The 115,343-nt window shown below is 38.3% G+C and carries 113 protein-coding genes, 2 tRNA genes, 2 pseudogenes, 1 riboswitch and 1 other annotated feature (1 of these 119 running past the window's edge); of the genes and pseudogenes, 15 read left to right on the forward strand and 102 right to left on the reverse strand.

Going from position 1 to position 115,343, the window contains the following annotated elements; all coding sequences use genetic code 11:
- Positions 1-120: 120 nt before the first annotated feature.
- Positions 121-1,575, forward strand: coding sequence for a helix-turn-helix domain-containing protein (locus JZO83_RS04335; protein ID WP_206858320.1), 1,455 nt, complete (start codon positions 121-123; stop codon positions 1,573-1,575).
- Between the two features lie 134 nt (positions 1,576-1,709).
- Here the strand turns inward: JZO83_RS04335 and JZO83_RS04340 are convergent, their stop codons facing one another.
- The 3 genes from JZO83_RS04340 to JZO83_RS04350 form a co-directional block, all read right to left on the reverse strand.
- Positions 1,710-1,910 (reverse strand): cold-shock protein, encoded by a 201-nt coding sequence (locus JZO83_RS04340; protein ID WP_010735910.1) that lies wholly within the window; start codon positions 1,908-1,910, stop codon positions 1,710-1,712.
- 126 nt (positions 1,911-2,036) lie between these two features.
- Complete coding sequence (locus JZO83_RS04345; RefSeq protein ID WP_206858307.1) at positions 2,037-2,639, reverse strand: superoxide dismutase; 603 nt, start codon at positions 2,637-2,639, stop codon at positions 2,037-2,039.
- Positions 2,640-2,719: 80 nt separating this feature from the next.
- On the reverse strand, positions 2,720-3,193 hold the full coding sequence (locus tag JZO83_RS04350; RefSeq protein WP_206858305.1) for a GtrA family protein: 474 nt from the start codon (positions 3,191-3,193) through the stop codon (positions 2,720-2,722).
- 188 nt (positions 3,194-3,381) lie between these two features.
- Here JZO83_RS04350 and JZO83_RS04355 point away from each other — a divergent pair, with 188 nt between their 5' ends.
- Complete coding sequence (locus tag JZO83_RS04355) at positions 3,382-4,191, forward strand: DUF1189 domain-containing protein (RefSeq protein ID WP_207115090.1); 810 nt, start codon at positions 3,382-3,384, stop codon at positions 4,189-4,191.
- Positions 4,192-4,228: 37 nt separating this feature from the next.
- On the opposite strand, the gene JZO83_RS04360 is transcribed toward JZO83_RS04355, so the two are convergent.
- From JZO83_RS04360 to mltG, 9 genes are all read right to left on the reverse strand, one after another.
- A complete protein-coding gene (locus JZO83_RS04360; protein WP_206858301.1) occupies positions 4,229-5,176 on the reverse strand; it encodes a phosphoglycerate dehydrogenase in 948 nt (315 codons plus the stop codon).
- Between the two features lie 222 nt (positions 5,177-5,398).
- Complete coding sequence (locus tag JZO83_RS04365; RefSeq protein WP_206858298.1) at positions 5,399-5,701, reverse strand: iron-sulfur cluster biosynthesis protein; 303 nt, start codon at positions 5,699-5,701, stop codon at positions 5,399-5,401.
- A 15-nt stretch (positions 5,702-5,716) separates the two neighbouring features.
- A complete protein-coding gene (locus JZO83_RS04370) occupies positions 5,717-6,382 on the reverse strand; it encodes a TrkA family potassium uptake protein (protein WP_206858275.1) in 666 nt (221 codons plus the stop codon).
- Positions 6,383-6,571: 189 nt separating this feature from the next.
- The gene (gene mgtE / locus JZO83_RS04375) at positions 6,572-7,963 is read right to left on the reverse strand and encodes a magnesium transporter (RefSeq protein WP_206858271.1); all 1,392 of its coding nucleotides are present in this window, start codon (positions 7,961-7,963) and stop codon (positions 6,572-6,574) included.
- Between the two features lie 147 nt (positions 7,964-8,110).
- A riboswitch (M-box (ykoK) riboswitch) is annotated at positions 8,111-8,285 on the reverse strand.
- A 122-nt stretch (positions 8,286-8,407) separates the two neighbouring features.
- A complete protein-coding gene (locus JZO83_RS04380) occupies positions 8,408-9,040 on the reverse strand; it encodes a response regulator transcription factor (protein ID WP_206858255.1) in 633 nt (210 codons plus the stop codon).
- A complete protein-coding gene (gene liaS / locus JZO83_RS04385; protein ID WP_206858251.1) occupies positions 9,037-10,110 on the reverse strand; it encodes a two-component system sensor histidine kinase LiaS in 1,074 nt (357 codons plus the stop codon). The genes JZO83_RS04380 and liaS overlap by 4 nt, the downstream gene beginning before the upstream one ends.
- The gene (gene liaF / locus JZO83_RS04390) at positions 10,107-10,838 is read right to left on the reverse strand and encodes a cell wall-active antibiotics response protein LiaF (RefSeq protein ID WP_206858249.1); all 732 of its coding nucleotides are present in this window, start codon (positions 10,836-10,838) and stop codon (positions 10,107-10,109) included. Before liaF ends, liaS begins: the two co-directional genes overlap by 4 nt.
- 174 nt (positions 10,839-11,012) lie before the next feature.
- Complete coding sequence (gene greA, locus JZO83_RS04395; RefSeq protein ID WP_206858238.1) at positions 11,013-11,492, reverse strand: transcription elongation factor GreA; 480 nt, start codon at positions 11,490-11,492, stop codon at positions 11,013-11,015.
- A gap of 141 nt (positions 11,493-11,633) precedes the next feature.
- Positions 11,634-12,809, reverse strand: coding sequence for an endolytic transglycosylase MltG (gene mltG, locus JZO83_RS04400; RefSeq protein WP_206858235.1), 1,176 nt, complete (start codon positions 12,807-12,809; stop codon positions 11,634-11,636).
- A 218-nt stretch (positions 12,810-13,027) separates the two neighbouring features.
- Here mltG and JZO83_RS04405 point away from each other — a divergent pair, with 218 nt between their 5' ends.
- Complete coding sequence (locus tag JZO83_RS04405) at positions 13,028-14,182, forward strand: serine hydrolase domain-containing protein (protein WP_206858226.1); 1,155 nt, start codon at positions 13,028-13,030, stop codon at positions 14,180-14,182.
- 110 nt (positions 14,183-14,292) lie between these two features.
- On the opposite strand, the gene JZO83_RS04410 is transcribed toward JZO83_RS04405, so the two are convergent.
- From JZO83_RS04410 to map, 27 genes are all read right to left on the reverse strand, one after another.
- The gene (locus JZO83_RS04410) at positions 14,293-15,252 is read right to left on the reverse strand and encodes an NAD-dependent epimerase/dehydratase family protein (protein ID WP_206858224.1); all 960 of its coding nucleotides are present in this window, start codon (positions 15,250-15,252) and stop codon (positions 14,293-14,295) included.
- 28 nt (positions 15,253-15,280) lie between these two features.
- Positions 15,281-16,687 carry an oligosaccharide flippase family protein gene (locus JZO83_RS04415; RefSeq protein ID WP_206858217.1) on the reverse strand — a complete coding sequence of 469 codons (1,407 nt, stop codon included), beginning with the start codon at positions 16,685-16,687 and terminating at the stop codon, positions 15,281-15,283.
- 202 nt (positions 16,688-16,889) lie between these two features.
- Complete coding sequence (locus tag JZO83_RS04420; protein ID WP_206858211.1) at positions 16,890-18,107, reverse strand: CDP-glycerol glycerophosphotransferase family protein; 1,218 nt, start codon at positions 18,105-18,107, stop codon at positions 16,890-16,892.
- A gap of 19 nt (positions 18,108-18,126) precedes the next feature.
- Positions 18,127-19,521 (reverse strand): O-antigen ligase family protein, encoded by a 1,395-nt coding sequence (locus JZO83_RS04425; RefSeq protein ID WP_242542410.1) that lies wholly within the window; start codon positions 19,519-19,521, stop codon positions 18,127-18,129.
- 39 nt (positions 19,522-19,560) lie between these two features.
- Positions 19,561-20,541 (reverse strand): glycosyltransferase family 2 protein, encoded by a 981-nt coding sequence (locus tag JZO83_RS04430; RefSeq protein ID WP_206858195.1) that lies wholly within the window; start codon positions 20,539-20,541, stop codon positions 19,561-19,563.
- A complete protein-coding gene (locus tag JZO83_RS04435; RefSeq protein ID WP_206858193.1) occupies positions 20,541-21,596 on the reverse strand; it encodes an NAD-dependent epimerase/dehydratase family protein in 1,056 nt (351 codons plus the stop codon). Before JZO83_RS04435 ends, JZO83_RS04430 begins: the two co-directional genes overlap by 1 nt.
- Before the next feature lie 12 nt (positions 21,597-21,608).
- Positions 21,609-22,310, reverse strand: coding sequence for an IspD/TarI family cytidylyltransferase (locus JZO83_RS04440; protein WP_206858190.1), 702 nt, complete (start codon positions 22,308-22,310; stop codon positions 21,609-21,611).
- A 251-nt stretch (positions 22,311-22,561) separates the two neighbouring features.
- The gene (locus JZO83_RS04445; protein WP_206858330.1) at positions 22,562-25,255 is read right to left on the reverse strand and encodes a DUF5776 domain-containing protein; all 2,694 of its coding nucleotides are present in this window, start codon (positions 25,253-25,255) and stop codon (positions 22,562-22,564) included.
- 42 nt (positions 25,256-25,297) lie between these two features.
- The gene (locus JZO83_RS04450; RefSeq protein WP_206858188.1) at positions 25,298-26,155 is read right to left on the reverse strand and encodes a LicD family protein; all 858 of its coding nucleotides are present in this window, start codon (positions 26,153-26,155) and stop codon (positions 25,298-25,300) included.
- A gap of 122 nt (positions 26,156-26,277) precedes the next feature.
- Positions 26,278-27,318 (reverse strand): glycosyltransferase family A protein, encoded by a 1,041-nt coding sequence (locus tag JZO83_RS04455; RefSeq protein ID WP_206858181.1) that lies wholly within the window; start codon positions 27,316-27,318, stop codon positions 26,278-26,280.
- Positions 27,319-27,335: 17 nt separating this feature from the next.
- The gene (locus JZO83_RS04460; protein ID WP_206858180.1) at positions 27,336-28,727 is read right to left on the reverse strand and encodes a sugar transferase; all 1,392 of its coding nucleotides are present in this window, start codon (positions 28,725-28,727) and stop codon (positions 27,336-27,338) included.
- Positions 28,728-28,936: 209 nt separating this feature from the next.
- Positions 28,937-31,075 (reverse strand): glycosyltransferase family 2 protein, encoded by a 2,139-nt coding sequence (locus JZO83_RS04465; RefSeq protein WP_207115091.1) that lies wholly within the window; start codon positions 31,073-31,075, stop codon positions 28,937-28,939.
- 31 nt (positions 31,076-31,106) lie between these two features.
- Positions 31,107-32,693, reverse strand: a complete 1,587-nt coding sequence (locus JZO83_RS04470; protein WP_206858176.1) for a methyltransferase domain-containing protein — start codon at positions 32,691-32,693, stop codon at positions 31,107-31,109.
- Entirely contained in the window at positions 32,683-33,903 is a 1,221-nt protein-coding gene (locus JZO83_RS04475) for an ABC transporter ATP-binding protein (RefSeq protein WP_206858174.1), read from the reverse strand. The genes JZO83_RS04470 and JZO83_RS04475 overlap by 11 nt, the downstream gene beginning before the upstream one ends.
- An 11-nt stretch (positions 33,904-33,914) precedes the next feature.
- Entirely contained in the window at positions 33,915-34,721 is an 807-nt protein-coding gene (locus JZO83_RS04480) for an ABC transporter permease (protein ID WP_206858173.1), read from the reverse strand.
- A 261-nt stretch (positions 34,722-34,982) separates the two neighbouring features.
- Entirely contained in the window at positions 34,983-36,212 is a 1,230-nt protein-coding gene (locus tag JZO83_RS04485) for an EpaQ family protein (protein WP_206858171.1), read from the reverse strand.
- A gap of 119 nt (positions 36,213-36,331) precedes the next feature.
- On the reverse strand, positions 36,332-38,362 hold the full coding sequence (locus JZO83_RS04490; protein WP_206858164.1) for a hypothetical protein: 2,031 nt from the start codon (positions 38,360-38,362) through the stop codon (positions 36,332-36,334).
- Positions 38,363-38,408: 46 nt separating this feature from the next.
- Positions 38,409-39,260: a dTDP-4-dehydrorhamnose reductase gene (rfbD, locus tag JZO83_RS04495; protein ID WP_206858162.1), complete on the reverse strand. Its 852-nt coding sequence runs from the start codon at positions 39,258-39,260 to the stop codon at positions 38,409-38,411.
- A gap of 383 nt (positions 39,261-39,643) precedes the next feature.
- Positions 39,644-40,672, reverse strand: coding sequence for a dTDP-glucose 4,6-dehydratase (rfbB, locus tag JZO83_RS04500; protein ID WP_206858160.1), 1,029 nt, complete (start codon positions 40,670-40,672; stop codon positions 39,644-39,646).
- Between the two features lie 23 nt (positions 40,673-40,695).
- Positions 40,696-41,268, reverse strand: a complete 573-nt coding sequence (rfbC, locus tag JZO83_RS04505) for a dTDP-4-dehydrorhamnose 3,5-epimerase (RefSeq protein ID WP_206858158.1) — start codon at positions 41,266-41,268, stop codon at positions 40,696-40,698.
- Between the two features lie 13 nt (positions 41,269-41,281).
- Positions 41,282-42,148, reverse strand: coding sequence for a glucose-1-phosphate thymidylyltransferase RfbA (rfbA, locus tag JZO83_RS04510; RefSeq protein WP_206858151.1), 867 nt, complete (start codon positions 42,146-42,148; stop codon positions 41,282-41,284).
- Between the two features lie 97 nt (positions 42,149-42,245).
- Complete coding sequence (locus JZO83_RS04515; protein WP_206858328.1) at positions 42,246-42,956, reverse strand: glycosyltransferase family 2 protein; 711 nt, start codon at positions 42,954-42,956, stop codon at positions 42,246-42,248.
- Between the two features lie 4 nt (positions 42,957-42,960).
- Positions 42,961-43,788: a glycosyltransferase gene (locus JZO83_RS04520; RefSeq protein ID WP_206858144.1), complete on the reverse strand. Its 828-nt coding sequence runs from the start codon at positions 43,786-43,788 to the stop codon at positions 42,961-42,963.
- Positions 43,788-44,588: a glycosyltransferase gene (locus JZO83_RS04525; protein WP_206858141.1), complete on the reverse strand. Its 801-nt coding sequence runs from the start codon at positions 44,586-44,588 to the stop codon at positions 43,788-43,790. The genes JZO83_RS04520 and JZO83_RS04525 overlap by 1 nt, the downstream gene beginning before the upstream one ends.
- Positions 44,588-45,718 carry an MraY family glycosyltransferase gene (locus JZO83_RS04530; protein WP_206858133.1) on the reverse strand — a complete coding sequence of 377 codons (1,131 nt, stop codon included), beginning with the start codon at positions 45,716-45,718 and terminating at the stop codon, positions 44,588-44,590. The genes JZO83_RS04525 and JZO83_RS04530 overlap by 1 nt, the downstream gene beginning before the upstream one ends.
- A gap of 77 nt (positions 45,719-45,795) precedes the next feature.
- Positions 45,796-46,719: a YihY/virulence factor BrkB family protein gene (locus JZO83_RS04535; RefSeq protein WP_206858130.1), complete on the reverse strand. Its 924-nt coding sequence runs from the start codon at positions 46,717-46,719 to the stop codon at positions 45,796-45,798.
- A gap of 683 nt (positions 46,720-47,402) precedes the next feature.
- Entirely contained in the window at positions 47,403-48,167 is a 765-nt protein-coding gene (map, locus tag JZO83_RS04540; protein ID WP_206858129.1) for a type I methionyl aminopeptidase, read from the reverse strand.
- 162 nt (positions 48,168-48,329) lie between these two features.
- Between map and JZO83_RS04545 the strand changes: the two genes are divergently transcribed.
- Positions 48,330-48,773 (forward strand): flavodoxin, encoded by a 444-nt coding sequence (locus JZO83_RS04545; protein ID WP_206858114.1) that lies wholly within the window; start codon positions 48,330-48,332, stop codon positions 48,771-48,773.
- 112 nt (positions 48,774-48,885) lie between these two features.
- Here JZO83_RS04545 and JZO83_RS04550 read toward each other — a convergent pair whose 3' ends face one another.
- Positions 48,886-49,455 (reverse strand): TetR/AcrR family transcriptional regulator, encoded by a 570-nt coding sequence (locus JZO83_RS04550; RefSeq protein ID WP_206858113.1) that lies wholly within the window; start codon positions 49,453-49,455, stop codon positions 48,886-48,888.
- Between the two features lie 261 nt (positions 49,456-49,716).
- Here JZO83_RS04550 and JZO83_RS04555 point away from each other — a divergent pair, with 261 nt between their 5' ends.
- Complete coding sequence (locus JZO83_RS04555; protein WP_206858111.1) at positions 49,717-50,949, forward strand: aminopeptidase; 1,233 nt, start codon at positions 49,717-49,719, stop codon at positions 50,947-50,949.
- 53 nt (positions 50,950-51,002) lie between these two features.
- Here JZO83_RS04555 and JZO83_RS04560 read toward each other — a convergent pair whose 3' ends face one another.
- Complete coding sequence (locus tag JZO83_RS04560) at positions 51,003-51,167, reverse strand: hypothetical protein (protein ID WP_206858109.1); 165 nt, start codon at positions 51,165-51,167, stop codon at positions 51,003-51,005.
- Positions 51,168-51,288: 121 nt separating this feature from the next.
- Between JZO83_RS04560 and JZO83_RS04565 the strand changes: the two genes are divergently transcribed.
- Positions 51,289-51,362 (forward strand) — tRNA-Arg (locus tag JZO83_RS04565).
- Positions 51,363-51,520: 158 nt separating this feature from the next.
- Here the strand turns inward: JZO83_RS04565 and JZO83_RS04570 are convergent.
- From JZO83_RS04570 to sfsA, 14 genes and pseudogenes are all read right to left on the reverse strand, one after another.
- Positions 51,521-51,799: a zinc ribbon domain-containing protein gene (locus JZO83_RS04570; RefSeq protein WP_206858107.1), complete on the reverse strand. Its 279-nt coding sequence runs from the start codon at positions 51,797-51,799 to the stop codon at positions 51,521-51,523.
- Positions 51,800-51,833: 34 nt separating this feature from the next.
- The gene (locus JZO83_RS04575; protein WP_206858105.1) at positions 51,834-53,012 is read right to left on the reverse strand and encodes a GNAT family N-acetyltransferase; all 1,179 of its coding nucleotides are present in this window, start codon (positions 53,010-53,012) and stop codon (positions 51,834-51,836) included.
- 262 nt (positions 53,013-53,274) lie between these two features.
- Positions 53,275-53,688 (reverse strand): DUF3284 domain-containing protein, encoded by a 414-nt coding sequence (locus JZO83_RS04580; RefSeq protein ID WP_206858104.1) that lies wholly within the window; start codon positions 53,686-53,688, stop codon positions 53,275-53,277.
- Entirely contained in the window at positions 53,688-53,870 is a 183-nt protein-coding gene (locus tag JZO83_RS04585; RefSeq protein ID WP_010735959.1) for a DUF3188 domain-containing protein, read from the reverse strand. Before JZO83_RS04585 ends, JZO83_RS04580 begins: the two co-directional genes overlap by 1 nt.
- A 23-nt stretch (positions 53,871-53,893) precedes the next feature.
- Positions 53,894-54,115 carry a hypothetical protein gene (locus JZO83_RS04590; protein ID WP_206858102.1) on the reverse strand — a complete coding sequence of 74 codons (222 nt, stop codon included), beginning with the start codon at positions 54,113-54,115 and terminating at the stop codon, positions 53,894-53,896.
- 138 nt (positions 54,116-54,253) lie between these two features.
- On the reverse strand, positions 54,254-55,714 hold the full coding sequence (locus JZO83_RS04595; RefSeq protein ID WP_206858100.1) for a PTS transporter subunit EIIC: 1,461 nt from the start codon (positions 55,712-55,714) through the stop codon (positions 54,254-54,256).
- Positions 55,715-55,827: 113 nt separating this feature from the next.
- Complete coding sequence (locus tag JZO83_RS04600; RefSeq protein ID WP_206858098.1) at positions 55,828-56,148, reverse strand: PTS lactose/cellobiose transporter subunit IIA; 321 nt, start codon at positions 56,146-56,148, stop codon at positions 55,828-55,830.
- A gap of 26 nt (positions 56,149-56,174) precedes the next feature.
- Entirely contained in the window at positions 56,175-56,492 is a 318-nt protein-coding gene (locus JZO83_RS04605) for a PTS sugar transporter subunit IIB (RefSeq protein WP_206858096.1), read from the reverse strand.
- A gap of 151 nt (positions 56,493-56,643) precedes the next feature.
- Entirely contained in the window at positions 56,644-59,346 is a 2,703-nt protein-coding gene (locus tag JZO83_RS04610; protein WP_206858093.1) for a sigma-54-dependent transcriptional regulator, read from the reverse strand.
- Positions 59,347-59,530: 184 nt separating this feature from the next.
- Positions 59,531-60,076: pseudogene (locus JZO83_RS04615) on the reverse strand (transposase); the annotation flags it as partial.
- 52 nt (positions 60,077-60,128) lie between these two features.
- A pseudogene (locus JZO83_RS14515) lies at positions 60,129-60,266 on the reverse strand (IS607 family transposase); the annotation flags it as partial.
- Between the two features lie 144 nt (positions 60,267-60,410).
- On the reverse strand, positions 60,411-61,688 hold the full coding sequence (locus tag JZO83_RS04620) for a DEAD/DEAH box helicase (protein ID WP_206858086.1): 1,278 nt from the start codon (positions 61,686-61,688) through the stop codon (positions 60,411-60,413).
- Positions 61,685-62,701: a Gfo/Idh/MocA family oxidoreductase gene (locus tag JZO83_RS04625; protein ID WP_206858084.1), complete on the reverse strand. Its 1,017-nt coding sequence runs from the start codon at positions 62,699-62,701 to the stop codon at positions 61,685-61,687. The genes JZO83_RS04620 and JZO83_RS04625 overlap by 4 nt, the downstream gene beginning before the upstream one ends.
- A gap of 15 nt (positions 62,702-62,716) precedes the next feature.
- Positions 62,717-63,445 (reverse strand): DNA/RNA nuclease SfsA, encoded by a 729-nt coding sequence (gene sfsA / locus JZO83_RS04630; protein ID WP_206858082.1) that lies wholly within the window; start codon positions 63,443-63,445, stop codon positions 62,717-62,719.
- A gap of 171 nt (positions 63,446-63,616) precedes the next feature.
- Here sfsA and JZO83_RS04635 point away from each other — a divergent pair, with 171 nt between their 5' ends.
- From JZO83_RS04635 to zwf, 3 genes are all read left to right on the forward strand, one after another.
- A complete protein-coding gene (locus JZO83_RS04635; RefSeq protein WP_206858071.1) occupies positions 63,617-63,961 on the forward strand; it encodes a DUF4828 domain-containing protein in 345 nt (114 codons plus the stop codon).
- Positions 63,962-64,362: 401 nt separating this feature from the next.
- Positions 64,363-65,010 (forward strand): metal-dependent transcriptional regulator, encoded by a 648-nt coding sequence (locus tag JZO83_RS04640; protein ID WP_071865938.1) that lies wholly within the window; start codon positions 64,363-64,365, stop codon positions 65,008-65,010.
- A gap of 14 nt (positions 65,011-65,024) precedes the next feature.
- Positions 65,025-66,548, forward strand: coding sequence for a glucose-6-phosphate dehydrogenase (gene zwf / locus JZO83_RS04645; RefSeq protein WP_206858325.1), 1,524 nt, complete (start codon positions 65,025-65,027; stop codon positions 66,546-66,548).
- Between the two features lie 81 nt (positions 66,549-66,629).
- On the opposite strand, the gene ileS is transcribed toward zwf, so the two are convergent.
- From ileS to JZO83_RS04730, 17 genes are all read right to left on the reverse strand, one after another.
- A complete protein-coding gene (gene ileS / locus JZO83_RS04650; protein ID WP_207115092.1) occupies positions 66,630-69,428 on the reverse strand; it encodes an isoleucine--tRNA ligase in 2,799 nt (932 codons plus the stop codon).
- A gap of 244 nt (positions 69,429-69,672) precedes the next feature.
- Complete coding sequence (locus tag JZO83_RS04655; RefSeq protein ID WP_010735972.1) at positions 69,673-70,380, reverse strand: DivIVA domain-containing protein; 708 nt, start codon at positions 70,378-70,380, stop codon at positions 69,673-69,675.
- A gap of 20 nt (positions 70,381-70,400) precedes the next feature.
- A complete protein-coding gene (locus JZO83_RS04660) occupies positions 70,401-71,183 on the reverse strand; it encodes an RNA-binding protein (RefSeq protein ID WP_206858061.1) in 783 nt (260 codons plus the stop codon).
- Positions 71,184-71,216: 33 nt separating this feature from the next.
- Positions 71,217-71,486: a YggT family protein gene (locus tag JZO83_RS04665; protein WP_206858059.1), complete on the reverse strand. Its 270-nt coding sequence runs from the start codon at positions 71,484-71,486 to the stop codon at positions 71,217-71,219.
- A gap of 30 nt (positions 71,487-71,516) precedes the next feature.
- Positions 71,517-72,119: a cell division protein SepF gene (gene sepF / locus JZO83_RS04670; protein ID WP_206858057.1), complete on the reverse strand. Its 603-nt coding sequence runs from the start codon at positions 72,117-72,119 to the stop codon at positions 71,517-71,519.
- Complete coding sequence (locus JZO83_RS04675) at positions 72,119-72,805, reverse strand: YggS family pyridoxal phosphate-dependent enzyme (RefSeq protein WP_206858055.1); 687 nt, start codon at positions 72,803-72,805, stop codon at positions 72,119-72,121. Before JZO83_RS04675 ends, sepF begins: the two co-directional genes overlap by 1 nt.
- A 15-nt stretch (positions 72,806-72,820) precedes the next feature.
- Positions 72,821-74,068 carry a cell division protein FtsZ gene (ftsZ, locus tag JZO83_RS04680; RefSeq protein ID WP_206858049.1) on the reverse strand — a complete coding sequence of 416 codons (1,248 nt, stop codon included), beginning with the start codon at positions 74,066-74,068 and terminating at the stop codon, positions 72,821-72,823.
- Between the two features lie 21 nt (positions 74,069-74,089).
- Positions 74,090-75,418, reverse strand: a complete 1,329-nt coding sequence (gene ftsA / locus JZO83_RS04685; protein ID WP_206858048.1) for a cell division protein FtsA — start codon at positions 75,416-75,418, stop codon at positions 74,090-74,092.
- A gap of 154 nt (positions 75,419-75,572) precedes the next feature.
- Positions 75,573-76,736: a cell division protein FtsQ/DivIB gene (locus tag JZO83_RS04690; protein ID WP_206858046.1), complete on the reverse strand. Its 1,164-nt coding sequence runs from the start codon at positions 76,734-76,736 to the stop codon at positions 75,573-75,575.
- A 14-nt stretch (positions 76,737-76,750) separates the two neighbouring features.
- A complete protein-coding gene (gene murG, locus JZO83_RS04695; RefSeq protein WP_206858044.1) occupies positions 76,751-77,839 on the reverse strand; it encodes an undecaprenyldiphospho-muramoylpentapeptide beta-N-acetylglucosaminyltransferase in 1,089 nt (362 codons plus the stop codon).
- A gap of 26 nt (positions 77,840-77,865) precedes the next feature.
- The gene (murD, locus tag JZO83_RS04700; protein WP_206858043.1) at positions 77,866-79,227 is read right to left on the reverse strand and encodes a UDP-N-acetylmuramoyl-L-alanine--D-glutamate ligase; all 1,362 of its coding nucleotides are present in this window, start codon (positions 79,225-79,227) and stop codon (positions 77,866-77,868) included.
- Between the two features lie 12 nt (positions 79,228-79,239).
- Complete coding sequence (gene mraY / locus JZO83_RS04705; RefSeq protein WP_206858041.1) at positions 79,240-80,202, reverse strand: phospho-N-acetylmuramoyl-pentapeptide-transferase; 963 nt, start codon at positions 80,200-80,202, stop codon at positions 79,240-79,242.
- A 16-nt stretch (positions 80,203-80,218) separates the two neighbouring features.
- Complete coding sequence (locus JZO83_RS04710) at positions 80,219-82,411, reverse strand: penicillin-binding transpeptidase domain-containing protein (RefSeq protein WP_207115093.1); 2,193 nt, start codon at positions 82,409-82,411, stop codon at positions 80,219-80,221.
- Positions 82,412-82,810: a cell division protein FtsL gene (gene ftsL, locus JZO83_RS04715; protein ID WP_206858037.1), complete on the reverse strand. Its 399-nt coding sequence runs from the start codon at positions 82,808-82,810 to the stop codon at positions 82,412-82,414.
- 4 nt (positions 82,811-82,814) lie between these two features.
- Positions 82,815-83,774: a 16S rRNA (cytosine(1402)-N(4))-methyltransferase RsmH gene (gene rsmH, locus JZO83_RS04720; protein WP_207115094.1), complete on the reverse strand. Its 960-nt coding sequence runs from the start codon at positions 83,772-83,774 to the stop codon at positions 82,815-82,817.
- Positions 83,775-83,795: 21 nt separating this feature from the next.
- Positions 83,796-84,227, reverse strand: coding sequence for a division/cell wall cluster transcriptional repressor MraZ (gene mraZ, locus JZO83_RS04725; RefSeq protein WP_207115113.1), 432 nt, complete (start codon positions 84,225-84,227; stop codon positions 83,796-83,798).
- 170 nt (positions 84,228-84,397) lie between these two features.
- Entirely contained in the window at positions 84,398-84,766 is a 369-nt protein-coding gene (locus JZO83_RS04730; RefSeq protein ID WP_206858021.1) for a DUF3397 domain-containing protein, read from the reverse strand.
- Positions 84,767-84,976: 210 nt separating this feature from the next.
- Here JZO83_RS04730 and JZO83_RS04735 point away from each other — a divergent pair, with 210 nt between their 5' ends.
- Positions 84,977-85,933, forward strand: coding sequence for a magnesium transporter CorA family protein (locus JZO83_RS04735; RefSeq protein WP_207115095.1), 957 nt, complete (start codon positions 84,977-84,979; stop codon positions 85,931-85,933).
- 71 nt (positions 85,934-86,004) lie between these two features.
- Positions 86,005-86,121 carry a DUF4044 domain-containing protein gene (locus JZO83_RS04740; RefSeq protein ID WP_010735989.1) on the forward strand — a complete coding sequence of 39 codons (117 nt, stop codon included), beginning with the start codon at positions 86,005-86,007 and terminating at the stop codon, positions 86,119-86,121.
- Positions 86,122-86,234: 113 nt separating this feature from the next.
- On the opposite strand, the gene recN is transcribed toward JZO83_RS04740, so the two are convergent.
- The 20 genes from recN to rplU form a co-directional block, all read right to left on the reverse strand.
- On the reverse strand, positions 86,235-87,914 hold the full coding sequence (recN, locus tag JZO83_RS04745; RefSeq protein ID WP_207115096.1) for a DNA repair protein RecN: 1,680 nt from the start codon (positions 87,912-87,914) through the stop codon (positions 86,235-86,237).
- Between the two features lie 17 nt (positions 87,915-87,931).
- Complete coding sequence (locus JZO83_RS04750; RefSeq protein ID WP_206856668.1) at positions 87,932-88,381, reverse strand: arginine repressor; 450 nt, start codon at positions 88,379-88,381, stop codon at positions 87,932-87,934.
- A 101-nt stretch (positions 88,382-88,482) separates the two neighbouring features.
- Positions 88,483-89,304 (reverse strand): TlyA family RNA methyltransferase, encoded by an 822-nt coding sequence (locus JZO83_RS04755; protein ID WP_207115097.1) that lies wholly within the window; start codon positions 89,302-89,304, stop codon positions 88,483-88,485.
- A gap of 8 nt (positions 89,305-89,312) precedes the next feature.
- Positions 89,313-90,200 (reverse strand): polyprenyl synthetase family protein, encoded by an 888-nt coding sequence (locus JZO83_RS04760; RefSeq protein ID WP_207115098.1) that lies wholly within the window; start codon positions 90,198-90,200, stop codon positions 89,313-89,315.
- Positions 90,200-90,424, reverse strand: coding sequence for an exodeoxyribonuclease VII small subunit (locus JZO83_RS04765; RefSeq protein ID WP_207115099.1), 225 nt, complete (start codon positions 90,422-90,424; stop codon positions 90,200-90,202). The genes JZO83_RS04760 and JZO83_RS04765 overlap by 1 nt, the downstream gene beginning before the upstream one ends.
- A gap of 1 nt (position 90,425) precedes the next feature.
- A complete protein-coding gene (gene xseA, locus JZO83_RS04770) occupies positions 90,426-91,766 on the reverse strand; it encodes an exodeoxyribonuclease VII large subunit (protein ID WP_206856661.1) in 1,341 nt (446 codons plus the stop codon).
- Positions 91,763-92,617, reverse strand: coding sequence for a bifunctional methylenetetrahydrofolate dehydrogenase/methenyltetrahydrofolate cyclohydrolase (locus JZO83_RS04775; RefSeq protein ID WP_207115100.1), 855 nt, complete (start codon positions 92,615-92,617; stop codon positions 91,763-91,765). Before JZO83_RS04775 ends, xseA begins: the two co-directional genes overlap by 4 nt.
- A 94-nt stretch (positions 92,618-92,711) precedes the next feature.
- On the reverse strand, positions 92,712-93,161 hold the full coding sequence (gene nusB, locus JZO83_RS04780) for a transcription antitermination factor NusB (RefSeq protein ID WP_206856657.1): 450 nt from the start codon (positions 93,159-93,161) through the stop codon (positions 92,712-92,714).
- Complete coding sequence (locus tag JZO83_RS04785; protein WP_206856656.1) at positions 93,154-93,579, reverse strand: Asp23/Gls24 family envelope stress response protein; 426 nt, start codon at positions 93,577-93,579, stop codon at positions 93,154-93,156. The genes nusB and JZO83_RS04785 overlap by 8 nt, the downstream gene beginning before the upstream one ends.
- A 214-nt stretch (positions 93,580-93,793) precedes the next feature.
- Positions 93,794-94,858: a Xaa-Pro peptidase family protein gene (locus tag JZO83_RS04790; RefSeq protein WP_207115101.1), complete on the reverse strand. Its 1,065-nt coding sequence runs from the start codon at positions 94,856-94,858 to the stop codon at positions 93,794-93,796.
- A 151-nt stretch (positions 94,859-95,009) separates the two neighbouring features.
- Positions 95,010-95,255 (reverse strand): GlsB/YeaQ/YmgE family stress response membrane protein, encoded by a 246-nt coding sequence (locus tag JZO83_RS04795; protein WP_010736004.1) that lies wholly within the window; start codon positions 95,253-95,255, stop codon positions 95,010-95,012.
- Positions 95,256-95,332: 77 nt separating this feature from the next.
- A complete protein-coding gene (locus JZO83_RS04800; protein ID WP_206856654.1) occupies positions 95,333-95,707 on the reverse strand; it encodes a DUF956 family protein in 375 nt (124 codons plus the stop codon).
- 292 nt (positions 95,708-95,999) lie between these two features.
- Complete coding sequence (locus JZO83_RS04805; protein ID WP_206856653.1) at positions 96,000-96,914, reverse strand: PTS system mannose/fructose/sorbose family transporter subunit IID; 915 nt, start codon at positions 96,912-96,914, stop codon at positions 96,000-96,002.
- A 16-nt stretch (positions 96,915-96,930) separates the two neighbouring features.
- Positions 96,931-97,737, reverse strand: a complete 807-nt coding sequence (locus JZO83_RS04810) for a PTS mannose/fructose/sorbose transporter subunit IIC (RefSeq protein WP_206856651.1) — start codon at positions 97,735-97,737, stop codon at positions 96,931-96,933.
- Between the two features lie 32 nt (positions 97,738-97,769).
- Entirely contained in the window at positions 97,770-98,741 is a 972-nt protein-coding gene (locus JZO83_RS04815) for a mannose/fructose/sorbose PTS transporter subunit IIA (protein WP_206856648.1), read from the reverse strand.
- A 102-nt stretch (positions 98,742-98,843) separates the two neighbouring features.
- A complete protein-coding gene (locus tag JZO83_RS04820) occupies positions 98,844-99,335 on the reverse strand; it encodes a mannose/fructose/sorbose PTS transporter subunit IIB (protein ID WP_206856647.1) in 492 nt (163 codons plus the stop codon).
- 164 nt (positions 99,336-99,499) lie between these two features.
- Positions 99,500-102,358 (reverse strand): sigma-54-dependent transcriptional regulator, encoded by a 2,859-nt coding sequence (locus JZO83_RS04825; protein WP_207115102.1) that lies wholly within the window; start codon positions 102,356-102,358, stop codon positions 99,500-99,502.
- Between the two features lie 390 nt (positions 102,359-102,748).
- Positions 102,749-103,042: a 50S ribosomal protein L27 gene (gene rpmA / locus JZO83_RS04830; protein WP_010736011.1), complete on the reverse strand. Its 294-nt coding sequence runs from the start codon at positions 103,040-103,042 to the stop codon at positions 102,749-102,751.
- Positions 103,043-103,060: 18 nt separating this feature from the next.
- On the reverse strand, positions 103,061-103,399 hold the full coding sequence (locus JZO83_RS04835; protein WP_206856642.1) for a ribosomal-processing cysteine protease Prp: 339 nt from the start codon (positions 103,397-103,399) through the stop codon (positions 103,061-103,063).
- 28 nt (positions 103,400-103,427) lie between these two features.
- Positions 103,428-103,736 carry a 50S ribosomal protein L21 gene (rplU, locus tag JZO83_RS04840; protein ID WP_019723824.1) on the reverse strand — a complete coding sequence of 103 codons (309 nt, stop codon included), beginning with the start codon at positions 103,734-103,736 and terminating at the stop codon, positions 103,428-103,430.
- Between the two features lie 20 nt (positions 103,737-103,756).
- Positions 103,757-103,833, reverse strand: a sequence feature (ribosomal protein L21 leader region).
- A gap of 126 nt (positions 103,834-103,959) precedes the next feature.
- Here rplU and JZO83_RS04845 point away from each other — a divergent pair.
- Entirely contained in the window at positions 103,960-104,604 is a 645-nt protein-coding gene (locus JZO83_RS04845) for a uracil-DNA glycosylase (RefSeq protein ID WP_206856640.1), read from the forward strand.
- 69 nt (positions 104,605-104,673) lie between these two features.
- On the opposite strand, the gene JZO83_RS04850 is transcribed toward JZO83_RS04845, so the two are convergent.
- The 4 genes from JZO83_RS04850 to JZO83_RS04865 all read right to left on the reverse strand — a co-directional run bounded on the left by JZO83_RS04850 (position 104,674) and on the right by JZO83_RS04865 (position 108,085).
- Positions 104,674-105,048, reverse strand: coding sequence for a MerR family transcriptional regulator (locus JZO83_RS04850; RefSeq protein WP_207115103.1), 375 nt, complete (start codon positions 105,046-105,048; stop codon positions 104,674-104,676).
- 91 nt (positions 105,049-105,139) lie between these two features.
- Entirely contained in the window at positions 105,140-106,774 is a 1,635-nt protein-coding gene (locus tag JZO83_RS04855; protein ID WP_207115104.1) for a SulP family inorganic anion transporter, read from the reverse strand.
- Positions 106,775-106,898: 124 nt separating this feature from the next.
- Positions 106,899-107,258, reverse strand: coding sequence for a DUF1304 domain-containing protein (locus tag JZO83_RS04860; RefSeq protein WP_206856635.1), 360 nt, complete (start codon positions 107,256-107,258; stop codon positions 106,899-106,901).
- A gap of 221 nt (positions 107,259-107,479) precedes the next feature.
- Positions 107,480-108,085 (reverse strand): GNAT family N-acetyltransferase, encoded by a 606-nt coding sequence (locus JZO83_RS04865; protein ID WP_206856633.1) that lies wholly within the window; start codon positions 108,083-108,085, stop codon positions 107,480-107,482.
- A gap of 145 nt (positions 108,086-108,230) precedes the next feature.
- On the opposite strand from JZO83_RS04865, the gene JZO83_RS04870 reads away from it, so the two are divergent.
- Positions 108,231-108,767, forward strand: coding sequence for a TetR/AcrR family transcriptional regulator (locus JZO83_RS04870; RefSeq protein WP_207115105.1), 537 nt, complete (start codon positions 108,231-108,233; stop codon positions 108,765-108,767).
- A gap of 77 nt (positions 108,768-108,844) precedes the next feature.
- Here JZO83_RS04870 and JZO83_RS04875 read toward each other — a convergent pair whose 3' ends face one another.
- Positions 108,845-109,195: a hypothetical protein gene (locus JZO83_RS04875; protein WP_206856630.1), complete on the reverse strand. Its 351-nt coding sequence runs from the start codon at positions 109,193-109,195 to the stop codon at positions 108,845-108,847.
- A gap of 241 nt (positions 109,196-109,436) precedes the next feature.
- Between JZO83_RS04875 and JZO83_RS04880 the strand changes: the two genes are divergently transcribed.
- The gene (locus tag JZO83_RS04880; protein ID WP_207115106.1) at positions 109,437-110,126 is read left to right on the forward strand and encodes a CPBP family glutamic-type intramembrane protease; all 690 of its coding nucleotides are present in this window, start codon (positions 109,437-109,439) and stop codon (positions 110,124-110,126) included.
- Between the two features lie 262 nt (positions 110,127-110,388).
- Here the strand turns inward: JZO83_RS04880 and JZO83_RS04885 are convergent.
- The 3 genes from JZO83_RS04885 to JZO83_RS04895 form a co-directional block, all read right to left on the reverse strand.
- A tRNA-Arg gene (locus JZO83_RS04885) sits at positions 110,389-110,462 on the reverse strand.
- Positions 110,463-110,748: 286 nt separating this feature from the next.
- A complete protein-coding gene (locus JZO83_RS04890; protein ID WP_206856625.1) occupies positions 110,749-111,432 on the reverse strand; it encodes an O-methyltransferase in 684 nt (227 codons plus the stop codon).
- A gap of 79 nt (positions 111,433-111,511) precedes the next feature.
- Positions 111,512-112,042, reverse strand: a complete 531-nt coding sequence (locus JZO83_RS04895) for a signal peptidase I (RefSeq protein WP_207115107.1) — start codon at positions 112,040-112,042, stop codon at positions 111,512-111,514.
- A 200-nt stretch (positions 112,043-112,242) separates the two neighbouring features.
- On the opposite strand from JZO83_RS04895, the gene JZO83_RS04900 reads away from it, so the two are divergent.
- Positions 112,243-114,075, forward strand: coding sequence for a hypothetical protein (locus JZO83_RS04900; protein WP_207115108.1), 1,833 nt, complete (start codon positions 112,243-112,245; stop codon positions 114,073-114,075).
- A gap of 78 nt (positions 114,076-114,153) precedes the next feature.
- Here JZO83_RS04900 and JZO83_RS04905 read toward each other — a convergent pair whose 3' ends face one another.
- Both JZO83_RS04905 and JZO83_RS04910 read right to left on the reverse strand, forming a co-directional pair.
- Positions 114,154-115,158 carry a lipoate--protein ligase gene (locus JZO83_RS04905; protein ID WP_206856614.1) on the reverse strand — a complete coding sequence of 335 codons (1,005 nt, stop codon included), beginning with the start codon at positions 115,156-115,158 and terminating at the stop codon, positions 114,154-114,156.
- A gap of 13 nt (positions 115,159-115,171) precedes the next feature.
- Positions 115,172-115,343, reverse strand: the 3' end of a protein-coding gene (locus JZO83_RS04910) for an MBL fold metallo-hydrolase (RefSeq protein ID WP_207115109.1). Its footprint extends 569 nt past the window's final position; 172 of the gene's 741 nt are visible here — the last part of the coding sequence; its start codon lies beyond the right edge, outside the window; its stop codon occupies positions 115,172-115,174.

The raw sequence follows: 115,343 nt of genomic DNA on the forward strand, positions 1-115,343 counted from the left end.
ACCATAAACGATATATAAAATAATAAATTATTAATTATTTTTGTATTTCAACCAAACAAATAGCAATATTTTTTGATTGATTGATTACCTATTCTATTAACATATGAGGTGGGAAATAATTTGAAAATTTATAGATTATTGGAAAAAAATATTAAAACCCAACTAAAAATTTTATGTAGAATGTACCAGTCGGAAACTAGCTGCTCTATAGAAGAACTCGCACTTTTTGCAAAATCTGACAAACGTTCCGTCAACAATTACTGTATTCGCATTAGCGAACTCTCAGAAAATAAATGTATTCAGAAACAAAAGAACAACTATCAGTTCATTGGCAACGAGAAAGATTATCGCCGTCTGAAAGTAGCGATCATTGAAAGCTCATCGATTTTTCAAATCATTAAAGCCGTTTGTCTCAACTCTTCGATCAATTTAAGTGAGTATTCTGCAAGATATCAACTAAGTGAATCGTTTCTAAGAAAACAAATCGGCGAGATCAATTTACTAATCAAAAAATATGATCTCCAACTCAAAACAAAAAGAGGGGAAATCTTTATTTCAGGAACCGAGGACGCCACTCGGTATATGATCTACACGCTTTTGTGGGAAGTATACCAAGGAATCGACTGGCCTTTTTCAACGATTAACTTTGACGATGTGTTTTATGTTATGGAGAATTGTTTTAAGCTTGTAAAACAAAAATTGAACAAAATCAAACTGATCGAATGGTGTTTTATTTTAGCAATTAATTTATGCCGCTATTCTCAAGGAAATACGATCGATAAGGACCGGCTTCCTGCTTTTTCAGAGGAGTTATGGAAAAAATTCAATGATGAAATAAAAGATCTCAAATACTTATATTCCGTTCTAGATCTTCCAGAAGAGGAATTAAAATTCCTATTTTTATGGGCTCAAACGCGTCCTTCATTTTATCTTAGGAATGAAATCCTTTTACTTGCTATAAAAATACATTCGAAACATGAAACCCCTATCAAAGAATATCAAGATCATTTTTATAAAATTCTATCAGCTATAGGGTTAAGTCCTCATAAAATCAATCAAAAAAGAAGCTTGCTAAATGCCACTTTGATTGCCAATGGGATCAATGATTATTTCTTTCACCCTAAGTCTAGTAAGAAAAAAGAAGTAACAACTTCTGTTCAGCAAAACTATCCGCTATTTTACGATAAAGTTTCTCAGATGTTGTCAGAGTTAAAGAGTGAGAAACCCTCCCTTCAATGGGTACAGCTTTGGAATCTGTTCGAAGCATTATTTATTGTGATTCCACCTACGTTTTTTGATAAAGAAATAAAAATACTTTTGGAAACAGACTTACCTCTAAGTATTGAGCTTATGTATATGAATGCCTTACAAGAACAATTGAAACTTTATTTGAAAGTTTTATTCATAAATGATCTTTTGCTACAACCTGATTTGATTATCCGGACAAATGATGAAACAGTTCAATTGACGATACTCGAAGAAGATATACCTTCAATTACTTTGACTAATACATCGACGATCCAAGTCGATCATAAACTGATTGAACAAATCAAAAGCATGTTTTACCAAAAATGACCTATTTCATGTTTCCTGTAGCAATCGAACTACTTTTTCTCATCCCGGGAAAAAGAGTACAAAAAAAGAAGATAGAACATCGTTCTATCTTCTGAAATGACTATAGTACATATAGCCTTTTCTTCAACAAATTCTTATAATTTAGATACTTCAGCAGCTTGAGGACCGCGCGCACCTTCAACGATAGAGAATTCTACTTCTTGGCCTTCTTCTAAGCTCTTGAAGCCATCGCCTTGGATTGCTGAGAAATGTACGAATACATCGTCTCCGCCGTCTACTGTAATAAACCCAAATCCTTTTTCATTGTTGAACCATTTTACTGTTCCGTGTTCCATAGATATATAGCCTCCAAAAAAGTTCTTGCAAGTAACCTTGCAAAAACATTATACCGAATTTAGAAAACGCTCGCAAGCATTGCCCCGTTAATTTTCTAAATTCGATCATAAAGGAAAGAGGCTGTTTTATCCTGCAAAATGTTTGTTTACTTCATCCCAATTTACAACATTCCAGAAAGCTTCAATGTAGTCTGGGCGTACATTTTTGTATTTCAAGTAGTAAGCATGTTCCCATACATCTAAACCTAAGACAGGTTTTTTACCTTCCATTAAAGGAGAATCTTGATTCGCAGTAGAAGTGATTGCAAGTTTGCCATCTTCAAGTACTAACCAAGCCCAACCAGAACCGAAACGTCCTGCTGCTGCTTTCTTGAATTCTTCTTTAAATGTAGCAAAATCTCCGAATGCTTCGTCGATTGCATCTTTGATTGCTCCTGTTGGCTCGCCGCCAGCATTTGGTGCCATGATTTTCCAGAAGAATGAATGGTTTGCATGTCCACCACCATTATTACGTACCGCAGTTTTGATATCTGAAGGGATCGCATCCATGTCAGAAACCAGTTCTTCCACAGTTTTTTCACCTAGTTCAGGATATTTTTCAATCGCTGCATTTAAGTTTGTCACATAAGTATTGTGATGTTTGTCATGATGCAAATGCATCGTTTCTTCATCGATATATGGTTCCAATGCATCAAATGCATAAGGTAGATCTGGTAATGTGTAAGTCATAAAAAATTCCTCCTCAAATTTGTTAGATATCTTTACATTAAAAGAGTAACAAAGTGAGGGGAATTCTTCAATTGTTATGCCTAGTCTTCTAACTTTTTGTTAGTTTCTATTGGCTCTTCGATAATTTCTGTCTTGTTAAAAATAAATAATTTGCTAAAGATATAATTTGCCAATACGACTAATACTTGCGTAATGATCTTAGCCACATAGTCATTCATATCCAATCCTTTGATCATCAAGATCATCGCACCCATATCAAGGCCATATGAAACGATGCGATAAAAAACAAACTTTGCAAACTCAATAAAAAAATGCGTATAACTCGGTGATTTTGATTGGAATACCCAAATCTTGTTTGTGACAAAAGCAAATAATACTGAACAGATCCATGAGATCGTATTTGATACTGGCATAGATAAATGGAAGAGTTGCTGCACGATTGCGTAACTGACAAAGTTGACAACTGTCGCTAATCCACCAAAAAATAGATAGATAAAAACTTCCCAATATCCTTTACTTTCTAAATAGCTTTTAAACTGAACATAAACCTTCATTTTCCTACCTACCTTACATATCATTCTTTCCTATCATACTCTATCTGCTGATAATTTTCATCTTTGGGAAACAATGAATGATAGAAATTTAACCTTATCTATCGTGAGAGATTGTTTTAGAACTCTTGTAATTCATAGCATACTCCGCTAGAATTGCTAGTGATGACAATTCTAGAGAAGGAGTAATTATGACAACAAAACAATTAATCGTTAGCTCTTTTGCTCGATTCACAGAGCTTAAAAATGCTAAAAATGTATCATTTGGTAAATCATTAGTTTACCTCTTATGCCTAAGTATACTGATGGCATTACCTATTTCATACCAAATTTTTCAAGTACTAGACACGATCAAATCAGATGGGCAAAAAATTGCGTCTGAAATACCAGATTTTACGATCCATGATGGACAAATCGATTCCACAACAAATGAAGGGTTCATTTATCAAACAGATTCGATCATCTTTACCTTTGACCCAGAAGGAAAACGCACTCCCGAAGATATCTCTTCTGATTTGATAGGGAATTTCCTAAGTGTCGGCCTTTTAAAAGATAAATTAGTGTTAGCTTTACCAAATTCTGGCACGACCTCAGCATTACTGAACAATAATCAATTTGAACTCGAATATACGAATAGCGCATTAAAAAATCTGACCGGAGACAGTTTACGTAGTACATTAAGTGAAGCAACGATCCCTTTTTGGATCAAATCACTAGTGTTTTTGATCTCCATCTATCCTAGCTTTTTAAATTTGATCATCACTCTACTTATGGCAAACTTTGCAGCGTATGTTTATGCAAGATTGCGTTTAGCTAAAGTAACCTTTCTTGATTGTCTAAAAACGATGATCTACGCGATTTCATTACCAACGGTTATCGCAACAGTACTAATGATCTTTTTACCGGCTTTTGATACAACAGCCTTTATTGCATTTGCCGGCATATTCATTTTTGCTCAAGCAGTCAAAGGTTGGCCAAAAATGCAATTACCAAAACAATAAAAAAATCGCTGGAAGAGAAGCTCTTCCAGCGATTTTTTTAGTACCCTTCATTCAAGTCGATTTCATTTACTTCCAACTCTTTGTTCTCAATATAAGATTGTAGGTTTTTCAGAAAAATATCCATGAACTTTGTTTGGAAATGCGGTGTCTGACCTGCAATGTGAGAGGTGATCAAGACATCTTCTCTTTCCCATAGTGGGCTGTCTTCAGCAAGTGGTTCTTCCTCAAATACATCTAAAGCTGCAAAAGCTAATTCTCCATGCTCTAACGCTGTGATCAAATCAGCCGTTTTTACAGAAGGACCACGACCTACATTGATGAACACCGCCTCTTCGTCAAACGCTTCAAATACTTTTGCATCAAATAAACCTTTTGTTTGATCTGTCAAAGGCAAAATATTCACCACGATCGTTGCTTTCGGCAAGATTTCTTTTAAGCGATCAAGTGGGTATGTCTCTTTGAAGCCCTCCACTGGGTGTCCAGAAGTATTGATTCCGATACATTCCAAACCAAAGACACTTGCATGTTGTGCTAATTTTTTCCCAATATGACCAGTGCCGATAATCAGTAGTTTCTGGTCTTCTAATGCTTGGTAATGGATCGCTGAACCTAGCCATTCTTTTTTGAGCTGCGCTCTTTGGGCCTGGAACAAACCACGAGAATAACCTAAAATAATGCCCATCACATGCTCACTGATCGATTCTACATGGATACCGCTAGCATTAGAAAGTAAGATCTCTTTATCCGCGAATTCATTCAACGGAAGATTATCTACCCCAGCAGAAATCGATTGGACCCATTTTAAGTGATCAGAAGCGAATACTTCTTCTTGGTACTCTCGATTCCAACCGATACTAACCTCTATCTCAGAAAGTTCGTCGGATGCTACTTCTGTTTGAAATGAATAGTCCGGTGCTATTTCTTTCATTTTTTCGATAAATTCTTCCCGAAACGGACGTACTGAATAAATAATTTTTTTTGTCATCACACCCCATCCTCTCTAGTTATCAGTCTAGCTTAAACCGACAAAAGAATGAAGCAGGATGCACTTCGTCGCTTGAACGACTTTTTCCTATAATCAAATTGGACGATACGGACTTGAGCCTATGTTGATTGCAAAAAAAGCCTAACTACTCCGAAAGCATTTGAAAAATGCCTTTTGATTAGTTAGACTTATCTTTTTTAAGACTGAACGTTTCTTCACACCTTAGATATCTGTTGTTTCTTGGAAATGATACGTTGGTTCATCTAATTGCGGATCATAATCAACAATCAGATCATATCCTTTGAAAAACCAATCATCGGCTTCATCAATAAAGAATAATAGACCATCGATCGTTTCTTTTTTGATTGGACGTTCCGGTGACTCAACAGACATACCGATTGAAAATCCCTCATGCACATCTGTTTTTCCGTATACTTTCCCAAAAAAACGGATGCCGTAATTTTCAGGTAGATCTACTTCACTTTGAAACCATTTTTTTGCTTTGTCCGTTACTGTTAATTGCATGTGATGATCCCCTTTTTATTGATTCATTTTATCATCGAGTATATCTACATCTTCTGTTTCTCCGATAACTAGTAAGTTGTCATTTTCTCGCACATATTCATCTGCGGCTGGTGAAACAACAACGGAACCGTCGAAGCGACGGATCGCAACTACAGTCAAATCAAAACGCTGTCTGAAATTTAATTCGGCTAACGTTTTGTTGAAAAACTTCGGATTTGATACGCGAATCTCCGCAAGAGAAAAGCGATCTGATAACTCTAGATAATCCAAGATATTTTTGGAAACGAGATTGTGGGCGATCCGTATTCCCATATCTCTTTCTGGATGAACGACTCGATCTGCCCCGATTTTTTCAAGCACTCGGGCATGGTACTCATTTTGTGCTTTGGCTAAGATATTCGGCACACCCATTTCTTTGACCATCAAAGTCACTAAAATACTTGCTTGGATATCTTCGCCAATTGCAATGATCACATGATCAAAATTTCTGATCCCTAAAGAACGTAAGGTCATTTCATCCTGTGCATTCGCAACAACTGCGTGTGTTGCGATATTCATATATTCATTCACTCGGTCTTCACTGCTGTCGATGGCTAATACTTCTTGACCAGCTTCGACAAGTGTACGACAGATACTGCCGCCAAAACGACCAAGCCCTACGATTGCAAAATTCTGTTTCACTTTTTCCCTCCTTTTTCCATTACGCTTCAAGTATAGCAAAGCCACTCTAAAAACAAAAGTACTCCAGCTTTGCCTCGATCAGAAAAGAATGATTTCAATTTATTCCTAGTTGAGAAGATGACTATTTATGAATCAAAGGGTCTAATTTCTTTATGCTCTAAAAAGTACGGACAATCACCAGTTGATTTTTTACAACAAGTATCCTAAGAATACATTGACTGAAACAAAATAAATGAACAATCCAGCAATGTCTTTGATCGATGTGATGATCGGTGCAGAACCAGCTGCTTGATCAATATTCAATTTCAGCAAAATGAATGGGATCAAGAAGCCAAGTGCAGCAGCTAAGGTCATTGCAAAGACCAGTGAGATGCCCACAGCTACACCTAATAATGGAATCCCTTGCCATACGGAAGCAACGATTCCAGAGACGATTCCTACGACGACCCCTAAACTTAAACCAATGCCTGTTTCTTTTAAAAAGTGCTTAACAAATGTATTGAGATCGATGTGACCTAAAGATAATCCACGAACAAAAACCGTTGAGGACTGAGTCCCAACATTTCCTCCCATATCCATGATCAAAGGAATAAAAATAGCAACAGCTGCAACTGACTCTAACGTTTGCTCAAACTCATCGATGACTAGACCTGCTAGCATCCCTGCAACCAATGTGATGGCTAAGAAAGGCAAACGAACTTTCCAGATTTGCCATAAGCTACCATTGATCAGCACGGTACTACGGTCGGCTTCTACAGAGGCGACATCTGCTAAACCCGCTGCATTGAAGATATCCTCCGTTGTTTCTTGTTCTAAGACATCGATGGCGTCATCTACTGTCACGATACCGACTAGCCGTTTCTCTTTATCGACGACCGGAATAGCAATCAGATCCAACTCTTGCAGTAAATGGGCAGTTTCTTCTTGGTCTGTATCTGTAGTTACATAAGCAACATGCTTGATCATGATTTCTTCAATAAGCTGATCCCCTTCTGCAATGACTAGATCTTTTAGTGAAAGAACACCTTCAATTTTTTTCGCCATATCTGTCACATACAAAATATAGATTGTTTCCATTTCTTTCGCTAATCTTCTGATTTTATGCAGTGCTTCTTCTACGGTCATTTCTTTTTTGATCGAGATGAACTCAGTCGTCATGATCCGTCCGGCTGTCTCCTGTTCATAGCCCATCAATAGATTCGTTGTTGTGCGCTCTTCCTCAGAAAGCTCTGCCAATAATTTTTTAGTTACACTTGCTGGTAATTCGTAAAACAATCTTACCCGATCATCCGGAGCCATCTCATTGACAAAATCGATGACGCCCTCATCTGTAAAAGAACGAAGTAAATGTTGTTGGACAGCTGGCTCAAATGTTTCGAAGATTTCGAGCGCTTTTTCTTTTGACAATAACCGAAAGACAATTACTTGTTTATTTGAAGGTAATGTCACAAATAATTGGATCAATTCTACTTTCTCGATCGTTGCTAAATACTCTTTCAACTCTTCCAGTTTTTTCTGCTCAAGATAATTAAGAATCGTCAATTGTGTTTCCTGGTTGGCTGTATCATTCAATGTTCTCATATCGCATTCTCCTTTGTTACATCGTTTTTTCGATATAAACTTGTTGGATAGATGGATTCGTCTGGGAAAACATAGAATACATAAAAAGACGGCCTCCAAAAGAAGCCGTCTCATAAGATCCCATCATTGTGGTTCTAGTGTTTACCTGAACGAACTTCTCGTCTGAGCTTTAGCACTAAAAGACGTAATTCTGGAATATCATCCAGATAGCTACGTTAAGCACGCCTTAAGCCGACGTTGCCTGTTATACCCTGTGGCGTCTCTCGACGTTTAAGGGCAGTAGCCTGTGTTCTTTTAGGAGCCTCACCTAACAAGTTTTTATAATTAAACCCTACAGGTAAAATTGGTTTTTGTCAATAAGAGGATTAGCATTTGATAAAATAATCTCAAATATAGCTAATCAATTTCCCAGAAAGTAAAGTTCCGCTGATTTCATCTATACTTTTACTTTACTAATCCGTGTTTGAACGCATAAATTGCCGCTTGCGTGCGATCTTCTACTTCTAACTTGGCCAAGATATTAGATACATGTGTCTTGACCGTTTTTAAAGTAATAAACAATTCATCGGCAATTTCCTGATTGCTTTTTCCTTCAGAGATCAACATAAGAATCTCATTTTCACGATTGGTTAAATCATCATGCAAGATCGGCTCATTGCGTCGACTCATTTTTTCCATCATTTTAGTAGTTACTTCAGGTTCAAGTACACGTTCCCCTCTTTGGGTCGCGCGAATCGCATCAGCGATCTCATGCGCTGTGGATGTTTTGAGTAAATAACCTGTGGCACCAGCTTCAATGGCTGGATATACTTTTTCATCATCGATAAAACTTGTAACGATGATGATTTTTGCTTCTGGCCAATCTTTTAAAATCGCTTTGGTCGATTCGATCCCATCCATTTCTTCCATCACTAAATCCATCAAGATCACATCTGGGCGAAGTGCCATCGCTTTTTCATAGCCTTGTCGTCCATCTTCAGCTTCCCCGATCACTTCGATATCTCCTTGGATCGACAAATAGGAAGAAACGCCTAAGCGTACCATCTCATGATCATCGACTAGCAATACCTTTATCATTTTTCCGCCTCCTTCATCAAAGGAACTTTGATTTCTACGCTTGTCCCTTGTCCTTTAAAACTAATGATTTTTACTGTTCCACCAATACCCGCTACACGTTCTCGAATATTATTTAGACCATAGCTACCGGTTTTTGTTTCATTCATGTTAAAGCCCGTACCGTCATCGATCACTCGCAATAAAAGATTGTTATCGATCTTATGCAGATAGACTTCTAGCTCATTTGCTTTCGCATGTCGTAATGTATTGGAAAGTAGTTCTTGCACGATCCGGAAAAGATGATCTTCGATGGAAACAGATAACGAAATATCTTCAACATCCCATTTCAATGCAATCTGGATCTTGTTTTGTAATTCTTTCAATAGTTGTTCGATTCCTTGCTTCAAACTCTTTTCTTCAAGATTGACTGGACGCAAGTGAAGAAGCAACGCACGCATCTCTGACTGTGAAGCATTGATGATATCCGCTACCATCCTTAATTGTTTACGAAACATTTCTGGCGTATCACTTTTTTCAGCCTGTTCTGTCAACGCAGACATCATCATCATGGCTGCAAATAATTGCTGGGAAACCGAATCATGTAATTCACGAGCTAAACGATGTCTTTCTAATTCTAAGATTTCTTCTTTCGTTTGTCCATCCACATACTGAGGACGACTCGTCAATATTTGGAGCTCACTTGAAACCTCGATCATTTTTTCTTTGATCTTAGTGATTTCTTTTTCAATTTCTTTGACATATATATCGTCCGATGCGCTCGGCAATGAATCGTTTAACACTTTTGCCTCATAATTACCAGAAGAGAGTGCTCGCAATTGTTCTTCGATTTTACCATACCGTGCTTTTTGTAAAATAGAAACGATCAAAAAAACAATCAAACCGACACCTGAAGAAATCGCTAATAAGTGAAATATCAATGGGACGTATAAAATTCTAGCACTTAACAAAGTACGCCAAAAATGAGTTTGATTGCTTGCATAAAAATAAGTAAAAAACGAAAATAAAATGACGATAAATGAGGCAATCGAAGCATAAATAGCTAACATCGGTCGAGAGAGTTTCTCTATCATGCTCGAATCACCTCAATATCCCCAAGTAGTGTGTTCGTAATGATCTTCAAACGACGTGGATTTTCATCGTAATCGTTGCTATAGATTTTGATCGACTCATTCTTCAATGAGAATTGTTCTTCTTCAAATTGGACGTTTCCTACTAACGTTGCGTGTTCTAAACTGATCGCAATCCCTAGAGGAACCAAAATACGCGTTCTGCCAATGCCTTTTCTAACAATAACGATGTTATCATCTTTAGGTAATAAGGTATTTCCTAAATCGATGATCGTATCACCTGAAATAAGAGAGATATTGATATCATCCCATTCATACACATCATTGCCGATCCGTTGGTTACCAAATAATTGTTGTTTTTTTCGTTCATTATTGTGAGATTTTAATTGCTCTGTTTGGACCATCACGATTTGCTTTTTTCGCCAAAAAGCATTTTTCGTTAGATCGATGCCTGAAATCTCCACACCTTTAAGACCAATGAACAAGACAGCAAAGACTGCCATTACCCATAGCGCTGGACTGTTGATCAAACTGAAGAAAATAACTAATCCACCTAGTACAAATTGAAAATTTTGAAAACCAGATCTCGGTGATTTTCGCAATGCAAGATAGATATTAAAAATACCAAATAAAACTAATAGTAATAACTCAACATTATTTACGATCTGCCAAACTGCAAAGATCAAAAGTAATGCTTCTACTACTATAAAAAAGCGCCAAGAGCTATTCATCGCTATTTTCCTTTCTATTTCATTCTCTTTTTTATCATACCTATTTTTGTTTCGATATGCTATAGGACTTTAGATGTAATATCCTTCTTATAACAAAAAAGGCCTGGGACTTTGAGTCATGATCCCAGACCTTTTTGTTTAGACAGACGCATGGATCTGTGCCTGAAAATTTACTTATGCTTGCGCGACCTTGACGATTTTTACTTGCATATCGCCACCAGGTGTTGAAATCGTTACTTCATCATTTTTATATTTACCGATCAAAGCTTGTGCAATTGGTGAGTCGTTTGAGATCTTTCCTGAGAATGGATCTGCTTCGGCACTTCCTACGATCGTGTATTCTTCTTCTTCGCCATCTGGCAATTCGATGAAGGTCACTGTTTTACCAATAGACACTTCGTCTGAATCGACGCCATCGTTATCAATGATCTGTGCAAAACGGATCATATTCTCGATTGTTGTGATGCGTCCTTCTACAAAGGCTTGCTCATCTTTTGCTGCCTCATATTCTGAGTTCTCAGATAAATCACCAAAGCCACGGGCGATTTTGATTCGTTCAATGATCTCTCCCCGTTTAACTGTTTTTAATTCTTCTAATTCTTGTTCTAATTTCGCTTTTCCTTCAAGCGTCATAGGATATACTTTTTCTGCCATGTATAACTCTTCTCCTTTATTCTATGGAATACCGCAAAAGGTAATCTTTTACGGACTACAGTCCAAAAAAGATTACCATGCTTTTTCTAAAATGTAAATGTTTTTCTAAAAAATAAATAAAGATCTATTTAGCGTTCTTTTTTAGCTATTTACGTATTTGTGTACTAACTCCATATGCTCTTCATAGGTCTTTGCAAAATAAACCTCACCTGTAGTGATATCTGCAACAAAATAATAATAGTCGTTTTCTGCTGGTTCGATCACTGCTTGGATAGCTGCTTCACTCGGACTGTTGAATGGCCCTGGTCCATAGCCCGTATTCGTATAAAGATTATAAGGCGAATCAACAGCTGTATCTTCATACGTCACAAATTCTTTGTGTTCGCCCAACGCATATAGAATAGAAATATCTGATTGTAATGGCATCCCGATATCGATCCGGTTATAGAATACTCTTGCGATATTTTTACGATCTGATTCAGATACCCCTTCTTTTTCGACCAATGAAGCAAGTGTCAACACTTCTTGAACAGTATGGTTTTGCTGTTTGATGGTTGAGAAATAAGGCTGCAACACTGTATTTGTTTTATTGACCATTTGGATGATCAAGTCTTTGAGTGACATATCTTTATAGTAATCATAGGTCGCAGGGAATAAATATCCTTCTAAGCGATATTTAGCATTTTCTGCTTTCGCTGCACTTTCTAATAGTTCTGGGAATTTTTGAGTCAACTCATTGAAAAATGATTCGTTTTTTAACAGATCCAAAAACTCTTGTTTATCTTTACCAGTGACCTTAGCAACACGTTCTGCAATCTGTTCTGCATCGATCCCTTCAGGTATCGTGATCTTCCCATCTGCTACTTCCGTTGGTTCGGATGTGCCACCTTCTTGGAGCTGTTTCCCTATTTCATCTAATGTCATGTTCGGCGCCAGTTGATAAAAGCCAGCCTGGAAGCCAGTCATATTCTTAAATTTTGTATAATAATTAAATACGATACCGCTTTTGATGATCTGGTCTTGTTCTAAAATCTCTCCAATTTGCTTATTTGAAGAGCCGCTAGGTATTTCGATCGAAACCAATTGATCATTGTTTGAATCTAAAGGTTTTAATCCACTATCGATATAGCGATATACCGTAAAACCAAATACACATCCAATAATTAGCAACGTAAGCGCAATCACTAAAATTATCTTTCCTACGATTTTATCTTCTTTTTTACGCAGGTCTTTTCGTTTACTGACTACATCTGTCGAATCAGTTGCATCCTTTTGTCTTCGTTTCTTCTCATCTGGATGTTGTTTGTTTTCTGACAAAACAACTCCTCCTTACTATCAACTTCATAACTTTATTCATTATACATGAAATTTAGGCAGAGGTGAATTATTTTTAACAATTCTTATGTCAAAATTGTAAGTAGTAAATCAACTCGATTCGACTTAAAATAAAAAAATAAAACGATTTTTATTCACAAAATAACAGTAATCTGCTTATTTTCATCAATAAGCTCTTACAAAAGAGAGGATTGATACATTTGAAAAAAAGAAAACACGTGGAAAGAAAAAGAACTACTTTATTTTCCTTTCCCCAAAAAATATGCCTATTTGTTTTAGTCATCACTATTGGAATCATTTCGTGGACTGTCTATGAAAAAATCCAAGCGAAAGTATCAGCTACGATTCAAGTGACGAATGATTCACTTGATTTGACTGATAACGAACAAGCGCTTGCTGATCAGATCGATCAATTATTACAAAAAAATAAATACGTTGGATCTGTCTACATTCGTAAAAACGATCGAGTGATTCTGGAAAAGGGCTATGGATACGCTAACGAAGAAGCACAGCAACCTAATACTCCCTCTTTGTACTATCAAATCGGTTCGATCCAAAAAGCGATGACTGCTCTGCTGATTTTAAAACAAGTGAATAGTGGAAAGCTTTCTTTAGATACGAAGTTAGCTGAATTTTATCCTCAAATCAATGGTAGTAAAAAAATCACGATCAAAGATTTACTATACATGCGGTCAGGATTAAAAAGAACCGCTTCGCCGACCGTACCGATGAATGACCAAGAGGTGATTCAATTCGCTTTGAATCATCTCGAATATACCAATGACCAAACGTATAAATATGAACCTTTGAATTTCACTTTATTAACAGGTATTTTGATAAAACTGACTCATCAACCATATGAAAAGCTGATCTATGATGAACTGATTACTCCTTTACAGCTAAAACAAACCTCTTTTTATGATCAAGTCAAAAACACTTCAGAACATGCGGTCTCTTATCAAATGAGTCCAGACGATGATTATCATCAAGCTTTGACTGAATCAGAGACAGATATTCGCAATGAATTAGGCACTGGGAATATCAGTATGTCTGTCTATGATTTAAATGAATTTTTTACAAAAGTATTAAAAGGGAAATTGATCCCGAAAGACTTGCTCTTTTCTCTTTGGGGAGAGAACTCGAGTGGGCGTCCCTATAATGGCGGAGTCTATAGTGCAAAGGATACGATATTTGCGCAAGGAAACATCAATCGTTTCCATGCTGTATTAGCAATGAAAAAAGATACGTCTGACGCGGTCGTGATGGAAAGTAATATCCAAGCAGATAAAAAATATAAAACAACCGCCACCGATCTAAGAGATCAAATTTGTAAATTGATGGGAAATAATGAATAGCCTATTTAAGTATCATCAATCATAGTGAAATAAGAACGAATAGAACCTTATATCAATCAGCGTTTCTTGATACAAGGTTCTATTCATTTCATTCGTTAAACTGTTACGTTTTATGCTTCAATTGAGTTGATCTCTGTAGCTAAATATTTTCTCATGCCATCCAGTATACCGTGTTCAGGATGATAACCCAGTCCTGATAATTTCGTGATATCGGCTAAAGAATCGTGGATATCTCCTGCTCGTTCCTCTTGATAGTCTAACAATAATTCTACTTCAAGAATTTGATCGATCGTCTGGATCAATTCTAGTAGCGTTGTACTCTTCCCAGTTCCAACATTGAATTGTTGTCCTAATGCTTTTTCTTCTTTTGAAACAAGTAACAAAGCTTGCACGACATCTTCTACGTAGACAAAATCTCTTGATTGACTGCCATCTCCGAATAAAGTAAATGACGCTTTTTCACCAGCCAGTTGCTTTTTGTAGCGGTCAACTAAAATCGAGATCACACCACTATATGGTGAATTTGGATTTTGATTTGGTCCATATACATTGAAGAAACGTACCGCAGTTCCTGGCACATTATACAGATGACAATAATCTAATACATATTGTTCTGCAGCAAACTTATCGATGGCATAAGGTGTCAACGGACGAATGACTGATTCTTCTTTTTTCGGTAGTGTTGGCTCATCTCCATAGACAGCTGCGGAGGAACTAAAGACGATCCGTTTTAAATTTGGTTGATATTTACGGATCAATTCCAACAACATCAAGACGCTATCAAAATTCACTCGATGCGTTTCCAATGGACGTTCAACAGAATCCGCGACACTGGCTACAGCTGCTAAATGGAAGATATAATCAAATTGTTGCGTGCTTAATAGTTCTTCCATTGTTTTTTCATCAGCTACGTCGCCTTCAACAAAGGCAATGTTTTTAGTGAAATCAAGATTTTCTTTATTTCCCATAGATAGATCGTCAATGACAACCACTTTATTATTTTCACTCAAATGATTGGCTAGTGTAGAACCGATGAAGCCGGCTCCTCCTGTTACTAAAATAGAATTCACTTGAACTCACTCCTCTATTTCTGATAGTTTATTTTCTTGAATGCACAATGCGTTTAGCCGTCTTTAAAAGACCTTTTACGATGTCCATATTAACAAATAATAAAGCAATTAAGCAAATCAATTCTAATCCAATCAACAACAAACCATCAAATAAAAAGATCAATGCCACTTGAGCAGCTAAAACTACATGATTGACCACGATATTCCATACATTTATTTTTACAGTGATGAATTTGCTTGTATCATAAATTCGAATCATCCAACCAACAAATAAGCTGATCATTGAAGCAAATCCGACACCTATCAAGCCAAAAGATGAAATAAATAGGAAATTAAGAATGACACTCAGTAACCCGGAGATCAACGAAGTATTCATTAATCCCTTTGTTTTCTTTTCTGCAATATAAAACTGTCCGTAAAAACCAATAAACCCAGAGTAAATAGCAGAAATCAATAGGAATGGCGTAACTTGCCAACTGATGAAAAATGAACTTTGGACTAAATTACCTAAAATCCACTTTAAAATCACCATGATTGATGAAGCGGTGAAAAACAGTAAAAATGAGTAATACTTAAATATGTTTGCATGAAATTCTCCACGAGACTCTGAGTCTCGTTCATCCACAAGGGAAATTTGCCATGCTTGTGAAAAGACAGATTGCATCATAGAGATAACTGAAGGTATTTTATTAGCGACAGCATAGATACCATTCGCACTGACTCCTAGAAAATACAAAATAAAGTATCGACTCGCACTATTTACAAACCACCATAACACGTCGTTAGGAATAGTCGGAATCGAGAAAATCAGCATTTCTTTCATAAATGATTTATTAATAAGCTTAACGGAAAAATCTTTGAAATATGGAGTAGTCACTGCTAAATAGATGAATGAGATTATTTCTGCAAGTATCAATGATATCAAATACCCATTCAATCCCATTTTTAGCACTACAAGGAAGTAGATGTTCAATAATCCGATTGCTAATGTCTTGATCATCCCATTAAAAGCGAAAATACGTACTTGGCCATTTCCTCTGGCAAACTGTGCAATGATTTGTGTAAATACTTGAAACGCTAGCAAAAACATAAAAGCTAGAAGTATCTGATCAAAAGCACCAGTCATTGCCATTAATGGATAACATAAAGCTGTAATAATGATACCGATTATCGCAATGATCGTCGCATTCGTTACGACTGATTTTTTATCTACATCTTTATCCAATGCAAATCTTAAAACTGCGACAGAAATTCCTCCTGATACAATTGGGATCATCAAGCTGACTGTCGTTGTTACTAAGTCAACTTTCCCGTATTCTTGTGTAGTTAGATAATATGTATAAAGCGGGACCAATACGAATGATATCAGTTTACTTCCTAAATTACCTACTGCAAATATAAAAGAATTTCCGACTAATTTTTTGTATTTACTCATACTTCTTATACGACCTTTCAGAATAAATTTGAGTTTGAGTTTATGCTATGACTGTTCAGTATATTTCCGAAGAAATCATTTTGACACACCCGTGGATCAAGTTTAAAAAAGCCCCTTTGAACCTCTTTTTATTTCGTTTTTAGAGGTCCATAGGTGACTTAGGTGACGGTTGTAACAATCTCAAACTCTATCTTATCTATAACTATTTAGACATCTCAAGCAACAAACGATCTCCTAGTGTTTTACTTGCATGACCTGATTCGGAAATATTTAAGTCCTTTTTAAATTCTTGCATTTTAGATAGGTACTCTTCCAAATCAAAATCCTCAATACTTCTAATGAATGTTTCTTGACTTCTGATCAACGGAAATGGCAAGTCTGCTAAGTCCATCACCAGACCTCTATTTTCTAAATATTGGTCATAGTCATAGGCATAGATAAAACACTTTTTATCCGATACTAAAGCTTCACCGATAGTGGAAGAATAATCCGTGATCAATATATCTGTGGCACACAATAATTCTTGCATATCATTATAATCTGAAGCATCAATCAAATTGGAGTTGTCTAATTCTCCTAAAATTTGCTTTTTATTCTCCGTATCATTGGGATGAAGACGGATAAGCATCATATATTCGACACCAAATTTATCTGTGAAAGCTTTTCTTACCTGCTCTAAAAAATCTGGACTGACTTTTATCAGTTCCCCTGCTCTAAATGTCGGTGCATATAAAACAATTTTTTTATCTGCTGGAATCTGGTAATAATCATAGACTTTACGGATGATCGTTGGGTCGTTATTGACGATCACATCATTTCTAGGTACGCCCTCTCTAAAGATCTCTCCATCATACCAGAACATTTTGCCGATATCTTTAAATAGATCAGAGCTTTCAAAAACCAATAGATCGCACATTTGAGAATCTTTTTTTGCCAATTTCACGTATCTAGGTTTTAATTTGTCGGCCGCATTATTCTCGATTCGTTTTAATCCAAACCCTGCATGCCAAGTCTGAAGATAGAATTGTCCTTTTCTTTTAGGTGGATAAAAGCTTTTACGGCAATTATCGATCCAGATCTTAGCAGTAAACATTTCAATCAATGCTCGAACCGATTTGTTTTTCACTAACCTTATCGTATCTGGAAAGAGTTCCGCCTGCTGTTGAAGAACTTCTGGCTTACATAACCAAACAATATCTAAATCATCTTTCTGAGATAATAAATATTCACAAATATACTTAGGATTATCTCCATAACCTTTTCCAAAATAACTAGAAACAACAATTTTATTTCTATTTAAAGGTCGCATGACTAAAAACGGATAACAACAATAAAAAATAGCATATCTTCCTACTCGTAAGAAGAGACTTTTAACTACAAAAATCATTCGAGTGATTTTATTTTTTAGCGACGCTATCATATAACTTTTCCTCACATTCTTATTGATTCATTCCATCGCTTTCTTTTAGCTTGCCGATAACTTCACCAAGTAAAAACCAGAATAAGAACGCGCCAGAAATATTAACAAGAATCATTTCATTATGGAAGAATCCAGAAAATGCTAATGCGAATACACCACAAATACAATAAATCATTCGTGTATTCAACAAATTAGTGATTGGCTTGAATAAGAAGCCGATCACACGAACTGCTTTACTCACAATAAAAGCGACGAATGTTAGACCGCCTAGTATCCCAGTTGATGCTAACGTGTTCAAATATGCATTGTGTACAGAAAAATTACGTTGCGCAATATACGTATTTGGCAAAACATCTTGTGCGTAAGCAATCATATTTTTAGGAGAAGTACCAAATAACCAACTTGATTGGAAAATCTCTACCGCACTTTTCCAAATGGTGAAACGTAAATTAGATACATCTGTGCTTTCGGCCACGTCTGGTCTCGTCAAGTTGACTCTACCTGGTGCAGTTCCAGTTTGTTTTTTCTCAAAAAATTGCGGGAAATATGACCAACCGATTTTGATCAACTGAGCTGCGCCAAAAACAAGAGCCATAACAGCTACACCACTTAAAATCGAAAGAAAAATATTTAAAAGAAGATTCATTTTTTTATTTAATTGATATTGATACATCGAAAAGAAAACAAAAACAAAGGTCGTCGCTAATAGCGTGATCAAACCATTTCTAGAGCCTGATAAAATGATATAACTGATATTTAAGAAGATTGAAAAATAGATACCAGTCAGTAACCATTTGTTTGAATATTTCTTACTAAAGATATAATACAAGCTAAGAAAAATCGTTACGACACACATAACTGAACCATAGTTTGGATCAGAGAATACACCAAACAATCTGCCTTCCAACATACCTATTCTCAGTGGATTGACTCTGGTTAATTGAACTGAATAGTTATACTGAGTCAAGAACATCCCTAATGAAACGATCACTAAGCTTGTCCAAATCACGATCAAAGTCCCACTGACGATCGATAATAATTGATCGGTCTTATTTCTATCACGACTGATGCCATTATCATATACAACAAAGAAATACAACGCTTGCCATACAATAAACTTGATATTACCAAATAAACCATACTTCATATTTATCAAACTCGAAATACACATGATCACGATAAATAAAAGTAGTAATATATCATACGTCCAACGATTTTTTTTCAATACTCTCGTAATAAAATCCGCTAGTAATACAATTGAACCAAATATCGCTAATATAGAAAACAATACACTATCAATTGTAGAAGGGAGTAAACTGTACGCACCTACTGCTCTACTGATGAGCATGACCAATAATCCTACTATAAAAATATTTTTACCTTTTTGAAGATAATCATCTCTTTTTGTTTCCATAAAACTCATTCTTCTCCTGTCACATTCATTTTTCAGCCATCAACCATTTTTCTTTGTTACATAATTATACTTTATCTTAGCTAATGTATCATAACATAAATTACTTATCATTAATGCAAGCATCGATAGTTTTCGACTTTTTGTGAATATTGGATTTTTCATTACAAAGGTGAAATTTGACTTTAGAAACTTCACTATAGGTTTTCTGACTTCTTTCGATTCACTCTTCTCACTGATTGCTATCTTATCTAAAACATCAAAATACGCCCAACAAATCCTGCGATGGATGGAATCTGATAGTTCTGGATAAGCTTTCTTCACTAACTCACCATTTTTTTCCCATGCTTCAATGACGTCAAAATTTTTAGTTGAAAAAGATAATCCAGTAATACTATCATTTCTTCGATAATAATAATATTTTTGCTCAGTATTCGTGACTACCTTATTACATTGAAGTAATAGATCAATGATAATGAAGGCATCTTCTACGATTTTGCCAACAGGATAACGAACGGTATCAAAAAGTTCTTTTTTATAAAGTTTATTGACCGCATATGCATACACATCGGTACTGTCTAGAACAGCTTGTATCGCATCTTTTTGATCTAGAACTTCAACTAATTTTAAATGATTGACCTTTGTTTCTTTGTTCTCATACACATCGATCATACCTATGGTAGCTATATCAGCATCATAATCTAATAACTGATTATATAATATTTCAAACATATCTTCAGCAATATAATCATCACTATCAATAAAGCCTAAATATTTCCCTTTGGCAATCTCAATACCTGCATTACGTGCGCTGCTTAACCCGCCATTTTTTTTATGGATGACCTTTATTCGTTTATCTTGAGCTGCATATTCATCACATATTTTCCCACTATCATCTGGAGAACCATCATCGACTAAAATGATTTCAATATCAGTAAATGTTTGAGCAATAATAGAATCGACACATTTTTTCAGATATTTCTCTACTTTATATACAGGAACGATTATACTGATTTCACACATCAAACTTCATCCTTAACTAACTGTACTGTGTGCGCTAGCGATTCTTCAAGTGTAAATACTGAATCCCAACCATTTGCTTTTAATTTTTGATTGTCTAATATTGCTGTACTTGCTTTTGAGAAACCTTTGCTTTCAGTTTCATCAGGTAGTTCAAAGATAACTTTTTTATTGTTTATTTCTGCCAGTTTTCCAGCAAGATCTCTTAATTGTAGGTCAAAAGCCTCTTCTGACACATTATACGCTTCTCCGCTTTTCCCGTGGATCATCAAATGAAGAATAGCAGATACTGCATCCCCTACATAAATGTAAGAAAAATACTGTTTGCCTTCGCTTTTTAAAACAATATCTTCTTCTCGAGCTGCATTCAAAATAAATTGTGAAGAAGCTTTAGAATCAGATAACAGCATCGTAGGTCCAAATGTACGACATAGTCTTGGGATGACAATATCTAAGTCATGTTTTGCGATATACGCTTGGCATAATGATTCACTGACTCTCTTACCTTCAGGATAACCAGCTCTTAGCGTATTACAATCGATATAACCACAGTAGTCTTCCTTAAATTTATCTACATCGCCTCTATTTTCACCATATATTTCTACGGTCGATAAAAATAGCGTTCTTGTAGCATTCGTAGCTACTGCATGTTTTAAGACTTGTTCCGTACCAGCCAAATTCGTCATGATCGTTCCGATTGGATCGGTTGCATAAGCCCTTGGATGTGTGTTACTAGCTCCATGGATGATATAGTCGGCTTTGATAGAAGGATCTAAAGGCTCAGTAACATCTCCTTCTACGATCTCAAAGTTATCACTTGATTGGTACTTTTCAAATCGTTCTTCTAGTTTTTTGCGATTTCGTCCCATCGCATATACTTTGATCTCAATGCCTAACCGTTCATTTGCTAACATGATCGTATCGACTAGAAACGATCCTACCATTCCAGAGGCGCCAATCATCAAAAGTGATTTCCCATTTAAGTCTTTGATCGCCTCGACGTGGTCGATCACTTTTTGCAAATCTTTTATATATAGCGGATTTGTATTTAAAGCCATCTATCACACCACCTAGTCTTTCATCTTTAAATATGCTTTGAACAAATCTAAATCTTCTCTGGTTGTCAACTTGATGTTTTTATCTGAACCAGCAGCAAAATAAAGTGTTTCTCCTAGATCTACCATCATGGTATTTGTATAAGAAGAATCAGTCATACCAATATCTTCTTTTACTGCTCGATCGTATGCAGCTAGCAATTTACCGTACTGGTAGGCTTGCGGTGTTGACACACGTCGTAACGTATTGCGGTCCACATATTGTTCTGTTGTTTCTTCTGTTTTTTTGATAAAAATTTGTTCGTTATATGGAAGTGAAGTTACACCATTTCCAAACTCTTTACATTTTACGATGACATCAGATAAAACAAGTTCATCTACTAATGGGCGGATACCGTCATGAATGATGATCGTATCGTCATCTTCAGAATAATCTTTCAAGAATTGTACGCCATTATTGATCGATTCTTGCCCTTTAGAACCACCAGTGATCACCCACTGAACTTTGCTGATATTGAATTCTTTGATGTACGCCCACATTGTTTCTTCCCAACCTGATTTACAAACCACTAATATTCGATCAATTTGTGGATGGTGTTGGAATGATTCCAAGGTATAGATAATAATCGGTTTTCCTTCAATATTGATAAATTGTTTTGGGATATCTTGTCCCATTCTTTTGCCCACTCCACCGGCGATAATAACAGCTGTAATCATTCGATTTAAATTCCTTCCTTTTACAAGTACATGAAGTATTTGTCATATTTAATATTCTAATAATAATCCAGTGTTAAACTGCATTCAACCTTTTACATTTTCTCACAACTACCAACAAGTTTCAATGTTTTCTATAGTACGCCAGACAAAATGTCCGATCAACTCAAATTTTTTTCAATCGATTTTTACCCATAATAAAGAACCAGGAACATAAAATAGATGATCTTTTTCATATTCCTGGTCTTATCCTATTAGTTTACTTTTTTTACATATGCTTGATTTGCTGTCACGTACCCATTAGCTGTTTTCAACCTTGGCATACCTGACGCAGTATATTCGATGCCTTGGATCGTTAAAATCGTCCCTTTTTTTATGGCGCTTCCTTTTTGAGTGAAGTTCAGATCTTTATAGTAACAATCATCTGTCAAAAGTTGTACGCGACCAGGGTTCGTTACAAAGTAATTATTGTTACTGTTTGCAGCAGCTGTCACATACGTTTTATTTGCTGTGATATAGCCGTTTGCTGTTCTTAATCGAGGAACACCATTCGCTGTAAATTCGATGCCTGATACATCGATGATTCTGCCTTTTGGAATAGTCGCCCCAGGATTGTTAAAAGCAAGATCAGAATAATAGCGATCTTCTCTTAACATGATGATTTTTCTTGGATTTTCCAAGAAATAATTATCGCTATTAGAAACTAAGGTAGTGACGTAAGATTTATTTGCTGTCACATAACCTTTCGCTGTTTTTAAACGTGGAATGCCACTGCTAGTAAAGACGACATCTTGTACTTGGATGACTTCATCTTTTAAGACAGGGTCGCCTTTTTGGCTAAATGCAACATCTTTATAGTAGCTATCGTTCTTCTTCATAACTACTTGATTGATATTACTGTAGTAATAATTATTGATGTTACTTGGTACTTCTTGGACATAATTTTTATTTGCCGTTAGATAGCCTTTTGATGTGATCAAGCGTGGAACAGCATTTTCACGATATTCGACACCAGTTACATTGACTAATGTTCCTTTATTGACTGAAGCCCCTTTATGCAAGAACTCAGGATCACGATAATAAGCGTCATTCGCTTTTAAAACAACCTGTGTAGGTCGTTTCGTGTAGTAATTATTGATGTTTGATACTGCAGCGATCACGTAGTCTTTATTCGCAGTAAAATAGCCTTTATTAGTTTTAAGTCGCGGGATACCACTCTTCGTTTTTTCGATACCTGTAACTTTTATAACTGTGCCGGCTGGAACAGATTCACCTGCTGAAGTAAATGCAACATCTTTATAATATTGATCATTTTTTAAAGTGATGATTTGTCCAGGATTCGTTGTATAATACAAATCAGACACTTCTAAGAATTGCTCAACTATACTTTTATTAGCTGTTAAATAGCCGTTCTTGGTTTTAAGACGGAAAATGCCACTTTGCGTATACGCTAAGTCTTCTACTTGTACGACCGTCCCTTTTGCCACTTTATTCAAGCGTTGTTTGAACTCTGTATCTGCATAATAGTAATCATCCGCTTTTAAACGAACTTTTTTAGGATTCGTTGTAAAATAAGAATCAATATTGCTTTGAGCCGCAACAACATATGATTTATTCGCCGTCAAATACCCTTTATCTGTATATAAGCGAGGAATACCACTAGCAGTTGTCTGAATACTCTTAACAGTCACTAGCGTATTTTTTTTGACTCTAAGGCCTGGATCAGTAAAATTCACATCATTGTAAAAGTTATCATCTTGTTTGACAATGACTCTACCAGGATTAGTCGTGTAGTATTTGCTCAAATCAGGACCAGGATTTGGCGCACTGAAAAACGTACTGTAACTCATGGAGATATCAAATGGTCTGTTTTCATAATTAGCAAGTCCTGGGAAATGCATATTAGAGGACCATTGCCATGCCCCATGGTCATTGTTCCATTGCATCGATTTATCTGGAGAATAAGGATATTGCGCGACCCATACACGATCTTTCCCAAACGCCGAAGTGTTGATATAGCCGTTAGTGATCCAGTATTTTCCTACATATAAAGCTGCATTTGAAAAACCTTTTGCCTGTAGTTGTCTGTTAAATGCTAACGAATTGTTATGGGCATCTCTCCCATTGTTGATCAATGTAGGATCTTCTGCATCGTTGAACATGATCGTATTTTTATTAAGTCCCAGCCGAGTGGCAGCGTCAGCAAAATAATTTGCTTCGGCTTGTGCAGTTTGAGTTGATGTATACAAGCTGTAATGGTAAGCAGAGACTGTTAATCCAGCAGCTTTTGCGTTGTTGATTTGACTAGCAGCGTAAGGATTCGTATAAGAGGTCCCTTCCGTTAATTTCACCGATACTGAAGTCACACCATAACTTTTTATTTTTTGGTATTCCGCTACGGAGATATTCCCATTCCAACTAGCCACATCAATAAAATGTTTGCCTGGAAGATTAGGATTGTTCGCATAGACTTTATCGATCACTGATGCGGCACGCAGAGAGATTCCACCAGATTGCATGGCATACGTGCCTTTTTTATGGTTTGTTCCTTGTTTCCCCACTTCGACATCTTCAGTGGATTGTTGCTCTGTACTATCATCAGTTGATTCTGTCGTCGGTTGATCTGTCGAGCTGCTCTCAGTTGTTGAAGAACTGGTTTCACTGTCGGCAGTAGTAGAACTAGCCTCTACAGAATCACTTGTTTCATCTGTCGTTGCCGAACTTTCTGATACTGTCTCTGAAGTGGTTGTACTTTCCTCTAAATCCTCAATTGAACTACTCGAAGTACTACCTGTTGTCTCTTCCGTAGTAGTATCACTTTGTTGTACAGCTGATATATCTTTACCCGTTTTAGCCTTTGAAAACTGAATTTCATTCGCAGACATACCGGGAGCAAAACCATTCAATAGCATCGTGCACAAAAGTGTTCCGGATAAGATTTTTTTAATGCTGATTCTTCTGGGCAACATTCTTGTATTTTTCTTTACCATTTATTTCTCCTCGTTTTTATTATGTCTTTTTTTGTATGATGTTTTTGTGTCAAGAACAACCGCCTCATGATGCGGTTGTTGATCTTCTTTTGGAGGTAGCTCCATATACTCGCCAAAGACTTGTTTTAAGTAGCGATCATAGCCGACTGGAATTGGCATCTCGGTATCTTCAAAAGGAACAAAAATGGCAGATTTAAAATCAGCTAATTCATAGATATTCCCCATATATTTGGGTCCTACACACAACTCGGTCACATATTGAGTTGAGCCAAATGGATATTTACTCATTTGTTTCTCAGCAAAGCGCCAAATCTTGTACCGCGCTTTTTTGGAGCTAAAGATATTTAGAAGGACTCTACTTCCAGTAGCTAAAAGTCCGCCGTGTTTTTCTGGTACTACTTGCGAGCAAAATAAAGCATAGATCAATGCCCATATTTTTTGGATTTTTCGTTTATACCCACTTTCTGGAGCGCCATCTAATGGAAATATATCGATGGGGATACCATGTGGGATATCCAGATCTTCTTGATACGTTTTTACAAATGTTGTTTCTATATCACGAATAGTCATAAATGAATTATGATCATTGTATTCTAAAGTAGCAAACAACAATGGATAACGATCCTTATTTGCATATTTCTCCCATAGGATCTTCAATTTCTCATAGTCTTGCCTCGGCATGAAAAAATCTAAATCGTCGTCCCAAGGTATGAATCCTTGATGACGAATCGAACCAATACATCCACCGCCACAAAAATAACATACAAGACCATGCTCATTACAAAATTCAACAAAATATTTTGATATTTCAAGTACGACTTTTTGCACATTTTTTAGTTCTACATCATTACTATACATTATTACAGCCTCATCTATTTTTAATTTCTTATATATTTTCGCATAAGCTCGTGTTTTTTACAAGTTGTCAATTAGTTAAACAACATTACGAAAAAGCACGCTCAAACGTTTGAGCGTGCTTTTTAATACGATCGTTTTAAGAAAGCCATCAATCCTGGCATTCTTTCCTCTACAAAACTACCTAAACGAACAGCGGATAAAAATATCGGCGCAGGTAAGTTGTACAGAAGTTTTGTGACTTTTTTGGCTGTAGAATCTGTCAGTGCGATATTTTTAGCTTCTACGATCACTGGATCTGCCAAAACCCTTTTGGCTTCACTAGTCTTTTCTTTAGAAGTTTGATCAGAATTTCCGTAAATGGAAAAAATCACTGAGGTAGTTCCTTTTAATAAAAGTGCAGCCATTCCGGGTTTGTTTATCGAATTTGTGACGGTGTTTGCTAACAGATAAAATTCTTTGAAGGTTTGGAATTTATTAGGGTAATACTTATTAGTAATGCCTTGCCCTCCAACAAACTCATAGGTATATGCAACGGTTGGATTCATGACCACATATTGACAATGTCGATAGTAGTCCAAATTAAAAATACGATCCTCACAGCTACGATAATTTTTAAATCGAATATTTTGTCCCATTACAATATCTCTGCGATAGCATTTGTTCCATACAACATACATGAGTTGCTGATTCATCAAATGATACATGTCTTTAATAAATGTTTCATGGTTTCGGTAAATGGCTTCGGATACTTGATTCACTTTTTCGGATACGACTTTTTCATTATCCATCGTTCGAAAAAGAAACGAGCTGACGATCAAATCTGCTTCTGGATGATCAGTCAGTAACTGATCGTAATTTTTTAAAATCGAGCGGCTCGGTTCATCATCTGCGTCAAATAATAAAATATACGTTCCTTTTGCTTGTTCGATTCCAATATTTCTCGCAATACCAGGGCCATTATTCTCCGTGGTGATCAACTGAAAGATCGGATTTTCTTCAGTCAATGTCAGAATCATTGTTTCAGTTTCATCGGTTGAGCCATCATTGACGATGATCACTTCGTAATCATCGTAGTCCAACGTTTGTAATGTTTCAATCGTTTTCTTTATCGTGGATTGCGCATTATAGACCGGCACAATAATGCTAAATTTTGGTTCTATCATTTTATGTGCCTCCCACTTCACTGATAAATTCGTTCTTTTGGAAAATCGATTTCCGCTAATGAGTTAGCATTTTCATCTTCTTCTAATCCTTGAGAAGACATTTTATCAAAAAGGATCTTGATCGTTTGCAATAGGATCTTTAAATCCATCATCAATGAATATTTTTTGATATATAACAAATCGAAACGCAATTTGCTATTGTAGTCGGAAACATATTTACCATACACTTGCGCATATCCGGTAATACCTGCTCGGACATTATGTCTCAAATAGTAATAAGGATTTTCTGCATTGAATTGATCCACGAAAAAAGGTCTTTCTGGACGTGGTCCCACGATAGACATATCCCCTTTTAAAACATTGAAAATCTGTGGCAATTCATCAAAACGCACAGCACGAATAAATTTACCTACAGGTGTCACCCGTGCGTCGTTGCTTTTAGCTAAGACAGGTCCAGATTTAGCTTCTGCTGTCGCTGCCATCGAGCGGAATTTGTAAATAGAAAATTCTTTTTGGTTCTTAGTGATACGGACTTGTTTATAGATCACTGGTCCTGGCGAAGTCACTTTGACTAGGACTGCTGTGAGCAACATAAATGGTGATGCAAGGATCAATAAAATAAGCGAAACGACGATGTCGAATAAGCGTTTGAATAATTCATATTCAGGTTGGATCCTAAATCCTGAAGCTTCAATGATGCTTTCATCTTCAAAGTTCATGATGTTCGGGTTGATCATCGTTAGATTCTCAAACGTCGTATTCAAGAATAGTTTCTTTTCTTTTTTTGTGATCAATTGATAAATCTTGATTTTTTCATTTTCTTCGATATGGGAAGATAGATACACGATATCGATCTCATCGATCATCTTTTTGATATTCTCATAATAATTATCGATGACCACAGCTTCGACTTTATGTTTGTTGTTCTTTTTAGATTGAAAGTTTTGGATCGCTGGAGCGACATCTTTTTCAAGGCCTACGATCACTACTTTTTTATCTCTACTTACTCGTAAATATAATTTGTAGATCAAAATGCGATACAGACTCAGTAATATCGTCCCTACTACAAAGGATAGCAAGATGACTGCCCGTGGAAAAGCAAACCAGCGACCAGCAAATGTCACGATCATTACACCGAATGATATCAATACTTGTCCGATCACGGTCACAAATATAATGTCACTGATCATTCGATTATAAAAGACATACGCCCCTAACAAAATATTCAACGCGATAAAAATAATGGAAATAAATATTGCAGAATGTTGAAAGGTCTCAAAATTCCGCATTGGGATTTCTCCTTGAAATTTCAATAAGAAACTTATATACACTGCTGCATTGTATACCAAGACATCCATCATGATAATAAATATCCGACGGGCAGCATTCCATTCTCCATTTTTATTCATGTATACACTCCTAACCACAAAATAATACCTCTATCATCTTACCATAGCCCTCTTTAAAAACATAGTGGATAACCAAATTGTAACCTAATTTCAAAGTAACTGATGGTAGATTCAGCAATATGTCCGAGCCAAAACTGCATCGATAAAAATATACCTTCAGCAAAGCTTGACACATGGTCAAGATTTGCTGAAGGTATAGGATACAAGCATCAATTTGGTCGTAATGAAAAATCGCCGATTCCTTGTTTTGTCAAATTATCATTATAGAAAGGATCGTGTGCGATATATTTTGGCCATTTATCTTGCATTTTTTTGATCTCACCAGCAAAGCGCTTTTGCTTTTCTGGTGTATCTTCATACCCGCGAGATTTCGACTCAAAGTGATATAGCTCGACTTGATGGGCGTATACATTATTTCGACCCAATTCATAGATTTTCAGACATAAGTCAACATCATTGAATGCTACTTGTAATGTTTCGTCAAAGCCATCTACTGCAAGGAAATCTTCTGCTTTCACCATCATACAAGCTGCTGTTACTGCTAAATAATCAACATCGATCACTAGGCGTCCAAAATAACCACAATGTGTGCGCTCGTAATTGTTCAGTGCATGTCCAGCAACTCCACCGATCCCAACTAATACGCCTGCATGTTGCGTCGTATCATCTGGGTAGTAAAGTTTTGCACCCACACAGCCGATTGAATCAAACTGAGCATAAGAAACCATCGTTGTCATCCAATTAGGTGCGATTACTTCCGTGTCATTGTTCAAGAATAAGTAATACTTTCCGCTGGCTTTTTCTGCAGCCAGATTATTGATACGAGAATAGTTGAATGGGATATCGATCAGTTCGACGATAAACCGTTCTTTTAACTGTTCCCTGTATGAGTCAAAAAGATTTTGCATATTAGGATCAGTACTACCATTATCCGCTACGATGATCTCGTAGTTTGGATAGGTCGTTTTTTCAATGATTGAATCAATACACATTTTCAAATCATCATACCCGTTTTTGGTTGGGATGATGACACTGACTAGATCCTCTTCTAAGACATCGTATGTGATCTCATAGAATCCTGAAATTCGCCCTGGACGCACTTGACCTTTGATATTTCTGCGAGCTAACGCATCTGTTAAAGCTTTCACGCCAGAATCATAGATATAGCTTTTCGCTTCACCACTACTTGCTGTTGATCCTGGAATCGTTCGCCAATGATAAAGTACACGATCGATATGATAAATATGATCTGCTGGGATCTTTTCTGTAAAACGAAGAACTAGGTCATAATCTTGAGACCCTTCATAGCCTTTACGGAAGCCTCCTAATTCTTTGACGATACTTAATCGATAAACACCTAAGTGAGAAATATAGTTATTTCCCATTAAGGTATTTGGTGACCAATCTGCCTTAAAGTGAGGATCAAAACGATTGCCATCGGCATCAATCTTATCTTCATCACTATAGATCAAATCAAGTTCTGGATGATCGTTCAACACATTGACTACTTCAAACAACGCATTTACAGGAAGTTCATCGTCATTATCAAGTAATGCCATGAATTCTCCTTCTGCGATCTCAAGTGCGGAGTTTGTTGCTAAACTGATATGTCCGTTTTCTTCACGAAAAACGACTTTGATCCGTGAGTCTTTTTGCTGATAACGTTCTAAGCACTTATGGATTTTAGGATCAGTTGAAGCATCATCACTGATACACAACTCCCAGTGATCATACGTTTGAGCAAGCACTGAATCGATACATTTTTCTAACCATTTGATTTCAACGTTATAAACCGGCATGACGACAGAAATCAATGGACGATACCCAAATGCCTGCGCTTTTGCCTTTTGCTCTTCTAAATCGATTTGTTCGTGCTTTGCAATCCATTGTGCGTAATCGATCGAACCTGGTTTCAATTCCATTTTTGCACGACGGATCGCTTTTTTAAACCCGTATGTCCGTGCATAATTCAACCCTTTTTTCAATAAACGTTTTTTCATCTCTAAACTTGATTCAATACCATCATCATAAGGATAGCGCCCATTCAACTTGACGGAGATCCCATTTTGATGATCTTTTGTTCGAAAATCTAAAATTGCTTTCCCCTTTAGCTTTCCAGATAATCGAAGGTTGAACCCGCTTTGAGTTTTCACATCTAGATTATAGAGATGATTGATGTCCAAACGCACGACTGGCGTATTTTCCGCTATGACGTCTTCCTTTTCGACTTGGATCGTCGGAATTTCTTTTGATACTTCATCGATTGCCCAACCAACGATCAATAAATCGCCAGTTGCCCGCTCCCGAGTGATCTTATCGATAAATACAGCAATTTCTTTTTTTTGCACTGGTTTAGTACTCCTTTACCTAATAAGTTATTTACATTTCAACTAGCCAAGACTGCCCATTTTCTGCAATCAATTCAATCAAAAATGATTTTTCTTGTTCACACGCTATCTGGATCTCAAAACCAGCTTTTGTGTGGGGAGGAAGGTTTTCGGCTTCATTTACTTCGATACGCTCGATTTGCTGAACCTCGAAGAATGGTGATTGATCGACAGACAGCTTATAAGATAAAGGTTTGCGTTCTGCATTTGAAATTCCCCATCCAATGATTTTGAGTAATTTTGTTTCTGGATCCCAACTTTTTTCGTCGATACAAAGAGAAAGGTCTTTCGCTTGGACTTTTTTCGCAGTTTCTTTTGGTTTCACCAAACGTCCTTTAGGCTTGATCGCCCAATTGTTAGCTTGCAATAACTCAGAATATCGTTCAGTCATGATCTGTAAGACATTCGTTAACTCTTTATTCTCCGCTTGTAAATGTTCATTTTCTTTTGTGAGTGCCTCGTTTTTCGCAGACAGTTCTTTTTGAACATCAGCCATTGGTTTGATCACAGTAAGTACTTCAGCCATCGTTTCTGGTAGCTCACCGATAAACCGATAGTGACAAGAGATTTTGATAGACTCTCCACTAATACCGGTCAATTCAAATTTGGGTACATCTGATCCGTCAAAGATATAGCAATCTGTGGTTGTTTTGATGATTGCATTCGATGCAATGAAGTCAAGCTTTTCTCCATCTATTTCAACACTGAATTCTAGGTAACTTGGTTGCTTTTCAAATTGAAAAACAAAACTTGTAGGCTCCTCTGTCAATGGAAAAGTCAATATTTGGTTTTCTCCCGTATGATTATTGAACGGGATCTGTAACGTTTCTTCTTGTGTATTCTTTTTGGTGATTTCCATCATTTTAACGTAATTTGAATTTTGTGGCATGTTGATCTTAGCTTCCACATTCGGTTGTTTTTTCAATGAAAAGAAATACTGATACACTTCGCCAAATGGGCGCATTTTGAAGTCATAACGAACTGCTTTTGGTAAGTCCGTATAGGCTGACTTCAATTCAGTATCTCCCACCGCTAGATACAAATAGTCTTCGATGTTGATATGCAAATCAGCTTTTTCAAATACTTTTTGAAAGCCTTCGTGGGTATAAAATGAATTATGTGTTTCATCAAGTAACCCAAACGAAGCCCATGGCAACTCATTATTAAAGAGATGGATCAATACAGAGTTATGCACGAGATTAGGAAACGTAATCAAAATCTCGCCATCTTCATTTAGAAATTCTCTGACCTTTTTCAAAGTTTTTAAAGGATCAACTAAATGTTCCAATACATCAGCAAATAAAATATAATCAAATGTTTGACCATCATAATATTTTGCCCATTCAAAACTTTCAATATCGCCATAAAAACCATCTTGGGCGATTTCATTCACATAATCAAATAGTTCTTTGTCTAATTCAACGATGCTTACTTCACAGTTTTTAGCACCAATCAAATGTTTCGTCATGCGGCCATTGCCTGGACCGAATTCCAAGACTTTGCTTCCCGGTTTGATTTGGCCGACAATCTTGCCTACGCTACTTTGTTCATCTAAGTCCATCTCGAAATCATACTTCATTGTTTTGATCTCCTTCTTTCCAATGGTGATCCAAGACCACGATTCCTTCACCAATATAAGAACCCGTCACAAATAAGTTCATATATTTGGTTTTATAAACTAAAGGAACGGTCGCATTTTCTTCAAAAACAGCCACATCGAAATAGTATTCGCCGGCAAGCAGCCCTAACTTATTGTATTTGAGATAAAAGACATTTTTCCCTTTTTCCCAAGGGATCGTGATATCGTCCAATAAAGTATTCAATCCACAGACATAGAAATTATCAACCGTTCGCAAGGCGATCCCTAGAACAGGTTTCTTGATCGTATCGTCTTTCACGTCATAAGTGACTTTGACATACAGATCTTCCCCTTGTTCTAACATATCGATTGGTTGCTTGTTTTTGTCTAATAACTCAGCACTTAATACATCCACGATATCTGGTGCAGCAAAACGCTCCACTTGATTTTTATTCCGATCAACGGTTTTGACTGATTTTTTCTTCAAGAAGTTTTCGTAATTGGTCGTCACGTCCATCGTATCGCCATATTCGACGACTTCTCCATTTTTTAACCAGTAAGAACGATCGCAGAAACGACGGATCGAGCTGATATCATGAGAAACAAATAAAATCGTTTTCCCAGAATTTTTGATTTCTGTAAATTTTTCCATACATTTCAATTGGAACTCCAAGTCTCCGACTGCAAGTGCCTCATCGACGATCAAAATATCTGGATTGACATTGATCGCAACCGCAAAAGCCAAACGGACGAACATCCCACTTGAGTAAGTTTTAACTGGCTGGTAGACATGATCCCCGATATCAGCGAACTCAATGATATCATCAACCATCGCATCGACTTCTTCACGAGAAAAGCCAAGGACCATCCCATTCAAATAAATATTTTCATATCCTGAATATTCGGGATTGAAGCCTGAACCTAATTCAAGTAAAGCAGAAATCTTCCCTTCAATCTCCATCGTGCCACTAGTTGGCGTCAGCACGCCTGTAATGATTTTGAGCATCGTGGACTTACCGGATCCATTTTCACCGACAAAACCGATCATTTCACCTTTTTTGATCTCTACATTAATATCTTTCAATGCGTAGAAAACATCATGGTATGATTTCTTGAACGGATTCAATGCTTCTCTAAAACGATCACTCGGTTTCGCATACATATTGTATGATTTAGTGATGTTGTTTAATTTAATTGCATATTCTGTCATAACTATACTCCTTACAGCACATCTGAAAAATGTGGTTTCAATCTACGGAACACTAATGAACCGATTACGAACATAATCAATGTCACTACCCAAAAATATAATGTATACGTGCCATGTTCCCAGAACCAAGCTTCACTTAGGAAAGATTCACGGTAACCTTGGACAATATAATACAATGGGTTCAACTTCAAGATTTTTATGATTGCTGGATTAAATTGACTAGTACTCCAAAGAATCGGTAATGTCCACATAATCAGCTGTAATAAAATCGTGATAAATTGCATGATATCAGGTAAAAACGGTTGGATAGATGCAGTCAACCACGTTAGACCGGTCAAAAAGGCCACCATACAAAATAGATAATAGATCAATTGGAAAGACATGACTGTTGGAAAAATACCATGCCCCATCGCTACGACTAATCCAATCAAGATAAAGAATAAATGTGTATACAAATTCGAAAGGATTTTAGTTGTTGGTAGAATACGGATATTGAATACTACCTTTTTTACTAAATACGTATATTCTCGGAAAACCAATGTCGTAGAGGTAAAAGCATCTGAGAAAAAGAACCATGGCACCATCCCAGTGATCAGATAAACGATGAACGGATACTTGCCATCTGTCATTGCCGCTCTTAACCCGAAACCAAAGACTAACCAATAAATAAGAACCGTAAAGACGGGATTGATGAACGCCCATAGAATTCCTAAAAATGAACCCGCATAACGTGATTTAAAATCGTTTAGCGAGAATTGAAGTAATAGCTTTCGATTTTGATAGATATCCTTCATAAATAAAAACAAATCTTTAAACATTTGTGTTCCTCCAAGCAGTTTCAGTTAATTACAGTCAACAGCCATTTTACCACATTTTAAGCCGAGGACTGCGATATTCGTCGTTTCTTAATTTTCTATTAAGCAAACTTTTTGTCAACGTTACTATTTTACAAAAGATGATACTTAATTGCAATGAAGCAAAAAACGTGGATCTGCCAAAAAAATGGCTGACCCACGTTTATTTTATTGATTGAATGAAACTTGATCTCTAGGTTGAATCCCTTCATCTCGTTCAAGTGTTTAGTGATAACGAGCAACTCTCGAGGTTGCAAACTGATTTTCATCGTGTATTTTTATTTGCTCTTCTTTAGGTTTGTCGTAACGATGACTTGCCATGGCTAACAATAGATAGCCGATAGGAACCCAAGGGAAAGAAGTCAATGTATCTTCCATGAACGACTGGATCATGATTGCCATGAAAGCCCATAAGAAAGTCAGTTGTCCATTTGACAAATTAGCCTTTAAGGTCAGTCTACCAATAAACACAAGTAACAAGATACCGGTAATCGCTATACCTATCAATCCGTATAAGTTCAGAATCGAGTTATAGCTGTTATGATTTCCTAGAACTTGTTCACCACGGTAAAAAAGAAAAGGTTTCATCCCAACCATCAATTGCTCGAACCTCTCAGAAATCGTTTGGTAGAATTTCAGCCAAATTTCTTCTCTTCCGGTGAAAAGATTGACATCTTCAGAAGTTGCTGCTAAATAGGAAATCGGTAGTGCTAAACTAAAAATGGCTAAATAGCCGATAAAAGGTGCCCGAATAAATTTAAAGAATTTCTTAGGCCAGATATCTAGTAGTACAAAAAGGATAATGGCAATCAAGGCAGAGCGTGATTGACAGACCCAGATACCTAGAAATGCAGCGATAATCGCTGGTATGCTAAGAATCCGAATATACCAACGTTCAAATGAACTAGCGAAACCGCTGATCAATAGTCCAAGCATCATCAATGTGCTACCGATCGTATTCGTATTGATCCATATATCTGATAATTTATTATCTTGATTCCAGATACTTTGTCCTTCAGGAACTTGGATCTCTGTGAAAACTCGATAGACTGTCACAGCTAAGAAAAATGAGAATACAAGCAAATAGATTGCGCGATCTACTTTGTCGAATTCGATCCACTTTACAGACAATCCAAATAGAATAAGTATTGGGATCAAAAGATTGCCAGCCAAAGAACCTTCTCGTACCTCACTAAAATACGTATAAAAGCAAAATATTACGACTGCTGCTCCTAAATAAAAAAAGTCAAATCCTCTTGCTTTATAGATATTCAAGCCAGTTAAAACAAATACGCCAAATGTTACAAACTGTGCGCTATGTTCATATAAAAATAAAGTAGCTGGTGTCCCTATACCGATCGTCCAGACAGAAAAAAGGGCGATAAGCATAAGTAACAAGATCCCAGTACTCATTTTATTTATGAATTTTTCTACAAATGTTTGAATGGTTTCCACCTCCTCTTCTAAGAAGTTTTTTTAAAAAAGGATCGTTGGATCAATGCCACCAAAAATGGTTTATCACTGATCCAACAATCAGCTTAATCGCACACATCTTATTCAATCAACAAGTTTTTTTATTGACCTGTTGTTTGTGTTTGCCAAGTAGCGTAATTTGGGTATGCTACTTCAAAAATCATGTGTCCATCGTCGTCTGGTCCATATAATTTAGTAAACTGTGCTTCATTACGTTGGTTATAGTCATCTAAAGGACGTTTCGTTACAACGTATTTGATACCTAATTTTTCAGCATCATCAAAATTCAGTGTCACTGAGAACATGTCTGGACGATCGAGTTTAAAGGCTGTATCTTCTTTGGCAATAAAGGCTCTCGTATGAGCGTACCGGTTGTAGAATCTCTCATATTCGCCTTCTGGATCAATCAATTGCCAAGCGGCTTTATCTGGATAGAAACGTACCGTATTGAATGACTTCACTCCTAGCGTCGGCGTGAAATTATACAGTTCATCTTCTGTTAACCATAATTGACCAGGATCTTGTTGATCGATTCTTTGGATCTCCTTCGCCAATGTTTTTTCAAAGATTGCACCCGTTCCTTGGACAACTGGATTCACAAAGAAACCAGAAGCAATGATCAACGCGCTAAATGAAAGATAGAAAAGCACGCGTTGTCGAAACAGTGCAAATGCTAAAAGAAGGGTTCCCAGCGCAATCACACTGATCAGTTCGATCTCAGAAAAGTATCCTTCCATCTTAGAACCTTGTAATGCATAGTAATAAATACCAGCATTCGCAATCAATAAGACAAATTTATACCATGTAGGGATGACATCATGCTTCCAAATATAAGCAATGAACCAAATCGATAATAGACAAGCAGCAAAACTGAACGTCAAAATCGCTCGGAAAGGCGGCACAAATGATAACAAGGTCAATTGAGCCATCGTTCTAGATAAGCCGACAGTGATCCAAAAAATGGTGAAGAGACAAAAGATCATCAAGATGCGACCGATGATTTTTCGATCTCCGTCTTTTTTCCCAAACAATACGAATGGACTTGCCAACAAGACAGTCGGGAAGAAATGGTAAAAGAGTGCCACTTCTGAATTATTTGAGAAGCTGATATCCTCAAAGGAGATTTTCCAGTTTGTTAAGAAATAGAAAAACTCACTAAATTTGAATTTCCCACCCGTACTCACTCGATTTCCTGGATACAACGTATTCAAAGCGGCCATCAATGCATCTTTTGAGATTGACCAAAAATGCCACATGACAACGCCAATAAACAATAGCGCTGCAGTGATCAAGACAGCGTCAAACCAATCCCATTTTATTTTTTTGCGGTAATAGATCAATAACCCGATAAAATAAAAAACTAACAAATAGGCTAACATGACCTGATGGGCCGGATAGATCACTAGGATAAAGCCGATACCGAATATGACCACCAGCAACATCATCAATGCACGCAGCCATTTTTTTTCATGTTGATAAAAGTAATGATAAAAGGCGACCATCAGTCCAATCGTAAAGAAGATCAAATCGCCAACGTGTTGCATGAACCACCATTGAACAGCGGGTGCGAATGTCAAAGCAAAAGCACCGATCAATGAAAGTGGCTTGTTTCTTTTTGTTAGGATCATCAGCAGTTCAAATCCTAACAAGACCATAACGACCAATTTCATTGCCCAATAAAAAGATAACCCTCGATCTCTTCCTAAAAAGAAGAAGCCCCAGTTGAATGGTTTACCTATCACAGTAATATCTTTTACCGGTGAATTGTAGGCAATGATCATATTTTGTCCATTCAAAGAATAGTCTTCGTTTATGACCGGATAGCCTGTTTCTGCTTGAGAGAGATAAAAAGGCGTTTGTACTAACCATTCATCCGAACGTACTTCACGGTTTTGACCAAATATCACGTCCGTCTCTTTTCCATCATCTCTTTGCGATACGTAAGTATCCCAACTACCGATCGAACTGCCGTTCAAGTTGAAGGTTACAACAATCACGATTACTAGTAACCCGATCAGATAACGTAGTTTCAAGAATATATCCAAAAATGGATGCGTCTGTTCCTTCTCTACTTGCCTTGACTTATCTTGCCGTGACTTATCTCGCCTTGCGCTTCTTGTTTGTTTTTCCATAAAATTCTCCAATTTCTTTGTTGTTTCTTTTTTCTAAGGAAAAACCTTATTTGTTCAATTTTTCAGAAGCTTGTAACATTTGTTCAAGTGCTTCTTGCCACGTTGGGATCTCAAAACCAAGATCTTCTGTTTTTTTCAAGCTCATCACGGAATATTGTGGACGTGTCGCTTTTTGTGGATATTCTGCCGAAGTCACAGGGGCTACTTCTACTGCTTCGTCTTTTAAGATCTCTTTTGCGAATTCATACCATGAACAACTATTCTCATTTGAAAGATGATATACGCCATATGGCACTTGTTGTTCGATCACATAGACCATGAATTCAGCTAATGTGCGCGTCCATGTTGGACGGCCAAATTGGTCGTTGACCACAGTTAAGCGATCATGCGTTTGTGCCAAACGTTGCATCGTGTAAACAAAGTTATGACCATATACGCCAAACACCCATGAAGTACGAATAATATAATAATCTTCTAAAAGTTCTTGAACTGCTTGTTCACCTAATAATTTTGTACGTCCATATTCATTCAATGGATTCGTTGCATCATCCACTTGGTATTCTTCATTTTCTTTTTTACCATCAAAAACATAATCCGTACTGATGTAAATCAATTTAGCATTTACTGCTTTTGCTGCCAGCGCCACATTTCTCGTGCCGTCCACATTGATTTTTTCATCTAATTCTTTGCCTTCGTCTTCTGCTTTGTCGACGGCTGTATAAGCTGCACAATGGAAGATGACCTCTGGTTTTAAGTCTGTGATATAAGCCATTGTTTTATCTGCATCTGTGATATCTAATTCTTGGGCATCTGTTGAAACATAAGATAACCCTTTTTCATCTAATAAATGTCGTAACTCTGTACCAAGTTGACCATTTCCACCTGTTAATAAAAACATTACGCTATCGCTCCTTGAATATTATTTTTAACGTGTTCTTTGTAAAAAAGTGTGAGTAGTTATCTTGTTTTCTTTTTGTACATGCTTGGTTCATATATATCTGTTTGTTCGAAGACATAGATGTTTGTTATGTGTTCAGAACCAAACTTATTCTACCATATCGGTTCTCGCTTTTCGAGAGGATGAGCATCCACCAAGCGTACTTAAAAATCTTTTGCATGGAAAAAGGGGCAGCGTCCATTAAACGCAGTGCCCCTTCAACGACTATTTAAAAGAGGTTGAGTTTCTCTAGCTAGCCATTCAAGCAAGAAAAACATCTGATCAGAGAAGATCATCCGCTCTAATCAACGCAGCACGTCCGAGGGAGTATGAATGCTCTCCTCTTATTGTCCATTTTTAGCGTAAGCTGCTTCAACTGCTTCTTTTTCTTTTTTCCACCATTCTTGGTTTTCTTCATACCATTTGATCGTTTCTGCTAAACCATCACGGAAATTAGTGAATTCTGGTTGCCAGCCAAGTTCTTGACGAAGCTTTGTTGAATCGATTGCATAACGCAAATCATGACCAGCACGATCTTTTACATGTTCATAAGCATCCATTGGTTGCCCCATCAACTCTAAGATCATTTCCATCACAGTTTTGTTATCTTCCTCACCGTCAGCACCGATCAAATACGTTTCGCCAATATTTCCTTTGGTTAAAATCAACCATACGGCAGATGAGTGGTCGTTCGTATGGATCCAATCACGAACATTTTTCCCTTCTCCGTACAACTTAGGACGAATACCACTCAAAATATTTGTGATTTGACGTGGAATGAACTTTTCAATGTGTTGATAAGGCCCGTAATTGTTTGAACAATTAGAGATCGTCGCTTTTAAGCCAAATGAACGGACCCATGCTTTCACTAATAGATCAGAACCAGCTTTTGTTGAAGAATATGGGCTTGAAGGATTGTAAGGTGTTTCCGCAGTAAACTTCTCACCTTCGCCCTCACCATGACCTGGTAAGTCTTCACGTAATGGTAGATCACCGTAAACTTCGTCCGTAGAAACATGATGATAACGAACATCATATTTTCGGCAAGCTTCAAGCAACGTATACGTTCCAATGATATTTGTGTGTACAAATGGGAACGGATCTTTCAACGAATTATCGTTGTGTGACTCAGCCGCATAATGAACGACTGCGTCTGCCTTTTCAACTAATCGATCAACTACTTCCGCATCAGCGATATCTCCGACCACTAGTTCCACACGGTCAGCTGGTAACCCAGCTAGATTTTCTTTGTTTCCTGCGTAAGTTAGTTTATCTAAAACTGTCACATGTACTTCCGGGTGGTTTTTTACAACATAATGAACAAAATTTGATCCAATGAAGCCTGCTCCACCAGTAACAATGATATTTTTCATTTAATATTTCTCCTCATCAAATGTTAGATTTCACCATAAACAAATGGGTTTTCTGCTTCAAATTCTTTCAGCGTAGGATGATTATGATCTTTTTCAGACATGATTGCTTTTGAAAGATCGATCGGCCAATCGATTGCTAAGTCCGGATCGTCAAATGCGATGCCACCGTCTGCTGCTGCATCATAATAATTGTCACATTTATAAAGGAAGTTCACGTTTGGTGTCAACGTCACAAAACCGTGGGCATATCCTTTAGGCACAAGTAATTGACGATGGTTGTGCTCAGATAGGATGTAGCTTTCCCACTGTCCATAGGTTGGACTACCTTTACGAATATCGACGATCACATCTAAGACTGCACCTGAAGTGACACGGATCAATTTCGTTTGAGCCGATGCTCCTTTTTGAAAATGTAAGCCGCGAATCACACCTGCTTCAGCTGATAAAGAATGATTATCTTGAACAAAATCAAAATCTAAGCCATGTTCTGCAAATTTTGCTTTTGAATAGCTCTCTGTAAAGAAACCTCGATGGTCGCCAAAAACGTCCATTTCAATGATTTTAACATCTGTTAATTTAGTATCCGTCACTTTCATCACTAAAAACTCCTTATTCAGCAGCCAATCTTAATAAGTATTGACCATATTGATTTTTTTTCAGTGGTTCTGCCAAAACTGCTAGTTGCTCCTTGTCGATGTAGCCCATTCGATAAGCAACCTCTTCTAAACAGGCAACTTTCAAGTTTTGACGTTTTTCGATCGTTTCAATAAATGTAGAAGCCTCAAGTAAGGATTCGTGTGTACCTGTATCTAACCAGGCAAAGCCACGTCCCATGATTTCTACAGAAAGCTTGCCTCTTTCTAAATAAGCTTTGTTGACATCTGTGATCTCAAGTTCACCACGTTCAGATGGTTTGATTTCTTTTGCAATTGAAATCACATCGTTATCATAAAAATAAAGTCCAGTAACCGCATAGTTTGATTTTGGCTCTTCTGGCTTTTCTTCAATGGAAAGAGCTTGCATATTTTCATCAAATTCGACTACACCAAAACGTTCGGGATCATTGACATGATAACCGAAAACAGTCGCTCCACTCTCTTTTGAGGCAGCACGTTGCAGCATTTTTGATAGTCCACCACCATAATAGATATTATCTCCTAAAACAAGACAAACACTATCATCACCAATAAATTCTTCCCCAATGATGAAGGCTTGGGCTAATCCATCTGGACTTTCTTGAACAGCATATTCAAGATGGATACCTAAATCATGCCCATCCCCAAATAATTCTTTAAAGCGTGGGGTATCTTGAGGGGTTGAAATAATCAATATCTCCTTAATACCTGCCAACATCAAGATAGACATTGGGTAATAGATCATTGGTTTATCGTATACTGGCATCAACTGTTTCGATGTTGCCTTTGTTAAAGGATACAAGCGTGTTCCGCTTCCTCCCGCAAGGATGATTCCTTTCATGAATATAAGCGCCCCTTTATTTTTGATTTTTACTTTTGTTATTATCTCATCAATCCAACTAATTGTCATGGATTTCTTGCGAATTTAACAATATCTTTTAGCGATGTTTTCTCCATTTTCGCTGAACGAGTGCTTGGATCAAATGCAATCGCCATGCGATTTTCTGTCGCCAGCTACTCTTCGTTTCAATTTCACTTGCATTGAAATCATGTCTCCGATAAAGAGTCAAAGGTTCTCGAATAAAAGAAGTATGGCTACCAGCAAGCAACCCGATCCACATATCATGCATCGGTACATTATCAGGTATCGGTAAAATCGTTTCTTTTAATGAAGAACGAAATGCCATACCGGCACCAATGTAATTACTACGGATCAAGTTGATCAACCAACCTTCTTTTGATTTTCTAAAAGTAAAGTAAGATGGATGGATCTCATTCAATTCGCTATCTACGATCACTAGATCTGAAACAACTACTAATTGATCAGGATGTAAATGAAAAGATCGTGTGATTTTCTCTACTTTTCCATCTAACCAGACGTCATCTTGATCTGCTAAAAAAATCAGCTCTCCTTGAGCCTGTTCGATCGCAAAGCCAAAATTTTTGATCAACCCTTGTTTAGGTCCTTCAAAAAGTTTGATACGCGGGTCATTATTTGCATATTCCGTTAAAATCAACCAAGTATCATCAACTGAGCCATCATCTGAGATAATCACTTCATCCTCTGGAGAAAGTTGTTTTAAGATACTATCTAACTGTTCTTTTAAATACGCACTACCATTAAAAGTTGCTATACAAACCGATCGCATCATTTCACACCTTCCAATTCTCAACAAACGAACGTAAAGTCATTCGCCAAATTTGACGATTCTTGACAGTCAAAAATTGCTTGGCCATCCTTAATACTAACTGCTTTCGATGTTGAGCCAAGTGCTGTTGATCATATTTCTGATAAAATCTTGATTCAGCAGTCAAAATCGACTGATAGCGTGTTACGTTCACTTTTTTATAATCTAATACTGAGAGATCATGGTTCATTCTAGTATTTAGAACGACTATTTGCTTGTTCAATTGCTTGATTTGCCAAAAGAGCCAATGATCTAAAAAGTCGAGCGGAAATTCTGTGTTATAGCCATTGATCTCTCTTAAAAAAGTGAGAGAAAAAACAGCACCTGAATTGATCGCCATGATTCGCCGAGGTGTCGTCACAGGTTCTTCGATCACTTCGAAATGACGATTGATGTATTGGTCAGCCCAAACTGGCGAAATCTGTCTTGGCCCAGAAAACACCATAGGAACAGCAGCGACTTGTTCCTTATTCCAAGAAATTTGTGCAACAGTTTCAAAATAAGTTGCATCGATCTCTGTATCCTGATCCAACGTCACCAATGTCTGCACTTCATCAGAAACATGGTCAATAGCATAATTATAGGCAACAGCAAGACCTGGATTCGATGGATCATGGTGATACTGGACATTTTTTTCAGAATAAAGTAAATCATCATGCGCCACTGGGCTATTATCGAAAATAATTAGTTCAATTTTTCCAGCTTGTACAGCTGTTTGTAGACAATCATAAGAAGGAGATTGGTCGATTTTTTGGTGATACAAAACGATCACTACTGCTACTTCAGGTGACATTAGAAAAAAGTCCACCCCCACTTATGGAAGAATTTCATCATTGAACTTAAAAAGATGCGAAAAAGCTTAAAATTCCGATGTGCTCCTTTTCCATACAAATGGACGACGGTGGAAAGAGGTGTATAAAGTATTTTTTCATTCGCTTTTTCAAAACTCAAGCAAAGATCATTATCTTCAAAATACATAAAGTAACGGTTATCGAAGCCGTTGACTGATTGGAATTTTGCAACATCTACTACCATAAAACTACCAGAAATCATTCGAACATAAGAATCATGATCGTCCGGTAAATCACGGCATTCAAAACGAGTCAATCGACGATCAAACATTTTTTTAACAAAATCAAAAGGGATAAAGCGCAAGATATAATCAAATAACGCTAAACGCTGTCTAACTAAGTATTGGGTCGTCCCATCTTCATTCAAGATTTTAGGCGCCAACATCGCACATTCAGGGTGTGCTTCTAATCGTGCAACAAGATCGATCACCGTCTGTTCATCCACTAAGATATCGGGATTGAAAATCACCGCATATCGTGCAGAGCTTTGAAGTAATGTATGATTATGCCCATAGCCAAAGCCGCGATTTTCGTTATTGAAATAAATATTCATGAACGGATATTTTAAATACTCGCGTAAACGAGCTTGATACTCAGGTGACGAGTTATTATCAAAAATTTGAAATTCAACTGCCGGTTGTTCACCGATCGTTGCAATGATCGTATCCAATGTCTGAAATATTTTTTTACTATTTGCTGTGACAATGCTGATTAAAATCGGCTTATTTTTATTGTTCTCCATTAAGGTCTTTTCCATTTCTTAAAGTATTTCTGCATCACTTGTGTACGATATTCTTTATTTCCTAAAAAGCGTAACGTTTTTAGAATAAACTGGTATTTTTCATTGATCAATCCGATCAATTCAAATAATAAAATAGCAGCAAATAACATCACTAAGAACAAGGCGATCGTACCAAAGCTTCCTGTATAATTCATGATCATCGCAGTGAACGAGAACATCAAAGCAATGGAGTAAATCGTCAAAACAGCCCCTTTATGGGTAAATCCTAAAGCGAGCAATCGGTGATGCAAATGCTTCTTATCTGCCGTAGAAAACGACACACGGTTCGCTTTCCTACGAATGATTGCAAAAAAAGTATCAGTTACAGGCACGCCCATGATGATCAACAAAGAAATAGATGAAACAAACGTAACATTCTTCAATCCTTGCAGTGATAATACAGCCATCATAAAACCTAAGAAAAGTGCCCCAGTATCCCCTAAATAAATTTTAGCTGGGTAAAAATTGTAAGGGAAAAATCCTATGATACTCGCGACTAAACAAAAAATAACAATAGGTATATATACTGTTGATGCGTGTAAAAAAAAGTAGCCAATAATGCCAATGGTCATTAAGCCAATCAATGATATTCCTGCCGCTAAGCCATCTAAACCATCAATCAAGTTGACTGCATTGGTGATACCAAAAATCCAAAACACGGTGACCGGAAAACTAAGCCAACCTAATTGGACATAACCGATGAACGGCAACGTAAAAGAATCGATCCTGATATCCGCAATGAAATAGACGATCAATGCCGCTAACAAAATCCCAATACTTTTTTGTTTTGGTGATAATTCGTATTTATCATCAAGCAAACCAGTCAAAACGATAACCGATGCCGCTAATAAAATCGGAAGAATATAAAATTTAGGGATAATATCTTTGAACAAAAATAAACTAGATATCACGAAAGTAACAAAGATAGGTAAACCACCAGCTGAAGGCATCGGCACTTTGTTTATTCGTCGTTCATTCGGTTTATCGACCATCCCAGTTTGTACTGAAATGATTTTGAAGATGGGGGTCAATATCAAAGACAATAAAATTGTCAAAAAAATCCTTATTACCATACTAAAAGAAACCAGCATATGGGCACCTACTTTATTTAAAGAGTCAATAATAATTATAAAACACTGTCGCTATTTTACAATAAGAACTCGTGTTTCTATTTTTTTTTATGAGAAAATTTATTTTTTAGTTTATTAAACCATTTTGACGTAACATTTTTACGTTCTTTTATTTCATTTCCTGTTATGTACTCTTGCACAACAGCATTGATGATTCCGCCAAGAATAATGATCGTGGCAGCAAAATTTAACCAAAGCATCAAAACGATAAAACTTCCGATGATTTGATAACCGCTAACACGCGTAGCGAAATAACGAGCATAGATCCCAAAAACTTGCGATAGTAACATCCAGCCAGTTGTTGCAAAGACAGCCCCTGGAATCACTGCTTTAAATTTCAATTGCGCATTTGGGACGATCAAATAAATCAAAAACATGATCACGAACAAAGCGACCAAAGTAATCGGCCATTTCAATGTTTGGAATTGGTCAATAAAATTAACAGGTATTTTAAATATCGGTTGTATCGCCTCTAAAATCATTTGTCCTAATCCAAGAACTAATGTGACGCCACTAATGGCAATCATAAATAACAAGATGACCACTAAAGAAAAGAAACGGACAATGATAAAATTTTTCCTATTTTCTACTCCGTAAGCTTTATTCATTGCAATCTGTAATGCATTGATACTCTGGCTTGCTGACCATAATGCCGCAATTGCCGAAACTGACAACAAACTACCAGAACTTTGCGTCAACAAATTTTTCACCGCAGGACCGATAAACTGATAGATTGTTTCAGGAATCACTTGGCGAATATAAGTCAATACAGTTTCTTGATCGATTTGAAGATACGGCAGAATATTTCCAAACGCAATGATCAATGGAAACAAAGATAATAGTAAATAATAAGCAACAACTACTGAAGTCGTCCCCATTTCCGAATCAACGATCCTCTTTTGCGTCGTCTCAATAAAACGCATTAAATTCTTATGTTGTTTTATTTTGTCCAAAATATTCATAGTAATCTCCTGTTCAAGGTTGTGAAAGAAGCGCTCAGCACTGAGTAATAAGGCAGAAAAATCGAAAATGGCTTTTTCATTTTTGATTTTTTTGACTTATTATTGAAGTGTTGCTTCTTGAACACCGTTTATCATAGGTTGTGAGAAAGCCGTTCAGCTCCGAGTATTAAGGCAGAAATTGAGAAAATAGCTCCTCATATTTTTTCAATTTTTGACTTAATATTGAAGGAGCTGGCTTTCGAACACCATTTATCTAGGTTGTGAGAAAAGCGCTTTGACCTGAGCAGTAAGATGGAAAATCAGAAAATAGCTTCTCATATTTTTTGATTTTTCAGCTTAATGTTGAAGGTCAGCTTTTCGAACACCGTTTATCAAGGTTGTAAAAGAAGCGCTCAGCACTGAGTAATAAGACAGAAAAATCGAAAATGGCTTTTTCATTTTTGATTTTTTTTGGCTTATTATTGAAGTGTTGCTTCTTGAACACCGTTTATCTAATAAAGACACCTCCAATTCTAAACTTCAAATAGGAATCGAATCGATTGTTTTATCTATCGTTCAATCTCTACTTTAATATTGTAGGCGTCAGTATTTGAACTACTTTATTTATCTCTTGAAAAATTTGGTCACCGAAAACATTCTCTAGTTACTCAAACAGTTTTTCAACTGATGATTTTGGGAACGAATCAGTAAGTTCCTTCTTCACCTTGAGAAGTTAAAATTCTTGGACCGTCTTTGGTGATGGCCAATGTGTGTTCATATTGACATGATAATCCACCATCTCTAGTATATGCAGTCCAGCCATTTGGGTCCATTTTCATTTTCCACGTTCCGGTATTAACCATTGGTTCGATCGTGATGACCATGCCCTCTTTTAATCGTAATCCTTTGCCTGGTTGACCATAATGTGGAACAGCAGGTTCTTCATGGATCGTTGGTCCGACACCGTGACCAATGAAATCGCGAACGATGCCAAGGTTTTCCCCTTCTACATATGTTTGGATCGCGTGTCCGATATCACCGATGCGATTACCGACTTGTGCCTGTTCGATACCGATGTATAGCGCTTTTTTAGTTACTTCCATCAAGCGATCGATCTCAGGGGTTGATTCACCAACTACATATGCCCAACAAGAATCAGAGATTCCGCCTTTTAAGTCAATACACATATCTACCTTTACTAAATCACCGCTTTTAAGTGGTTTTTTTCGAGGAAATCCATGACAGATCTCATCGTTGATGCTGATACATGTCGCATATTCATATCCTTCAAATCCAATTTGTGCAGCGATTCCGCCATGACTCTCAATATAGTTACGTACAAATACTTCGATATCCCAGCTAGTAATTCCTGGTTTAATGAAATCTCGCAGATTTTTATGTACATCTGCTAATAATGCACCAGATTCTGCCATTGCTTCGATCTCACGTGCTGATTTTAATGTTATCATCTATTCTCGTCTCCTTTTTACAAATCCTTTTTATTTTAACATAGTAGTAAGTATTTAGCCAAACACCTTAGTACGCTTACAAATCTTGCTTCCTTTTTCTCAAACTTTTGGTATAATTGATAATTGTTGAAATGCTATTCATTAAAATTTAGGAGGCGCCTTATGGCTTTAGCAAAAATCGTTTATGCAAGTATGACTGGTAACACGGAAGAAATCGCTGATATTGTTGCAGAGGCTCTAGAAAATATGGATATCGATGTCGAAATCAATGAATGTACACAAGTAGATGCGGAAGATTTCCAAGAGGCAGATATCTGTGTAGTTGCTACTTATACATACGATGACGGTGATCTACCTGACGAAATCGTTGACTTCTATGAAGATTTACAAGAACTTGAACTACCTGGAAAAATCTATGGGGTTTGTGGTTCTGGAGATACTTTCTATGATGAGTTTTGTAAGTCAGTTGACGATTTTGATGCTGCCTTTGCAAAAACTGGTGCTGTCAAGGGTGCTGAAAGTGTCAAAGTTGATTTAAATGCGGAAGAAGAAGACATTGAAAATCTTGAAGCATTCGCGAAATCTCTTGTATCCAAGTTATCTTAATCACAAAAAGAAGGATGTGTTTACCACATCCTTCTTTTTGTTTAGAAGCATTACGTTTTGTAAATCAAGGCATTACTATCAAATGGGGTCGATCAATTTTCAAATAAACGAATCAGTCTACTTCAATCGGATCTTTTAAGCTTAGAATGGCATTGATACTATCTTGGATCATCTTTTCGATCTGTATATCAGTCGGATGGATGATATTCGATGACATCAAGGCTGCGATACCTGTTGCAATGATCCAAGTCCCGTTGAGAAGCGAAACTAGTTTATCATTTGGCAAGTCCATGTACTTTGGATCTTCTTTCACTACGTCCATAAAGTAATTATAGGAGAAATTTTGCATCTCTCTTCCGCCACCATACTCTTCCAAGTAAAGGGAGCTATATAATTTCTTTTCACGATTTGCGAAATGGATGTAATTCAGCGCTAGATCGACAATCGTGTTGCCGGTATGTTCTACAGGAAAGACTTCGTATTTTAGATAATCGTAGATTTGCTCAAACAACGCATGTTTCAAATCATCCATATTTTTAAACTCTAAATAGATTGGTTGTGTAGAGCAGTTCATTTTATTTGCAATGTTTCTCGCAGTGAATTTTGAAAATCCTTCATTGGCTGCAACTTCATAGGCGGCGGCCAAAATCTGCTCTTTCGTTATTGTTTTTTTTCTTGCCATAATTTTCTAATCTCCTTGAAATTTTTTATAACGCTTCCACCATTGATTAGTACTATTGTACCATTTTTTTCTAATAAGCAAAACTTGTTTTTTTATTTTTTTGCAAATTTTTCTGCCTTTATTGACGGATATTAACGCATTTTTTTGTTTTCTAATTAAAAACAAATGATTATTTTATCAGATGTTTATTTGTTTCACTTCTAATTAAATGTTATTATATAATGAGTAATTACCAAAAATACGATGAGGAGGAATTTAATTATGTCACCTGATTTTAATGAAAATTTAGAAAAATACGCACGTTTAATTGCAGAAACAGGGGTAAACGTGTCGAAAGGGCATACAGTAGTCTTACAAATCAATGTAGAACAAGCTGATTTAGCTCGCCTGATCACGAAAGAAGCCTACCGTTTAGGAGCAGCTGAAGTGATCGTTCAATGGACGGATGATATCATCCAAAAAGAATTCCTGACTCATGCAGCAGATGATCGAATCACAGAAGTCCCACAATACAAAATCGATCAAGCAGATGATTGGATTGAAAAAGGCGCGAGCAGAATCAGCGTCGTCTCTTCTGATCCAGACGCATTCGCAGGTGTCGACAACGACCGTGTAGCAAGTTACCAATCAGCAGTTGGCAAAGCATTGATGAATCTAAGAAAAGCAACGCAATCAAATAAAGTAAGTTGGACAGTCGTAGCTGCTGCTGGAAAACAATGGGCAGCAAAAGTCTTCCCTGACCTTCCAGAGGAAAAACAAGTCGACGCATTATGGAATGAGATTTTCAAAACAACACGCATTTATGAAGCAGATCCAGTGATTGCTTGGAAAAATCACGACGAAAAATTAGCGGCAAAAGCGGCAGAATTGAACAAAGAACAATTCTCAGCTTTACACTACACTGCCCCAGGAACAGACATCGTGATCGGTTTACCGAAAAACCACTTATGGGAGGGTGCTGGAAGCTATAATGCTCGTGAAGAAAAATTCATGGCAAATATGCCAACCGAAGAAGTATTCACTGCACCTGATAGCCATCGTGTTGATGGATACATTTCAAGCACAAAACCTTTGAGTTATGCAGGAACGACTATTACTGGAATGAAATTTACTTTTAAAGAAGGAAAAGTTGTTGATTTCTCAGCAGAACAAGGGCAAGAAGTCTTAGCAAAACTTTTAGATACAGATGAAGGCGCACGACGTTTAGGCGAAGTTGCTTTAGTGCCTGACCCTTCACCGATTTCACAATCAGGAATCATCTTCTACAACACATTATTTGATGAAAATGCGTCAAACCATTTAGCACTTGGTTCAGCTTATGCGTTTAGTGTCCAAGGCGGAACAGAAATGACCGATGACGAATTGGCAGCTGCAGGCTTGAATCGAAGCCAAACACATGTCGATTTCATGGTAGGTTCTGATCAAATGGATATCGATGGTATTCGTGAAGATGGCTCAAGAGTGCCGATTTTCAGAAACGGCGACTGGGCTTGATAAAAACAAACAGACCTGGACATGATGTCCAGGTCTGTTTGTGTATACACGCTTTACAATAAATCTTCTTTTTTAGTAAACGTAAATTTGCGACTTTCTTTGTGTTCTGGTTTGTCTTCTTCATGTTTTTGTATCGCATCTTTCGTAATTTCTTCCCGTTCTTTTTTTGTTTCATCCAAACGTTCCGCAATTACTTCTTCTTTTGGTTTCTCAGTCATAATCAAAACCCCCTTCAACACCCTCATTCTACCACTCTAGATTCCTTTATTGGAAACGTTTTGCTTCAAAATCAGCTTGCAACTATTCCTTTAAAACGCTAAAATAATAGTGTTACTACTTGTTCCTGTAGCTCAGTAGGATAGAGCAATCGCCTCCTAAGCGATAGGTCGCTGGTTCAATTCCAGTCAGGAACGTTTAAGAACTTATCAAAGTTTGCGCCAAAAGTATTCGATTATAAGAAATAAGACCAAAACCCTCGTTTTAACTTTTTTGAGGTTTTGGCCTTATTTTTTTATGCAAAACATCGATTCAGAAATAAGAGGATATCGTTGGATCATAAGCGGACTGGTCTTTAGCCATTTTTCCACCTTTTTAACTCTGGGAAGAAGCCTTGCATAAATTCACGGGCTTCTTCTTTTGTCTTGCCTTGTTCTTTAAGCATTCCTGATTCACTCATATGTTTCACGCTCACGTCTATCATTTCTTCCATTGTATAATCAGTTAAAAAGGCACCGTCTTTGAAGCAGTAGCTGCAATACTCGACATTCTTGCTTTTATCTTTATTTGTCCCTAAAACTTCCTCTGAATCAAGCGGCATGCCACAACTTTGACAATACTTCATCTCTTGCATCTTCCTAATCCCCCTATCAAACTATTCTTACAACTTAGAAATAATCATTTAAAATTGGTTGTTGACTCGGCAAAGCTTGACTGAGTTCAGCAATCAATTTGTTTTCAACTCTGATTTTTTCATGAAAAGCAAGCGCTTCAACTGTTTGATATCCTAGCAGTAATTGTGTCATGCTTTGGATTGTTCCACTGACCACAGGTAATTCCGTCTGTTGGACTTTCTTTACTTCAAGTACTCCATTGACATAAGTAATGTCAAAAAAGCCTTCATTCCATTTTGCATATGGATCTTCTGTTACATGGAGCACAAAGTTGATGTCCTGCTCAAATGGATAGGTTTGCATAAATTTCTCGATGTCGACGATCCTTCCCATCATATACGGTGTGACCGTTGTTTTTGCAAATGGATTATCTAATAAATAATTTTTACTGTGTCCGGAAAAACCACAAGTATATTCAAATGAAGCAAATGCGCCATTATGGGAACCGATGAATCGCATCAATCCTCTCAACGCTTCATGGTTCAAGTAACCCATTTCGACAATGACAAAAGTGGGCGCTTCCAACTTATAAACAACATAACCTGAAGCATTTCCCTCACGGTCATAGTACAGTGCATAATGGTTCTCTTCTCGTTGCTTGAACTTGTAAGAATACCACCAATCTTCACGGACTAAACCGCCTCTTTTACTCTCGGGCATGTTTGCGTAGATGGAACGTATCGCTTCCACAGATTCTTCAAACGTTGTGCGTTTCATGAAGCCCGTCGTTTTTTTTACTGCCGGCATATCACGGCTATCTAGTTCATAGCTGATTCGGTCAAATAATTGCTCGTACCCGTAGCGACGATAAAAAGGATAAGAAAATGGGGCTAAATACGAAAGTGCGACATTTCTTTCGCGACAATCTTCAAGGATTTTTTCCATGATCCGATTGATGCCACCTTGTCCACGTGCTTCGGGATAAGAAGCAACATAGCCGATCCCAGCCATCAAATAAGTTTTTCCGTGGAAATCCACTGAAAAAGGTGTCGCCATCACTTGACTTGTCAAATGCCCTTCTGGATCTAGAAAGCCATAGTTCCATGAATTTTCAACGATCAGCTTGAACCGTCCACGTCGTTCTTCTGTATCTTGCGAATTAAAGGCATAGGTCGCTAAAGCATACATTTCTTCTAACGATCCATTTCCTAATTCTTTTATAACATCCGTCATATTTCCCCTTCTCCCTTTAAATATCTATACCAATTGTACTATTATTTTCTTAATAATAATAGTAGGTGGATTACCATCGCTTTAAAAAGTATACTTGTCAAAAACACGCTTCTAAAAAATAGCGCTAAAAAACCAAAAAATAGAATAGCCGATTCTTGGTTTTTAGCGCTTATTTTTTTGGATCAGAGCATTGCTTTCACAACTTATTCTCTTTTTGATCATCAGTTATCCTCTTTGTGCTACGGTCAGATTCGCTACCCGTTTAATAGGATTCTTCAATCATTCCTAGCATCTTTTTAAAACGTCTCTTTTTAAAGTACATCAACATTGTTCCTAAGATCATATCATTCATTTTCTGCAACATTCCGTGTGATTCCATCTGTTCCGTATAATGGACTTCACAAGATTTCTCATCGATCGGCTTGATTTGATAATGAACGACAAAATCATTTTTTGTTGTTGAGGTACGAAATTTATAAGATTGGTTATCAATGACTTCCTCAATTATAATGCGTGCACGATTATTTTGAGAGAATTGTTTGATGTATTCAAGATTCTTTAACTGTTTGCGTGTCACTGATTTCCCAGTGGCTTTACGGACATCGAAAAGAACAGAATCCATCACTTTATCATAGAAAAACGATGCCGGAATATTTAGTGTTTTAACGATTTCCATTAGTTCTTTTTCTCCTTTGCTTCTTCTTTTTTCTTACCTTTTAAAAAGAAGTAGATTCCTAGTCCTGCAAAAAACAACCCAGTGACCATACTATAAATATCATATTGTTGTGTTCCGGGATTTAAACTATATAGTATGATCAGTGAACCAATACTACATAAAAACAATCCATTTTTTATCATTTGAACCACCCTTATCTTGTTTCTTAGACTGCTGCTGCTTGGAAATATAATACCGTGCCCCATGGTTGAGCTTTGATTAATTCTTTTGCTGTTTTTGCAGCTGCTTCTTTATCTTCTGCACTTGTTTCAAAGAATAATTTGATTCCTTGTTTTTCTTTGAATGTAAAGGACATGCCGTCTTCATTGTATCCTTCTAATAATTCTTTGATTGCATCTTGTTGCATCGCACTAGCTATTGAAATCATTTGTTTTCCTCTTTTCTTTTTCTATTGGTTTTATTCTTCTAGTTTCTATACATATTCACTCGATTTCCTTCTGAATGAAGTGAGGGCTAGGGATTTGACGGATCGTCATCGCCCATAGCCCCTACTCCTTTTAGCAGATTATTTTGGCTCCCCTGCTGCTGGATCCATCTTATTCGCCGACATGACGAATGGTGCCCAGATCAAGAAGGTCACAACCATACATACTAATGTAACGATCGGTGCCCGCCAGTCTGCTCCTGTTGCAAGGAATGATAGCAAGAACGGTGGGACGACCCAAGTTACTTGTTGGGACACCGGTGCGACTAATCCTAGATAAGTTGCTACCCATCCGATGGTTGTCGCAACAACTGGTGCAACTAAGAATGGGATGAACATGATCGCATTCAAGACGATTGGTAAACCGAACATAACTGGTTCATTGATATTGAAGATACCAGGTCCAATCGAAAGTTTTGCTACAGTCAAGTAGTCTGCGCGTTTTGATAATAGTAAGATAGCAATCAATAGAACGATTGTACCACCTGATCCGCCAAACCATGCAAATGCATCAAATGAACCACGTACCCACATGTATGCTTTACCATCTTCGATCGCATCCAATACTGCGGGAGTTCCTGTTTTACCATTGTAACCTTTTTGGAAGATATCGATATTGATCAATTGTGCTTGACCCCAAATACCTTCTAATACTGGTGCCAATACGTTCGGGCCATGGATACCAAAGAACCAGAAAATCTGAACGAAAATTGTAACGATCAATACTGCGCCGATACCTTGTGACAAGCCCAAGAATGGTTCTGCAATATATTTTTGTACTAAATCAATGATCAATTGACCATCCGCAACACGTCCAACAACATAATTAATGATAGCGATGACATATAATGAAATCGTTGCTGGTAAAATTGCTGCAAATGCTTTAGAAACTGCCGGTGGTACTGAATCTGGCATTTTGATCGTAATATTTGCAAGCATCAATTTACAGAAAATAATAACCGAGATTGCGCCCATGATCATTACTGTAAAGTAGGCGTTACCATTTAAATGATCTAGTTTCAACCAACCCCATAAACCAACTGATAGTGTACCATCAGCAATCGTTGCGCCAATTTCTGAACCATTGATCGCGTCTGCAACATTTTGCGGTACATTGACATTTAACGCAGCTGATAATGACGGGCCAAAAGCGATTCCTTGAATCAGTGTTGCTAACCCAACGATCCCTCCAGCTAAGTCATTGACGCCATATGCACGGGCTAGATTATATCCCCATGAGAAGGCAAAGATCAGTCCGGCAATTGCTAATGTCCCATTCCAAACGAACCCATTGATGCCGATGATCACATTCAATACGGCAAAAAAACCTTTGTCTGCTGCTAAGCTGTCAGCATACGTACTAATAAATTGCTGTGGTAAATCACGAATAATTGCATTGATCATTACAGCTACTGATCCAGCCATTGTTGCAGGCATTGTACCGATAAAAGCGTCACGCAATGCCACTAAGTGCTTTTGCGCGCCGATTTTTCCGGCAACTGGAAGGATGTATTTTTCCATCCAACTTGTTAATCCATTCATTATTACTTCCTCCTATAAGTTTTTTTATATAAAGAATAACTCCTTATATCAAATTAAAAAAAATCCGTTCAAAAATTTTTTTTCTTCTTCCGTTCAAAAAAGAAGGGTCTTAGTTATTCAACGTAAGTTCTACGATATAAATCAATGATCTCTTTTGCAAGGTCTGTGAATGCGATCGATGTCATCAAATGATCCTGACTATGCACCGTCAACAGTGTCACTTGCATATGATTTCCTTGTGCTTCTTGTGTGAGCATTTGAGTTTGAGAATGATGCGCTTCGACAAGAGAGGCTTCAGCATCACGGATTTTTTGTTCCGCTAAATCGAAGTCGCCTTTTTTCGCAGCCGCAATCGCTTCCATTGCATCGCTTTTTGCATTTCCGCCATACATGATCAATCCCATGATGGCTTCTAGATTCTGTTGATCTTCCACTATTCTACCTCCAGCTTTCCAATTGATTATTTCATTAATTTTTCAGCTTGCTCAAGTACTTTCGCGCCGTTCATCATGCCATAATCCTGCATGTTGATCACATCTAATGGAATTCCTTTTGGTGCTAATTTTTGTTCAAATTGTGCTTTCATAAAACGAACTTGTGGTCCAAGTAATAATACGTCCACATTTTTAGCTTCAAGGTTATTGTCAGCATCTGAAGCTGAAACCGCGAAGATATCTGCGTCCATTCCTTTTTCTTCTGCTGCTTTTTGCATTTTTGTTACCAATAAACTTGTACTCATTCCTGCAGAACATACTAACATGATTGTTTTTTTCTCCATTTTTTCCACTCCTTCAAATTTGGTTTTACACTATAACTATAACGCAAGAAGCATGCCAAACACTAAATCTCAAAAATAGCGTTTTCATAACTATAAATAAGCAAATACAGTGCACACACTAACGATTAGTGTGTGCACTGTGCGTTGTTGATTATTTTTTTATTTTATTCTCTATAAACATTTGTGTAATAAAAGCAATTTCATGCTCAGGGATTTTAACCCCATATTTACGTTCGATCCCGATTAGATTCGTTCGTACGATGTCCATCTCTAACCGATAGATTTTCGCAAAAGTCGCAAAATCATCGAATGTCCGCAATTTTTCATGCTTGATAAGACCGTCGATCAGAAAAGCGACATGGATCACGATTCCTGTGTCTACCCCAGGCTCAATGATGATCGATAAATCGGTCTGGATCTGCTGAACGGCTTTCTGTAGGGATTGGATCAATCGCTCGACAGATGAAATAGCGTTCAAAGAATCTTTTAACGAATCAACGATTTTAGCTGTTGGTACTTCATCATCTGCAATCCGTTTCAATGTATTGAGTTTATCATCATCAAATACGTCATAGGCAGAAAAGAATGGGATATTTTGGTAGTCCACTTCAACCGTTCCTGCAATCGCTTTGATTTCATATTCTTCCAGTAATGCATCGATATGCCGTTTAAATGATTCTCGTTCTAAAAATTGCATTTGGATTACTTCCACTTTGTCTTGATTGATCACTGGCACGATACGTTGATAGAGTTTTGCAGCCACTCCTTCTCCAGTAAAACAAGTCACGATGACTGCTTTTTTCCGTTCGAGCTGCTCTTGGTTTTCGATCTTGAACTGGTCCTTAACGATCGATTCAAATGACATTTGAATGTTTTGGTAGATATCTTCTAAGCTTCGGCCAACATTCGCCATACGAATGGCTTCGATCACGATCATGGTACTCGTCATCGTGATTGCTTTTGTACGTATGCCAGTTTCTTCATAGATCAGATCACTGAATGTGTTGAGCGACCCCATATCAGTTAGTAAAATCAATCCATTTGTCAAACTGCTTTGGCGATTTTTTACATATCGCAATACTTCTTCATACATCGATTGGACTTCCATCTCTAAGGGCATATTGAACGCTTGACCAATCGTTGTTCCGAGAAGATCTTGCGCCATTTCCAGCATGCTTGAAGCGGTTTGTCTGCCATGCATCAGAACTAACACATCGACTTTGTTTTCTTTAACTGGCTCACTTTCGCCTAAATTGATAGAAAGAAACATACTGATAAAGCCAATTTCATCAAAAGGTATCTCCACTTGTTGATCCTCTTCAATGATCGTGGATAAATCGATGGCAACTTGAAACTCTTTTTTAAATTTCTTTCTTATATTATTCAAATCAGGGTGAACGATCATATGACCATCTTTGACACGATCCAATGTGCTTTGTAAATGTAAGGCAAATGCAAAGCGTGCTTTTTGATTATAGATCCGATCTAGTCTTTGTTCAGCTAAGTCATACAACTCATTCGTCAAGCGCCAGATGTCTTCTGGAATCAAATCTTTCGGGATCGTACTTTTCGTCAATTCTTTGACATAGGTTTGGAAATATTCATCGACATCTTTAGAGATCAAAGATTCTAAATTAATATTTTCTCTGCCTGATTCAGAAAGCGACATCACCTTTTCTTCAATGTCATTGTATACTTGCATATTTCTTTCTGGATCGCGAGACCAAACGACGTCAGCAAACCCTGGCTCAAACGTCAAGTATTGACTCTTACTATCCATAAAACGATCCAATCGTTCAGGAACCTCTTTGATGCGTAATAATCCTTTTTGGACTTGTAAGGACAACTCTTCTTTACGAATGACTAATTTTTCTTCCTGATGCATCCGATAATGGAGGAAAGACTTGGCACAGACTAATTTCAAGTCACGTTTTACTTGGCCGATGTTGCCTTCTGCATCGTATAACATGAAGGCTAGAATTGCTTCTTTTTCGATATCGATCCGTTGATTCAATCGATTGGCTTCTTGTTTGATAAACAATGAAATGATTTCATAACGCTCATCGAGTGAACGAGAGGCTAGATTGGGCAAAGTGATCGCCATTGGGATCCTACGATTGAATGTAGTCAAAAAACTTTCAGATGATTCTGTTGTTGCGCCAATGATCTGGACAGATGCTTCATGGACTTGAGCGCTTTCACCTAAAGGACGATAAACACCTTTATCGATAAATGTGAAGAGCATCTCTTGTCCTTCTGGCGGTAAGCGGTGGATCTCATCTAGAAATAAGATCCCGCCATCTGCTTTAGCCATCAATCCTTGACTATCTTGTGTTGCCCCGGTGTAAGCACCCTTTTTTATTCCAAAGATATGGCCAAACAACAGTTGCGGGTTTTGTGCATAGTCCGCACAATTGAATGAAATAAATGGCGCATCAGGGGAAAGCATCTCCGAATCGATAGCAAAATGATACATACATTCAGCAAACATCGATTTCCCTGTTCCTGTTTCACCAAAAATAATCGTATGCAATCCTCGCGGCGGATACAAAATCGCGGCTTTGGCCTGTTGGATACTTACTTTTAGCGATTCATTCTCTCCCACTAAGGTTTCAAAAGTAACTTGTGTAGAAGCGTCTACATGAACTTTGTCTGAAGCTGTTTTTTTGGGAGGCATAGAATAAACTACAGGTCTGCCAGTACTTTTTACAATATAATGCGCTTTATATAAATCACTCAAATAACGACTTGCATTACTACGGTCAATCTCTAATTGCTTTGCAACATCTGTTGCTGTCAATCCTTGATGATTTTCCGTGAGTAAATCCAAGATTTCTTCCTGTCTTTCGTTCATGCTAACTCTGCTACTCAAAATATAGACAAAAATACCTATATCGAGATTTCTCTACTACTCACGTAGTTAGAATTACTGTTTCATCGAATGCCGCCTCGTCACTTCCACACTACTACGGTTTGTCTCATTCTCCACAGTCGTTAATTCCCGACTAAGCCATCGGTACATATACAAAGTTGCGTGCTTATACAATTACTTTGTATTCCTTCACATCTTTCAAATTCATGCACGCGTTATGATCCCTATCTGCTACATAACCACAGTTCTCACAATGATAGGTACGCTCTGATAACTTTAACTCTACTTTCTTATGCCCGCATTTATAACATAGTTTTGAGCTAGGATAAAATCGATCGACCAGTCTTAACTCAATATCATAGACTTTACATTTATCTGCTAATTTTTTACGAAAAGCATAGAAAGATTGCTCTCCCACAGCTTTTGAAAGATGCCGGTTTTTCATCATCCCCTTGACATTCAAGTCTTCAATTGTGATATAAGCTGGTTTGGTTTTTACTAACTCTGCCACAATTTTATTCGCTCTGTCCCTACGGATATCTGTCAACCGTTTATGAAGTTTTTGTACTTTCAAGACTTGTTTTCCAATATTTTTGCGAGTAGCTTCTCCTCTCTCCCCTTGATTTTCGTTGACACGCTTTTTTTCGCTTTCGTATTTCCTCGACAGCTTGCGTTGTTGTCGATTTAATGGTTCGATTAATGATTTCTTTTTGTTCTTCTGTTGGAAAAATTCCTGTTTTGTATGCCACGAACATCTTTATCACCTTCAATCTCTTTTTATACTTATGTAGTCCATAAAGACGGCAATTAAAAACGTGAATAATTGAAATTACACTTTCAATTAATTCCTGTTGTGGCGAGAAATCTGAGTTATTCCATACGATAATAGTCGTATTAATCTTTGAGCATGATTTCTCACCTAAGAAAAAACCATTGCATATAAAACTACCTTTGTGTATTTCGGTGTATAAAAATGACTGCTGTTTAGTTACTCCTTTAAACAAACGACCTGTTTCCATTTTCAATATATTAACACAAAAAGGCGCTTATTTGCGCCTTGCTCCTTTATTTTTGTCCTTTTTCTGCTTGTTTTTACGTTTTACTTTAGGGGAAACAGCTGTTTTTTTCGTTGATCCGTCACTAGTATCTTTCTTTCCAGCCTCTTTCTTTTTAGGGAGCGTTTTTGTTGGGGCTTTTTCAGGCGCTTCTGTTTGCAGACCTCCCCCATATATATATAGTTCTGTTAATTCTGTTTCTGTCTGTCGAGTAATTTTTTTGAGGTCTCTCAGCGTGTGATCATTCACAAAAGTGATCACTTGTCCCTGTTGACCCATTCGGCCAGTTCTGCCAGCACGGTGTAAGTATGACTCCTCCGTGACTGGAACATCGATATTGACCACATAAGGAAGTTCAGCGATATCTAACCCTCTAGCTGCAACATCTGTTGATAACAACATGCTGATCGTGCCATCTTTAAATTGATTCAATGCCGCTTTTCGTAATAACTTGTTTTGATCAGAGGCTAAACTCGCGACAGAAATCCCTCGATAACTCATTTTTTCTTCCATCACACCTAGTTCACTCAATTGGTTGAAAAACACAAGAGCTTGGAAACCTTCCACATGGGCTAGTCTTCTTAAATAATCTTCTGTTTTTCGTGCCGGAACACGAATGAAGTAGTGACTAAGTCCTTTTCTTGAATCATCCATTTTAGTGACATCGATGACTTTCAGCGATTGTTTAGTCAACGCTTCGATTTGTTCGATCGAACGATCGGCTGTAGCTGAAAAGAAAGCTAATTGGTAGTCTGTTGGTGCTTGATGCATGATTTGATCGATAAATGGTCGATTTCCTTCATCAAACAGCTGATCCGCCTCATCAAAAACAATCGTTTTGATTTGATATGCTTTTATTTTTTTTGCTTTCATCAACTCTAATACACGACCTGGTGTACCTATCAACACTTCAGGTTTCTTCTTTAGTCCTTCGATTTGTCGTTTGACGTTTGCGCCACCAACGACAGATTGGACAGAGATCGCTAATTCTTTCGCCCATTCCCGTGTGACATCGGCGACTTGGATCGCCAACTCCTGTGAAGAGGCAAGGATCAGCAAAGTACTTGCCTCCCCTTTCTTCACATTCAACAATAAAGGCCATAGATAGGCTAATGTCTTGCCCGAGCCGGTTGGAGAAACGGCAATCAAACTTTTACCGTCTTTCAAATCAGTAAATACTTCTTGTTGGATAAACGATGGGGTAGTGAAACCTTTGTCTGCCCATTTGTTTTGCCAATTAGTTGGAAAATGTTTTAAAAAATCGTTCATTCAGTCGTTCCCTCTTTATCTGCATCAAATTCAATTCCACCACTGATCCGTAAATCATAAACGACTTGATTCACGTTTCGTGCAAGCTCGACCCATTCTTCATAATGTAGGCCCCATTGTGGATCTTTTGGATTCATGATCACATGTGCAAAATCTTCTGCTTCTTCACTCATTGGATTTTCAGAAGCAACGATATCTAATTTTTCGATTTGTTCGTGATTACGATCATGATATTCTGCTTGTTCGATCGCATTGACACCATTCATGATCACCGTTCCACTATCAAAATAAATTTCTGAAGGTAGATACGAATCACCAATCTTACCTGGTTGGATCGCTACATCAAACGTAGCATATCTTAAAATCCCCCAGCCAAGTCCATCGACACCAGTTGCTATTTTTCTTGGGAAATAATGGACTTCTTGTGGTTTGCCAAACCAACCTACCGCTGCATACACAAGGTAAACACCTAGATCCATCATTGCTCCACCAGAAAAATGTGGCGAAAAGATATTCGGTTCTTCGCCGTCTAACACTTGATCATAACGAGAAGAATATTTCATGTAACTGAAATTCGCACCAATGATCTCATTTTTCAATGGTAGGAATTCTGCAATCTTTTTAAAACCTGCTTCATGGATATTTCTTGCAGCTTCAAAGAAAAAGACTTTCTCTTGGTTCGCTAAATGGATGATTTCTTCCATTTCTTTAGGTGTACTGAATGCTGGTTTTTCTACAATGACGTTTTTCCCCGCCAGAATCGCTTGCTTTGCATGCTGGAAATGTAAACTATTCGGGGAAGCAATATAAACCGTATCCATATGCTCTAACTCAAAAAAGACAGTTAAATCTGTTGCAAAAGCGATGTCTCCTTCATACTCTGCACCAAATTGTTGAGCTTTTTCTAAGTGTCTTGAATAAACTGCTGTCAATTCATATTTATGTGTACCTAAAGCCGCTTGTACAAATTGATGGGTAATCCAATTTGTGCCGATTATACCTAAATGGATCATTTTTCCGCCTTCTTTCTATAAATTAGGATCTTCAAAAACTGTCTCCAAATCAAATGGGATCGCTTGTTTCACACGCACTTGATTTTCTGTCACTTGACAGTTGTATACGACTACGTTTACACCTGCCTGTTGAGCAGCACGAAAAGCAGCAGCTAATTCTGGCTGCATCTGCTCATGGATCGTTGCTCGATGTAAGTGTTCGAATTGTGCAATAAATACGATATAGGACTTGTAGCCTTCTTGATAGGCGTGAATCAATTCATTGACGTGTTTAAGTCCGCGGATCGTTGGCGCATCAGGAAACGCGCCGACTGCTTTATTTTCTAACGTCATTCCTTTGACCTCAACAAACGCTTTTTGACCACAGCTTGTTTCTAAATAAATATCAAATTTAGACTTGCCAAAAGTCACTTCACGTTTGTAAGTCACAATCTCTCCGTCTAAGTGAGGTAATTGGATCGTTCCAGCTAAAATCCCATCGATTGCTAGTTGGTTGGGCAGCTGACTATCGATATTGAACCAGTGTTGTCCCTTTTTGACGGCAATCAAATCATATGCTGTTTTACGCTTCGTTCCTGGAATGTGTACCAATGCAACCTCAGCACCAGGTAGTAGCAGTTCTTTTCCTCTACCTGTATTCTTAACATGGGTTTTGAGTACTTCGCCTTTTTGGTTTAAACAGAACGCAATAAAACGATTTGGTCGTTCAATAAAGTAAGCAATTTCAACATCTTGGTAGTACAATATTCATCACCTGTCTCCCTACTACTGTATCCTACCATAATTTTGCTAAAAACACTTAAAAAACCAGTCGAAAGTCTTAGAGAAATCATTCACTTTCTTTAGTAAAATATAAGAAAAGGAGCAACAGGCAAAATATGCTTCCAATATACGTAAAGACAAAGGAGTGGTCACATGAAAAAAAGAATCCTCTATTTCCTGCTTGCCGGTGTCGCGACACTTGCTGGGAAAAAAGTACTTGATCGTAAAATAAAAGAAGCACACGTCGATGACCTGACTAAATACTGTGGGGCTTGGTCATTCGTTGATAAAAATCAAACATACCATGAATTAACCATTACTTCTGACTATTCTTTTTGGCTTGATGACCGTTCTTTAGGTACGCTGTTAGTCGAAGTTACCTCTGAAAAACTGATCGTTAGAGACCAGTATGGCTTTTATCTGACCTTTTCTTACAATGATATGTTACTGTACGATGAAGCAAATGATTCAGCTTACTTGTTATCAAAAAAATCATAATTAGACTGGCTGACTGAATACGACGCTCGCTCTCCCTCTATCCCTTCAGTAGATAATCGCATTTCTTTTCCACTATAAAAACAAGACAAATGATTTAGAAACTCCCCCATTTTCTAAACCATTTGTCTTGTTTTGCAAGTTTCCTTTATAGAACTTCCTTATGATAACAATCACCCATCAGATTATGCTATGATGGGAGAAAAGAAATCGTTCGCTGAATGCTTTATTTTTAGATCTATGACCTCACACAAAACCTTAGAATTATAGGAAATCGATTGGCTACTATCACTGAAAAAAATCATTCGATTTGCTCTTACTTTTTTTCTCATAAAATAGTCAATTCGTGTTTTTTTTGTTACACTTACAAGTGATGGTTTCTTACCATGAAAGGATGATCGCATATGACACCAAACCGAGAAGATTATTTAAAAATCATTCTGGAATTAGGCGGTGACACAACTAAAGTCAACAATAAACAAATCGTTTCTAGCCTAGCAGTGTCCCCTGCTTCAGTAAGCGAAATGATTTCTAAACTCGTAAAAGAAAAATTAGTCGAACACTCTCCTTATCAAGGTGTACAATTAACTGACAGCGGGCTGATAAAAGCAAGCAGTCTGATACGTAAACATCGACTATGGGAAGTTTTTTTAGTCGAGCATTTAGATTACAACTGGAATGAGGTACATGATGATGCAGAAGTATTAGAACATGTGACTTCTGAACAGCTTGCGGATCATTTAGAAAGTTATTTAAATCATCCTAAACATTGTCCTCATGGGGGGATTATCCCTGAGAAGGAACAAGTTGTTCATGAAGAGCGTCGACAAACACTTGAATCATACCCCGTCGGTACAAAAATACGGATCGCACGTGTCCTTGATGAAAAAGAATTGTTAGACTATTTAGTGACAATTGATGTCAACATTGATGAAACTTATGAAATAACTGATGTAGCCGCTTATGAAGGGCCAATCACTATCCAAAATAAAACCAAAAAAATTCCTGTCAGCTTTAAAGCCGCCAGTACAATTTTTGTCGACAAACTGTAAAGGAGATTACGCAAATAATGAATGAAAAAAACGTATTATTTACTATATTTGGCGGTACTGGAGATTTAGCACAACGTAAATTGTATCCTTCGCTTTTTCGTTTATACAAAAAAGGCAACCTGAGTGAACATTTTGCTGTGATCGGTACAGCACGCCGCCCTTGGAGTGACGAACACTACCGTGAAGTAGTCAAAGGAACGATTGCATCATTGAATCCTTCGCCAGAAGAAGCCGAACGATTTGCTAGCCATTTTTATTACCAATCTCATGATGTCAACGATTCTTCTCATTATCAAACATTGAAAGAATTGTCAGATCGTTTAGATGAACAATATCACTTAAATGGCAATCGGATGTACTATTTAGCAATGGCTCCCCAATTTTTCGGTACGATCGTTTCTCATTTGAAATCTCAGAAAATCGTTACAGAGACTGGATTCAATCGATTGATCATCGAAAAGCCTTTTGGTTCTGATTACCAATCTGCCTTTGAATTAAATGAGAAAATCCGTCAAGTCTTTCCAGAAGACGACATTTTCCGCATCGACCATTATTTAGGAAAAGAAATGATCCAAAATATTTCTGCGATCCGCTTTGCCAATAATATTTTTGAGTCTCAATGGAACAACCGCTATATCGATAATATCCAAATCACTTTTGGCGAGAGTTTAGGTGTCGAAGATCGTGGGGGATACTACGACCATAGCGGTGCATTAAAAGATATGGTCCAAAACCATATTCTCCAAGTACTGGCGCTATTAGCAATGGAACCGCCTGTCGCTTTTTCTGAAAAAGAAATTCGTTCAGAAAAAATCAAAGCCTTAAAAGCGATTCGTGTTTATGAAAAAGAAGAAGTTTTAGAAAACTTTGTCCGAGGTCAATATGCCGCAGGACAATTGGACGATCAAACGTTCAAAGGATACCGAGAAGAAGATAATGTTGATCCAGAATCGACAACTGAAACATTTGTTGCCGGAAAATTCACGATCGATAATTTCCGTTGGTCTGGTGTACCTTTCTATGTACGTACGGGGAAACGTCTAACTGAAAAAGGAACACGTATCAATATCGTCTTTAAACAAGTTCCTGTCAATGTGTTTAAAACATCGATCGATGAACCATGTAATGACACGACATTACCACCGAATGTCTTGACGATTTATATCCAACCAACAGAAGGTTTTTCATTCACATTGAATGGTAAAAAAGTCGGCCAAGGTTTTGCGACTGATCCAATCAAACTAGAATACCGTAATAGTGCTGAAATGGTCGAAAATAGTCCAGAAGCCTATGAAAAACTGATGCTAGATGCGTTAAATGGCGATAGTACCAATTTCTCTCATTGGGAAGAAGTTGCACAATCATGGCATATCGTTGATATCATTCGTCAAGTTTGGGATCAAGTACAACCAGATTTTCCAAATTACAAAGCTGGTTCCATGGGTCCTCAAGCAGCCTTCGAACTTTTAGAAAAAGACGGCTTCGAATGGATTTGGCAGCCTGATCATTGGTACCGTGAACGTGGCAAGTTGGATTGATCATTCAGCCACTTTGTCTGCTACTTTTAATCTTTATACAAAAAAGCGACCAAACACAAAATGTGTTTGGTCGTTTTTGACTTATTTCTCTTCAAAACCTTCTGCAACTGCTTCTGGATAGAACTCTTCAACAAGCTGTGCGCAACGTCCGCATAAGTGTGGTAATTTTTCATGGGAACCAACATCTTTACGGATCTGGCGACAACGATCACAAGTTTCCCCATCTGCTTTTTCGACTAAGATTGCCACATCATCAAAGACTAAAGCATTTTCAGATGCTTCCGTATTTTCTGGCATGATCGTAAAGTAATCTGGTGAGATGATCAATAATTGTGGAATATCAGCAGCAACTGCTGTTAATAAATGTGCCACTTGTTGATTCGGATAGATCGTTAATTTTGCTTCTAATGATTTACCGATCAATTTACTATTTCTTGCTTCTTCCAACGCTTTTAAGACTTTGTCACGGAAATCCATGAAGGCTGTCCATGTGTCCAACAACTCATCTTGGTTCGCATATTCAACATAGCTTGGTAATTCACTTAATTGAACATATGCTTCCTCTTCTTTTAAGAATGACCAGATTTCTTCTGCTGTATGAGGAATGATCGGCGTTAGTAATTTAGTCAAGGCAACTGCTGTCTCATAGAATACAGTTTGCATGCAACGACGTTGATAATCATTTTCTGCTTCGATATAAACCACATCTTTGGCAAAATCAAGATAGAAAGAAGATAGATCAACTGTTAAGAAATTCATTACCGTACGATAGATTTGCATAAAGTTATACTTGTCATATCCTTCTTCACGGATTTCTTTGATCACTTGATTTAAACGAACTGTCATATATTTATCGACTGAACGACGCTCTTCATACGCCACTGCATCTTTCTTCGGATCAAAATCATCCGTATTTGCTAATAAGAAGCGCATCGTATTTCTGATCTTACGGTAAACTTCCGCAACCTGACCTAAAATATCCATTGATACACGAACATCGGCTTCATAATCCACACTAGATACCCATAGACGTAGAATATCCGCACCGAATTGTTTGATTACTTTATCTGGAACGATCGTATTACCTAAAGATTTACTCATTTTCCGACCTTCGCCGTCTAATGTGAACCCTTGAGAAAGAACTGATTTATATGGCGCAACTCCATTGATCGCTACACTTGTCGTAATACTTGAATTGAACCAGCCACGATATTGATCGGAACCTTCAAGGTACATATCTGCCGGGAAAGATAATTCAGGACGTTGACGTAAAACTGCTTCATGGGAAGAACCTGAATCGAACCAAACATCCATGATATCTGTTTCTTTGGTGAATTCGCCATTAGGTGAACCTGGATGCGTAAAGCCTTCTGGAAGTAAGTCTTTCGCTTCTTTTTCAAACCAAATGATTGAACCATGGGCCGCAAATAACTCAGCAACATGTTCAATTGTTTCTGGCGTAATGATCGCTTCTCCATTTTCAGCGTAAAAAATCGGTAGTGGTACACCCCAAGCACGTTGACGTGAGATTACCCAATCGCCACGATCACGTACCATATTAAAAAGACGTGTTTTACCCCAAGGAATGATCCAATCAACTTTTTCAACTTCATCAAGGATGTTTTGACGGAAGTCATTGATTGAAGCAAACCATTGTGGTGTGGCACGATAAATGACAGGTTTTTTAGTACGCCAGTCATGCGGATAACTATGTGTGAAGAAATCCAATTTCAACAAAGCACCTTTTTCTTGCAATAAATCAGTAATCATTGGATTTGCTTTATCATAAAAGATTCCTTCAAAGCCAGGTGCTTCCTCTGTGAATACACCTTTAGAATCAACTGGTGAAACTACAGGTAACTTGTAGCGATTTCCAGCAATGTAGTCATCTTCCCCGTGTCCAGGTGCAGTATGAACTAAGCCAGTACCGGCATCTAACGTTACATGATCTCCCAAGATCACTAAAGATTCACGATCATAGAAAGGATGTGTCGCTGTCATGTATTCCATTTCTTGTCCAGCGAATTCTTTTAAGACGTTGACTGCTTCCCAGCCGATAGCTTGTTGCACAGTTTCCAATAAATCTTTCGCAACAACAAATTTGCGGCCATCTGCTTCGACTAAAACATACGTAAATGTTGGATTTACAGCAATCCCTTGGTTTGCTGGTAATGTCCATGGTGTAGTTGTCCAAATTACAAATGCAGTGTCTTCACCTAAAAGATCTTTGCCATCTTTGACAGTGAAAGCAACATAAATTGAAGGAGATTTGACATCTTTATATTCAATTTCTGCTTCAGCTAAAGAAGACTCACTAGATGGTGACCAGTAAATCGGTTTTAATCCTTTATAGATATAACCTTTTTCAGCCATTTTACCAAATACACGGATCTGCGCAGCTTCATATGAAGGATCTAACGTCACATAAGGATTTTCCCAATCCCCAGCTACTCCTAATCGTTTAAAGTCTTCACGTTGTTTGTCTACTTGTGAAAGTGCGTATTCGCGACATTTCTCCAAGTATTCTGCCATCGTCATTTCTTTTCGTTTGATCCCTTTGTTCGTCAATACTTGCTCGATCGGCAAACCATGTGTATCCCAGCCGGGTACGTATGGTGCGCGAAAACCTGACATTGATTTTGAACGGATGATGATATCTTTACTGATTTTGTTTAACGAATGCCCTAAATGGATATTTCCATTTGCATATGGAGGGCCATCATGAAGAATGAAGCTTGGTTTGCCTTCATTCAACGCTTGTCTTTGTTGATAGATTTGATTTTCTTCCCATTCTTTTTGCCATTCACCTTCACGGTTTGGCAAATTCCCACGCATAGGAAAACTTGTTTTTCCTAGTTGCAAGGTTTCTTTCATTTTCATACAAACACTCCTTAACTATAGTTTACAGAACGCAAAAAAGCATGCTCATCCTAGGGACGAACATGCCGTGGTACCACCCAAATTTAGTTACGATCGTAACTCTCAAAGACCGATAACGAGGTCAGCCGCTATTTCTTACTGATGTTCAGAAATAAATCAAGTAGAGGATCTTTCACTTTGCAGGGTCTTACCAATCTTACACTATCATCGGCTCGCTTTAAGAATGTCAAAATGCTTTTCTGTTCTACTCTTCTTCGTATTCTCCAGGAATGATCGAAAGGTCGATTGCTTGAGTATCAAAAGCAGTCACTGGAGACTCGTATACTCCTGTTTCAGAGTGTACATCACTTTCATTTTCATTGTCAAGCTGTTTTGCCAAAACTTCTTTGATTACTTCATGGCTATCTGTTACATAACTAGAGAAAGGTTGTAAGATCTCATCCCATTCTGGACTTTTTACTTGTTCAAGCTGTGACTCTAACATCAAGCTGATTCGTTGATGGAAGACACGAGTTTTCTTCTTCAAATCTTCTGTTTCTGTAGCTAATTGTCTTGCTTTTTCAGTCGCATCTGTCAAGATACGGCGTGCTTTTTCTTCTGCATCTGTAGTTAATTGGTGCGCACGCTTTTCAGCATTTGCAACCATTTCGTCCGCTTTGTTTTGTGCAGAAGTAACGATCACTTCTGATTCTTTACTTGCACTTGTTTTTACTTTGTCCGCTGTATCTTGTGCCACGATGATCGATTGATTCAAGGCATCTTTCAATTCATTGAAGTATTCAAGTTTTTCCTCTGAATGCTTCACTGCTTTTTCTAATTCACGGTTTCGTTGTGTCACTTCTTCGTAATCACGAACAACTAAATCTAAGAAATCATCTACTTCGTCTTGATTATATCCCCGCATTTTAGTTGGGAATGTTTTATTTTGAATATCTAATGGAGTTAAAGCCATGAGTAAACCACCTTCTTGTTTTATTTACGTAATACACCAAACAACACCCTGCACTTGTCTTTTTTCGTTTTCCCCTCAAGGTCTTGGATTTGTATTCTACCATATCCTCTGATCGAAACAATGTCTAATAACTCAAGTAGAAAGTCCGGTTTGGTATTTTCTGTCCAGTTGACTTTTACTTTTCCTGCTTCGATCAGTTGCTTCGAACGCTGTCTGGAAATATTATAGATTTCCGAGATCACACTGTCCAGTCTAAGTGAAGTCACTGTTCCTCTTTCTTGCGTCCAACTATCTTTTGGCAAGACCATATCTGTATACTTGATTTCCTCTAAGCGAACAGCTACTTTTCCGATCTTAGTCACTTGATTAACGACAAAGTGATCGACTTCATTTGCAATGAACACTTGCCATCGTTCATCATCTGAAATAATATCACCGAAGTAAGAACGTTTGATTCCAGTACCTACTAGCGTGCCTAGAATTTTCCCATGACTTAAATTGGCGAATTTACTCGGATAATGGACTTCATATAATGACATTTCAAAATCATCGTCAACAGGTTCATAGTAATCTGGGAAAATCAAGCAACGTTTTCGCTCCGCTTGCTCATATCCACCATACAACTGAAAACGCAAGTCACTGTTTTGGCGAATCAGGGTCTCTAAGATGTAGCACTGTCTCGGATCAAGAAATTCTGTCAGATAAGGTGCATACTGACTCTGGACCTGTTCGATCCAATCTCCGACAGAGTCGATAAAAGAACGTTCATCTACTCGGAAATGCTGATACACATTCGCATCCACTTGATTCCCTCCTATATCCCTGTTTGTTCTACATTAAAAAGCCATGATCAAAATCCAGTCAACGATATGTGCCAATCCTTGCACGGCCAGATTTAAAATCACAATCGATGCTAAGATCGTAAAATCGATTGGTCCAAATCTTAATGGCAAACGATCAAATAGGCTGATATATGGTTCACAGATTTTTGCTAATATACGTCCGAGATTAGACTGGTATCCACCAGGAAACCAAGATAATAACGCGTAGACTACTAGGATCATGCTATAAAAGTACGCAGCTCGTGAAATTAAATTAAGTAACATAAAAAGAATATAAATGTTTGCTCCTCCTCATTACAGATCAAACATACTTCCATCTGCGAAAGATTGAGCCGTCGAACTATCGATTTCCAGACCAGCAGGGGTACATAAGAAAATCTCATCCCCTACTCGTTTAATATCGCCATCTAATGCATAGACTGTCCCAGTTAGGAAGTCCACGATACGTCTCGCCTGTTTTTCTTCTACTAACCGAAAGTTGACTAACGTTGCTTCTCCTGCAATGATTCTTTTGGCAATCGTCATTGCTTCAGAGTAAGCACGTGGTTCCATCACTGTGATTTTTCCCGCTAATTGTGTTTTAGGTTGCGCGGATGGTCTCGTTTGTCTTTGCTCTTTTTGCGTATTTTTTGTAGAAGATTGATGTAATTCGATTACTTTCTTTGTTTCGTTCGTCGGCACATTCTCACGACCAACAGGACGAGTTGTCGTAGTTGAGCGTTGTTGTTTTTCAATCGGCTGTGAAACAGCTGGAGAATGTTGTTGATACTGTGTTTTTGTTTTAGTTGGTTGCGGGGCAACCTTTTGTTGTGTTTCAGGATAATCTTCGTATTCGTACTCTTCTTCATCAGCTAATCCGAAAAAATTAGCAATTGCTCCTCTGTTTAAAAGTGGCATTATTCTTCCTCCTCGTCTTTGAATAGCGCTGTTCCTACACGGATAAATGTAGCTCCTTCTTCAATTGCAAGCTGAAAATCTTGGCTCATCCCCATGCTTAGTTCGGTACATGGTGCATGTGTGTATTTTTTTGATTGGACAAGATCACGCAATTCTCTCAGCGTTTCAAACACTTTACGAATTTGTTCAGCAGAAGCATCCTTAGGGGCCATAGTCATAAGTCCCACTATCTGAATATCAGGAAAGGCTGCTAAAGATTCTAAGAAAGGTAGAAGTTCATCTGGTGAGATACCATGCTTAGAGGCTTCACCAGATACATTCACTTCCACAAAGCAAGCTAACTGCTTTTCTAATCTTTTTTGGATCTCTTCTGCCAATTTTAAACTGTCCAACGCATGAAAGTAATCAATTTCATTTACAATCAATTTTACCTTTCTGCGCTGTAAATTACCAATTAAATGCCACTTTACTTCAGAATGTTTAAGCAAATCTTGTTTTTTTTGCAACAATTTATCGACACGATTTTCTGCACAATGGGTCACTCCAGCAGTGATCAATTCTTCTGCTTGGGGCGATCCAACAGATTTTGTAACAGCTACTAGTGTAACTTCTTTCGGGTCACGATGAACAAGAGCACACGAATCCTGAATGTCTTGCTTGATATTCTGCAAGTTGTCAGCAATCATGTGCTCTTCCTCCTTTTATTTTTTACGACGGAAAAACGGCGGTGTATTCAATTCGTCGTCACCTTTTGTTTTTGTTTCTTCACGATTGAATGTATCAAATTCTTTTTTCTCAATAGTTTCATAATTAGACTCATCCACTTTAGGGCGAACATTTTGTTCGCGACGGATGTCCCAATCACCAAAACTGCTTTCATCTTCAGCAGTGATCGGTTTTGCTTGGTCCATGTCTAATCGATTGCTTTGAGCAGAAGATTGCGTTTGTGTTGGTGTTTGTCTAGCTGGACGACTAGACTTTCGTTCCTTTTTTGTTTCATCAATACCTGTAGCAATGACCGTTACACGGATCTCATCGCCCATTTCTTCATTGATCGATGTACCTAAGATGATATTTACATCGCCAGTTGCTGCATTAGCGACGATGTCTGAAGCGTCTTGTGCTTCGAACAATGTCATATCTAAGCCACCAGTGATATTCAATAGGACTTGTTCTGCCCCATCGATCGATGTTTCTAATAATGGAGAAGAGATAGCTTTCTTCGTTGCTTCGATCACGCGTTCTTCGCCACTTGCTACTCCGATACCCATCAAAGCAGTTCCTTGGTTTGCCATAACTGTCTTCACATCAGCGAAGTCCAAGTTTACGTAACCTGGAGCAGTGATCAGATCAGAGATACCTTGAACACCTTGGCGTAAGACATTATCTGCCTCACGGAATGCTTCAAGCATCGGTGTCTTTTTATCAACGACTTCAAGAAGACGGTTGTTAGAGATGATCAATAATGTATCCACGTTTTCTTTCAAACGAGCGATTCCTTCAGCGGCGAAACGACCACGTTTTGGTCCTTCAAATGTGAATGGACGAGTCACTACACCTACTGTCAATGCGCCTAATTCTCTAGCGATACCCGCAACGATCGGTGCTGCACCAGTACCAGTTCCGCCACCCATACCAGCAGTGATGAAGATCATGTCAGCACCTTCAAGTGCTTCACGTAAAGATTGTTCACTTTCTTCTGCTGCTTTTTGACCAACTTCTGGTTGTGAACCTGCACCTAAGCCACGTGTATATTTAGGGCCTAATTGAATCACTGTTTCTGCTTTTGAATTTTTTAATGCTTGTACGTCTGTGTTGGCAGTGATGAACTCAACACCTTTAACGTTTTCTTCAATCATACGGTTTACAGCATTTCCGCCTCCGCCACCGACGCCGATGACTTTGATTACTGCGCCGTCATTGATGTTATTATCAATTGAGAATTCCATGTTTTTTTCCTCCCACGATGATTAATCAAATATATTGGTAAAAAATCCTTTGATTTTACTTGTAACGTTTTCCCCAGATTTTTTTTCTTCTGGTTCTTCGTTATACGTTGTTTCTTCTGCCACATCATATTGTTCATAAGATGTGTGAGCTTCCGGCTCATTGGTTGTATAATGAACAGGTGCTGATTCACCCATTACAGCGATTTTAGCTAATTGATAGACTTCACTTAAATTCGCAGAGTAATCAACGATACTGATCACGTTTGTAAATACCGGATTTCTTAGACCCATTTGATTTGGTACATAAAGTTTTACATTTACGCCAAATATTTCCTGTGCCAAATCAACTACACCTGGAAGGCTTGCTGCCCCACCAGTTAGAACGATGCCGCCAGGCAGTTCTAACGCTTCGATTTGATCCAACGCTTCTTTTGCTTTGTTGAAGATTTGTTCCATACGAGCTGAGATCACTTCTGATAGATAATGCTCATCGACTCTAACAGGCTCTGTTTGGCCGATCACATCTACCGGAAATTCTTCTTGCTCTGAAGTACGTTCTGGGTAAGCATCCCCATAATTTATTTTTAATGCTTCTGCATTGTTGAATGACGTATTCAAAACGATAGAGATATCTTTTGTAACAAACTCGCCGCCTTCTTGATCCAGGCTTGTGAATTTCAACTGTTTGTCGTGCATGACAGCAGTGGTTGTTTGTCCGCCACCCATGTCGATCACGATCGTACCAAAATCTTTTTCTCCATCTGAAAGAATCGATTCAGTCAATGCTAAAGGTGTGATCACTAATTCGTTCACGATCAACCCTGCATTCTCAACACACTTGCGGATGTTATGAATGATTGTTTTTGGTCCTGTAAATAATAGACCGTACATTTCTAATCTGACACCGATCATCCCGCGAGGATCTTTGATGCCTTCGAATCCATCTACCGTAAAGTCCTGTGGTAAAATTGACACGATTTGACGTTCAGGAGGTATTGAACGAACCAGTGCAGCTGAAGCCACGTTACGGACATCTTCATCGGTGATTTCTTTTGAATCTCCGTTTACTGCAATCATCCCTTGGCAGTTTTCTACTTCAAGCATGTTTGCTGGTAGACCCACACTTACACTTTTGATTTGGATGCCGGCTTTTTCTTCTGCCTGACGCACTGCTCGCTGTATCGCTTGAACTGTTTTGTCGATATCAACGATGATGCCTCGGTTAATCCCTTCTGATTTTGCGTTCCCTACTCCAATAATATTCATTTGGCTGTCGATATATTCAGCCACGACAACTTTGACAGATGTCGTTCCAATATCAAGGCCTACGTACATTCCTGTTTTTGCCATGAATGGGATTCCCTCCTACTTAACTATTCCATATACATGCGAACAAATAACGTCCGTTTTAAAAATATACTTTATAGATATATTCACTGTTTCCAATTTTACCATAAATTACCAGTTTTTAGAAAGTAGATTATCACATTTTACAATGGTTTTCTTAATTTTCATCCAAACTTGACGAAGATGGGGTCGTATTTTCATTTGTCGGATTCATTTCGTCTTGATTCTCGCTGATTTCAGGCTCATTTTCGCTTGTTTCCGGTACAGAAGTTTGGTTTGTGCTTTCTTCTGTTCCTGCTTCTGTTCCCTCTTCTGATTCTTCTTCATCGTTATTTGAGTATGGGTAAGAGAAAATCCCTACTTCCATATCGATCACGCCATTTTCTTCCATTTCACTTGCTACTTGCGCATAAAAATTCATTTGTGTCGCTAAATTACTAATGTTGACGATCACCTGATTGCCATCATTCATATTTAGCTGGATCAAATTTTTATTAGTATCACGAGGCGTATACTTGATTTCTGAAATGGCTTTTTGCAATTCTGGTGATAGCTTATTATATTCGGTTGCTAATTCTTTGATTTTTGTTGAATCTGTGAATCCTTCTAAGATCGGTAAGTTCTTCGTAGGACTTTCAACCGTCTCATCTAACACCGTGCCATCTTCGATCACAGGATGATATTTCCCGTCCGTTAAAATCAAGGCGATCTCTTTGTATTCAGTGACAGACAGATCAAATGTATTGATGCCACTAAAAGCGATCGTAGCAGATTTTATCCGTGGTTGTTCTTTTTTCAACTGGTCGATATAAGTTTGGCGGTGCCAATACTGTCCCCAGATATGCTGGTTCATCTCTAATTGCGTATCATTCAATATTTCTTCTTTGGAGACGACCTCGTTTCCCGAAATAGAAACTGCCTCTAATTTACTTAAAGGAGAAACATAATAAATCAAAAATAACAAAGGAATCAACAGAATGGAAATGATTAAGCTCAGCCTACGATATAAAACTTTGTTTCGGTAATTCTTCAAGTTAGGTAAACGATCGATAAACGAACCATTATATGGTGCGCCGTCTTTCTTATGTTCGATTTCTTCATAGTCCAAGAAGTCTTCTTCAACAAGCGGGTCTTCGACTTTAGAAGGAATAGTAGCTTCTTGTTGCTCTTCCTTTTGATCGCTTTTTTCACTTGTTTCCAGCGGCTTCTCTGACTGCTCTTTATGTTCTTCTAAGTATTCACGGTTGGCCATTTGCCAAGGCGTCAACTTTTTTTCGTCGTTTGACTGCTCCGGCTTTTTTGTTTCTTTTTTCTTACTCATCTATGACCACCACCTTACTCTTTGATTAACGATTTTGCCAGTTGATACAAGCGCTCCGATGCATCCGGTATACCTAATGTTTTAGAAGCAGTTGACATGTTCTTTTGTAATGTTTCATCTGTCATGATCTCAGCGATCGCGGCGCCTAATGAATCACCGTCCAATTCTCCATCTGCAATCATCTTGGCTGCCCCAACTCGAACTAAGCTCATCGCATTTTTAGTTTGATGGTCGTTCGTCACATAGGGACTCGGGATAAGGATCGAAGGTAACCCTAAGGCAGTCAATTCAGCAATCGATGTTGCTCCTGCTCGACCAACTAACAAATCACTTGCCGCCATCACTTCAGCCATATCATTGATATAAGGTTGGATGCTGATGTTTGCTTTCGCTTCTCCAAGTGTTTCCTTAATGCTTTGATAATAGCGATCACCTGATGCGTAAAGAATCTGATAGTCAGTAGCAGTAAACGTGTCTAAATAAGAAGTAACAGCTTGATTGATTTTTAATGCCCCTTGGCTCCCGCCAAAAATCAAAACTGTTTTTTTCTCAGGATCAAGGTCGAATTTTTTTAGAATATCAGTTTTCATCGTATCTGCAACTTCTTGGGCACGTGGATTACCGATCAAAACCGATTTATTTTCTGGAAAAAATGTTGCTGCATCTTTAAAAGAAAGGGCGATCCGATCCACGTAGCGACTTAAAAATTTATTCGTCATTCCCGGAACACTGTTTTGTTCATGGATGATCGTCGGAATCCCTAACTTAGCAGAAGCATAGACAACTGCCCCCGATACATAGCCACCCGTCCCGATCACGATATCCGGTTGGAATTCTTTTAGTATTTTTTTTGCTTGATGGATACTTTTTAAAAATAAATGGATCGTTTTGACATTACCTAGTGAAAACTTTCGCTGAAATCCTTGGATCTCTAAGGTATGAAAAGGAATCCCAGTGGTTGGGACGATTTTATTTTCCAAACCACGTTTTGCACCTACATACATAAACTCGGCGTTCGGCTCTTGTGTTTTCACATAATTGACGAAGGCTAGCGCGGGATAGATATGTCCACCGGTTCCTCCACCTGTTACCAAAATTTTCATAGTTATTATCGCTCGTTTCTACTTTTCTATTTTAATTTTCTTACGGCTTCCATAAAGCGATCGCCTCGGATCTCAAAGTTAGGGTATTGATCCCAGCTTGCATTAGCAGGTGACAATAAAACCACGTCTCCCGGGTCGCTATTTTCTAAAGCTAATGGAACCGCTGCTTCCGCAGATTCTGCCGTATAGATCGTCGGGATCCCTGCTTTTTCACCCGCGTCTTTCAATTTCTCTTTTGTCTCACCAAACGTGATCAAGCCTTTGACTCCTTCAAGCGATGGAATCAATTCATCAAATGAATTTCCACGATCAAGTCCACCAGCAATCAAGATCATTGTTTCTGGTTTGAAACCACCTAAAGCCATCTTCGTTGCTAAGATATTAGTCGCTTTCGAATCATTATAAAATTTACGTCCTTGGACTTCACCAACATACTGTGTACGGTGAGGCACGCCATGAAAATGACTCAACGTTTCTTTTATTTCCTCATTTGATATGCCATGTTGTTTTGCCACTGTAATCGCTGCTAGTGCATTTTCAACATTATGGGCGCCTGGAACACCGATTTCTGAGGTATCCATCACTTTTTCTTTATCGTAATAAATGACTCCTTCAAAAGAATAAGCGCCTGTTTCCAAAACTTGATCTGTCGCAAAAGGCAATACTTTTGCCTTCGTTTTTCTACTGAGTTCTTGTAATTCTTTTTGGTTCCAATTCAACACGAGGTAATCGTCTGCTGTCATATTTTTTTGCAAATGCCATTTGGCTTTGACATAAGCTGGACGAGAGCCGTGATAGTCGATATGGGCTTCATAGATGTTCGTGATCACTGCAATATGTGGACGAAGATCAGTGATTCCCATCAACTGGAAGCTTGATAGTTCCATGACGATTTTATCTTCTGGACCAGCCTCTTGTGCCACACTACTTGCAGGAAACCCGATATTCCCTGCTAAACGTGCAACACCCGCCGATTTCCCTGCATTCAGCAATAAACCGATCATCGTAGTGGTCGTTGTCTTTCCGTTGGTTCCTGTAATACCTATAATTGGGCATTCCGCTACTTCGTAAGCTAGTTCAACTTCCGTAATTACCGGAATACCCATTTCTTGAGCTTTTGCAACTAATGGTTGTGTGTAAGGAATACCAGGGTTTTTGACAATCATCGAAAATTTTTCATCTAATAGTTCGATGGGGTGACTACCGGTCACGACTTTGATCCCTAAAGATAGCAATTCCTGTGCTTCAGGATTTTCATCAAATGGTTTACCGTCATTAACGGTGACAAGTGCGCCCAGTTCATGTAATAACTTGGCCGCACTAAATCCGCTTTTTGCTAATCCTAAAACAAGGATTTTTTTATTTTCATAAGTTGTTATTTTTTTCATTCTCGTCATCTCCTACCATACGATCCATAATGTGATCAATGAAGTAATTACACTTGTTATCCAAAAGACAGTGTCGATCTTCCATTCTGACCAGCCACTCATCTCGAAATGATGATGGATCGGTGACATTTTAAAGATTCTTTTCCCCGTCAATTTGAAAGAAGAAACTTGCAACATCACACTAGCTGTTTCAATGACATACATCAATCCGATCAGCAATAACGTCCATTCTTGATTGAGCATGATCGATATTGCCGCTAATAAGCCACCTAAAGCCAAAGAACCGACATCACCCATAAAAATTTTGGCTGGCTTACGATTGTAAACGAAAAACCCTAGTAAACCGCCCAAAACACTTAAACAGATGACTAATACGTCATACTGTTGTTGGTGCCAAGCAATCACTGCATAGGTCAAAAATGAAATACTGCCCAATCCAGCCACTAAGCCGTCGATCCCATCTGTCAAGTTGACCGCATTGGAAAAGCCGACTAGCCAAAAAATCGCAAATACTCCGTACAACCAACTTAATGGCAGATCGATGCCAAAAAAGTTCAGTGTTCCTGGATAACCTTCCCCACGATAAACGAGATAAAAGATGATTCCACCTGCGATTTGTCCGATCAGTTTTTGCTTTGAATTCAGTCCCATGTTTCTTTTCTTGAAGATTTTGATAAAATCATCCAAGAAGCCGATTGCCCCGTATAAAGCAAGGACAAAAAGTAAGATGAAAAGAGTAGGTGTCAACTGTTGTTGCCAAGCACCTACCCAGATACCTGTCAAGATCGCACTGACTAAAAACACCAATCCCCCCATCGTTGGAGTTCCGGCTTTTACATTATGCCATTTAGGTCCCTCCTCACGAATGGCTTGGCCTTGTTTTTTCATTTGAAAATAACCAATAAATAACGGCATTGTTGCAATCGTCATTGCACAACTACTCGCAATGGGGATCAATGTTTGTGTCAAATCCATGCTCTCTTCTCTCCTATTATTCTTTTAGATGGAAACTCAAGGTTTCATCAGATATTTTTTCATATGGTGCAAGGCTTTGTTCCGTTGCGTAACCATCGCCATTGAACGTCACTTCTACACCAAGTATTTTTCCTAGTTTCATGATATCTGCTTTTGACCAACCTGTTACATCAGGCATCAGTGCAGTACCACCAGTATATAAAATCAATTTTTCTCCAGATATCAGCTCATCACCATTTGCTGTGGACTGTGCTTGCACCTTGTCTCCATCACCGATGACTACTGGTTGCAACCCGCTTTTTTGTGCATCAGCGGCCGCAATATCAGGATTTAAGTTCCGGTAATCAGAGACTGTCACATTGCCAGTCTGCTTTTCTTCTGGTGTAGCTGTTTCAGCTTCTTTGAAATCCATTGCTCGTTTTAACAATGGGTTTGCGATTTTTGCTAAAGCTGTACGGTCATATGTCTTAGGATGTTTCATTGTCAGATATAACACATATTCAGGATCTTCAGCTGGTATCATTTCGACGATCGAATACAGATAAGCTGTTTCTCCTGTTAGGTAGCCTCCTGTATCTGAGGCAATCTGAGCAGTCCCAGTCTTAGCTGCGATGTTATATCCTGGAACACTATACACGCCATACGCACTACCATAATTTTCGTCTTCAATGACATCACGCATATACTCACGTACTTTTTCTGTCGTTTCTTTAGAAAACGGCTGTCCTAACACTTCCGTTTCAGTAGATACTTCTTCTCCGGTATTCGGATCAACGATCTTACTGATATAACGTGGTTGGATCATCGTGCCATTATTTGCGATTGCGCTGAAAGCTTTCATCATTTGGAAATTAGTCACACCGATCGCTTGACCATAGGCACTCATCGCTTGGTCAACGATATTGGCCGTCGGTAAAGCACCAGCTACTTCATCATCTAATCCAGAGTGAGTGCTTTGACCAAATCCTAATTTCTGCAAATAGTTATACCATTTACCACCCAAGCGTTGTTCAAGCATCACCATACCAACGTTACTAGACCAAGAAAGAGCTTGACGCATCGTCAGCATCCCTTTTTTACCAAAGTCATGGTCATTGATCGTTGCATCAGCCACTTTGATCTGTCCAGATAAGAACGATTCATTTTCATCAAATTTACCTTCTTCGATCGCAGCTGCTGTTGTGAATACTTTGATCGTCGAACCTGGTTCATAAGAATCTTGTACAAGGATATTACGCCATACAGCATCTTCCCCAGTCAATCCTTCCATCGTTTCAGGGTTGAACGTTGGGCGTTGAGCCATGGCAGTGATTTCACCTGTTTTAGCTTCCATCAAGACAGCTGTCAATTCTTCGGGTTGGTATTCTTCATTCACTTGGTCCATCAACGTTTCCAAGTAAGTTTGCAGACGACTATCAAGGGTCGTATAGATATTTTTCCCATCGGTTGCCGGTTCTTCTTCTGCTACGGTTCCAGGTAATGGATTTTGGAAGTTATCTTTTTGATAGTAGATCTTTCCATTTTGTCCACTTAAGATGTCATCATAAGCAGATTCGATTCCTAGACGTCCGACTAAACCAGTCTCTTTTTCATCAGGTACAGCGTACCCAATAAAGTGGGAAGAAAAGACACCACTTGGATACATACGTGCTGGATGGTTATCAAAATAAAGGCCAGTAACATTGGCCGCTTTCATTTCATCTTCAATGTTTTGTTTGGTTTCTTGGGTGATATTGCGCCCATAATTACCAAATTCTACTTGATACAAATTTTGATCGGCTCCATCACGGAGGACCTTCAATGCTTTGCTTTTTTCCATTGAAAGGTTTTTACTGATGATATCAGCAAGCGTATCAAAATCTTTTTCTTGTGCAAATAATTTTTTGTCTCCAGACGTATAGGTTTTGGAAAGAATCGCTTTGATCGAGTAAGACGTAGCATCTTCTGCTAAAGCTACCCCATTACGATCAAAGATCGTGCCCCTTTTTGCCTTGACCACTTCACTTCCTTGGTAAAGCTGGTTCGTTTTTTCTTCTAATGAAGTGCCTGCCACATGACCACCGATCACGATGTATGCAAAACGAACGGCAAATAAAAAGAACAATCCAATACTCGTAGCAAATAAAATGATACCTACTTTTTTGCGATTGTTCATCGGATTTAGATTTTTCTTTTCCATAAACCGCCGGAATTTATTTTTAAGACTCATTTACTTCACTTTCCTTAAATTGTCGTCATTGATTGACAACCCTTTTTCTTCTGCGATTTGTTTGACACGTTCGGTACGAGAAAGTTCACTTTTCTCTTGTTCCAAACTTATTTTTTGTTGTTTCTTCTCATTGGCTTCAACTTGTATTGAACCGATTTGTTTTTCCATGCCACTGATATTGGTTCTTAACATGACTGTCAACACACAAAGTGCAACGACGGAAAAAGCAATACACACTACTGCAAGCTTTTCAAAAATAGAGATTTGCTTCAAGCGCTTAGCTGGCGATTGAGGAAGAATGATTTCTTTCTCAGAGGGTGAATCTGGCAGAGGTTGCTCTGGTAGTTCAATTTCTTGTAAATCATATGGATATTGTTGGACTTTCTTTAATTCTGCCATTCTTCTACTCCTCTTTCTCTCTTATTTTTTCAGCGATACGCAGTTTTGCGCTACGAGAACGATTGTTTTCTGCTAATTCTTCTTCAGACGGTAACATCGGTTTTCTCGTGATCACTTTTAATTCCGGTTGGAACTCATCAGGTACGACCGGTAAACCCGGTGGTAGATCTTTGACTGTACTATATTCTTTGAACATGTTTTTGACGATCCGGTCTTCTAATGAGTGGAAAGTGATCACACTGATCCGACCATCGACCCTCAATAAACGGATAGCTTGTTCCAAGGAAGCTTCCTCAGCTCCTAATTCATCATTGACTGCAATTCGTACAGCTTGAAAAATACGTTTTGCAGGATGACCGCCTTTTCGTCTTGCTGGGGCAGGAATCACGTTTTTGATGATCTCTACTAACTCCCCGGTTGTTTCAATCGGATGATCTTTTCTCACCCGTTCAATTTCTCTGGCAATTTGTTTTGAAAACTTTTCTTCTCCATAACGAAAGAAAATCTTCACTAATTCGTTGTATGGATATTCGTTGATCACATGATAAGCTGACAATGGTGCCGATTGATCCATCCGCATATCTAAAGGCGCATCTTGATGATAACTGAACCCACGTTCCGCTTCGTCTAGTTGCGGCGAGGACACGCCTAAATCGTAAAGGATCCCATCGACTTTAGAAACGTATTCCGTCAGACGCTCTTCAAGTTCACGGAAGTTTGCTTTGATAAAAGTGACCATACCTTTTTCGACATACTCAGCCAAACGGATTTTTGCGTGATCGATTGCCTTTTGATCTTGATCAAACGCATAAAGATGACCCTCTGTATTCAATTGGCTTAATAAGTACTCGCTATGTCCGGCTCCGCCGAGTGTACAGTCCACATATATTCCGTTCGGTTTGATCGCAAGTCCATCTACCGTTTCTTTTAACATGACTGTATAGTGTCGAAATGTTTCAGTCATTAGTCAGCCTCTTCCTATTTCTTATAATCCGAAATCGATCATGTTCTCAGCGATTTCATCAAAGTTTTCTTCTGCAGCTTCTGAAAATTCTTGCCATTTGGCTTCATCCCAAATCTCAATTCGGTTTGACACACCAATAATGACACACTCTTTCGTAATTGTTGCGTAGTTTCTTAATGTATTAGGGATATTGATACGTCCTTGCTTATCTAGCTCGCATTCTGTAGCTGCTGAGTAGAAAAAACGCACAAACGTCCTAGCGTCTTTCTTTGCAAGAGGCATATCGTTTAGTTTCGATTCTAATTCGTTCCATTCACTCATTGGATAGCCGAAAAGACAACCATCTAAACCACGAGTCAACACGAATTGTTCGCCTAACTCCTCGCGTAATTTTGAAGGCACGATCAAGCGACCTTTTGCATCAATATTATGCCGATATTCGCCCATTAACATCGAAACTTCCCCCAATCCTCCACTAACTAAAATCAGTCTACCACAATCCCCCACTTTCTACCACCTTTTATAGGAAATCTGAGAATAACTTTTTTATTAGTAAAAAAAATTTTAACAATCAGGCTGCAAAAAGATTTTTAAAAGTCTTTTAACAGCCTGATTGCGTCATATTAGAGAAATGAAAGGATGTTCAAGACGATCAATACGACATACATGACTAAGGTAACCAAAAAAGTAAGTCGCCAAGTCATTTTGAAATAACGTGAATACACGATTTCGTCATAGTAATAAGCTTGGAATAACGCAATACAGATTGCCATCAAAAGGATTGTGATCAATAAAAAAGGCAAAAATGAAGACGTAGCGGTATTACGAGACAATGCGTGGATACCTCCCCACAAAAAGGGAACGGCTAAATCAGGTGCTTTGACTTTAAAACGGCGAGTCAGAGCAAAGATCTTAACTAGAAATTGACAACCAAAAATCACGATTGCCGGAAAGATGTACCAAAATAATACAAGTGGTGAAAAACTGCCCATACGACAAATCTCCTTTTTAATCGTTGCGTTAAGTATACGTGATTTAGTTTACACAACGATTTCATTTAGTTTAAATTTATACTGTTTTATTACTTTACTATAGCCCTTTTTTACAAATCAACTCATTGTTGGTCAAAGGATAGTCTCTTTCAATGTGTTCTTTTCAAGAATTAGTTATAATAGAAGAAAGAAGTATTGAGGAGGTTCCCAATGATAAAGTATTTCACACTCGAAGACCAAAAATTGATTGACTCATCGGAAGAAACTGCTGAAACCGTTTGGTATTGTGTCGAGCGTCCTACAGGAGAAGAGATCGATCAGTTGATCGAACAATTTCAGATACCTAGAGATTACCTTACGTCTGTCTTAGACGATGCAGAAAACTCACGGGTAGAAGAATTCAATCAAGAAAAATTAACGAAACCAGCATTATTGTTGTTACAATACCCATTTCCAAAGACAAGTCCTAGTGGGTATTTCCAAGTAGACACCTATCCGTTCTCGATTATTCTCACGCCCAAAAAGAAGCTTATCACAATTACCAATCATGAACCACTTTTTTTGAAGAAAGTGTTCCAACAAACGTTTCATAAAAATGACCTTTCGGCAAATCTAAATATTTTTATGCAAATGCTTTGGCAGATCACTCAATCTTTTAACACCTACTTATCTTCATTACTTGCTCAATGTGATTTGCTTGAAACGCAATTAAAAGTTTCAACTGAAAATAAACAGCTATATCAAATCATGGATATCCAAAAAAGTTTAGTGTACTTCAAAGAAGCGACAGCCTCCAACCTTGAAGCCTTACAACACTTAGCCGAAAATCAAGCTGTCCAAAATAATCACGCTTTGATGAATCATCTAAGAGACGTGATCATCGAAACCGAACAAGCGAAAACAACTGCTCGTATCCGCTTAAAGCTAGTCGAGCAAATGAACCAAACTTTTTCAGCAATCATTTCCAACAACTTGAATAATATTATGAAAATTTTAACTTCTTTAACGATCATCTTAACGATCCCTACAATTATCGGAAGTATTTATGGGATGAACATTAAACTACCAATTGCTGAAAGGGATGATGCGTTTCTCTGGCTGATCTTATTGACCGTGATCATTTCCCTGTTAACCACTTATTATTTAAAAAAAGGGAAGTTTTTATAGAGATGCCCTCTTGTAGAATAGGCGAAAAGCATGTAAAATTAAGTTAACAATAATAAATCGAGGTAATCACGATGCGAGAAAAAAAACAAACGAGTACTTTTGCGAAAGTGACCAAATTAGTGATTTGGACAATGTTGATTTTGACAATCGGTTCAGTCGTTTTAACTGCTGTAATCAGTGTAATGTAGATAACTGCTAATAACCTTAGTCTCTTTATGACCAATGATAAAAAAAGCAGAGCTTGGAAATCATTTCTGATTTTCAGGCTCTGCTTTTTTAGTTGAATGCTTCTTGCATCGTTTTATTTTTTCGCTAAGCGCAGTAATTCTTTGGCATGTTCGATCGTTAATGGTGTGATCTCACTACCTGCCAACATTCGCGCAATTTCATTTTCTCTTTCAGCCGCAGCTAGTTCGGCAACAGATGTTCGTGTTCTTCCACCGACTACTTCTTTTACAATGTAGTATTGATAATCCGCTACAGCAGCTACTTGGGGTAGATGTGTGATGCAGAGTACTTGAGAATACTTAGAGATTTTCAATATCTTATCTGCAATGGCTTGTGCCACTCGGCCACTGACCCCAGTATCTACTTCGTCAAAAATGATACTAGTCACCCCATGCTCAGAAGAAAAAATGGTTTTCAATGCAAGTAATACTCGGGACAACTCACCGCCTGAAGCAACTTTGACCAGCGGTTTCAATGGTTCTCCTGGATTCGTCGTGATATAAAATTCAACGACATCAATCCCTTGCTCGTCTAATCGTCCATCTGTTCGATTGGAAAAACGAACTTCAAATTCGGTATTTTCCATATACAGGCTCTTCAATTCACGTAAAATCGACTGTTCTAACTCACTTGCGATGGCTTTTCTTGCTTGATGTAATTCATTCGCACATTGAAAAGCCCGTTCTTCTTTTTGAGTGAGTTCTTGCTTCATTTTATCAAGCTGACCTTCTGTAAAGTCGGAAGAATCTAGTTCCTCTGAAATTTCTTCGTAGTAGGCTAAGATTGCTTCAACTGAATCACCGTATTTACGTTTTAATTGTCGGATCGTTTCCATACGTTGCGTTACTTCCTCTAAACGATTTTCATCTAGTTCAAGTAAATCGATTTGTCTGCTCATATCCCCTACTGCATCCTGCAACAAATAGTAGGCACTCTGGATATTCTCAAAAATCGCTTCGTATTCTGGATCAAGATGCGCGATACTCTGTATTTCAGAAACAGCCATCCCGACACCATCAAGACTGCTTTGTTCCCCTTCACTTAATGCGCCGTAACCCGTAGCCAAGCCATCAACGATTTTTTGATAATTACTTAACTTATCGCGCTCTTCTTTTAGTTTTTCTTCTTCACCAACTACTAGTTGTGCAGCTGCGATTTCTTCTTGTTGAAAGTTCAACATATCGATGCGTTGCACATAGTTTTTTTCGTTTTGTTGGATTTTGCGTACTTTTTTTTCTAGTTCACGATATGCTTCATAAGCTTCTTGATATGTTCTTTTCTTCTCTTGGAACGTTGCATCCCCAAAACGATCAAGTAAAACAAGATGCGATTCAGGTTGTAGTAATTCTTGGTGTTCATTTTGGCCTTGGATATCCACTAAGTAACCACCGACACGTCTTAGATTCGCCAATGTAACAATATGCCCGTTGATCCGACAGACATTTTTTCCTGTCAATGACATATCACGGCGAACAATCAGGTTTGAGCCATCCGACTCGATCCCCAATTCTTCCATCAATGATTCAAAGCCCTTTTGCTTTGGCCATTCGAATAATCCTTCAAGAATACATTTATCCGCACCTTGACGGATATAATCACTTGATCCGCGACCCCCTGCTAATAAGCCTAAAGCATCAATGATAATTGACTTACCCGCACCGGTTTCTCCTGTTAAAGCAGTCATTCCTTCATGAAACGACAACCGCAACTCAGGAATAATCGCAAAATTGGTGATACTGATTTCTTGTAGCATTGCAATCACTCCTTAGATTAAAGGTAATGCAGAAAATCTTTCTTTAATTGAACAGCATCTTCTTCCAATCGTGTGATCATCAACACATTGTCATCATCATTGATGATCGAGAATAATTCTTTTTTGTAACGCTTATCGATCAGATTTGCAGCAGCTGAAGCATTACCCGGCAAGGTTTTCAAAATAACGAATTTCTCCATCTGGTCAACAGCTACAAATGCGTCTTTCAATAGCTTTTCTAACTTTGTGTTCACATCTTCACTTGTTTCAGCAGGCAAACTATAACGATAGCCGCCATCTACAGCTGGAACTTTGATCAATTTCAGCTCTTTGATATCTCTTGAAATCGTCGCTTGCGTGACAGAGATCCCTCTATTTTTTAGTATTTCTACAAATTCTTCTTGTTTACGTATATCTTGTTCATTCAGTAATCGAGTAATCAAACGATGTCGATCTTTTTTTCTCATGCTCAATCCGCTCCTTCGCCAATCCTTCTTCTATCAATGATAGCTTATTTCAAGCGCTTAATAAAGAAGAACTCATAGTCTTTTTTTGTCATTTTTCGAGACTATCGCTTATGCGTAAATTGTTCATGAGCCATTTCAACGATTTGAACTGGATCAACGTTCGCATAGATTGTTCCTTTATCTGATACTTTTTTCAAGTGCGCTAAAAATTCAATATTTCCTTCTCCACCAGTGATTGGAGAATAACTTAGATCCAATACATCAAAACCATGTTCTGTAGAAAAAGTCAAAATTTCTTCGATAACTTGTTGATGTGTTGCAGCATCACGGACGATGCCATTTTTGCCAACAGCTTCTCTGCCTGCTTCGAACTGTGGTTTGATCAATGCGATCACTTCACCTTCTGGTTTTAAAATCGCATGTAAAGGTGGTAACATCAGTTTCAAAGAGATGAATGAAACATCGATAACTGCCACTTCAGGAACACCTTGATCAAAATCTTCTGGTTTTGCATAACGAAAATTAACGCGTTCCATCACTACCACTTTGGGGTCTTGGCGGATTTTCCATGCTAACTGATTATAGCCCACATCTAACGCATAACTCATCTTTGCACCATTTTGCAGTGCTGCATCTGTAAAGCCTCCAGTAGATGCCCCAATATCAAGCAATACCTTATCCTTTACTGTCAGATCAAACTGCTTTAATGCCTTCTCTAATTTTAACCCACCACGAGATACATACGGCAATTTTTTTCCTTTGACTTTTAGTTCACTGCTCACAGGGATTTTCTCTCCTGGTTTGTCAAAACGTTCATTTTTTTCATTATAGATCAAACCAGCCATCACAGAACGTTTTGCTTGTTCCCTCGTTTCAAATAGCCCTTGTTTGACAGCTAATACATCTACTCGTTCTTTTTCCATCCTTTTCCTCACTTCTCATCGAATCGTTTGACCAATTGACGAAGGATGTCTCCATCAAATGAACAAACTTCTTGTTCTAACTGGGCAATGATCTCATTAGCGGAATGGATTTCTTGTTGCAAGGCAGCTCTTGTCTGCTCGATTCCTAATAAACGAGGGTACGTATTTTTATCCGCTCGCTCATCCTTGCCCGCTGTTTTTCCTAACGCTTCAGTCGTGCTAGTTACATCCAATAGATCATCGCGGATTTGAAATGCTAAACCGAGATGTGCGGCGATTTTTTGTAATTGAAGCAAGACTTCTTCTGGTTGTTCCGCTAAAATACCCCCAGCTAGCAAAGCATAGCGTATAAGACGTCCAGTCTTTCGCTCGTGGATCAGTGCTAATTCTTCTAGCGTCAACTCTTTCGTTTCACCTTCGATATCTGCCGCTTGACCTGCTACCATTCCTTGGGTTCCAGCGCTAACAGCTAATTGCTGCAATAACAATAATTTTGGTGAATTGGCTAAGTGAGTCATACTGATCAACTGAAAGGCCCCTGTTAGTAAACCATCGCCTGCTAAAATCGCTAAAGCTTCTCCGTAAACTTTATGGTTCGTTGGCTTGCCTCTGCGCAGATCATCATTATCCATCGCAGGAAGATCATCATGGATCAATGAATACGTATGGATCATTTCTAATGCGGCTGCCACTTGGTAAACCGAAGTGTTGATCTTGGTACCAAATGAAGAGACAGTTGCTAGTAAAGCAAGTGGTCGGATTCTTTTTCCGCCCGCATGGATCGAATAGACCATACTTTCCTTCAGACGTTCATCCGACGTATATTCCGTAATGAAAGAAACCATTTCTTCTTCTACCAAAGGCAGGTGGATCTCAGAAAAATCAGTTAGTTCCATCATTCTCCCTCTTTCTCGTCAAAAGTGATTTCTTCATTCGTTTCAGTCATCATTTTTGTTAATGTTTCTTCCGCTTTCGAAAGTGTATCTTGACATTGCTTACTCAATTCCATTCCTCTTTTGAACGCATCTAACGCTGATTCTAAAGGGACATCTCCTTGCTCTAATTGCATGACGATTTTTTCTAATTCTTGCAATGATTCTTCAAATGTTGGATTTGCCATCTTATTCTGTCTCCTTTTCGATCTGTTCCACTTTGCCTTTGACCCGTCCATCTGCATAATGAATGACTAATTCATCACCGACTTGGATCTCTTCGACACTTTTTGCTACTTGATCATTCAACGTCGTGTAGCTATATCCTCTACCCATGATTTTTAAAGGACTAAGTAAATCAAGTGATTGAACCGCTTGTTGAAATTTTTGTTGCTGTTGTTGCATATATTGTTGGATTTTTTCTGCTAATCGTTTTTCTAAGTAGCTTGTTTCTTGCTTGGCTGCTTTCACTCGATAAATTGGTGCGACTTGTTGCAACTGATGACTTAAATTCAACGTTTGTTTTTCTTTTGCATGATAAATTTGCTGTGTCGCTTGATACAGACGTTGCCGCAATTGATCTAATTTGATTGTTTGTCCTTCGTAAAGTCGTTCAGGTTGACGAAAAACATAAGATTGTCGCGCTCGAGCAAATCGTTCTTGCTTTCTTTGGATCTGACGTAAAAAACCTTGTTCTAAGCGTGCTTGTCGTTCTTTGATCCGCATCAACTCTTCAGATAGCACTGGTACAGCCAATTCAGCTGCCGCAGTCGGTGTCGCTGCGCGAACATCTGCAACTAAGTCGGCGATCGTCGTGTCTGTTTCGTGTCCGACAGAGGAAATACTTGGCGTTTTGGCTTGGTAAATGGCACGAGCCACTCGTTCCTCATTGAAAGGCCAAAGATCCTCAATCGAGCCGCCTCCGCGTCCGATGATCATCGTATCGAAATTCCCCAGCTCTTCTACACGTTGGATATTGCGAACGACATCATCTGCAGCCTGATTTCCTTGGACGACCGTTGGGAACAAAACAAGCTGCGCAATCGGATAACGACGTTTGACCGTCGTGATGATGTCACGAATGACCGCACCACTCGGACTTGTTAATACGGCGATCCTTTTGGGAAATCTCGGTAGCGCCTGTTTAGGTCCGGCAAATAGGCCTTCTTTCATCAATTTCTCTTTTCGTTCCTCTAACTCTTGGTAGAGCGCACCGACACCATCCGGCTCCATATGTTCTACGTAGATTTGATAAGAACCACTGGCTTCGTAAAGAGAGATACGACCAATCACTAATACTTTCATGCCCTCTTTTGGTTGGAAACGTAACTTTTGGAAAGCCCCCTTGAACATGATCGCAGAAATTTTTGCATGATCATCTTTTAAGCTGAAGTATTGATGCGCATTTGCTCGCATACGGAAATTTGAGATTTCACCAGTTAAATAAACTCTTTCCAAATATGGATCTGCTTCGAATTTTCGTTTTAAATATTTGGTTAACGTGGTGACCGTGAGATACTCTTGCGTCATAACTCGCCTCGCTCCGCTTCAGCTGATTGCACCGTTTGTGCCATCAGCATCGTGATCGTCATTGGTCCTACTCCTTTAGGAACAGGTGTGATGAAGCTTGTAAGAGGAGCGACTTCATCAAATTTGACATCACCAATCAATTTGCCTTCCTTATCGCGATTCATACCGACATCGATAACGACTGCACCAGGTTTGACAAAATCCTTCGTTACAAAGTGACCGCGACCAATAGCTACCACGAGGATATCTGCTTCTCGCGCTAATGCTGGAAGGTCCTTCGTTTTTGAATGAGCGATCGTGACTGTCGCATCCGCCATCAATAAAAGTTGTCCCATTGGTTTACCAACAATATTACTACGACCGATCACTACAGCACGTTTGCCTGTTAAATCAATATTATAAGCTTCAAACATTTTCATGATTCCATAAGGCGTACAAGGGATCTTATCCGGATTTCCTGCAAACAAGCGTCCTAGATTTAATGGATGGAAACCATCGACATCTTTTTTAGGATCGATAGCCAATAATACTTTTTCTTCATCAATATGCTCTGGCAATGGCAACTGTACCAGTATGCCATGGAAAAGAGGATCGCGGTTGTATTTCTCGATTTCACTCAACAGTTCATCTTCTGAGATTGTTTGACTATAGCGTTCTACTTTTGAATAAATGCCTAATTGATTGGCTACTCGCTCTTTATTGCGAACATAGACTTGGCTTGCTGGATTTTCGCCAACTAATAAAACAACTAATCCGGGATTGATTTGTCGTTCATTAAGCTCTTTTACTTTTAAAGCAAGTTCTGCTTGCATTTTTTCTGCTAATTCTTTTCCATTTATCAGTTCTGACATACGATCACTCCCAGATATTTTTGCTTTCATTCTACCATAGAAATCTCTTGTAACATAACCTGATTTCTTGACCATCATAGAAAAAAGCTAGGACTTACGCCCCAGCTTCTAATTCTTTCAACACATTCGATAACATACCATTCACGAACTTACGTGAGCGGTCGTCACTGAAGGTCTTCGCTAACTCGATTGCTTCATTCAATGCAACGGTTGCAGGTACGTCATCCACGTACATCATTTCGAAAATCGCGATTCTTAAAATAATCAAATCCATTTTGGAGATACGGTTGATCCGCCAATTATTTTTTAAATGCTTTTCAATGATCGTGTCTAACGATTCTTTTTTTGCACAGACGCCACCTACTAGTGTGTCTAGATATACCGGAACAAATTCTGATTGCTCTTCATTGATCATCTCTTGGTGATCCAACTCGATCGCATTGAAAATCGCATCTTCTTTCGTCAGATCAGTATTGAAATCTAATGGGAACAATGCCTGTAATGCCATCTCGCGAATTTCGTGTCTTGATAACTCTTTATTCATTTTCTTCCTCTTCGTCCTCAAAAAGTTCATCGATTGCTGGTTGTTCCAATTTTTCTGGCACAACTGCTACGACATGGATATTGACTTCAGCTAGTGCAATGTCGGTCATGAAAAGTACTTCTTGGTTCACTCGATCTTGCATTTCCATCGCTACTTTTGGTACTGAAACGCCATATTCTAAATAACAATATAAGTCAACTTTCAAACCTTCTTCATCATTGACTAAATATACACCTTTACCATGCGCTGCGCGACCTAGCAATTCTGTGACATTGCTAGCAAAAGTTCCACGCATCCCGTAGACACCTTCGACTTTAGAAGCTGCAATACCGATAATGACTTCGATTACTTCTGGTGCAATCACGATTTCTCCTAAATCTTGATTAGCATGTAAGACTAAGTTTTTTTCGTCTGCCATTTTTATTTATTCCTCCTTTTGCCTACGTACATCCCTCACTTCAATAAGCTCCGTTCATGTACCTAGGAAAACTGTCGCCTGCAAATCAGTCATGCGTGAAAAACGCGCCGTTTACAATCGCTTGATTTCTCTTATAGTGTATCATTAAATGAGCCCATTTTCTATAACAAAGTCTGAGTTTTGACATTTACATTTATTGAAAAAGGCTAATCGATCATAAAATAATCAATTCTTTTGGTGAGTGAGTCAACACCCGATTTCCTTCAGCCGTGATCAACAGATCATCTTCAATCCGGACCCCGCCAACTCCTGGTAAGTAAATACCTGGTTCATCTGTGATGACATTACCAACAACAAACGGCTTCTCTGCACGAGCAGATACATTAGGCCCTTCGTGGATCTCTAACCCAATACCGTGGCCAGTCGAATGACCAAATGCTTCACCGTAACCATGTTTACTGATATAGTCTCTAGCCACTGCATCAAGCTGGATTCCTGTCACACCTGGTTTAGCAGCTTCTAACACTGCTAATTGAGCATCCAAGACGATTTGATAGATTTCTTTCAGCGTTTCTCCTGGATCACCGATCGCAAAAGTACGAGTCATATCAGAAACATAGCCTTCGTAGTAACAGCCAAAGTCGATCGTGATCAAATCCCCTTGTTCAATGATCTTTTTGCTAGCAACACCATGTGGCATTGCGGAACGAACGCCACTTGCCACGATCGTTTCAAAAGATACACCGGATGCACCTAGTGAGCGCATATAGAAATCTAATTGGTTCGCAACTTCGATCTCTGTCATGCCTGGTTGGATCATTTTTAGGATATGATCATACGCCATGTCAGCGATACTACATGCTTTTTCAATGATCACTAATTCATCGTCATCTTTTACTTCACGCAATTCTTCAATCATGTCAGAAACAGGGATCAATTCTGCATCAAGTAATTCTTCTAATACCGAATACTCTAAAAATGACACTGTACGTTCTTCAAACGCTAGATTTTTCAAACCTTCTTTGCGCGTCAAATCTGCTACTTCTTCAAAGATAGGGGCAACATTTTTGATGATCTCAAAGCCTTGTGCTTGTGCTGCTGCTTGTTCTGTATAACGAAAATCCGTAATAAAAAAAGCTTTATCTAATGTGATCACAGCTAAACCAGTCGTTCCGGTAAAGTTTGTCAAATAGCGGAGATTGTAAGGACTTGTCACTAAAAATGAATCTAGATTCGCTTCTCGCATTTTTTTGCGTAACTTTTCTACTCGTAACATCATGTGTAAATTCCTTCTTTCTTTGCACTCTTTTTATCATTATAGCAAACTTTCTTTTTTATAGGCATAAGAAAGATAAATTCCCTCAATAGAAACGAACAAAGCGTTCTGACTTGAACTTTCACTCAAGTCAAAACGCTTCATACTTTTATTTCTAAGATCTTTTGCCAAAGAAAAATGAAACAACTGCAACTAAGATCACTGCCCCTAAAATAGATGGAATAAGTGCCATACCAGCAGCGCTCGGTCCCCAGTTGCCAAAAATCGCTTGACCGATCGTTGAACCAATCAAACCAGCAATAATATTTGTGATGCATCCCATTGAATTTCCTTTACTTGTGATTGCTCCAGCAATCGCTCCAATGATCGCACCAACAATCAATGTCCATAACCAACTCATCGTATAACCTCCCTCTTTACTTCTTAAGTTTATCATAAGAAATAAAAACCAAGCAAACGATGAGGGTTCGCTACAGATCATTTACGCTTAAAAATACCAATCACACCTCGTTTGACTACGTCGAACAAACTGAGAGAGCGCACCATGTGACTTGGGTCGACATATTTTCGAACTGCTCGTAAAACTTCCTTAGGGCGCTTAGCAGAAAATGAATACGTCCCATTTTTCTTTGTTCGAATCGCAAAACGGGGAATCCATTTCCCTTTGAACATCACTGAGGCAATTACTACATCGACCTCTTCCCAAGGGATCTGCACAAATTTACGTGCATCGCGATCGTTGTAAAATTCAAATCCTTTATCCCCGATCATGATTTTTCCATATTCTGCTACCCCTAGATAAGAGGTGGCATTCATCGTTAAGTCCACTTTTGTATTCAGCGATTGGACCATTTCAATCACTCCATTTCTAATCAATCTAAAGTTATATTAAGTAAAAGAAGGTAGGTCAGAAGCGGTTGACCTCACTTATACTCACAAGTTTTCGCTTCTATATCAAGGTCATCTTATCATAAATTATATGCCTTTTCGAGCATAGACACTACCTTCAACGAACAGTTTCTCCCATTCACTCCCTGATGTAACAGGACGATTGAAGAGACCAATCTCGATACGTTTCAAGAAAAAAGCTGCAACAAAAATCAATGATTGATTTCTGTCACAGCTTATCTTTTATTCCTTTAGATTACATTAAACCGATCAAGTGGAATACGATACCCACTACGAATAATCCAAGAATGATAACGATTGGTGAAACTTTTTTCTTCAATAACCACATACAGAACAATGTTAGTAACAATGCAGCTAATCCAGGGATCAAGCTGTCTAAGTTGTCTTGTAATGTTGTTACTTTGTATTCAGATAGAGAAAGTCCAGCTGCTTGTTGTTCCAAAGCACTCTTGATTCCTTCAGCACCTGCAGGTAAGCTGCTCCAGTCAATGAACGCGCCATCGTCAAGTTTAACTTCTGATACTACTGGTGCGAAACCAATAGATACCCAACGGTTAACTAATGAACCTAAGATGAACATCCCTAAGATTGAAGCACCTTTAGTGATATCTTGCAACAATCCACCAGATAAATCTTCTGTGATTTTAGAACCAGCTTTGTAGCCGAATTCTTGTGTGTACCACATAAATGCCATACGGATGATATTCCAAGCAACGAAATAAATGATTGGGCCTAAGATGTTACCAGCCATCGCTAGAGAAGCTGCTAAAGCACCAAGGATCGGTCTTACTGTAAACCAGAAGACTGGATCACCGATACCAGCTAAAGGACCCATCATACCAACCTTAACCCCTTGAATCGCAACATCATCAACAGGTGCGCCATTTGCACGTTCTTCTTCTAGTGCAAGAGTTACCCCGATGATTGGTGAAGCAACGTATGGATGTGTGTTGAAAAACTCTAAATGACGTGTCAACGCAGCCGCACGGTCTTCTTTTGTTTTATATAATTTCTTGATCGCTGGGATCATTGAGAATGCCCAACCACCATTTTGCATACGTTCGTAGTTCCAAGATCCTTGAAGGAAAGTCGAACGCAACCAAACAGAAATACGATCTTTTTTAGATAATTGAATTCTTTCTTCTGCCATTTCGTGAACGCCTCCTTTAATAGTTATCGATGATATCGCCTAGTGGGTCACCAGTATTTGAGCTTCCGCCGTTACCTGAACCACCTTGTTTAGAAAGTGCCAAGTAAATAAGAGCTAAAGCAATACCGATTGCGCCTAGACCGATAAGAGTGATTTCTGATACAGTTGCCAAAACAAAACCGATTGCAAAGAATGGCCATACTTCTTTTGTAGCCATCATGTTGATAACCATTGCGTAACCAACGGCAACGACCATTCCACCACCGATAGCTAATCCGTCTGTTAACCAAACTGGCATAGATTCAAGTAAGCTTCTTACTGGACCTTCACCGATTGCTAAGATCAAACCAGCAGGGATTGCAATACGAACACCTTGCATACAGATTGCAACAATATGCCATAATTCAACTTTTCTAAAGTTACCTTCTTTTGCAGCAGCATCCATCAAATGAACAAACGCTGTCGCAATCGTACGACAAATGATTGTTAACAATAAACCAGCAACAGCTAGTGGCACAGCAATCGCGATTGCTGAAGAAACGCCGGCTGAACCTTGACCACCTAAAACTAAAATAATTGCAGATGCAACAGATGCTAAAGCAGCATCGGGAGCGACAGCGGCACCGATATTTGCCCAACCTAGCGCGATCATTTGTAATGTACCACCTAAGATAAGACAAGGAACTAGATTTCCAGTTACTAAGCCGATCAACGTACATGCAACAACTGGTTGATGGAATTGAAATTCATCAAGAATTCCTTCCATACCAGCTAAAAATGCGACGATGATGACTAAGATCACTTGAATAATATTTAAATCCATGATAGTAATCCTCCATTTTTTCTGATAATTAATTAAGCACGATTTTTCAATTCATCTTGCGCTTTTTTCAAAATTTCATCCATGTTTCCTTTAGAGTCATTCGGTACTTTACGTACATCGAATTTCACGCCAGATTCTTTCAATTTATTGAATGAGTCAATATCATCTTGACTGAAAGCAAGTACTTTATTTGGTTGTACTTTACCTGGAGAATGCGCCATTGAACCGACGTTCACTGTTTCTAGTGGTACGCCACCTTCAACTGCACGCACGACATCTTGAGGATTTTCAAACAATAGCAATGCGCGTTGTCCACCAAAATGTTGATCGTCTTTTGCAAGTTTGATCATTTGTTCAACTGGTACAACGTGAGCTTTTACCCCAGGAGGTGCAGCTTGTTGGATCAATTTTTTACGTAATTCATCTTTTGCTACAGCATCAGATACAACGATGATACGTGTTGGTTTTGTTGTTTTTGTCCAAGCAGTTGCTACTTGTCCGTGCAACAAACGTGAATCAATACGTGCTAATACATAAGTGAATTTACCAGGTGCTCCTGAAGTACTAGCTTCTTGTCCTGCAGCTTTAGTTTCTACTACTGGCTCTAATTCTTCTGGTTTGACTTTCACACCTTCTTTTGCTGTTTCAATGATATGAGCAGCAATTTCATGCGCTGATTCCATTGAAAAACGTGAAGCATATGCTTCGATCAGCATAGGCAAGTTCAAACCACTTACGATTGCCCACTTATCTTTGTGTTCTTCAAATAATGTGTTTGATTGATTGAACGGAGTTCCGCCCCATAAATCAACTAAGAATAAGACTTCGTCTTGGTTATCGAAGGAAGCGACTGCTTCTTCTAATTTGGCTCTCAAGTCATCTGGACCTTCACTCGGTTGTAAAACAACAGCTTTGACGTTTTCTTGTTCGCCAAAGATCATTGAACCCGACTGTAAGATTCCTTCAGCAAATTGCCCATGACTTGCAAGGATAATCCCTACCATATTTATACCTCCTACTTCTTTTTGTTGTAACAAAATCAAAAATAAAAAAATAAGTGCTTTCCTCTTACAACAGATACATTTGACCGTTACGCAACAACAATTTTATGCTTTTTTGGCTTTGGTCAGCAATTCCATCAAAAAGATTTTCCGATCTGCGGGTACTTTCCGAATCTCCAGTTCGACACCTTGTCCATCCAAAAAATGGAAGGCTTCAATATCTCGTTGATCGACGGACACAAAATTTGTGATCATGGTTTTCCCTTCAGAAAAACTCATTCCTCCGATATTTAGAGAATTCAGTCGGATACCACTTCGGACAATTTTTTCAACGTCTTTAGGATTCGTAAACAAAAGCATCACTTTCGTTCTCGCTAAGAGTCCGCTCTCAAAAATCTGGATCATCTTTTCGACTGTGATGACATTTGCCATGATCCCTGGAGGAGCAGCTTCTTTTAAAAGAAACTTTCGTAACTTATCTTTTGCTACTACGTCACTGATGACGATGATACGTTCAACGCCAGTCAATTTAGACCAGACAGTTGCAACTTGCCCATGGATCAAACGATCATCTATACGTGCTAATCGAATATCCATTCGTAAATCTCCTTCTTTTAAAATCACTACGCAAAACATCTTCCTACTCGTATAGGAAGAATCTCCGTTAAGCACACTTTATTAAAAGCAAGAACCGTGCCAACTTTAAAAAGATACACTGCTTTATTTAATGGTTTCTTATACAATACACAAAAAAAGATACACTACAATAGTGTATCTTTTTTGTGTATATCCTCATTAGTGTATTCTTTTTTCTCTAAATGGTTGTTGATCATCTTCAACAGATAATACACTTCTTCCAACGGAAATTTCACTTTGATCTTTTCTTCTAAATCGTTTAACGGCTCAATTACTTTTACATACAACGGGTCATTTTCAATCAAATGATCCTCTTGTCTTTCGACAGAAAGCGGCTCATCTAAAACGACACGCTCGATCATTCCTGCTGTATGCAAGACCAAGTTGATCATAAATCCGTATTCTTTGACGTCGATACCTGCTGAATCCATTAAGCCATCTGCAAATCTCCAAAGAGGATCGATCAACTTTTCTCCATTGATAAATGTAAAATTCTCAGCGATAAATGACACACATGTCGTTTTAGCTGTCTCTTCATTCAACAACACATCTTCCGTTTCGTCTAATTCTGACTCCAATAATAGTTGATCTAAAATCACTTCAATATTTTGATCAATAAATCGCTCTAAAGGAATAAATGGTGCAGCGATGTGTGGATCAGTGATTCCTGTCGTTGCAATGATTTGATAGTTTTTTTGGATCTCTGGTAGTTTTGTTTTCAAATCAACGATCGACAATGCAATCACTTCTAATTGGGCTTCTTGCCTTTTGCTGACTGCTCGTTCAATCAAAGATTTGATCCGTTGTGCCGTTCCTTCGCCTGACGCACAGATCGCCACTACTGCTTTTCGTTGTTTATCCGTCACTTCTTTACTGACCTCTCCAGATGAAACCTCAGCATAACCTCGAAAATTCTTCAAGGATTCATAAAGTAGATCAAGGTCTGTTCCTAGTACAGAAACTTTACGCACCGTTTCTAAAACTAAAGAAGTCGTGACCATATCGACCGTTCGGACTGGAATACCAGTATCTTGTTGGATCTGTGTATTGAAGGACGCAAGTGACCCCATATCTACTAAAAGAATCGTTCCACTTCCTTCATCTACTTCTTGCACACTACGTTCGATCCGACTCAATGCCGTTTTCGGGTCCATATCTAGCGGCATATCCACTGCACGAACATTATCCGCATCAAGCAACTGTTGCACCACTTGGACCATACTGCTCGCCGTACTATTGCCATGTGCAGCTACAACGACACCGATCCGACCGCTTGCTTGATTCGCTCGTAACGAGACAAGTAAAACGGTCAAATAGTAATCTTCACTTTCTGGGATATCCACTTGGAAATACGCTTCGATATGTTGCCGTACTTCCTTGGCCAACGAATATTCCTCAGGGAAATCGATCGCCATTTCACGAATATTATCATTCGTATGACGCTCTTCCCCTAAATGGATTCGTTTTAGAAAAGAACTGATATGAAGACTCATCGCATAAATAAAGTTTTGTTGAAATTCATAAGGTAATGATTGCTTGACCATCATATAAATCTGATTCGTTACTTCAATGATTTTAGGATCGACAAACTCCGCTAACTTATTGTCAGCATTAAATGAAAATCCATGATCTTTGTAGAATGACTTTAAATGGATATTGATATCCGTTGAGATAAAATGATTGATGGCTTCTTGGTCCAATCCGTCTGACTTCAGCAATGCTGCTTTATCGCCAATAATATCGTATAAATTGTAAGGTAACTCATAAGAGTCCGCCTGTAACTGCATCACATCATCGTTCGGAAATACTGTGATTTTTGGGTCAAGAATCTTAGATAACTCTGCCATCTCTTTCCGATTACTTGCCAATTGGATCAACCCACTACGAATCCCTTCCGTCAAATCATCGATCGTGATCGATATTTCAGGTTTATTCATGTGATTCAAAAATCCACGCGCACAAACTAATTGGATATTCGACTTCAGCTGTCCGATATTCCCGTAAGTGACACTCCCTATTAGCGCTTTCACAACATCTTCTGTCAAAGAGATTTTTCTTTGTGTACGATTGGCTTCGTGAGCAATCATGATTTTGACTAAATCGATTTTTTCATTTGCTGGGCGTCGATCAAAAGCAGGCAACTTGATGTTGATAGGGATACGACGAACGAACGTTTCAAGTAGTGCCGAACCTGGATCTTCCGTCGTGGCACCGACGATCCGAACATTCGCTTCATGAGATTTTGTTGTTTCACCCAATCGACTATACGTGCCATGATCCATAAAGTAAAAAATCATTTCTTGTCCTTCAGGAGGCAGGCGATGGATCTCATCCAAGAAAAGCATTCCACCATCTGCTTGGTCAATGATCCCCATTTTCTCTTCTTCTGCACCTGTAAATGCACCTTTGACATAGCCAAAAAGATGACTCATCAGTAATTCTGGGTTATTCGCGTAATCGGCACAGTTGAAGACGATCAGTTCTGTATCATCTTCCACTACATGGTTCGTTTTAGCAAAATGAAACATCGCATGAGCAAAATAGGTTTTTCCTGATCCCGTTGGCCCAGTGATCAAACAGTTCAGTCCTCTTGGCGGATATAAAATCGCCGCCTTGGCTTGCTCCACTGAGTTTTTCATACTGCCATTTGCCCCGATGATCTTGGCAAAGATATCCTTCGTATCTACTTGAAGACTCGGCTTTTTCACACCAGTCATTTCTTCTTTATAACTTGGTACATATTTGGTTAATGGTTTTTCTGTGATTGGACTCTCTTGGTAAACATACCGAACCGGACGACCATCCATTTTCTTTAGCTTTCCTTCGCGTACTAGTTTGTTAAGATCTTTACTGCTATTGGTACGCTGGATACCCAAAACTTCAGCAATCTCTTGGGTCGTTACGCCTTGATCATTTTCTTCTATTGATAAATGAGCGGTCTTTTCTTTGACATACGTATAAATTCGGTCAATTCGTTTTGCCAATTTTTTCGCCCCTTTTCTCTTGTCCTTGAAACTTAATACTATTGATTTAATCACTATTCGTCAACTATTTATATCAAAAAGGAAGCAAGATACATTCAAAACGACAAAGAACGTTAGTTATTTATTTTTCAAGCAAATAATACACTTTTGAAATAGCAGGATTTTATAGATAGAACTAACAACTGTCTGGCTCTTTTTATTTTTTTCGCATTCTCTTTTCCATATATAGCTGAAGAACATTGCTAAACCACTAATGATAGATGCCCTTCATTCTACAGAGACAAAAAAACCATCTCTTGCTGAGTCGAAACCGGCCCTCATGAGAATAGTCTGATTTAAATCATAAAAAGCCCTATCCCTTGCTATGCAAGGAATAGAGCCAACTGTTCATTAAGCTTCTTGAGCTACTGGATAAACAGACACTTGTTTTTTGTCGCGGCCTTTGCGTTCGAAACGAACAACACCGTCAACTTTAGCAAATAAAGTGTCATCTCCACCAATACCTACGTTCACACCTGGATAAATTTTTGTTCCGCGTTGGCGGTAAAGAATTGATCCACCTGTAACTGTTTGTCCGTCAGCACGTTTAGCACCTAGACGTTTTGATTCTGAGTCACGGCCGTTAGATGTAGAACCGCCACCTTTTTTGTGGGCGAATAATTGTAGATTCATTGTTAACAACATGGTCTGCACCTCCTATTTTCATTTGATTGTTTTTGTTTGGATATGTTCTGGGTTGTCAGCTTCGATCGATTGTAAACCTAATAGGAGATTCTCCAATAAGATTTCAGCAATATTGTTTTGCTCTTGTGTCAATGGTGAAATTACTTCGACGTACAAATAGCCGCCTTCTTCTTCATTCATTTCAACAATCGGTTCGAAACCTGCTAATGAAGCAATCCCGTTGACCGTGCTGATCGCTAATGCAGAAACACCTGCACAGACGATATCACTTCCGTAAGGACCGGCATCAGCATGTCCAGTCAAAGTAAATGAAACGATTTGACCAGCGTCATTTCGTTTAAATGTCCCTTTGATCATTTTTTAGGCCTTCTTTCTCAAACGCAGATTAAGCGTTGATCGCGTCGATAACCACTTTTGTGTATGGTTGACGATGACCTTGTTTGCGGTGTGAGTGTTTTTTAGGTTTGTATTTGAAAGTTACGACTTTCTTTTGTTTGCCGTGTTTTTCAACTGTACCTTCAACTGTTGCACCAGAAACGGTTGGAGCGCCTACTTTCGTAGTTTCGCCACCTACTAAAATAACTTCGTCAAATACAACCTTTTCGCCTGCTTCAACGTCAAGTTTTTCGATGTAGATCGTTTGTCCAACTTCAACTTTAACTTGTTTACCACCTGTTTTAATAATTGCGTACATGCTTTAAAGCACCTCCTTATTTTCATACTTAGACTCGCCATCCAGAGTGACAGGGTGACCTGTGCTTTTAACTCGTTCTGTGCGGTTGTAGCTGTGGAGACCACAATTACAACATTACTAGAATACCAAATCTGGCTTTATTCGTCAACTACTTTTTATGTTGCCAATCATTCGTCAATTGATCGATTTCTTTTTATAATGGATAAGAACAGGAGTTGATGAGATGGATTATCCAAAACAATTAATTGACGAAGCCACGCGCCGTATCCAAGGGTATCACGTAGAAGGGTTTGTTGCAGGCCAAGGTCCTATGCAGCCTAAGTTGATGCTAGTCGGCGAAGCACCAGGAAAAACAGAAATTGAGAACCATATTCCATTTAGCGGTCAAGCTGGCAAAGAGTTGATGAATGCCCTGCAGTCAGTCGGTTTATCTCGAGAAGAAGTGTATATCACGAGTGCTGTTAGAAGTCGCCCCTACCGTATCGTCCAACGGATCAATGGACGGACTCAAAAATCAGAGATCGTCTATCCGAATCGAACGCCTAGTAAAGCAGAAGTGTTTGCCCATGCACCGATCTTGGATTATGAATTGCAACATGTTCGTCCCCAATTGATTGCCACATTAGGTAATATTGGGTTGCAGCGCTTGTTAGGAAAAGACTATACGATTTCAAAAAATCACGGGAAATTGTATACGGGACCAGTCTTAGAGTTGAATCAACAACACGATGCTTACCAGTACTCCAACAAGCAATATAAGGTACTGCCACTCTTTCATCCAGCTGCTATTTTTTATAATCGAACATTGACAGACACTATTTTAGCGGATTGGCAAACACTCGGAGAACTACTTCACCAAAAAATATAAAGACAGCAAAGAACCAAGCAATCCCTTATTTTAGGCGCAATTGCTTGGTTCTTTGTTTCGTCTACCCGATCAGGCAAAGATTTTATCGCCTTTTACCAAGTCTTCGTTGTAATGGGCGATTTTCTTTTGAAGACGATCGTAGCAAGCTTGCATCTCTGCCATCTTTCTTTCCAATTGGGCGCTTTCTTCCATCAGCAAGTCTCTACGAGCAAGGATCGTTTCTTCACCTGCACAATATAAACGGATATACTCGGTCAAGGACTCGATCGACAAACCCGCGCTTCGCATACATAGTGTGAAGTCGACCCAGCGTAAATCTTCTTCGGTATAATCACGGATGCCCCCGGTTGTTCGATTTACCGGTGGAATCAGTCCGATTCGCTCATAGTAACGCAATGTATCCGCAGAGATGCCTTTTTCTTCACTGACTTGTTTGATATTCATTTTATTTCTCCGCCTCCCAGAAATCTGTTACTTTATTTTACCTTACCCCTTGTAACAGTCACAAATCTTTTTTGTCTCGCACATCATCCGACTACGCTTCACCGTCGATCACATATTTTTTGTGCAAGGAGGATAATGCATGGGCTACAGTGCGATGCTGTTCCGTCTTTTGTTTTTCCCAGAGATGTTCCAATTGCTTTTCAACTTCTGGCTGTAACGAAGTGTAAATGATCGTCTGCCCTTGTAAAGCAGCTTTTTCTTGAAATTCTTCAAATAAGCTTTGAGCCGTCAAATCAATACTCGGTACCCCACGCATCGAAAAAATGATTCCTTCTTTTTCTTGTAATTGTGCTAAGGTTGCCTTCAAGCGTTCAGCAGACATGAAGAACAAAGGTCCACTGATATAAACCACCGCCCAATTATCTAACTGTCTTGTTTCTGGTAAGTTCACTCGTTGCCAATCGACTTCTTCAATCGAAATCGTGATGGCTGCGCTCTTAGCAACAAAAAATACACATCCGCTGATGATTCCGATAACGATTGCTATACTTAGATCAAAGATCACTGTACACCCCATCGTCAAGAAAAATAAGAGGATCGCTGACCAGTATTTTTTAGCAAATAGTTCTTTGATCGTTTCCCATTCGTTCATACGCCAAGCAGTAACGATCAACACACCTGCTAGTGCTGGCATTGGGATATTCGACATGATCGGAGCAAAAATCAGCATAGATAGAAACAAGACGATGGCGTGGATCATCCCAGCTAATCTTGTTTGCGCACCTGATTTGATCGCTACACTCGTTCGAGCGATTGCTGCTGTCGCCGGAATCCCACCAAAAAATGGCAACAGTAGATTGCCAATCCCCTGTGCAATCAATTCTTGGTTGCTATCTAATTGACGATTCGCCATACGTCCTGCCGAAGCACCGCACAACAAACTTTCGATCATCCCTAATAACGCAATACTGATTGCAGGGACAAGTACTGTTTGGAACGCTGAAAGGCTAAAATCGCCAAGGGACAACCGATTGTTACTGATCAATGTTTGAGGAATTTCTCCTACCGTTGCGATTGGCCAATCAACAAGCATCATCAAAGCAGTTGTAATGACGATCGCTAGTAATGAACTTGGTATTTTTTGTCCCCATTTTTTAGGATAGAACACCATCCCGATGATCACCAAACTCCCCATTAGAAGCGTTGGAAAAGAGATAGCAAAGCCTAAATCTTGATAGCTAGTCAACTTCTCCATGACATTCGCACCTTTAGACGAGACTCCGAATAAATTATCCACCTGCCCCAATGCGATAATAATCGCGATCCCAGAAGTAAATCCGGTGATGACTGGCGCTGGAATAAACGAAGTCAACGTTCCAAGCCTAAAAATACCCGCAACTAGTAAAAAGCCGCCAGCTAAGAAAGTGGCTAACAAAACCCCTTGCATCCCTTGCTTAGCCGCAATAGACATCAAGATAGCCGCCATCGCACCAGTCGGACCAGAGATTTGATAGAACCCACCTGACAAACCACCAATGACTAGACCGGCAATGACAGCTGTAATCAACCCAGCGGCCGCATCAGCCCCACTTGAAACACCAAACGCCAATGCTAAAGGCAAAGCAACCGCAGCAACGGTGATTCCTGCCAATACATCTTTTTGGAATTTTGAAAGATCATAACCAGTAAATTCTTTTCTCAATAAACGCATATAATTCTTCAACAACACTACTACCCCATTTTCATAAAAAATTTATAAAATGCACGTTATAGGATAGCATATTCTAGCGACCAAAGTAAGGTTTTTCACAAACTTTCATGTTTTTTACATTGAATTCTCCGCATCATTCTTAAAAAAATAGCGTAATGAGTGCAATCAGCGCTAATCCACCTTGTTTGACAATGATCAAGCGATCACTCGTAAAACTGCCATAAGCCGCAACAAGTAAGATATAAATCAATAATAGCCCTGTGATTTCTTTCGGTGCATTTGAAAAATAAGCACCGTATATCAAAGCCACGCCAAGTAAACCGTTATAGATCCCTTGATTCTTAAATAAAGTCTGCACTGACTGCCGTTGTAATTCTTCTTTTGGCATATTGAATACTCGACTAGTTGTTGCAGAGACTGTCGCAAATGTTTCAATGTACATGATATAAAGAAACTCCAATGCAACAAGGGTAACTAAAATCTGAGATAAAAGTGTCATCTATTTTCTTCCTTTCTAAATCAGCGATCGATCCCATTTTTTTAGTTGGCTCGCTGTGATTCTCCGCCAACTAAAACGATCTCCATTTAGATTATAAAGGAACTCTTGTTTTTTTACTTTAACTTCTGCTCGTGACTCATGATTGGTAAAAGAAAAATAAACGTCGACTCATCAATGAGTCAACGTTAAGAGTAGCATATATATTAACGTCATTTATTCGATCATAAAGTTGTGCTTAGTAAGTAACAAGTCATTGGTTCTCCTTCACCTAGATCGATTGGTTGACGACCGAAAATCTGGAATCCTTTTTTCAAGTAAAATTGGTAATTACAATTAGAGTCTGTATAGAGATATACACGTTTATCTTTGTAACGTTTCTTGATTTCTTCTAACAAGCGTGAACCGATCCGCTTACCTTTCAAAGCCGGATCAACCGCAAAATAAGTGATTTCGCCCTCTGGATGATTTGATGCAAATTCATGATACATTTTTTGATTGGCTTGGTCATACGCTCCTATCGCACCTTGGTAACCAGTCAAGCCGATCATTTTTTCTACCATGTTGACAAACAACCGTCTCCCCCATGAAACAGGTACTTTCTTTTCTCCATCGAAGCGAGCAAATATAAAGCCAACAAATTTTCCATCCAAATAAGCACCCAGGGTGACTGTTGATTTCATCAACATTGCTGACAATGCGTACTGGCGATAGAGATAAAGCGCGATCGGATTTTCTGTATAACTCGAATAGTTCATCCCTTGCGCCGCAAATTTACTTGCTGTATCTAAGTCTTTTTTATCGATTGAACGAATCGTTAATTTTTCCATGTTCATCTCTCCTTTAAAACAAAAACTTTATTTCTTGATGTAACTTTATTATAATTACTCAGAAAGCCACTTCCTATAGGCAATTATTCAACATCTGTCCAATAATGAACATTTAGGAAGATACTGTCTAAAAAAGGAGATACGCATGGACCGTCGGAGTACCAAAACTAAACAAGCAATCAAACAAGCCTTTTTGGATTTAACGAAAGAAAAACCGATCAATAAAATCACGATCGCGGAGCTTTCACAACAAGCAGATATCGGGCGAGGAACGTTTTATACTCATTATGAAGATATTTATGATCTTCGTTCAAAAATCATTGAAGAATCGATCTGTATACTGACAGATATCTTCGATCAAACTTACCCAAAAAAAGAGCAATATGACTTTCGCAACTTTGTCCATGCTTTAGTCAATCATGTAGATGAGAACAAAGCTGTTTTCCACTTTTTCTTCAATGATTTCATGGATGATGAACTCTCCGCTCAGTTGACACACATCTTGATAAAAAGAGTCCTGAACGAAGAACAATTAGATGAAAAGGATATCAAAAACAAAGTAGAAGTTCTTTTCTCGATTTCAGGAATCACAAACGTCTTAGCTGAATGGAGCAGTGGTCACTTAAAAGTAGAAAAAGACGAACTGATCACTATTTTAGATGACATCATCACGCGATTCTGATCAAAAAAAGAAGAACACTATCACCTACGGTTGTATAGTCGTTCTTCTTTTCTTTATTGAACCCGTAAATACATACCTTACTGGATTTGCATTAAAAATTCTCTTTGTTCATCCCCTAAAGGAATGATTTTTTTTATGATTCGAAAGCGCCACTTCTTCCCTCCAGCAGAAAAACGCCAGACAACAGATAGTCCACCACCTAAAGCCACATCTTCCTTTTCAATCTCTGCTCGTTCATAGGTGAGATGATCAATGACTTTCGTTTGAAAAAAATTCAAAAATAAAATCGTCACATTCTTCTCATTGATCAATAAAATCACTTTACTACTAATACTATCCATACTCTGCGATTCCGCTAAACAACGGACCATTCCTTGTGACCTGTATGGACGTGTCAAACGATCCATCCATTTTTTTGTGATTAACATTCGTTTTTCCTTTGTCCTCTCCTAAAATATGCCCATTCGATTTTCGACTCAAGAAACGCTAGTCACTATCTGCTCAGACAGTTTCTTTTGATACTTTATTTTATCATAGATATCTGGTTTTCCTACACCAAGAAAAAAGCTCTCTCATCTAGCTCTAAAAAAAACAGCAAATGATTTCAATATCTTTTAGATCAATGATACAATCGCACTTTGTTGATTTTATTATAGGAGGAGTTATTTAATGTTCACGATGTTTCAAGCTGTCACGTTCAATCCGTGGCGGTCGCTCTTAGCACTCATTCTTTTGATTTTGGCTGATTGGGGCATGATGACCGCTAACCCGGTCTTCTCAGGGGCTCTAGATTGGACCTTTTTACCTATCGGAGGTCTGCTTGCTTTGATCTCGCTGATTGGTTGGAAAAATACACAGTCCTTATTTAAAAAAATAAGAAAGAAAGATTGGGGCTGGATCATTTTTGTTATTATCAGTGGTTCTCTACTTTCAGATATTTTTATCTTGATCGGAAAACTGCTCAATCAAACAATGGCTGCGAATGCCGGTGGAGCTGACTGGTACGAAGGATTAAGTGTTGGCGGAGGAGTCCTATATCTATCCCAACTTAGTGTGAGCCTGACTGGTGAAGAACTTTATATTGCAGCGATCTTCGTCCTAACTTTTCTATTACTTTCCAGATTTATGCCTACTAAAGTTTCTATTTTGACCGCTAGTACGATTTCTCTACTCGTTTTCGGTCTCAGCCATTATGCAGTGTACGATGGCAATCTCTATCAATGTATTTTTGTTATCGGCTTAGCTCATGCACCTTCCCTCTACGCATGGCTAAAAACACAAAACTTATGGATCCCGATGCTCGCGCATATCTTATATGATTTGATTTTGTTTTTTATCATTTTATTGTTTGGTATTTAGCATGTTGATTTCTTAAAAATATGTACAGAAAGAGGGGATGACGGGTGGGGCAGCTCCAAAAAATAACCATGAAGAACCGAAAATTACTCGACGAATTTATGGGGGTTTCACACTTATTTCTGAAGGAGTGATTCTGGAACAACATTTTCGTGGTTTTAAGAATCGCTGCTCCATACTCTTATACTTTTCTCACCTTTTGGCACTCATTTGGCACAATATACAAGAAAAACCGCTAGAAACAAAAGTTTCTAACGGTTTTTTACGTCACAGGAGGGATTCGAACCCCCGACCGTCCGCTTAGAAGGCGGATGCTCTATCCAGCTGAGCTACTATGACAGCTTTAGCGGAACAAAAATAATTATAGATAAATAGACAGCTTCTGTCAATACAAAATAGTTATTTTATGAAACAAAAATTTTTATCGTACTTTATTCACATCGCCTTTACCTAAAAAAACATTTGTCATTATTAAGTTTCGGCTACGAGAGAGTAGTTCGACACCAACTATCAACATAGCGCTTGATCAATCCTTTAGGCTCCATCTGTTAAAGAAATACTATAAAAGCACCTAGGTTCGGTTACGAACGGATAGGTGCTTCACGCTTAATTACACTATATCAATTTATAAATCGATTGTTTCAGCCTCTTTCGTGATCAAAATCACACCGTCTCCCAAAGGTAATAACGTAGAGGTCAAATCTGGATGTGCCATAACTACACGTAAAAATTCATTCAATTTACGATGGATTGCTCGTTTCCCTCTCGGAATCTCTTCATCAGCTAAAAGAATCGTTCCTCCTTGGAAAATATCATCAACCATCAAGACGCCACCTTTTTTCAACACGCGTAAGCATTCTGGTAAAAATTCGATATATTTTGATTTTGCACTATCCATGAAAATAAAATCATACGGGCCAGTCAAGGTTGGCAAAATATCGGCTGCTTGCCCTTCTAATAATGTCACTTGATCGGTCAATCCTAAACGCTCATACGTCGCTTTCGCTTTTCTGATCATCACATCAAAGCGATCGATCGTTGTCACATGACCATCTTTTCCGATCACTTGTGCCATCAAACTAGATGAAAAACCAATCGCTGCTCCAATTTCAAGCACTTGTTTTGGTTTGATCTGTCCTAATAAAAACTGTAAAAATACGACTGTTTCATGAGGAATGATCGGCACTTCTGCCACATGTGCTTCCTCTTCAACTTTCCCTAATTCTCCGGTCAACTGTTTTTGTTCTGTCCGCATAAAGTCCAATAATTCTTCTTTTACAACGGGACGATGCATCATTTCATTACGCATACTTCCACTCCTCTTCCAAACATTATACGAAGAAACCTATCTTTCGACAAGAGGAAGAATCGATCGTTAAAAAATCAATCTATTGGATATCAGAAAAGAAATCAGTTTCTTTCTCTCGGCGCTTCTTCAATTCAAGGTAAGTGTGCCAAGCAGTAATTGAGGACAAGCAAACAGCAATGCCTAAGAAAACCCATTTCATCCAATTAAATGCATGCCGTGAAAACAGCAATCCGATGTAAGGAATCTTAAACACAGGTGTTCCAATAATATTGCGGTCTCGAACGGCTTCGACTTCAATCTGCGTTTTCCCATCGGCTTTCGTATAAAAATAGCGATGTTGGTCTTCAATAGCAACGACTCTTCTTGTCACAATATGTTTACCAGAATTCTCATAGTAGGTAATCACATCGCCAACTAATAACGTATCCGCCTTTCTTTTTTGTACATAGATCAAGCTTCCCTCTGAATAGGCTGCGCCCATTGCTTGATCGTCGATGATATGTGGGGTCAATCCAAATACACGAGGAAGCAACACGACACATAAAATCATTGCTAATAAAGACACTAACGTAATTGAGCTAATAAAGGTTATTTTTTTATAGATAGGCACATCGGACCTCCTTCGTAACATTTCATTAAATACATAATATAATAACAAGATATTTATTACAACATTAACACTCAAGCATTATCTTATTAAAGAAAAATAAAACTAATCAACAAAAAAATGTGTTGACGCAGATAAAAATTGACTCTAAAATAAAAAAAGTTTACTCTTGAATTAGAGTACTTACAAAAGGAGATTCGTCTATGGTTCTTTTTAATAACATTTGTAATAAAAATGCACCATTCTCTATAAAACTCAAATGGAGTATAATCATTACATTAACTACGTTATTTATAATCAGCATTACTTATTTTTTCCATTACATTTTCACTCCAGTTGACAGCAAACAAATGTCACAGATCGAAGACTCATGGGTGTATTATTCTGAGTATGATCCATATTTCCAGTTCGATAGCAGCCATATCGACTACATGCCATCGATCGATAAAAATGAACCATTTATAATGGAGACGACTCTACATAAAGATTTGGATGATGCCAATCTGTTGATCAAAGGTAATCACCAATGGCTAAGTGTTTCACTAGATGATACTCTACTCTACAGTCGATCAAAAGATAGTGAAAGAAACAACCCTGGATTATCATTATCGATCATTGATCTTCCAGAATCTTATGTTGGTAAGACATTGAAAATCGTTGTTTCCTCCCCCTACCAGAATTATTCAGGACTGACACCAAACGTTTATTTAGGAACAACCAGTCCTATGATCAGCTTTATTTTTTCACAGTCGATCCCTCAAGTCATTGCGATGATCCTGGCTTTCGTTATCGCCATCGGATTATTGATCTGGACGAGCTATATTCTCTATAGACACAAGAAATTGGATCGTTCATTATTGATTTTAAGTCTATTTTCTTTAGTTCTTGGGTTTGAATCTATTTCGGAGGATATCTTGAGTGGGGTTCTTTTTGAGCCAATCGTTCATTCGATTTTTTCTCACTTATTCGCTATTTTGACTTCTATACTGATCATTTTTTACTATCAATCAAAAATGACGAGCTACCAGAAATGGTATGGCTACTTCTGCTATTTCCAAGCATTTCTTTTTGCCAATATCATTCTTTATTCGTTATTGTCCGACTTTGAATTGCCTGAATTGATGCCATTTGCAAGTGTCGTCAGTGTGGTCAGCACTTTAGTTACTTCCATCGCAAGTATCGGAGAAGCATATAAAGAAAATCGCTTTTTCACTGTTTGTAGTCCTTGGATCGTTTTGATCGCTATTTTTCATTGTATGTTCTATATCCAAACAGCTTTAGGTATCGGGCATACGATCATCAACTGGTCCACTCTTTTATTTGCGATCATCCTGATTGTTATTGTTGCATACAACATCATGGAAAATGTCATGAAAATCGATAGTTATCATAAAGAACGGCTTTTCTTACAAACTAAAACTGATTTGATTGAAACACATTATGCGAAAATCCAAGCACAGATCCAGCAAATCGATCATGCTAAAAATGACTTTGTTGCCCGGATGGAAGCACTCAGTCAGTTGATCGATGCAGATGAACAAGATGAAGCAAAAGCTTACTTAAAGCGAATCGTACAAGAAACAAAACAATTGGATCTGTCCCTATTTCCGACAGGGCACCAACTGACAAATTTGATTCTGGCGAGATATCAAGAAGTGGCGACTAAAAAGAATATCAAAGTCGATTTCCATACACACATTCCCGCTTCGTTACCGATCCAAGATGAAGATTTCACGCAACTGCTTATTCATATTCTCGAGCACTCGTTCCGAGAGACTCAAGCCATTGAGAATCCTTTGCATCGAGAAATCTATTTATCGATCCAAGAAATCAATTCTCAAATCCAGATCCACTGTGAACACAGCATACAATATGAGAAAAATATTTTTTCAAAAGATGTGACAGAAGAATTGATGCGACAGGAGCAGTATGACTTGATGATGATCCAAACTACGCTCGATAAATACAGCAGCACCTTGATCCAAGAAAAAGATAAATGGGTCGATCGTTTAAAAATCAATATCTCTCCTAGCTAAATAAAGACCTTCAAAAGCAGTCAATAGACTGTTTTCGAAGGTCTTTATTTGATGTTTTAGATTTTATCATACCCTCATTTAGTACAAGAGCTCTAATAAGTCCTGGGCTTCGATCGCGCCAAAGTATTTTTTGATATCGATCGTTTCAACTGCTTTTTGTAAAGTAGGTTTGTCATACTTTAAGCCAGTCAATGCTTGTTCAACATCTTTGATATCTCCTAGACCAAAGAAATCGCCGAAGATTTTTACGTCATCAATGATTCCTTCTGAAACATTTAAATGTACCTCGATCGAACCAATCGAGAAGCGTTTTTGACGTGAGAAGTTGAAATCTGGTGATTTTCCGTAATTCCAGTCCCAGTTTCGATAGTATTGTTCAGAAATTTGATTGATTTTCTCCCAATCCTTTTCTGTCAATTCATACGTTTTTACTTCTTCTACCGAAGACACACCGAAGATTTTCAAAAGAATATCTTCACGGAATTCTTCCGTCGTCATTCCTTGTTTTTCTTCAGGTAAGAAAGGTTTGATATTTGTGACACGGGAACGAATGGATTTAATTCCTTTTGATTCGATCTTTTCTTTTTTGACTTTTAACGCATTCACTACTTCGTCAATATCTGAATCGAACATGATCGTTCCATGCGCAAACATTCGTCCGTTTGTAGCGTACATGGCATTTCCTGAGAACTTCAAACCATCGATGACTAAATCGTTGCGTCCTTTTAATTCCGCACCAGAAATGCCTAACTCGTGTAATGCTTGGATGATTGGTTTAGTCACCTTCGCAAAGTCCCGGAAAGAATCCCCGTCATCCGGCATGATAAAACTGAAATTCAGATTACCAAAATCATGATATACTGCGCCACCGCCGCTTAACCGACGTACCACATGGATACCATGTTCTTCCACGTACTCACGATTGATCTCTTCGATCGTATTTTGATTTCGTCCGATAATGATCGACGGTTCATTGATATAAAACAGCAAGATTGGTTCTTCTAATGGCATCTCTTGTAGTAAATATGTTTCGATTGCTAAATTTACTCTTGGATCATGGTTTTCATTTGGTACAAAAATCATTCTTCTCGTCCTCCTAGATATCGAACACTTTATCGACTTCCGCTAAAGCAACTTCGATTCCTTCTCCAGCTGCTTGTTTCGCCTCGTCCTTTAATTGTGTTAAGTCACCGAATTGTGGTAAATGTGTTAAAACCAGTTTTTTGACCTTTGCCGCTTTTGCGATTTCTCCAGATTCTTTTGAAGTA

Source organism: Enterococcus sp. DIV1298c (assembly GCF_017316315.1).
Taxonomy (GTDB): domain Bacteria; phylum Bacillota; class Bacilli; order Lactobacillales; family Enterococcaceae; genus Enterococcus_B; species Enterococcus_B mangumiae.

Coding starts and splice junctions, on each gene's coding strand:
- JZO83_RS04380 (WP_206858255.1), bottom strand. CDS start 9,040: ATGATAAAGGTATTGCTAGTCGATGATCATGAGATGGTACGCTTAGGC.
- JZO83_RS04905 (WP_206856614.1), bottom strand. CDS start 115,158: ATGATTTTTGTACCAAATGAAAACCATGATCCAAGAGTAAATTTAGCA.
- mgtE (WP_206858271.1), bottom strand. CDS start 7,963: ATGAGAACATTGAATGATACAGCCAACCAGGAAACACAATTGACGATT.
- JZO83_RS04865 (WP_206856633.1), bottom strand. CDS start 108,085: ATGGAAAAATTAACGATTCGTTCAATCGATAAAAAAGACTTAGATACA.
- JZO83_RS04435 (WP_206858193.1), bottom strand. CDS start 21,596: ATGGCTTTAAATACAAATCCGCTATATATAAAAGATTTGCAAAAAGTG.
- JZO83_RS04765 (WP_207115099.1), bottom strand. CDS start 90,424: ATGGCAAATCCAACATTTGAAGAATCATTGCAAGAATTAGAAAAAATC.
- JZO83_RS04420 (WP_206858211.1), bottom strand. CDS start 18,107: ATGATAGCGTCGCTAAAAAATAAAATCACTCGAATGATTTTTGTAGTT.
- recN (WP_207115096.1), bottom strand. CDS start 87,914: ATGCTACAAGAAATCAGTATCACCAATTTTGCGATTATTCCTGAGTTG.
- liaS (WP_206858251.1), bottom strand. CDS start 10,110: ATGATAGAGAAACTCTCTCGACCGATGTTAGCTATTTATGCTTCGATT.
- murD (WP_206858043.1), bottom strand. CDS start 79,227: ATGAAAAAAATAACAACTTATGAAAATAAAAAAATCCTTGTTTTAGGA.
- JZO83_RS04595 (WP_206858100.1), bottom strand. CDS start 55,714: ATGAATGGATTAACAAGTTGGATGGAAAAATACATCCTTCCAGTTGCC.
- JZO83_RS04795 (WP_010736004.1), bottom strand. CDS start 95,255: ATGAGTTGGTTATGGACATTGATTGTTGGTGCGATCATTGGAGCGATT.
- nusB (WP_206856657.1), bottom strand. CDS start 93,161: ATGAATAAAGAGTTATCAAGACACGAAATTCGCGAGATGGCATTACAG.
- JZO83_RS04640 (WP_071865938.1), top strand. CDS start 64,363: ATGACACCAAACCGAGAAGATTATTTAAAAATCATTCTGGAATTAGGC.
- JZO83_RS04570 (WP_206858107.1), bottom strand. CDS start 51,799: ATGCAAGAGATGAAGTATTGTCAAAGTTGTGGCATGCCGCTTGATTCA.
- rfbB (WP_206858160.1), bottom strand. CDS start 40,672: ATGAAAAATATCATTGTTACTGGTGGAGCAGGCTTCATTGGATCAAAT.
- map (WP_206858129.1), bottom strand. CDS start 48,167: ATGATAACATTAAAATCAGCACGTGAGATCGAAGCAATGGCAGAATCT.
- JZO83_RS04665 (WP_206858059.1), bottom strand. CDS start 71,486: ATGTTACTTAATTTAATTTCACGAGCTGCGTACTTTTATAGCATGATC.
- JZO83_RS04875 (WP_206856630.1), bottom strand. CDS start 109,195: ATGTTAATCACAAAAAAATGGATGGATCGTTTGACACGTCCATACAGG.
- JZO83_RS04880 (WP_207115106.1), top strand. CDS start 109,437: ATGTTCACGATGTTTCAAGCTGTCACGTTCAATCCGTGGCGGTCGCTC.
- JZO83_RS04785 (WP_206856656.1), bottom strand. CDS start 93,579: ATGGCAGACGAAAAAAACTTAGTCTTACATGCTAATCAAGATTTAGGA.
- liaF (WP_206858249.1), bottom strand. CDS start 10,838: ATGAATAGCTCTTGGCGCTTTTTTATAGTAGTAGAAGCATTACTTTTG.
- JZO83_RS04575 (WP_206858105.1), bottom strand. CDS start 53,012: ATGACGGATGTTATAAAAGAATTAGGAAATGGATCGTTAGAAGAAATG.
- JZO83_RS04560 (WP_206858109.1), bottom strand. CDS start 51,167: ATGACTGAGAAACCAAAAGAAGAAGTAATTGCGGAACGTTTGGATGAA.
- JZO83_RS04425 (WP_242542410.1), bottom strand. CDS start 19,521: ATGGAAACAAAAAGAGATGATTATCTTCAAAAAGGTAAAAATATTTTT.
- JZO83_RS04530 (WP_206858133.1), bottom strand. CDS start 45,718: ATGCTGGTTTCTTTTAGTATGGTAATAAGGATTTTTTTGACAATTTTA.
- JZO83_RS04555 (WP_206858111.1), top strand. CDS start 49,717: ATGTCACCTGATTTTAATGAAAATTTAGAAAAATACGCACGTTTAATT.
- murG (WP_206858044.1), bottom strand. CDS start 77,839: ATGAAAATTTTGGTAACAGGTGGAGGAACCGGTGGACATATCTATCCC.
- JZO83_RS04360 (WP_206858301.1), bottom strand. CDS start 5,176: ATGACAAAAAAAATTATTTATTCAGTACGTCCGTTTCGGGAAGAATTT.
- JZO83_RS04820 (WP_206856647.1), bottom strand. CDS start 99,335: ATGGATATTCGATTAGCACGTATAGATGATCGTTTGATCCATGGGCAA.
- JZO83_RS04730 (WP_206858021.1), bottom strand. CDS start 84,766: ATGGGCAGTTTTTCACCACTTGTATTATTTTGGTACATCTTTCCGGCA.
- JZO83_RS04340 (WP_010735910.1), bottom strand. CDS start 1,910: ATGGAACACGGAACAGTAAAATGGTTCAACAATGAAAAAGGATTTGGG.
- JZO83_RS04350 (WP_206858305.1), bottom strand. CDS start 3,193: ATGAAGGTTTATGTTCAGTTTAAAAGCTATTTAGAAAGTAAAGGATAT.
- rsmH (WP_207115094.1), bottom strand. CDS start 83,774: ATGACTGAAACATTTCGACACTATACAGTCATGTTAAAAGAAACGGTA.
- JZO83_RS04750 (WP_206856668.1), bottom strand. CDS start 88,381: ATGAGAAAAAAAGATCGACATCGTTTGATTACTCGATTACTGAATGAA.
- JZO83_RS04835 (WP_206856642.1), bottom strand. CDS start 103,399: ATGATCAAAGGGACATTTAAACGAAATGACGCTGGTCAAATCGTTTCA.
- sepF (WP_206858057.1), bottom strand. CDS start 72,119: ATGCCACTTTTAAACAGAGGAGCAATTGCTAATTTTTTCGGATTAGCT.
- JZO83_RS04710 (WP_207115093.1), bottom strand. CDS start 82,411: ATGAGTCTTAAAAATAAATTCCGGCGGTTTATGGAAAAGAAAAATCTA.
- JZO83_RS04850 (WP_207115103.1), bottom strand. CDS start 105,048: ATGAATATCAAACAAGTCAGTGAAGAAAAAGGCATCTCTGCGGATACA.
- ftsA (WP_206858048.1), bottom strand. CDS start 75,418: ATGGCAAAAACAGGAATGTACGTAGGCCTTGATATTGGAACGACATCT.
- JZO83_RS04355 (WP_207115090.1), top strand. CDS start 3,382: ATGACAACAAAACAATTAATCGTTAGCTCTTTTGCTCGATTCACAGAG.
- JZO83_RS04635 (WP_206858071.1), top strand. CDS start 63,617: ATGAAAAAAAGAATCCTCTATTTCCTGCTTGCCGGTGTCGCGACACTT.
- JZO83_RS04735 (WP_207115095.1), top strand. CDS start 84,977: ATGATAAAGTATTTCACACTCGAAGACCAAAAATTGATTGACTCATCG.
- JZO83_RS04675 (WP_206858055.1), bottom strand. CDS start 72,805: ATGATTGCTGACAACTTGCAGAATATCAAGCAAGACATTCAGGATTCG.
- JZO83_RS04620 (WP_206858086.1), bottom strand. CDS start 61,688: ATGAACGATTTTTTAAAACATTTTCCAACTAATTGGCAAAACAAATGG.
- ftsZ (WP_206858049.1), bottom strand. CDS start 74,068: ATGGAATTCTCAATTGATAATAACATCAATGACGGCGCAGTAATCAAA.
- JZO83_RS04860 (WP_206856635.1), bottom strand. CDS start 107,258: ATGACACTTTTATCTCAGATTTTAGTTACCCTTGTTGCATTGGAGTTT.
- JZO83_RS04520 (WP_206858144.1), bottom strand. CDS start 43,788: ATGTCACCTGAAGTAGCAGTAGTGATCGTTTTGTATCACCAAAAAATC.
- JZO83_RS04475 (WP_206858174.1), bottom strand. CDS start 33,903: ATGACAGAATATGCAATTAAATTAAACAACATCACTAAATCATACAAT.
- JZO83_RS04900 (WP_207115108.1), top strand. CDS start 112,243: ATGGTTCTTTTTAATAACATTTGTAATAAAAATGCACCATTCTCTATA.
- rplU (WP_019723824.1), bottom strand. CDS start 103,736: ATGTACGCAATTATTAAAACAGGTGGTAAACAAGTTAAAGTTGAAGTT.
- JZO83_RS04460 (WP_206858180.1), bottom strand. CDS start 28,727: ATGAATAAAAATGGAGAATGGAATGCTGCCCGTCGGATATTTATTATC.
- JZO83_RS04415 (WP_206858217.1), bottom strand. CDS start 16,687: ATGAGTAAATACAAAAAATTAGTCGGAAATTCTTTTATATTTGCAGTA.
- greA (WP_206858238.1), bottom strand. CDS start 11,492: ATGGCAGAAAAAGTATATCCTATGACGCTTGAAGGAAAAGCGAAATTA.
- JZO83_RS04430 (WP_206858195.1), bottom strand. CDS start 20,541: ATGTGTGAAATCAGTATAATCGTTCCTGTATATAAAGTAGAGAAATAT.
- mraZ (WP_207115113.1), bottom strand. CDS start 84,227: ATGTTAATGGGCGAATATCGGCATAATATTGATGCAAAAGGTCGCTTG.
- JZO83_RS04450 (WP_206858188.1), bottom strand. CDS start 26,155: ATGTATAGTAATGATGTAGAACTAAAAAATGTGCAAAAAGTCGTACTT.
- JZO83_RS04810 (WP_206856651.1), bottom strand. CDS start 97,737: ATGGATTTAAATATTATTCAAGTGATCTTAGTCATCATCGTCGCATTT.
- rfbC (WP_206858158.1), bottom strand. CDS start 41,268: ATGAAAGTGACGGATACTAAATTAACAGATGTTAAAATCATTGAAATG.
- JZO83_RS04480 (WP_206858173.1), bottom strand. CDS start 34,721: ATGTTTAAAGATTTGTTTTTATTTATGAAGGATATCTATCAAAATCGA.
- JZO83_RS04605 (WP_206858096.1), bottom strand. CDS start 56,492: ATGGAGAAAAAAACAATCATGTTAGTATGTTCTGCAGGAATGAGTACA.
- rfbA (WP_206858151.1), bottom strand. CDS start 42,148: ATGAAAGGAATCATCCTTGCGGGAGGAAGCGGAACACGCTTGTATCCT.
- JZO83_RS04515 (WP_206858328.1), bottom strand. CDS start 42,956: ATGCGATCGGTTTGTATAGCAACTTTTAATGGTAGTGCGTATTTAAAA.
- ileS (WP_207115092.1), bottom strand. CDS start 69,428: ATGAAAATGAAAGAAACCTTGCAACTAGGAAAAACAAGTTTTCCTATG.
- JZO83_RS04545 (WP_206858114.1), top strand. CDS start 48,330: ATGGCTTTAGCAAAAATCGTTTATGCAAGTATGACTGGTAACACGGAA.
- rfbD (WP_206858162.1), bottom strand. CDS start 39,260: ATGTTTTTATTAACAGGTGGAAATGGTCAACTTGGTACAGAGTTACGA.
- JZO83_RS04610 (WP_206858093.1), bottom strand. CDS start 59,346: ATGAACGAAAGACAGGAAGAAATCTTGGATTTACTCACGGAAAATCAT.
- xseA (WP_206856661.1), bottom strand. CDS start 91,766: ATGACGCAAGAGTATCTCACGGTCACCACGTTAACCAAATATTTAAAA.
- JZO83_RS04585 (WP_010735959.1), bottom strand. CDS start 53,870: ATGATAAAAAATGGATTGTTTTTATGTAGTATTGGTTCACTGATCATA.
- JZO83_RS04790 (WP_207115101.1), bottom strand. CDS start 94,858: ATGATGTTACGAGTAGAAAAGTTACGCAAAAAAATGCGAGAAGCGAAT.
- JZO83_RS04580 (WP_206858104.1), bottom strand. CDS start 53,688: ATGGAAATCGTTAAAACACTAAATATTCCGGCATCGTTTTTCTATGAT.
- mraY (WP_206858041.1), bottom strand. CDS start 80,202: ATGGATTTGACACAAACATTGATCCCCATTGCGAGTAGTTGTGCAATG.
- JZO83_RS04365 (WP_206858298.1), bottom strand. CDS start 5,701: ATGCAATTAACAGTAACGGACAAAGCAAAAAAATGGTTTCAAAGTGAA.
- JZO83_RS04870 (WP_207115105.1), top strand. CDS start 108,231: ATGGACCGTCGGAGTACCAAAACTAAACAAGCAATCAAACAAGCCTTT.
- ftsL (WP_206858037.1), bottom strand. CDS start 82,810: ATGGCAGAATTAAAGAAAGTCCAACAATATCCATATGATTTACAAGAA.
- JZO83_RS04455 (WP_206858181.1), bottom strand. CDS start 27,318: ATGATAGAACCAAAATTTAGCATTATTGTGCCGGTCTATAATGCGCAA.
- JZO83_RS04525 (WP_206858141.1), bottom strand. CDS start 44,588: ATGGAGAACAATAAAAATAAGCCGATTTTAATCAGCATTGTCACAGCA.
- JZO83_RS04845 (WP_206856640.1), top strand. CDS start 103,960: ATGGATTATCCAAAACAATTAATTGACGAAGCCACGCGCCGTATCCAA.
- JZO83_RS04550 (WP_206858113.1), bottom strand. CDS start 49,455: ATGGCAAGAAAAAAAACAATAACGAAAGAGCAGATTTTGGCCGCCGCC.
- JZO83_RS04690 (WP_206858046.1), bottom strand. CDS start 76,736: ATGAGTAAGAAAAAAGAAACAAAAAAGCCGGAGCAGTCAAACGACGAA.
- JZO83_RS04740 (WP_010735989.1), top strand. CDS start 86,005: ATGCGAGAAAAAAAACAAACGAGTACTTTTGCGAAAGTGACCAAATTA.
- JZO83_RS04890 (WP_206856625.1), bottom strand. CDS start 111,432: ATGCGTAATGAAATGATGCATCGTCCCGTTGTAAAAGAAGAATTATTG.
- JZO83_RS04775 (WP_207115100.1), bottom strand. CDS start 92,617: ATGTCAGAACTGATAAATGGAAAAGAATTAGCAGAAAAAATGCAAGCA.
- JZO83_RS04760 (WP_207115098.1), bottom strand. CDS start 90,200: ATGGAACTAACTGATTTTTCTGAGATCCACCTGCCTTTGGTAGAAGAA.
- JZO83_RS04535 (WP_206858130.1), bottom strand. CDS start 46,719: ATGAATATTTTGGACAAAATAAAACAACATAAGAATTTAATGCGTTTT.
- JZO83_RS04815 (WP_206856648.1), bottom strand. CDS start 98,741: ATGGTAGGGATTATCCTTGCAAGTCATGGGCAATTTGCTGAAGGAATC.
- rpmA (WP_010736011.1), bottom strand. CDS start 103,042: ATGTTGTTAACAATGAATCTACAATTATTCGCCCACAAAAAAGGTGGC.
- JZO83_RS04800 (WP_206856654.1), bottom strand. CDS start 95,707: ATGGTCCAATCGCTGAATACAAAAGTGGACTTAACGATGAATGCCACC.
- JZO83_RS04470 (WP_206858176.1), bottom strand. CDS start 32,693: ATGAAGTATGATTTCGAGATGGACTTAGATGAACAAAGTAGCGTAGGC.
- JZO83_RS04590 (WP_206858102.1), bottom strand. CDS start 54,115: ATGATTTCAATAGCTAGTGCGATGCAACAAGATGCAATCAAAGAATTA.
- JZO83_RS04755 (WP_207115097.1), bottom strand. CDS start 89,304: ATGGAAAAAGAACGAGTAGATGTATTAGCTGTCAAACAAGGGCTATTT.
- JZO83_RS04655 (WP_010735972.1), bottom strand. CDS start 70,380: ATGGCTTTAACTCCATTAGATATTCAAAATAAAACATTCCCAACTAAA.
- JZO83_RS04440 (WP_206858190.1), bottom strand. CDS start 22,310: ATGATTACAGCTGTTATTATCGCCGGTGGAGTGGGCAAAAGAATGGGA.
- JZO83_RS04805 (WP_206856653.1), bottom strand. CDS start 96,914: ATGGCAGAAGAAAGAATTCAATTATCTAAAAAAGATCGTATTTCTGTT.
- JZO83_RS04625 (WP_206858084.1), bottom strand. CDS start 62,701: ATGATCCATTTAGGTATAATCGGCACAAATTGGATTACCCATCAATTT.
- JZO83_RS04345 (WP_206858307.1), bottom strand. CDS start 2,639: ATGACTTACACATTACCAGATCTACCTTATGCATTTGATGCATTGGAA.
- JZO83_RS04490 (WP_206858164.1), bottom strand. CDS start 38,362: ATGGAAAAACAAACAAGAAGCGCAAGGCGAGATAAGTCACGGCAAGAT.